The 115,343-nt window shown below is 50.9% G+C and carries 105 protein-coding genes (1 of these 105 running past the window's edge); 55 read left to right on the top strand and 50 right to left on the bottom strand.

Annotation, left to right across the window (positions count from 1 at the left end; translation table 11 throughout):
• Positions 1 to 955 carry the 5' portion of a M20/M25/M40 family metallo-hydrolase gene (locus BLX24_RS20535; protein WP_071505072.1) on the bottom strand. 1,346 nt of this gene lie to the left of the window's left edge, so only the first 955 of its 2,301 coding nucleotides appear in the window; its start codon is at positions 953 to 955; its stop codon lies off the left edge, out of view.
• 58 nt (positions 956 to 1,013) lie between these two features.
• Positions 1,014 to 2,570, bottom strand: coding sequence for a serine hydrolase domain-containing protein (locus BLX24_RS20530; RefSeq protein ID WP_071505071.1), 1,557 nt, complete (start codon positions 2,568 to 2,570; stop codon positions 1,014 to 1,016).
• 260 nt (positions 2,571 to 2,830) lie between these two features.
• Between BLX24_RS20530 and BLX24_RS20525 the strand changes: the two genes are divergently transcribed.
• Positions 2,831 to 5,164, top strand: coding sequence for a response regulator (locus BLX24_RS20525; RefSeq protein WP_071505070.1), 2,334 nt, complete (start codon positions 2,831 to 2,833; stop codon positions 5,162 to 5,164).
• On the opposite strand, the gene BLX24_RS20520 is transcribed toward BLX24_RS20525, so the two are convergent.
• From BLX24_RS20520 to BLX24_RS20500, 5 genes are all read right to left on the bottom strand, one after another.
• The gene (locus tag BLX24_RS20520; protein ID WP_071505069.1) at positions 5,161 to 6,360 is read right to left on the bottom strand and encodes an ATP-grasp domain-containing protein; all 1,200 of its coding nucleotides are present in this window, start codon (positions 6,358 to 6,360) and stop codon (positions 5,161 to 5,163) included. The genes BLX24_RS20525 and BLX24_RS20520 overlap by 4 nt on opposite strands.
• A gap of 42 nt (positions 6,361 to 6,402) precedes the next feature.
• Entirely contained in the window at positions 6,403 to 7,236 is an 834-nt protein-coding gene (locus BLX24_RS20515) for a type 1 glutamine amidotransferase (RefSeq protein WP_071505068.1), read from the bottom strand.
• A 60-nt stretch (positions 7,237 to 7,296) separates the two neighbouring features.
• Positions 7,297 to 8,397, bottom strand: a complete 1,101-nt coding sequence (locus BLX24_RS20510; protein WP_071505067.1) for a carboxylate-amine ligase — start codon at positions 8,395 to 8,397, stop codon at positions 7,297 to 7,299.
• 64 nt (positions 8,398 to 8,461) lie between these two features.
• Positions 8,462 to 9,496, bottom strand: a complete 1,035-nt coding sequence (locus BLX24_RS20505; RefSeq protein WP_071505066.1) for an ATP-grasp domain-containing protein — start codon at positions 9,494 to 9,496, stop codon at positions 8,462 to 8,464.
• A 124-nt stretch (positions 9,497 to 9,620) separates the two neighbouring features.
• A complete protein-coding gene (locus tag BLX24_RS20500) occupies positions 9,621 to 10,325 on the bottom strand; it encodes an esterase family protein (protein ID WP_071505065.1) in 705 nt (234 codons plus the stop codon).
• 256 nt (positions 10,326 to 10,581) lie between these two features.
• On the opposite strand from BLX24_RS20500, the gene BLX24_RS20495 reads away from it, so the two are divergent.
• Positions 10,582 to 11,424 carry an alpha/beta hydrolase gene (locus BLX24_RS20495; RefSeq protein WP_071505099.1) on the top strand — a complete coding sequence of 281 codons (843 nt, stop codon included), beginning with the start codon at positions 10,582 to 10,584 and terminating at the stop codon, positions 11,422 to 11,424.
• Between the two features lie 41 nt (positions 11,425 to 11,465).
• Here BLX24_RS20495 and BLX24_RS20490 read toward each other — a convergent pair whose 3' ends face one another.
• Both BLX24_RS20490 and BLX24_RS20485 read right to left on the bottom strand, forming a co-directional pair.
• The gene (locus tag BLX24_RS20490) at positions 11,466 to 12,218 is read right to left on the bottom strand and encodes a response regulator (RefSeq protein WP_071505064.1); all 753 of its coding nucleotides are present in this window, start codon (positions 12,216 to 12,218) and stop codon (positions 11,466 to 11,468) included.
• A gap of 13 nt (positions 12,219 to 12,231) precedes the next feature.
• Positions 12,232 to 13,863: a histidine kinase dimerization/phosphoacceptor domain -containing protein gene (locus tag BLX24_RS20485; protein ID WP_071505063.1), complete on the bottom strand. Its 1,632-nt coding sequence runs from the start codon at positions 13,861 to 13,863 to the stop codon at positions 12,232 to 12,234.
• A gap of 357 nt (positions 13,864 to 14,220) precedes the next feature.
• Between BLX24_RS20485 and BLX24_RS20480 the strand changes: the two genes are divergently transcribed.
• From BLX24_RS20480 to BLX24_RS20460, 5 genes are all read left to right on the top strand, one after another.
• Positions 14,221 to 17,064 carry a fibronectin type III domain-containing protein gene (locus BLX24_RS20480; protein WP_071505062.1) on the top strand — a complete coding sequence of 948 codons (2,844 nt, stop codon included), beginning with the start codon at positions 14,221 to 14,223 and terminating at the stop codon, positions 17,062 to 17,064.
• A 91-nt stretch (positions 17,065 to 17,155) separates the two neighbouring features.
• Positions 17,156 to 19,474 carry an O-antigen ligase family protein gene (locus BLX24_RS20475; protein ID WP_177225880.1) on the top strand — a complete coding sequence of 773 codons (2,319 nt, stop codon included), beginning with the start codon at positions 17,156 to 17,158 and terminating at the stop codon, positions 19,472 to 19,474.
• A gap of 106 nt (positions 19,475 to 19,580) precedes the next feature.
• Entirely contained in the window at positions 19,581 to 20,090 is a 510-nt protein-coding gene (locus BLX24_RS20470; RefSeq protein WP_143092737.1) for a hypothetical protein, read from the top strand.
• A 146-nt stretch (positions 20,091 to 20,236) separates the two neighbouring features.
• Positions 20,237 to 21,058 carry a glycoside hydrolase family 16 protein gene (locus BLX24_RS20465; protein WP_071505059.1) on the top strand — a complete coding sequence of 274 codons (822 nt, stop codon included), beginning with the start codon at positions 20,237 to 20,239 and terminating at the stop codon, positions 21,056 to 21,058.
• Positions 21,059 to 21,133: 75 nt separating this feature from the next.
• Positions 21,134 to 22,852 (top strand): alpha/beta hydrolase, encoded by a 1,719-nt coding sequence (locus tag BLX24_RS20460; RefSeq protein WP_071505058.1) that lies wholly within the window; start codon positions 21,134 to 21,136, stop codon positions 22,850 to 22,852.
• 40 nt (positions 22,853 to 22,892) lie between these two features.
• Here BLX24_RS20460 and BLX24_RS20455 read toward each other — a convergent pair whose 3' ends face one another.
• Complete coding sequence (locus tag BLX24_RS20455; protein ID WP_071505057.1) at positions 22,893 to 23,912, bottom strand: acyl-CoA reductase; 1,020 nt, start codon at positions 23,910 to 23,912, stop codon at positions 22,893 to 22,895.
• A 122-nt stretch (positions 23,913 to 24,034) separates the two neighbouring features.
• On the opposite strand from BLX24_RS20455, the gene BLX24_RS20450 reads away from it, so the two are divergent.
• From BLX24_RS20450 to BLX24_RS20440, 3 genes are all read left to right on the top strand, one after another.
• Complete coding sequence (locus BLX24_RS20450; protein ID WP_071505056.1) at positions 24,035 to 24,385, top strand: 4Fe-4S dicluster domain-containing protein; 351 nt, start codon at positions 24,035 to 24,037, stop codon at positions 24,383 to 24,385.
• Between the two features lie 340 nt (positions 24,386 to 24,725).
• Positions 24,726 to 25,880, top strand: coding sequence for a porin (locus BLX24_RS20445; RefSeq protein WP_071505055.1), 1,155 nt, complete (start codon positions 24,726 to 24,728; stop codon positions 25,878 to 25,880).
• A gap of 75 nt (positions 25,881 to 25,955) precedes the next feature.
• A complete protein-coding gene (locus tag BLX24_RS20440; protein WP_071505054.1) occupies positions 25,956 to 27,278 on the top strand; it encodes an ammonium transporter in 1,323 nt (440 codons plus the stop codon).
• Between the two features lie 158 nt (positions 27,279 to 27,436).
• Here BLX24_RS20440 and BLX24_RS20435 read toward each other — a convergent pair whose 3' ends face one another.
• On the bottom strand, positions 27,437 to 28,300 hold the full coding sequence (locus BLX24_RS20435; protein ID WP_071505053.1) for a universal stress protein: 864 nt from the start codon (positions 28,298 to 28,300) through the stop codon (positions 27,437 to 27,439).
• 283 nt (positions 28,301 to 28,583) lie between these two features.
• Between BLX24_RS20435 and BLX24_RS20430 the strand changes: the two genes are divergently transcribed.
• The 6 genes from BLX24_RS20430 (at position 28,584) to BLX24_RS20405 (ending at position 33,842) form a co-directional block, all read left to right on the top strand.
• Positions 28,584 to 29,144, top strand: a complete 561-nt coding sequence (locus BLX24_RS20430; RefSeq protein WP_071505052.1) for a hypothetical protein — start codon at positions 28,584 to 28,586, stop codon at positions 29,142 to 29,144.
• Between the two features lie 80 nt (positions 29,145 to 29,224).
• Positions 29,225 to 30,073 carry an AAA family ATPase gene (locus BLX24_RS20425; RefSeq protein ID WP_071505051.1) on the top strand — a complete coding sequence of 283 codons (849 nt, stop codon included), beginning with the start codon at positions 29,225 to 29,227 and terminating at the stop codon, positions 30,071 to 30,073.
• Positions 30,074 to 30,085: 12 nt separating this feature from the next.
• Positions 30,086 to 31,300 carry a vWA domain-containing protein gene (locus BLX24_RS20420; RefSeq protein WP_071505050.1) on the top strand — a complete coding sequence of 405 codons (1,215 nt, stop codon included), beginning with the start codon at positions 30,086 to 30,088 and terminating at the stop codon, positions 31,298 to 31,300.
• 70 nt (positions 31,301 to 31,370) lie between these two features.
• Complete coding sequence (locus BLX24_RS20415; protein ID WP_071505049.1) at positions 31,371 to 32,072, top strand: 16S rRNA (uracil(1498)-N(3))-methyltransferase; 702 nt, start codon at positions 31,371 to 31,373, stop codon at positions 32,070 to 32,072.
• 199 nt (positions 32,073 to 32,271) lie between these two features.
• Positions 32,272 to 32,937, top strand: coding sequence for a DUF4159 domain-containing protein (locus BLX24_RS20410; RefSeq protein ID WP_071505048.1), 666 nt, complete (start codon positions 32,272 to 32,274; stop codon positions 32,935 to 32,937).
• A 107-nt stretch (positions 32,938 to 33,044) separates the two neighbouring features.
• Positions 33,045 to 33,842: an acyl-CoA desaturase gene (locus BLX24_RS20405; RefSeq protein ID WP_374755012.1), complete on the top strand. Its 798-nt coding sequence runs from the start codon at positions 33,045 to 33,047 to the stop codon at positions 33,840 to 33,842.
• A 58-nt stretch (positions 33,843 to 33,900) separates the two neighbouring features.
• Here BLX24_RS20405 and BLX24_RS20400 read toward each other — a convergent pair whose 3' ends face one another.
• The 3 genes from BLX24_RS20400 to BLX24_RS20390 are packed head-to-tail and all read right to left on the bottom strand — an operon-like array spanning position 33,901 to position 37,113.
• Entirely contained in the window at positions 33,901 to 34,431 is a 531-nt protein-coding gene (locus BLX24_RS20400; RefSeq protein ID WP_071505047.1) for a 5' nucleotidase, NT5C type, read from the bottom strand.
• Positions 34,432 to 34,473: 42 nt separating this feature from the next.
• Positions 34,474 to 35,835 carry a dihydrolipoamide acetyltransferase family protein gene (locus BLX24_RS20395; protein WP_071505046.1) on the bottom strand — a complete coding sequence of 454 codons (1,362 nt, stop codon included), beginning with the start codon at positions 35,833 to 35,835 and terminating at the stop codon, positions 34,474 to 34,476.
• A gap of 3 nt (positions 35,836 to 35,838) precedes the next feature.
• The gene (locus BLX24_RS20390; RefSeq protein WP_071505045.1) at positions 35,839 to 37,113 is read right to left on the bottom strand and encodes a competence/damage-inducible protein A; all 1,275 of its coding nucleotides are present in this window, start codon (positions 37,111 to 37,113) and stop codon (positions 35,839 to 35,841) included.
• Positions 37,114 to 37,274: 161 nt separating this feature from the next.
• Here BLX24_RS20390 and BLX24_RS20385 point away from each other — a divergent pair, with 161 nt between their 5' ends.
• From BLX24_RS20385 to BLX24_RS20375, 3 genes are all read left to right on the top strand, one after another.
• Positions 37,275 to 38,033, top strand: coding sequence for a DUF4197 domain-containing protein (locus BLX24_RS20385; protein ID WP_071505044.1), 759 nt, complete (start codon positions 37,275 to 37,277; stop codon positions 38,031 to 38,033).
• A gap of 69 nt (positions 38,034 to 38,102) precedes the next feature.
• Complete coding sequence (gldC, locus tag BLX24_RS20380) at positions 38,103 to 38,444, top strand: gliding motility protein GldC (RefSeq protein WP_071505097.1); 342 nt, start codon at positions 38,103 to 38,105, stop codon at positions 38,442 to 38,444.
• Between the two features lie 36 nt (positions 38,445 to 38,480).
• Entirely contained in the window at positions 38,481 to 39,671 is a 1,191-nt protein-coding gene (locus tag BLX24_RS20375; RefSeq protein WP_071505043.1) for a thioredoxin family protein, read from the top strand.
• Positions 39,672 to 39,734: 63 nt separating this feature from the next.
• Here BLX24_RS20375 and BLX24_RS20370 read toward each other — a convergent pair whose 3' ends face one another.
• The 7 genes from BLX24_RS20370 to BLX24_RS20340 all read right to left on the bottom strand — a co-directional run bounded on the left by BLX24_RS20370 (position 39,735) and on the right by BLX24_RS20340 (position 46,168).
• Positions 39,735 to 40,286: a tetratricopeptide repeat protein gene (locus BLX24_RS20370; RefSeq protein ID WP_071505042.1), complete on the bottom strand. Its 552-nt coding sequence runs from the start codon at positions 40,284 to 40,286 to the stop codon at positions 39,735 to 39,737.
• A 70-nt stretch (positions 40,287 to 40,356) separates the two neighbouring features.
• Positions 40,357 to 40,722: an MmcQ/YjbR family DNA-binding protein gene (locus BLX24_RS20365; RefSeq protein ID WP_071505041.1), complete on the bottom strand. Its 366-nt coding sequence runs from the start codon at positions 40,720 to 40,722 to the stop codon at positions 40,357 to 40,359.
• Positions 40,719 to 40,907, bottom strand: coding sequence for a DUF6728 family protein (locus BLX24_RS20360; protein ID WP_071505040.1), 189 nt, complete (start codon positions 40,905 to 40,907; stop codon positions 40,719 to 40,721). Before BLX24_RS20360 ends, BLX24_RS20365 begins: the two co-directional genes overlap by 4 nt.
• Before the next feature lie 206 nt (positions 40,908 to 41,113).
• Entirely contained in the window at positions 41,114 to 43,123 is a 2,010-nt protein-coding gene (gene ispG, locus BLX24_RS20355) for a (E)-4-hydroxy-3-methylbut-2-enyl-diphosphate synthase (protein WP_071505039.1), read from the bottom strand.
• Positions 43,124 to 43,292: 169 nt separating this feature from the next.
• Positions 43,293 to 44,507, bottom strand: a complete 1,215-nt coding sequence (locus BLX24_RS20350) for a sugar MFS transporter (protein WP_071505038.1) — start codon at positions 44,505 to 44,507, stop codon at positions 43,293 to 43,295.
• An 80-nt stretch (positions 44,508 to 44,587) separates the two neighbouring features.
• Positions 44,588 to 45,265 (bottom strand): class I SAM-dependent methyltransferase, encoded by a 678-nt coding sequence (locus BLX24_RS20345; RefSeq protein WP_071505037.1) that lies wholly within the window; start codon positions 45,263 to 45,265, stop codon positions 44,588 to 44,590.
• Positions 45,266 to 45,280: 15 nt separating this feature from the next.
• Entirely contained in the window at positions 45,281 to 46,168 is an 888-nt protein-coding gene (locus BLX24_RS20340; protein WP_071505036.1) for a 3-keto-disaccharide hydrolase, read from the bottom strand.
• Positions 46,169 to 46,303: 135 nt separating this feature from the next.
• Between BLX24_RS20340 and BLX24_RS20335 the strand changes: the two genes are divergently transcribed.
• From BLX24_RS20335 to BLX24_RS20305, 7 genes are all read left to right on the top strand, one after another.
• The gene (locus BLX24_RS20335) at positions 46,304 to 46,939 is read left to right on the top strand and encodes a gluconate 2-dehydrogenase subunit 3 family protein (RefSeq protein ID WP_071505035.1); all 636 of its coding nucleotides are present in this window, start codon (positions 46,304 to 46,306) and stop codon (positions 46,937 to 46,939) included.
• A 63-nt stretch (positions 46,940 to 47,002) separates the two neighbouring features.
• Positions 47,003 to 48,721, top strand: a complete 1,719-nt coding sequence (locus BLX24_RS20330) for a GMC family oxidoreductase (RefSeq protein WP_071505034.1) — start codon at positions 47,003 to 47,005, stop codon at positions 48,719 to 48,721.
• Positions 48,722 to 49,160: 439 nt separating this feature from the next.
• Positions 49,161 to 52,241, top strand: coding sequence for a SusC/RagA family TonB-linked outer membrane protein (locus BLX24_RS20325; protein WP_374755011.1), 3,081 nt, complete (start codon positions 49,161 to 49,163; stop codon positions 52,239 to 52,241).
• A 41-nt stretch (positions 52,242 to 52,282) separates the two neighbouring features.
• Positions 52,283 to 53,845 carry a RagB/SusD family nutrient uptake outer membrane protein gene (locus BLX24_RS20320; RefSeq protein ID WP_071505032.1) on the top strand — a complete coding sequence of 521 codons (1,563 nt, stop codon included), beginning with the start codon at positions 52,283 to 52,285 and terminating at the stop codon, positions 53,843 to 53,845.
• A 310-nt stretch (positions 53,846 to 54,155) separates the two neighbouring features.
• Positions 54,156 to 54,656, top strand: a complete 501-nt coding sequence (locus BLX24_RS20315; protein ID WP_229201856.1) for a 6-pyruvoyl trahydropterin synthase family protein — start codon at positions 54,156 to 54,158, stop codon at positions 54,654 to 54,656.
• On the top strand, positions 54,616 to 55,356 hold the full coding sequence (folE, locus tag BLX24_RS20310; protein WP_071505031.1) for a GTP cyclohydrolase I FolE: 741 nt from the start codon (positions 54,616 to 54,618) through the stop codon (positions 55,354 to 55,356). Before BLX24_RS20315 ends, folE begins: the two co-directional genes overlap by 41 nt.
• A gap of 74 nt (positions 55,357 to 55,430) precedes the next feature.
• A complete protein-coding gene (locus BLX24_RS20305) occupies positions 55,431 to 56,129 on the top strand; it encodes an SDR family NAD(P)-dependent oxidoreductase (protein ID WP_071505095.1) in 699 nt (232 codons plus the stop codon).
• A 47-nt stretch (positions 56,130 to 56,176) separates the two neighbouring features.
• Here the strand turns inward: BLX24_RS20305 and BLX24_RS20300 are convergent, their stop codons facing one another.
• Both BLX24_RS20300 and BLX24_RS20295 read right to left on the bottom strand, forming a co-directional pair.
• Complete coding sequence (locus BLX24_RS20300; RefSeq protein ID WP_071505030.1) at positions 56,177 to 57,085, bottom strand: sugar phosphate isomerase/epimerase family protein; 909 nt, start codon at positions 57,083 to 57,085, stop codon at positions 56,177 to 56,179.
• 343 nt (positions 57,086 to 57,428) lie between these two features.
• Complete coding sequence (locus BLX24_RS20295) at positions 57,429 to 58,442, bottom strand: cation diffusion facilitator family transporter (protein WP_071505029.1); 1,014 nt, start codon at positions 58,440 to 58,442, stop codon at positions 57,429 to 57,431.
• Between the two features lie 117 nt (positions 58,443 to 58,559).
• Here BLX24_RS20295 and BLX24_RS20290 point away from each other — a divergent pair, with 117 nt between their 5' ends.
• Together BLX24_RS20290 and BLX24_RS20285 are read left to right on the top strand one after the other, a co-directional pair.
• A complete protein-coding gene (locus tag BLX24_RS20290) occupies positions 58,560 to 59,108 on the top strand; it encodes an NUDIX domain-containing protein (RefSeq protein ID WP_071505028.1) in 549 nt (182 codons plus the stop codon).
• Position 59,109: 1 nt separating this feature from the next.
• Positions 59,110 to 59,748, top strand: a complete 639-nt coding sequence (locus BLX24_RS20285) for a LysE family translocator (RefSeq protein WP_071505027.1) — start codon at positions 59,110 to 59,112, stop codon at positions 59,746 to 59,748.
• A 73-nt stretch (positions 59,749 to 59,821) separates the two neighbouring features.
• Here BLX24_RS20285 and BLX24_RS20280 read toward each other — a convergent pair whose 3' ends face one another.
• The 3 genes from BLX24_RS20280 to trhO all read right to left on the bottom strand — a co-directional run bounded on the left by BLX24_RS20280 (position 59,822) and on the right by trhO (position 63,346).
• Positions 59,822 to 61,372, bottom strand: coding sequence for a GH3 auxin-responsive promoter family protein (locus tag BLX24_RS20280; protein WP_071505026.1), 1,551 nt, complete (start codon positions 61,370 to 61,372; stop codon positions 59,822 to 59,824).
• Between the two features lie 62 nt (positions 61,373 to 61,434).
• On the bottom strand, positions 61,435 to 62,211 hold the full coding sequence (gene surE, locus BLX24_RS20275) for a 5'/3'-nucleotidase SurE (RefSeq protein WP_071505025.1): 777 nt from the start codon (positions 62,209 to 62,211) through the stop codon (positions 61,435 to 61,437).
• A gap of 178 nt (positions 62,212 to 62,389) precedes the next feature.
• On the bottom strand, positions 62,390 to 63,346 hold the full coding sequence (gene trhO, locus BLX24_RS20270; RefSeq protein WP_071505024.1) for an oxygen-dependent tRNA uridine(34) hydroxylase TrhO: 957 nt from the start codon (positions 63,344 to 63,346) through the stop codon (positions 62,390 to 62,392).
• A 229-nt stretch (positions 63,347 to 63,575) separates the two neighbouring features.
• On the opposite strand from trhO, the gene BLX24_RS20265 reads away from it, so the two are divergent.
• Positions 63,576 to 64,211, top strand: a complete 636-nt coding sequence (locus BLX24_RS20265; RefSeq protein ID WP_071505023.1) for a deoxynucleoside kinase — start codon at positions 63,576 to 63,578, stop codon at positions 64,209 to 64,211.
• On the opposite strand, the gene BLX24_RS20260 is transcribed toward BLX24_RS20265, so the two are convergent.
• From BLX24_RS20260 to uvsE, 3 genes are all read right to left on the bottom strand, one after another.
• On the bottom strand, positions 64,208 to 64,516 hold the full coding sequence (locus tag BLX24_RS20260; protein ID WP_071505022.1) for a hypothetical protein: 309 nt from the start codon (positions 64,514 to 64,516) through the stop codon (positions 64,208 to 64,210). The genes BLX24_RS20265 and BLX24_RS20260 overlap by 4 nt on opposite strands.
• Positions 64,517 to 64,586: 70 nt before the next feature.
• Entirely contained in the window at positions 64,587 to 65,663 is a 1,077-nt protein-coding gene (locus BLX24_RS20255) for a glutaminyl-peptide cyclotransferase (RefSeq protein WP_083422083.1), read from the bottom strand.
• 91 nt (positions 65,664 to 65,754) lie between these two features.
• Positions 65,755 to 66,684, bottom strand: coding sequence for a UV DNA damage repair endonuclease UvsE (uvsE, locus tag BLX24_RS20250; RefSeq protein WP_071505021.1), 930 nt, complete (start codon positions 66,682 to 66,684; stop codon positions 65,755 to 65,757).
• 116 nt (positions 66,685 to 66,800) lie between these two features.
• On the opposite strand from uvsE, the gene BLX24_RS20245 reads away from it, so the two are divergent.
• The 7 genes from BLX24_RS20245 to BLX24_RS20215 are packed head-to-tail and all read left to right on the top strand — an operon-like array spanning position 66,801 to position 73,638.
• Positions 66,801 to 67,412 carry a TetR/AcrR family transcriptional regulator gene (locus tag BLX24_RS20245; protein ID WP_071505020.1) on the top strand — a complete coding sequence of 204 codons (612 nt, stop codon included), beginning with the start codon at positions 66,801 to 66,803 and terminating at the stop codon, positions 67,410 to 67,412.
• Positions 67,413 to 67,465: 53 nt separating this feature from the next.
• A complete protein-coding gene (locus BLX24_RS20240) occupies positions 67,466 to 68,722 on the top strand; it encodes a TolC family protein (protein ID WP_071505093.1) in 1,257 nt (418 codons plus the stop codon).
• 37 nt (positions 68,723 to 68,759) lie between these two features.
• On the top strand, positions 68,760 to 69,701 hold the full coding sequence (locus BLX24_RS20235) for an HlyD family secretion protein (RefSeq protein WP_071505019.1): 942 nt from the start codon (positions 68,760 to 68,762) through the stop codon (positions 69,699 to 69,701).
• A gap of 15 nt (positions 69,702 to 69,716) precedes the next feature.
• Positions 69,717 to 70,631: an ABC transporter ATP-binding protein gene (locus BLX24_RS20230; RefSeq protein WP_310590795.1), complete on the top strand. Its 915-nt coding sequence runs from the start codon at positions 69,717 to 69,719 to the stop codon at positions 70,629 to 70,631.
• Positions 70,624 to 71,358 carry an ABC transporter ATP-binding protein gene (locus tag BLX24_RS20225; protein ID WP_071505018.1) on the top strand — a complete coding sequence of 245 codons (735 nt, stop codon included), beginning with the start codon at positions 70,624 to 70,626 and terminating at the stop codon, positions 71,356 to 71,358. The genes BLX24_RS20230 and BLX24_RS20225 overlap by 8 nt, the downstream gene beginning before the upstream one ends.
• Positions 71,359 to 71,379: 21 nt before the next feature.
• Positions 71,380 to 72,489, top strand: a complete 1,110-nt coding sequence (locus BLX24_RS20220; protein ID WP_071505017.1) for an ABC transporter permease — start codon at positions 71,380 to 71,382, stop codon at positions 72,487 to 72,489.
• Between the two features lie 33 nt (positions 72,490 to 72,522).
• Positions 72,523 to 73,638 carry an ABC transporter permease gene (locus BLX24_RS20215; RefSeq protein WP_071505016.1) on the top strand — a complete coding sequence of 372 codons (1,116 nt, stop codon included), beginning with the start codon at positions 72,523 to 72,525 and terminating at the stop codon, positions 73,636 to 73,638.
• 75 nt (positions 73,639 to 73,713) lie between these two features.
• Here the strand turns inward: BLX24_RS20215 and BLX24_RS20210 are convergent, their stop codons facing one another.
• The 3 genes from BLX24_RS20210 to BLX24_RS20200 all read right to left on the bottom strand — a co-directional run bounded on the left by BLX24_RS20210 (position 73,714) and on the right by BLX24_RS20200 (position 76,668).
• Positions 73,714 to 74,058, bottom strand: coding sequence for a hypothetical protein (locus tag BLX24_RS20210; protein ID WP_071505015.1), 345 nt, complete (start codon positions 74,056 to 74,058; stop codon positions 73,714 to 73,716).
• A 694-nt stretch (positions 74,059 to 74,752) separates the two neighbouring features.
• Positions 74,753 to 75,895, bottom strand: coding sequence for an FAD-dependent oxidoreductase (locus tag BLX24_RS20205; RefSeq protein ID WP_071505014.1), 1,143 nt, complete (start codon positions 75,893 to 75,895; stop codon positions 74,753 to 74,755).
• Positions 75,896 to 75,918: 23 nt separating this feature from the next.
• Complete coding sequence (locus tag BLX24_RS20200; protein WP_071505013.1) at positions 75,919 to 76,668, bottom strand: helix-turn-helix domain-containing protein; 750 nt, start codon at positions 76,666 to 76,668, stop codon at positions 75,919 to 75,921.
• A gap of 90 nt (positions 76,669 to 76,758) precedes the next feature.
• Here BLX24_RS20200 and aac(6') point away from each other — a divergent pair, with 90 nt between their 5' ends.
• A complete protein-coding gene (gene aac(6'), locus BLX24_RS20195; protein WP_071505091.1) occupies positions 76,759 to 77,202 on the top strand; it encodes an aminoglycoside 6'-N-acetyltransferase in 444 nt (147 codons plus the stop codon).
• Between the two features lie 72 nt (positions 77,203 to 77,274).
• On the opposite strand, the gene BLX24_RS20190 is transcribed toward aac(6'), so the two are convergent.
• The 4 genes from BLX24_RS20190 to BLX24_RS20175 all read right to left on the bottom strand — a co-directional run bounded on the left by BLX24_RS20190 (position 77,275) and on the right by BLX24_RS20175 (position 85,107).
• On the bottom strand, positions 77,275 to 79,005 hold the full coding sequence (locus tag BLX24_RS20190; protein ID WP_071505012.1) for a RagB/SusD family nutrient uptake outer membrane protein: 1,731 nt from the start codon (positions 79,003 to 79,005) through the stop codon (positions 77,275 to 77,277).
• 16 nt (positions 79,006 to 79,021) lie between these two features.
• The gene (locus tag BLX24_RS20185; protein ID WP_083422082.1) at positions 79,022 to 82,612 is read right to left on the bottom strand and encodes a SusC/RagA family TonB-linked outer membrane protein; all 3,591 of its coding nucleotides are present in this window, start codon (positions 82,610 to 82,612) and stop codon (positions 79,022 to 79,024) included.
• A 198-nt stretch (positions 82,613 to 82,810) separates the two neighbouring features.
• Entirely contained in the window at positions 82,811 to 83,935 is a 1,125-nt protein-coding gene (locus tag BLX24_RS20180; protein ID WP_071505010.1) for a FecR family protein, read from the bottom strand.
• A 578-nt stretch (positions 83,936 to 84,513) separates the two neighbouring features.
• Positions 84,514 to 85,107: an RNA polymerase sigma factor gene (locus tag BLX24_RS20175; protein WP_071505009.1), complete on the bottom strand. Its 594-nt coding sequence runs from the start codon at positions 85,105 to 85,107 to the stop codon at positions 84,514 to 84,516.
• A 404-nt stretch (positions 85,108 to 85,511) separates the two neighbouring features.
• On the opposite strand from BLX24_RS20175, the gene BLX24_RS20170 reads away from it, so the two are divergent.
• A complete protein-coding gene (locus tag BLX24_RS20170; RefSeq protein ID WP_071505008.1) occupies positions 85,512 to 86,543 on the top strand; it encodes a LacI family DNA-binding transcriptional regulator in 1,032 nt (343 codons plus the stop codon).
• A gap of 2 nt (positions 86,544 to 86,545) precedes the next feature.
• Here BLX24_RS20170 and BLX24_RS20165 read toward each other — a convergent pair whose 3' ends face one another.
• From BLX24_RS20165 to BLX24_RS20145, 5 genes are read right to left on the bottom strand one after another with little or no spacing between them, the layout of a single operon-like run.
• A complete protein-coding gene (locus tag BLX24_RS20165) occupies positions 86,546 to 87,748 on the bottom strand; it encodes a glycoside hydrolase family 88 protein (protein ID WP_071505007.1) in 1,203 nt (400 codons plus the stop codon).
• Positions 87,749 to 87,752: 4 nt separating this feature from the next.
• Positions 87,753 to 89,696 carry a glycoside hydrolase family 97 protein gene (locus BLX24_RS20160; RefSeq protein ID WP_229201855.1) on the bottom strand — a complete coding sequence of 648 codons (1,944 nt, stop codon included), beginning with the start codon at positions 89,694 to 89,696 and terminating at the stop codon, positions 87,753 to 87,755.
• Between the two features lie 4 nt (positions 89,697 to 89,700).
• Entirely contained in the window at positions 89,701 to 92,085 is a 2,385-nt protein-coding gene (locus BLX24_RS20155) for a heparinase II/III domain-containing protein (protein ID WP_071505006.1), read from the bottom strand.
• Between the two features lie 15 nt (positions 92,086 to 92,100).
• Positions 92,101 to 93,729: a hypothetical protein gene (locus BLX24_RS20150; protein WP_071505005.1), complete on the bottom strand. Its 1,629-nt coding sequence runs from the start codon at positions 93,727 to 93,729 to the stop codon at positions 92,101 to 92,103.
• A gap of 45 nt (positions 93,730 to 93,774) precedes the next feature.
• Positions 93,775 to 95,730, bottom strand: coding sequence for a glycoside hydrolase family 127 protein (locus tag BLX24_RS20145; protein ID WP_083422089.1), 1,956 nt, complete (start codon positions 95,728 to 95,730; stop codon positions 93,775 to 93,777).
• 359 nt (positions 95,731 to 96,089) lie between these two features.
• On the opposite strand from BLX24_RS20145, the gene BLX24_RS20140 reads away from it, so the two are divergent.
• A complete protein-coding gene (locus tag BLX24_RS20140; protein WP_071505004.1) occupies positions 96,090 to 97,130 on the top strand; it encodes a YrzE family protein in 1,041 nt (346 codons plus the stop codon).
• Positions 97,131 to 97,259: 129 nt separating this feature from the next.
• Here the strand turns inward: BLX24_RS20140 and BLX24_RS20135 are convergent, their stop codons facing one another.
• The 4 genes from BLX24_RS20135 to BLX24_RS20120 form a co-directional block, all read right to left on the bottom strand.
• Entirely contained in the window at positions 97,260 to 97,889 is a 630-nt protein-coding gene (locus BLX24_RS20135) for a fibronectin type III domain-containing protein (RefSeq protein WP_071505003.1), read from the bottom strand.
• Positions 97,890 to 98,355: 466 nt separating this feature from the next.
• Complete coding sequence (locus BLX24_RS20130; protein ID WP_071505002.1) at positions 98,356 to 99,138, bottom strand: acyl-CoA desaturase; 783 nt, start codon at positions 99,136 to 99,138, stop codon at positions 98,356 to 98,358.
• A gap of 195 nt (positions 99,139 to 99,333) precedes the next feature.
• Entirely contained in the window at positions 99,334 to 100,086 is a 753-nt protein-coding gene (locus tag BLX24_RS20125) for a LytR/AlgR family response regulator transcription factor (protein ID WP_071505001.1), read from the bottom strand.
• Positions 100,067 to 101,107, bottom strand: coding sequence for a sensor histidine kinase (locus BLX24_RS20120; RefSeq protein WP_177225879.1), 1,041 nt, complete (start codon positions 101,105 to 101,107; stop codon positions 100,067 to 100,069). The genes BLX24_RS20125 and BLX24_RS20120 overlap by 20 nt, the downstream gene beginning before the upstream one ends.
• A gap of 266 nt (positions 101,108 to 101,373) precedes the next feature.
• Between BLX24_RS20120 and BLX24_RS20115 the strand changes: the two genes are divergently transcribed.
• The 9 genes from BLX24_RS20115 to BLX24_RS20075 all read left to right on the top strand — a co-directional run bounded on the left by BLX24_RS20115 (position 101,374) and on the right by BLX24_RS20075 (position 108,652).
• On the top strand, positions 101,374 to 102,510 hold the full coding sequence (locus BLX24_RS20115) for a hypothetical protein (RefSeq protein ID WP_071504999.1): 1,137 nt from the start codon (positions 101,374 to 101,376) through the stop codon (positions 102,508 to 102,510).
• Positions 102,511 to 102,707: 197 nt separating this feature from the next.
• A complete protein-coding gene (locus BLX24_RS20110; protein ID WP_071504998.1) occupies positions 102,708 to 103,505 on the top strand; it encodes a hypothetical protein in 798 nt (265 codons plus the stop codon).
• A gap of 267 nt (positions 103,506 to 103,772) precedes the next feature.
• Positions 103,773 to 104,162: a hypothetical protein gene (locus BLX24_RS32230; protein ID WP_143092734.1), complete on the top strand. Its 390-nt coding sequence runs from the start codon at positions 103,773 to 103,775 to the stop codon at positions 104,160 to 104,162.
• The gene (locus tag BLX24_RS20100; protein ID WP_071504996.1) at positions 104,131 to 105,258 is read left to right on the top strand and encodes a sensor histidine kinase; all 1,128 of its coding nucleotides are present in this window, start codon (positions 104,131 to 104,133) and stop codon (positions 105,256 to 105,258) included. Before BLX24_RS32230 ends, BLX24_RS20100 begins: the two co-directional genes overlap by 32 nt.
• Positions 105,259 to 105,262: 4 nt before the next feature.
• Positions 105,263 to 105,883, top strand: a complete 621-nt coding sequence (locus tag BLX24_RS20095; protein WP_071504995.1) for a response regulator — start codon at positions 105,263 to 105,265, stop codon at positions 105,881 to 105,883.
• A gap of 183 nt (positions 105,884 to 106,066) precedes the next feature.
• Positions 106,067 to 106,495 (top strand): hypothetical protein, encoded by a 429-nt coding sequence (locus tag BLX24_RS20090; protein ID WP_071504994.1) that lies wholly within the window; start codon positions 106,067 to 106,069, stop codon positions 106,493 to 106,495.
• Between the two features lie 60 nt (positions 106,496 to 106,555).
• Entirely contained in the window at positions 106,556 to 107,089 is a 534-nt protein-coding gene (locus BLX24_RS20085; protein WP_071504993.1) for a hypothetical protein, read from the top strand.
• Positions 107,090 to 107,095: 6 nt separating this feature from the next.
• Positions 107,096 to 108,034, top strand: coding sequence for an HTTM domain-containing protein (locus BLX24_RS20080; RefSeq protein WP_071504992.1), 939 nt, complete (start codon positions 107,096 to 107,098; stop codon positions 108,032 to 108,034).
• Between the two features lie 213 nt (positions 108,035 to 108,247).
• Complete coding sequence (locus BLX24_RS20075; RefSeq protein ID WP_071504991.1) at positions 108,248 to 108,652, top strand: efflux RND transporter permease subunit; 405 nt, start codon at positions 108,248 to 108,250, stop codon at positions 108,650 to 108,652.
• Between the two features lie 351 nt (positions 108,653 to 109,003).
• Here BLX24_RS20075 and BLX24_RS20070 read toward each other — a convergent pair whose 3' ends face one another.
• The 5 genes from BLX24_RS20070 to BLX24_RS32220 all read right to left on the bottom strand — a co-directional run bounded on the left by BLX24_RS20070 (position 109,004) and on the right by BLX24_RS32220 (position 111,113).
• Positions 109,004 to 109,216, bottom strand: coding sequence for a hypothetical protein (locus BLX24_RS20070; RefSeq protein ID WP_071504990.1), 213 nt, complete (start codon positions 109,214 to 109,216; stop codon positions 109,004 to 109,006).
• A gap of 75 nt (positions 109,217 to 109,291) precedes the next feature.
• A complete protein-coding gene (locus BLX24_RS33420; protein ID WP_071504989.1) occupies positions 109,292 to 109,693 on the bottom strand; it encodes a hypothetical protein in 402 nt (133 codons plus the stop codon).
• 152 nt (positions 109,694 to 109,845) lie between these two features.
• On the bottom strand, positions 109,846 to 109,983 hold the full coding sequence (locus BLX24_RS33415) for a hypothetical protein (protein WP_218160706.1): 138 nt from the start codon (positions 109,981 to 109,983) through the stop codon (positions 109,846 to 109,848).
• On the bottom strand, positions 109,980 to 110,498 hold the full coding sequence (locus tag BLX24_RS20060) for a hypothetical protein (protein WP_071504988.1): 519 nt from the start codon (positions 110,496 to 110,498) through the stop codon (positions 109,980 to 109,982). The genes BLX24_RS33415 and BLX24_RS20060 overlap by 4 nt, the downstream gene beginning before the upstream one ends.
• A 195-nt stretch (positions 110,499 to 110,693) precedes the next feature.
• Complete coding sequence (locus BLX24_RS32220) at positions 110,694 to 111,113, bottom strand: hypothetical protein (protein ID WP_143092731.1); 420 nt, start codon at positions 111,111 to 111,113, stop codon at positions 110,694 to 110,696.
• Positions 111,114 to 111,726: 613 nt separating this feature from the next.
• On the opposite strand from BLX24_RS32220, the gene BLX24_RS20050 reads away from it, so the two are divergent.
• The 7 genes from BLX24_RS20050 (at position 111,727) to BLX24_RS20020 (ending at position 115,310) form a co-directional block, all read left to right on the top strand.
• Entirely contained in the window at positions 111,727 to 112,020 is a 294-nt protein-coding gene (locus BLX24_RS20050) for a helix-turn-helix domain-containing protein (RefSeq protein WP_071504986.1), read from the top strand.
• 68 nt (positions 112,021 to 112,088) lie between these two features.
• On the top strand, positions 112,089 to 112,967 hold the full coding sequence (locus tag BLX24_RS20045; RefSeq protein WP_143092730.1) for a hypothetical protein: 879 nt from the start codon (positions 112,089 to 112,091) through the stop codon (positions 112,965 to 112,967).
• Positions 112,882 to 113,694: a P-loop NTPase family protein gene (locus BLX24_RS20040; protein WP_143092729.1), complete on the top strand. Its 813-nt coding sequence runs from the start codon at positions 112,882 to 112,884 to the stop codon at positions 113,692 to 113,694. The genes BLX24_RS20045 and BLX24_RS20040 overlap by 86 nt, the downstream gene beginning before the upstream one ends.
• A complete protein-coding gene (locus BLX24_RS20035; protein WP_071504983.1) occupies positions 113,675 to 113,887 on the top strand; it encodes a hypothetical protein in 213 nt (70 codons plus the stop codon). Before BLX24_RS20040 ends, BLX24_RS20035 begins: the two co-directional genes overlap by 20 nt.
• A gap of 126 nt (positions 113,888 to 114,013) precedes the next feature.
• Entirely contained in the window at positions 114,014 to 114,406 is a 393-nt protein-coding gene (locus BLX24_RS20030; protein ID WP_071504982.1) for a hypothetical protein, read from the top strand.
• Complete coding sequence (locus BLX24_RS20025; protein WP_071504981.1) at positions 114,390 to 114,635, top strand: hypothetical protein; 246 nt, start codon at positions 114,390 to 114,392, stop codon at positions 114,633 to 114,635. Before BLX24_RS20030 ends, BLX24_RS20025 begins: the two co-directional genes overlap by 17 nt.
• 108 nt (positions 114,636 to 114,743) lie before the next feature.
• A complete protein-coding gene (locus BLX24_RS20020; RefSeq protein ID WP_071504980.1) occupies positions 114,744 to 115,310 on the top strand; it encodes a hypothetical protein in 567 nt (188 codons plus the stop codon).
• The last annotated feature ends 33 nt before the right edge of the window (positions 115,311 to 115,343 follow it).

Genomic DNA, 115,343 nt, shown 5'->3' with positions numbered 1-115,343 from the left:
ATTGAATCAGCCAGCTGCCCGCCGGATTAAAAAACACCTTATCCGGGGCTTTGGTATCGGTAAGCGGAATGGTGCCGAAATGCTTTGCCAGCGCGAGTGTATTGCTGCCGTGGTGTTGCAGACTGCGCAGGTCAAGGGCTTCCGGGGTGTCGGTCAGCTTGTGGTAATTGACAAACCCATCGATAAAGGCGGAGTTGACGCCCGGGTAACCGGCTTCCCGGAAAACAGAAAAATCGGTGTCGTTCGGGAGGGCGCGGTATACTTCATACATCAGCGAACTCGCAAACGGAACCGGGGCTGCTTTGGCAAACTCGCGGACTACCCAGCCGTTTTGCGGACTGATTTCAAACGTCATGCCCGGTCCGCTGTTGCCACGGGCTTCCAGATTAATCACAAATCCGACCTCTTTGGCCCACGGATGCAGCATAAAGCCCTGCGCGCCCAGCAAGCCATATTCTTCACCATCGGTCAGCAGCACGATAATGTCGTTTTGCAGGACCGGTGATTGCCGTAATGCCCTGACCGTTTCAAGGATAGCGGCGACACCGGCACCGTCGTCGGCCGCACCGGGGGTATTGGGCTGTGAATCATAGTGAGCCATCAGCAGAACCGCCTTACCAGACCCCTTGCCTTTCAGACGGCCGACGATGTTGTAGACATGCCCTATCAGCGTACCGCGCGAAACGGTCGTATCCTGTACCATCGGCGATAAGCCCAGGGTCTGAAGCTGTCCGATCAGGTAGGTTCGCACCCGTGCATGTTCGGGCGTACCCATGGCATGGGGTTGCCGCGCAAACCGGCGGATGTGTTGCATGGCCCGTTCGGCCGAAAAGCCGGTGTCGGGGGCGGAGGCAGGCACCACGTCGGGCGGGCGTACCAGCCAGATGCTCAGGCACGACAGGGCCAGCAGCAGAAACAGGGTGATGGCTGCAAGGATAGGGTTTCGTCGGGTCATGGGGTCAGGAAAAGAAAGGCCACCGGTGCCAGTATGGCTTCACCGGTGGCCGTCGGCTTTATTTGCTGACTTCCCGGAAGTCAAGCTGCTGAATAAGCGCCGGATTTTCGGGAGTCAGGGTAAAAAACACATCAATATTGGCCTGTTCACCTTCGATCAGGAAGCGGCCCCGTAGCTGATTTTCGGGAATCATCTCACCGACGCGGATAATCTTTCCGGCCTTGGCATACAGCTCTTTAACGGCCTGGCGGCGATGCGCAACGGATTTGTCAGGGAAGAAATTTTCGGCAAAAAGGCCGCTTTTTTCTGCGTTGGTCCAGTCGGGCAGGAGGTTCATTAATTCGTTTTTGCGTTGCGCCAGTATCGGTGAAACCGGCAGCTGACGTGGCTTCAGATCTGCCAGCCGGATCAGCGTGTCGAGTACCGCCCAGTTGGCATTACCCATACTGGCATAGGTCAGGTTTCCGCAGGCAACGACACCGATGCCGTAGTCGGGCATGATCCACCACTGACTGCCGAAACCCGGTAAGCCGCCGGTATGGCCGACATACACCCGGCCGTCGCAGTCGCGGCTCCAGCGCAGACCGTAGGCGTAGCTGCTGGTCATGGCGCACGTCCGGCCACCAGGGTACTTAAATTGCGGATTCAGGAAATTGAATGTCCAGGGCTGCTGCATTTCCCGTACCGAACTGCGTTTGACCGGTCCGGCATCGGCATCGCTGCGGGGAGGCCATGCCGCCTGATGGTAGGCCATGTACTTACTGAAGTCTTCGACCGACGTGATCAGCCCGCCCATTGCGCCGTATGACCCATCGTGGAGCAGGGCCTCTTCTTTCCATTGATTATCTTCCCGGCGATAGCCGTGCGCCAGCTGTTCAGCCGGTACCTTCGTGTATTCCCAGACCGTGTGTGTCATGCCCAGCGGCTTCAGGATATTGTCGGTGATGTAGTTCTGGTATTGTTTACCGGAAACCCTGGTAATGATGGCCCCCAGCATGGCAAAACCCAGGTTGCTGTATTCGTAGCTGACACCGGGCACATTCGAATTCGACAGGTCACCTTTGATAAGCTTGATGAGATCAGCGTCTGAGTCGTCGAGCTGGCGGTCGCCCCATGGGTTGTCTTCCGGAAAACCGGCCGTATGCGTCATCAGGTGGCGGATGGTGATCAGCGGGGAGTCGGCGGTGAGGTAGGTCATTTTCGCCATATCCGGAATGTATTGCTGCACCGGGTCGTCGAGCCGTAGTTTGCCTTCATCGCGGAGTTTGAGGATCGCCATATTGGTGACGCTTTTGCTCATGGAAGCGATCCGGAACAGCGAAGCAGGCGTTGCCGCCAGTTTCTTGCTGACATCGGTAAAACCAGCCCCGCCCGCATGCACCAGTTTCCCGTCGACAACCAATCCGAAGACAATGCCGGGGAAATGGTTCTTTTCGGCGTATTCGCGGTAGAGTTTGTCGATAACCGGAATGGCCGCCTCGATTTTCTTATGCCGGTCAGGGTCCGTAAAGGCGGGTGGCTGATACGTTTTTGTGACATGATCCGGTTTATTCGGTACAGGTTGTCCAACCGCAACAGTGGCCAGCAGGCAGGCCAGCGGAAGTAGTTTTTTCATGAAGCAGGCGAGAAGTGAATGGAATCAGTATAGACAGCAACTTAGTAAGAAGTTACCGCTTCCGCAAGGAAAGTCCTTTGTTTCGGAGATAGTATTCAGGACGCAGAAGCGCGGTGGCTTATTATTTGTAGCTAAGTAGTTGACAATTTAACCTTTTCGTTTACTTTAGACGTTTAAATAAACGTATGATGTAATCGACAATCTTATCTGCACGGAAGAGAATGAACCACCGGCTACTTTGTCGCATTTTTTGGCTTTGCATGCAGATAGTTACGGGTTGTCTGGTGCACGGAGGCGCTTCTGCGTCTACACCACTGAAAAATCCGGTTGCCGAAAACGGGCTGCTGGATGCCCGCAACGTTGACTTTGCCCGTCAGCAGGTTCGTCTTTCGGGTACCTGGCTGTGGCAGTGGGGCGTGTTACAGCACACGCTGACCGATCCGGAGGCGGTTCCGTTCCCGGCCACCTGGCAGCAATGTCGCTGGAAAGGAAAACCTGTTTCCAGTCAGGGAGTAGCTACCTATCAGCTGACTATTCTGCTGCCCGGGAACCATCCTGAGCTAGGACTCAGACTACCGGATATCTATACGTCTTATGTGTTGCTGGCCAACGGGCAGGAGGTCGCCCGGAACGGGCAGCCAGGCCTGACCGCTGCCACTACGACACCCTACTGGATGACACAGGTTTGCCGGCTGCCCGTCGATACCGATTCGGTAGTGCTGGTTCTGCAGGTGGCCAATTTTCACCACATCAAAGGCGGCCCTTACGATCAGATTGTCCTTGGCAATCAGGATGAACTGCTTTTTGACTGGCATCGGAATCTGGCACTTGATTTTCTGCTGACGGGATGCCTGTTTATGGGCGGGTTGTTTTTTCTGGGCCTGTATCTGCTGGGCAGACATGAGCGTTCCATCCTGTTTTTTGCCTTGTTCTGCGTCATTTACAGCTACCGGATCATGGGCACGAACCAGTATGCCTTTCATACGCTTTTCCCCGATCTGAGCTGGAGTGTCACCCTGCATCTGGAATACCTGTCGCTTTACCTTGGCATTGGCTTTTTTGTGCTGTACACCTGGGAGCTGTATGCCGGAGATATTAACCGGCAACTGAAAAACGTCATGATCGGCATCTGTTTTAGTTTTGCCTTGCTTACAGTACTGCTGCCGTCCTTACTCATTACCCAACTGATGGAATGGTTTCTGTACATGATGTTCGGTTTTATCCTGTACGGCACCCGGGTATATATTCAGGCGGCAAGGCACCGGCGGCCGGGAGCCGGCTATGCGCTGATGAGTACGGGGGTACTGCTGGTCATTTTTCTATTCGTACTACTCAATCATTTCGGGATTTTTATACCGCAGAAGTGGGTGCTTTTCGTGGGGTATCTGCTGTTCTTTTTTCTGCAGTCGCTCATTCTGTCCTACCGGTTTGCCTATCGCTTGCAGTATGCCAAACGGCAGGCAGAGGAAGGGTTGCGGGTTAAGAGCGAGTTTCTGAGTACGATGAGCCACGAAATCCGGACCCCGCTTAATGCGGTTGTCGGAATGACCCACCTGCTGATTCAGAACAACCCGCGCGAAGATCAGCTGCCGCAGCTGGAGGCCATGCAGTTTTCGACGAATAACCTGCTCGAAATCGTCAACGACATTCTGGATTTTAACAAAATTGAAGCCGGTAAGGTAACGTTTGAGTCGATCCCGACCGATATAGCCAAAATTGTCCGGCAAATTCAGGCCGGTTACCGGATCAACGCGGAGAAAAAAGGCATTGATTTGCGGATTAACCTTGACCCGGGCATTCCGGCAAGGGTGCTGGCCGACCCGACCCGTACGACGCAGGTACTGATGAATCTGGTGCAGAACGGCATCAAGTTTACCGAAACCGGCTGGGTTGATATTCGGGTAAAAGTGGCAAAGGACGAAGGCGACGTGGTCGAACTGATGTTTTCGGTGAAAGATACCGGTATCGGTGTGGCCCCCGACAAGCAGAAACTGATTTTTAATGACTTCACCCAGGCCGATTCGTCGATGTCGAGGAACTACGGCGGTACCGGGCTTGGTTTAAGTATTTGCAAGCGTATCCTTGATTTACAGGGCGTTGACCTGAAATTGGCCAGTGAGCCCGGCAAAGGGGCCATGTTTTATTTTACTCAATCGTTTATGAAGTCTGCCGAAGAACCAACCCCTGCAGAGCAGCCAAAGCCGGTTCAGAAGAATGAGAAACCCCTGGAACGTATTTCCGTGCTTCTGGTGGAAGATAACCCGATGAATGTGTTTCTGGCAGAAAGTATTCTGACCCGGCTCGGGGCCACGGCCGAAGTAGCCGAAAACGGGCAGGTTGCGCTGGATAAACTGGATACAACCCGTCATCATATTGTGCTGATGGATTTGCAGATGCCGGTGATGGATGGCTACGAAGCCACCCGGCAGATCCGGGCCCGTGGCGAAACCATACCGGTTATTGCCCTGACGGCCAGTTTACCGGAAGAAGTAGAAGAAAAAATCAGGACTACCGGCCTGAATGATATCCTGGTAAAACCGTTTTACCCCGATGATCTGCTGCAGGTAGTCCTGAAGTATGTAAAGCCGCATTAAGGCTCAAAAAAGCAGATACTGCCGCCAACCCAATCTTTGTTTTTGTTGAAGTTTACGCCGATCATCTCGCCGCGGCTCAGGCGTGCCAGGTTAGTGACCAGTTTGGGACGCGGCTCGTCCTTGTGCCAGATAAAGAGCATCCGGATTTCGCACTTCACCAGCCCGTCCGGCGACTGAATCACGGGTTCGTACTGCACTTTCCGCTGTAACAGAAAGTTATGCCGCTCATAGGGCGGAATGGCATCAAGGTCTTCTTCCGAAATATGCAGCTGCACGCCGCTGCCGGCGAAGGAGAACAGAGGCTTCAGCACGTAATTTTCCAGATCGGCCGGGTAGGCTTCCAGATCGCTCAGGAAATGACTTTTGGGCACAAACGGACTGTCGAACAACGGGAGTGTATATTTACTGATCCGGAAAAACCAGTTCGGATGGCACACCCATTCAACATCAACATCATCGGTGGGGCTGAATTCCGTATCAAGGTTAACGAAACGCTGTAAGTCATCGAAAATCAGCCGGTTATAGATTCGTTTGATCGGAATCAGCCGGCCGTCTTTTTCGTAAGACAGTGTCCGGCCCTCTTTTTTGATGTTGGTCAGACAGACCGGCTCAACGCCCAGAAAGCGACGGGTCAGTTCAAAGTCAATCCGGGTTTTCTGTTGCTCCGGATAAATTTCCAGCAGAATCACATGCGCCGGATCGTGTTCTCCGACAATCAGTTTGCGCAATTCATCAACATAAGCATCCCGGTCGGCAACATTGAACAGGGAGGTATACGATTCCGGAATCGGGAAGTGATGGCGGAACTGACCCGGAATATAGGCCTGAAAACCAAACAAAGACGGAAATCCTTGTAACTCAATCAACTGAGGTTCCAGCTCGCCGGTCGATTCGTTCCGGCAAACCGCAAAGTCAATCGCCAGAAAGCCCGCGTGATCGTCTTCGTTCGGGACATAATCATTGCGCGGAATCGCCTTTTCGGTTAACTCCTTAAAGTTGTCGGCGGCGATGACATCAATAATATGATCACAGGCCGAGATCAGTTTCTCTTTCAGTTCTTTCGGTACGAAGACGGGCGTTTCGGCAATCCGGAAGTCCAGCATTCCAGGCAAATCCTCGTTTATAGCCTGTAGTAAGTCCTGGTATCGTTCTTTACTAAATGCTTCATTATAGATCTGACGGACTGTTGAAATCATAATTGCTTGGTTTAGCTTTCAACCGAAGAGGCTGAAAATGGGTTAGTTATGCATTTGTGGCGTCAACGGGGCAAAGGCGCGAATCGCTTGCCGCAGAAACGAAGGAATGATTACGGCTTCCGTCAGCCGGATCTTGTCGGGATCCTGGAGTGAGTCTACCATTTCATTATACTTGGCTTCGCCATGGTTGGCAACAATCTGATTCCGTTTCTCGTCGGTCAGAAAATACCGGAGCATCCCGGCACTATCGGCCTCGGGGTGAAACTGGGTACCGAAGATTTCGTTTGAGAACCGGACCGCCATAATGGCCCGTTCCAGGTTGACATGGGGCCGGATTTTTTCGAGGGCGAGTACTTTCATACCCAGTTCTTCGATCCGGTTCCAGTTCGGACTCGTCAGCTGGAAATCCCGTGAATCGACGGCAAACAGCGGATCGGGAAGTGCCTTGAAATAAGGCTCCGAATGCCCGTCGTCGGTGCGGTGAATCGGGAAAATACCGAACGAGGTTGACCGCCGCTTGCTGATCATCCCGATCCGGAAATGGCGGGCAACGAGCTGAAACGAGTGGCAAATCAGAAAAACGTATTTTTTCTGCCGGTTCTGCCGGTTATACTCAAACAGCCTGTCAATCAATGAGAAATAATGCCGTTCCCAGGCATCGGATGACGGCAGCGGACTGCCTGGCCCTCCTGTAGATACATAAATATCGTAATCGAGGCCGGGGAGTTCGTTGTTGGCCCGGACATTAAACACATCAACGGTCAGGTCGATCTGCTCTTCTTCTTTGGTTTTCTGAATAAGCTGATGGATACAACGCATCCCTTCATTAGGATGGTTGTCATACATATCCAGAATCGCTAATCTTATCTGTTTCATAATCTGCAATGCAGAACGGAATAACACCACGCGGCGAACCGCTCCGTTCTACAGGTTTAACTACCGTACTCCGTGAGAAGTTTCCTCGACAATGTAATCCACAACGCGCTTCAGGTCACCGGTTTGCTGGAAAACGGCTAACTGACGATCGGCACCGGTACCCATTTCCAGAATTTTGAGTACATATTCGCACTCGGCGCGGCTGCCTAGTTCATCGAGCACATCGTCGATAAAATCGAGCAGTTCGTGGATGAGGTGATGGGTCGGAACTTCTTCCTGCTTACCGAAATCAATCAGTTTTCCTTCGATGCCATACCGGGCGGCCCGCCATTTGTTTTCGTTAATCAGAATACGCCGGTAAGGCCGGAAATTCAGGTTTTGCCGGTGCAGCTTGTAGATTTTTGCTACAAGGGCCTGCATGATAGCCGCCAGACAGATGGTTTCATCAACCCGCATCGGGCAGTCGCAAATCCGGAATTCGATGGTGTTGAAGAACGGATGGAGCCGGATGTCCCACCAGATTTTCTTGCCGTTGTCGATACAGTTTGTTTTTACCAGCAGGTTAATGTATTCGTCGTATTCGGCGGCCGACGAGAAAAAGTCCGGAATCCCGGTACGCGGGAACTTGTCAAACACTTTGGACCGGTACGATTTAAAACCCGTATTGCGGCCGCGCCAGAACGGCGAATTGGTCGAGAGTGCATAAATGTGGGGCAGAAAATACCGTACCGCATTCATAATCTGTATGCCCTCGTTACGGCTCTCGATGCCTACGTGTACGTGCAGGCCAAAGATCAGGTTCGAACGGGCCACATCCCGCATTTCGTCAATCAGGCGGTCGTAGCGTTCATTGGGTGTAATCAGCTGATCCTGCCAGTCGGAAAACGGGTGGGTGCCGGCCGAGGCAATGCGCAGATTCTGTTTGTCGGCCAGTTCCATGATATTGCGGCGCAGGTACGTAACCTCATCACGGGCCTCGTGAATATTGTTACAGATTTCTGTGCCAACCTCCACCACTGCCTGGTGCATCTCGGCTTTTACCCGTTCCTGTAACACAATCTTTCCACCTTCCACAATTTTGGACATGTGCGACCGGAGCTCCCTGGTATCCGGGTCAATGGTCTGAAACTCTTCTTCGATTCCGAGGGTAAAAACGGGCATAGTAATTCAGATGTAGAGGTAAATAATATCGGGTGCCGGTAGATCTACCGGCACCCGGACAGACTTATTTCTTTTTCGTACGCTTCGGTTTAGCGGCGGCTTCAGGCTCAGTGGCGGCCGGTTCGGTGGCTGCTGCCGGTGGCGTCATACCAAGGCCCTGCGTCGAATGACGGACAAAGGATCCCCAGGTCAGATTCATCTGGCCGGGTTTATAGCTCTTTGCTTTTTCGATAGCGAAGTTGGCTGCCGCTTCAACCACCCAGTCAAAGTTTTCCTGTCCGACCGAATACAGATCGGCGTCGGGAGCCGGGTTGCAGAAGTCAATGGCAATCGGAATTCCATCGCGCACGGCAAACTCAAAGGTATTGAAGTCGTAGCCAAGGCCGTTATTCAGCGCCAGCACATATTCCCTGATCGTAGCCAGCAGTTTTTCGAGGGCCGGGCCTTTGGTCTGTGGTTCTGCCGCATAACGCAGGTGGTGCGGGTTGCGGGGTTCATACGGCATGATCCGGACCTCTTTCCCGCCAATGCAGTAGCAGCGGAAATAGTCTTCGAACTCAATCGCTTCCTGATACAGCATGACCAGCTGACCGGTTTCGTCGTACGCCTGATAGAACTCCTGCGGGTTGTGAACCTTATAAACGCTCTTCCAGCCACCACCGGCGTGTGGTTTCATGAAAGCCGGAAAGCCGATGTAGTTAAAAATACCGTCCCAATCCATCATGCGCAGGTTCCGGAAAGAATTGGCATTGGTATCGTCCGGCCGCTCTTTGGACGGCAGCAGAAAAGTTTTCGGTACGGGTACACCCAGCTGCACCGCCAGACAGTTGTTAAAGAACTTTTCGTCGGCACTCCACCAGAACGGGTTATTGATAACGGCCGTACCGGTCAGGGCCGCATTTTTCAGGAAAGCCCGGTAGAACGGTACATCCTGCGAAATCCGGTCGATAATGACAGCATAGTCGGTGGCAACGCCTTGTTCGACCTGGTCAATACTGACGAATTCGGCTTTAAATTCACTTTGTTTTTCGTTTACGCGGTCAATAAATGCCTGCGGAAACGTATTTTCCTGTCCGAATAAGATACCTATTTTTGCCATCGAGCTGAAAGTCAGTTAATTGTGAGTAATGTTTGTTCTGTTGGTAAAACTATTGGTAAACAAACTGTTGAGTCGTTCGAACGTTCAGAGCCGGCAGATGTCTGCCGGAAATTGCCGGATACGGCTACATGACACTGACGTAGTGTGGAAACATTTCTTTCCAGACAGGCCAGTCATGCAGGCCCCACGGCCGGATATCGAGCCAGTGGTGAATGCCTTTCCGGTTCAGAATCTGCGACATCCGGATGTTGGCCGGTTTACAGAAATCATGTTCTGAGGTACCAAGTACAATCTTCATCTGGTGAAACTGATCATGGTGCGCATTGGGCATAAAGTCGACCGGATTGTTAAAATAGACCGTATCGTCGTAATACCCGTCGAGAAACGACCGGATATCGAAGGCCGCGCCCATGGTCCAGAGATGCGAGACTACATCCGGATGCCGGAAGGCGAAATTCATGGCGTGGTAACCACCGAAACTGCATCCGCCAACCGCGATTTTATGGACACCGCCTTCGCGCTGCATCCACGGCAGCAGCTCCTCATGCAGCATTTTGTCGTACCAGAAATGATTCCGGATACGCACCGACGGGTGCAGATGTTTGGCATAGAAACTGTCGGTGTCGATGCTGTCGATGCAATAGATTTTGATTTTGCCCTGTTCGACAAACCACCGGACCGAGTCAATCAGCCCCATGTCTTTGTTCTGGTAATAACGGCCGAACGATGTCGGGAAAAGGAGAACCGGATACCCCCAATGGCCGAATGTCAGCATTTCGATGTCACGACCAAGGTGATGCGAATACCATTTAGAGTAACGTTCCTGCATTTAGTTTGTGTTAAGTGAGGCACTGCCGCCAGGGCTGTTACCGGAGCAAATCCGAACCGAAACCGATGGCGGCAACCGGGTGAACATTCTGCCCTACAATCGGTATACTGATCGGTAACGGGTGTTTGTAACGCAGAAATTTCACATGAAAAATAGCGAAAATTTAGAAAAAGAAAGCCGGAAGCGCTGGCGACCGTCGAAAAAAAGCCCAAATTTGTTCCTGATGTGTTTTACCTGGCTGTTGTTTATATACATAATGTTACCATTCACAGGCTCACCAGCTTCGGCTTTTCAAACGACTTTGGTCGCTGATTCGGTTCTTTCAGTGCCCTTACAGCGGGCTGTCCGGCTGGAAGTTATTTTACCCCCGGGATACGACAGCCAGTCTGCCCCTTACCCTGTTTTATACCTGAATGACGGGCAGGATTTACCCCGTTTGCGGTTACAGGAAATAATGGATTCGCTCTATCAGCAAGACGTAATCCGGCCGGTGGTCGTGGTGGCGATTCATGCCGGAGACCGGATTCAGGAGTACGGTACCGCCGCACAGGCCGATTACATGAAGCGGGGTAGCAAGGCCGGATTGTATACGGATTTCGTGCTGACAGAGCTTTTGCCCCATATTCAGAAACAATATGCTGTTTCGGCCGATGCCGCACAAACAGCCTTTGCCGGGTTCTCCCTTGGTGGCCTGTCGGCGTTTGATATCGTATGGCACCATCCCGACCGTTTTTCGCGGGTTGGTGTGTTTTCCGGTTCGTTCTGGTGGCGGAGTAAAGCCTTCAGTACGGCTTACAATGACTATCACGACCGTATCATGCATGTGCTTATCCGGCAGACGCCGGCGCCTGCCCTCGCGGGCAAAAAGGCGCTTCAGTTCTGGCTCCAGACCGGCACCGACGACGAAACGAGCGACCGCAACAACAACGGCGTCATTGACTCCATCGACGATACGCTCGATATCATCCATGAGCTGGAGGCTAAAGGGTACCGCAAGGAACAACAGATCCGGTACGTTGAAGTACAGGGCGGCCAGCACAATCAGGAGACCTGGAGTGCCGTTATGCCCGGTTTTCTGGTCTGGGCCTTCGGGCGGTAAAGCATACCGGCGGGTTTATTGGTCAGCTAAGCCCGCATTATTTATCGGGTCCGGATGACGTTTAACCGGCTTAGTAGCAGTGCCCGCATTTTTTCAGGTATCGAAATGGCTTCGCGATAATTTGTAATAAAAACAGAATTCCCTTCAATGCGTTCAACCTCGTTCAGATTGATGATGTAGGAACGGGAAATTTTAAAAAACGGGTGGGTATCGAAGTACTGCATCAGATAGCCTAAATTCATGGAAACTAAATGTGTTTTGTCGGAGTGAGCAAGAATGAGTCTGGTATAGGCTCCATCGGCGCAGAGCAAGGAAATGTCTTTTCGGAGTACTTTCTGATACCCCCTGTTTAGTGGTAAAAAGATACTGTCGGATGACATTCCTGTACTGCCTGGCGTTTGTCTGGTTTGTTCATAATAGTGATAAGCCATCTCAATTTGACGGGGAAGCTCTGCCGGTCTGAACGGTTTTATGATATAATTAAGCGGAAGCGTTTCCCGGGCCCGGTCGACGGTCTCCTTTTCGGAGCTGGCTGTCAGATAGATGATGGGCATAGGATGGATGCGGATAACCTCTTTGGCGGTAATGATCCCGTCGGCCGGCGAACCTTCCAGCCGGATATCCATGATCGCCAGATCGGGTATCTGCTGCTTTACAGCCGCAAGGGCCTCCTGGTATGTTCGCGCGATCGATGTAACTCGATGTCCTGCTTTTTCCAGGGTCTCCTGAATATCACAGGCTGTGAGTAAATCATCTTCGACGAGTAAAATGGCAAGTGATTTGACAACAGACATGTTACGGGGTAGGTTAGGTAATTGAAAAAGTCATCGTAAAGGCAGTGCCATGTGGTGTATTATCGGCAAAGAAATACGTGCCACGCAATTGGGATACCTGCAAAGATATCAGCCGTAGACCAAAGCTTCTGACACGGCTGTGATCGGGGAATTGCTTCCATCCCGGACCGTTATCGGTTACCTGTAGCGTAAGTTGTCTGCCGTGTTGCCTCACCTCCAGCCGGAAAGACGGGTCGGGATTATCCGCAAAGGCATACTTGCAGGCATTGGTTGTTAATTCGTTAATAATCAGGCCAACGGGCAGGGTTTGGTCGGCTGTAAGGTATACAGACGGGATGTCGAGGGCTGGCTCAATCTGGTTATAGCCATAGGAATTGATAACACCTCTGACGAGGTCGGGAAGGTATTCGGCCAGATTTACGGTGACCAGACCATCGCTGTCATACAGCCGACGATGCAGAATAGCCATGGTGTGGACACGCAGCTGACTTTCTTCGACTGCTCTCTGCGCATTTGTATCCGTCAGCCGGTTTGATTGCAGGCTCAGTAAGCTGGAAACTACCTGGAGATTATTTTTAACGCGGTGGTTCTGTTCTTTCACCAGATCGGCATTTCGCTGGCTGATGCGCTGATTTTTGCGATAGAGGCGAAAAAAAACAACACTCATTCCAATGGTGATCATCAGTAAAGCCGACATCGCCATAATAAAGCGCTGGTGATTTCTCAGGCTTTCGTTGCGGAAGGCAATTTCTTGTTGCTGCTGTTTTATACGGGCTTCCTTTTTTTCGGTGTCGTATTCAAGACTGAGGCGTGACAAGGCTCCGTTACGGTCAAATGCGAGTTCCTGTTTTACAATCCCGAAAAGCAGTTGCTGATACTGATAGGCCTTTTGCCAATTACCGGTTCCACGGTAGTAAGCATGGTAAATTAAGGCAAATGAGTTTTTTAACGCGGTGAAATTTCTGGTATTCGATGGTAATTCGGATTGAATTATTTCTGCTTTCCTCAACCAGGCAAGCCCCTTTTTAAATTGCCTGAATGAAATATATGCCTGGCTTATTCGTAACATTGAATTCACCTCTTCATACCTTTTTTTATGCTTTTGGTGAAACCATAACGTTTTATAGTAATAAGAGAGACATTTAGTATTACGAGCCTCCAGAAAACGGTCTCCGGTTGAGCGGTAAAATTCAGTTAGTACGACAGGATCTTTGCTGCGTAATAACAACGGCTCCATTTTCCGGATATAATAAAGCGCACTGTCAATATTCGGTTTCGGGTAATGAAGGCTGGCCGGAGACCAATCGGTCCGGTGCAAATGGTCGAGGTCTCCATATACGCGGATCAGTGCTTTGTCGGTCCCCAGTTGTCGGGCAATACGGAATTCAAGGTCAATGTAGTATCTGGCCTCTTTATACAGTAATTGCCTGAAAGCAAGGTCTGCTAACCGATAATATAGTCTGGCTAATTCTTCAGAAACTCCCTGTTTTTCCTGAATACGCAGCGCTCGCATAAAGAAGCGCTTAGCTGTCAGCACATCGCCGGCAGCCTGATAAATCTTGCCATATAAATAATATGCTTCTGCCAGCAGGGCTGAATCTTTTTTCTGAATGGATTCTCTATAAACTTTATTTGCCCATGTCACTTTATGGGGTTGTAACGGAAGTCCTGGTGAAATCTGACATAATGCGGGTCGTATATCAATGAATAAAAAAAATACCAGCAGTGTATACTTAAATGTATCTATATGTGGCATGTTTAGTTACGCATAGTGTGCACTTCAAAGCTAATGAAAAGTTAGTGTGAATATTATAGTCAATAAACAAAAAAAGACGTAACGTATTTTATTAAACTTATGTCAGGATTGATAAAAAAAAAGCAAGCATTGGTAAAAGTATGGTAGGCTGAGCAGCCATAAATAAGGTAATTGGGGGATTAGTTGTCTGGCAGGTTACAGTCACATAAACCAGACAATCCCACAAACCCACAAATTATCTTACCCATGAAAGCAATTTTACCTATTCGCCACCTTGCCTGTTTTATTTGTTTACTAAGCTTTTTTAGTTCGATCGCCGTAAGTGCTCAGACAATTTCTGTCTCTCCGACCTCCATAACGCTGGCGTATGCCCAAAATAATGGTCCATCGGTTTATAACTTTAATGTAAGTGTATTCGGTTACAGCGGAAACAGTGTTTCGCTTTCGGCTGTCTGTGCCGGTAACGGATACACATTTACATCCACTGATGGCACCGCTAGTTTAGGTACCTCTTATACCGCATCAAATAACAGTTCCTTTTTTTCCAGTTTTCCGATTGTTTTAAAATTAAACGCAGGGCTATCGGTTGGTACCTATCCTGCAAGTATAACCTTTACCAGTCCGGGAGCAGCACCGGTAGTGATTACCGTCACAGGACTTGTGACGGCAGATAATGCCGGAATCCTGAATCTGTCAAGCTCGTCGCCATCCATTTCGTTTACTGGCGACCCTTTGTCATATAGTCTTACTGTAAAAGCCAGTAACCTGAAATCATTTACATCGTTTAATGTTACATTGCCCGCCGGGATAGCAGCCTCAACAAATGGAAATTACTACTCAAAAACGTCGATAAGCATCAGTGGTGGCGCGCCGGAAATGAACCAGAAAATTTATTTTTTACCGGTTGATTCTTACCCGGATCCGGCTAATGTGATTGTTTCGGGCGGAGGTGGCAATGTACTATCCATTCCGGTTGCGCCCTTATCGTTGACATCAACAGGCTGTGCAAACATTGCCAGTGGCATGTATCCGTCTGTCGCAAATACAACAAGTGTTAATCTTGTCTGGACCGGATTAACCAGTAACGGTAATTATGTTCTCGAATGGAGACAACAAGGGGGGGCATGGAATGCCGTAAACGGATTGACCGGCAACACGTATCAATTAACAAACCTGACTCCCGGCAATGTATACGAATACAGGGTTGCTACCGTTTGCCCGTCAGGGACGGTTTCTGCCTTCGGGACACCGGTTTCGTTTACGCAATCGGGTGATTGTCCTAAGCCAATCATGCTTGAGGTGTCAAACACCACATTAAATGCGACCACGCTCCGATGGGGAAGAGGGGTAAACTGGCCTCCTTATAATTATAATGTGCAGTGGCGACGACAGGGGAACAGCACATGGGAAGGGTCTGTAACCAACGTAACCTCTACAGTTTACTCACTGACCGGGCTCCGGGGCAGCACAGCATACGAATTCCAGGTGGATCAGGTTTGTGCCACCACGCTGACATCCGGCTATTCAACACCAAAAGCATTTACCACCACCTCCTGTCTCAATACGGCTTCGAATGCGGGGAGTTTCGGCCTGACCACCACCACGGCAAGTTTGTCATGGACTTCGCCCGGCTCAGCGGTTATTCAATGGAGGCCAATAAACGGGACGACCTGGTCTTCAACAACCGTCTCAGGATTTACTTTTTCGTTAAGCGGATTAGTGCCAAACACCCTGTATGAATGGCAAATTGCCAGTGCTTGTTCAACGACCGATATTTCCGGTTTTTCAACATCCCAAACATTCTCAACGTTACCCTCATCCATTACTGTACAGACATCCTCCAGTCAGCAGGGATGTAATCAGTTGATCAGTGTAACGGCAAGCGGAGGCTTTTCTCCATACAGGTATTCCCTGAGTGCAAACGGGCAGACCTTCAATAATAGTACAGGGCAGTTTACCGGCCTGGCGTCCGGCGTATACGCTGTGTCGGCAATAGATGTAAACGGTAGTACGGGGTTAGGTACTTACACCGTGGTTTCCAGTGCTCCGATGATCAGCTTTTCTCCGGCGAGTGCCACCGTTTGTATTGATCAGATTGCCTCTCTGACTGCCAGTGGATGTAACAGCGGAACGGTCGTATGGGCTACCGGACAAACGGGTCCTGTCATTTCCCTGACTACGAATACGGTCGGTACATTCCCCTATTCAATGAGTTGTGTATCACCGGAAGGCTGCCTGGGAGTAGGCACTACCAACGTTGTGGTGGTAGCGAGTTATCCATTCCCGCAAGTAAATGTATCAGGACGATTAGGAGATGGGGTCAACTCAGTAAGTGTTTCCGCACAAACAACCGGCGCACCGACGTATACGTTTGTAACCCCCTCCGGCGAAATCAGTACGAATAGTACCGGTCTGTTTAGTGTCAGTCAGGTGGGTTTGTATACAATACTGGCTATCAATCAGGACGGTTGCCTCCTGAAAAGCAGTGTTCCGGTCTTACCGGCCGATGAACCCCTTGTGCCTGATACGTTTGAGGTGACAGACATGCTGACCTGTCCGGAGGATGGCCAGACAACTACAGCGGCAGGCCTGGCAGCCGTGGCACACGGTAATGAATTTGTGTTTATCGGACCTTCCGGGTATGTTTACAGTAATGTATACCGTGTTCCGGATACCTATAACGTTGTGGCAAACGGCATTTCACAGGCTGGTAGCTATACATTACTTGTTTATAATCAGGGGGCGTTGACCGGTGCTTACAGTGAAGGTATTTCGACAACATGTACCTCGGCAACAGCCGCTGGAATAGGGCGTACCAAATCAACGGTTTCAGGAGCGTCTCCGATGCGTGTTATCCTGAGCACAAGACCAACACAATCAGAGGTTATTTCCGTCTCGGTTGAAGGGGTAGCAGGCAGCAAGTTGTTAATCGAAGGCTTTAATGCCGCCAGACAGTTGCTGGATAAACGAGAAGTCGGTCAGGCCCGTAGTGTGGAACAACAAACGTTGCAGCTGATTGGCCCCAAAGGCTCTTATTATATTAAGGTGAGCACGCCAAATACAGAGAAAACCGTCTGGTTGGTGAGGTAATAGATTGACCTTCAGGCAAAGAGCTGTCGGGCTACTCATCGCCCGACAGCTCTTTGCCTGTTATAGTACAGTAATTCTGCTCATGGCAAAAATGATGACAACACGTCAGTCCGGAAAAAAACAAACAGCCAGTCTGAAGCCGCAACCTGCGGTCAAAGAAACAGACTTAAGCAACGGAAACAAGGTAAAAGGCAGTAAAGGGGAATTTATCCGGAAGAGTATATTTTTTTTGTTGCTGCTAAGCCTTTTCACACCCCTTGTTTATAGCGCGTCATCTTTTTTTGGATTTGTGGCCATTCGCGGCCTTTATTTCCGGATACTCGCCGAAGGAATGGCATTGCTATGGTTGTTTTTACCCGCACGTCACAACGCAAGCGGATCATGGCTACAACTGAGCCTTATTCTGTTTCTGCTGATTGTTGCGCTGGCTGACACGGCCGGCGTTGACCCTGCACAAAGTATCTTTTCCGGGTTTATGCGTATGGAAGGGTTTACCGGCTATCTGCATCTCGGATTATATGCCCTGGTTGTATCCGGTACGGGACTAACATCGAAACAATGGGACTGGCTTTTCATAGCATCAACAGCCATTGCCTTAAGTGTATTGGTTATCGGATATGTAAGTCCTACAGGCTGGCTGGGAGACCATTACCGTTTTGTTGCCACTGTCGGACAACCTGCTTTTCTGGCTGCCTATTTACTGATACATATTTTTCTGGCCATCTATATTGGCACAAAAGCAACCTGGATTTCTACTACGATCAGAATCCCGGTAATCCTGTTTGTTTGCGTTGCTTTAAGTTGGGGAATTGTTTTATCAGGAGCTCGTTCCGGCATATTGGGGCTGGGCGGAGGACTGGTACTCTGGGGCTTATCCTGGTTATGGAACCGTTTCCGGTCGCTGCCATTACTCATCGGAGTGGCCGGAATGGCCGTTATCAGCCTGGTCGGCAGCTACTGGCTGCTGCAACGTAAACCGCTTTTTCAGACTATTGCCGGCGTCAACCGGTTAACCAATCTTTCAGGTGGTAATAACACGCTGCCGGCCAGACAAATTACTAATGCTATGGCATTCAGGAGTTTTCTTGACCATCCGCTGCGGGGCTGGGGACAGGAAAACTACAGTTATGCGTTTCCGAAAAATTATGATGCGGATCTGGTTGCAGGAGATGGTACAGAATGGTATGACCGAATCCACTGTGTACCGTTGGAGTGGGCTTTTTCGGCCGGTATTCCCGGTATAATTGCCTGGTTAGCCATATGGGTATTTTTCTTGTTGAAAATACGTTCTTTCTCTGCTCCCGAAGCTGGCGTGTTGCTGGCTGTAGGAGGGGGGTATTTTATTTTCGGTTTACTGAATCCGGATAATTTGCTGGCGGCTCAATTCTTCTTTCTGTTAACAGGCTTTGTGGGGAAAGAAACGGACCAGCGTGCCGGTACTATTTTCCGGTTTTTGGCACAAGGAAGGAATGCCGTTAAGATTGGCCTTGCCGCGCTTATTGCCTGGCTTGGTTATGTGAGCATCAATGCTGGTCTAACCCTGAAAAAGCTGAATAGCCAGGTTACAGAAACCAATGGTTTTGAACGAATGAATAAGCTGAAAGCGATTTATGATCAGAGTATTATTGGCCGTTATGAAGTGGCAGACCTGGTGGCAGATTTTGCCATAAGTGTATGGCAGGAACCAAACGCACCGATTGAGGCCAAAAAGTTTTGCTATAATCAGGCATTGGCTGTCATGGAAAACCAACGCCTTGAGCAACCGGATTACGGACGCTTATTACTTCGGGTATCCTCTTTACACAGTTCGGCGGGAGAATTCGGTAAGGCAGTTCAGGCCATTCAACAATCAATGGCCATTGATGGTCCGAAACGACCGGCTACATGGATGCTGCTGGGCGATGCATACCTATCGCAGGGGAAACCGGAAAACGCCCTCGACGCTTACAGACGGGCCGCTGATTTACAGCCGGAATGGCAGCTCCCGCTGATTATGCAGGCACAGGCAGCGGCTTTCAGAATGGATAAACAAGCGGTCTATTCGCTGACAAACCGGTTGACAACCCGTGGTTTAATCGAGCATCTTGCATCCGTGAAACAAGCCTATCAGCGGATCAGTGATTTGCCTGGTTTCATCTCCCGTATCAGTGCCGTGCCGGAAGGCGAGCGGTTTATGTTCAACCGGCAGGTTTATCATGAATGGGCACTGACTGCCTTTGATCTATCGTTAACGCAACAAACAGTCGCTGCACTGAACGATTTCGACCGGCATTTTATGGAGTATCATGCACGCTTTAGCCGGAGTGAGATCGATCAATTGATTGCTAACAGTCAATTGGGAATACGTCCTGATAAATTGATGGAGATCAGTGCCAGACTGCCGGTCAGCGACAGTGTACCGGAATGGTGAACGTATACCATTTACAAAGAATCCGCACGACAATCAGCCTAAACCCCGTACTTTGCCCCAAAAGTCGGTTGTGCCCATGAAGTGTGTCTTTTGCTTGCTCCTTTTATTGACCATATGTCATATTACCACCGCCCAGCGTCGCCGTGATGAAGACCGCCGGGCGGTAGCTCTGTATGGCGAAGCTGGTGGCGGCGGATTTCTGTATTCCTCAAACCTCGACATCCGGATCCTGAACTGGAATTCGGGCATTGGCCTGCGGGTCGGGGCCGAGGTGTTTGATATGTCGCTGATTAAACAACTGGGCACGGGGCCGCAAAACTACATCTCCGGTACGGGGCAGGTGGTGGCTTTCCCGATCGGGATCAATACCGTCATGGACGACCGCCGTGTGGCGTTTGAACTTGGTGTAGGATATGTACCGGTTCGCGGGAAATTCAGTATTCCGTCGGCGGAGTTTGAGGTTGACGGCAACAGCCATTACTCATACGGGCACATTGGTTTCCGGCTTCGTCCGCTGAAAGGGGGCGGTTTTCTGATGCGGGCCAACTACACACCGCTTATTATCAACGGTTACCTTAAAAACTGGGCCGGTCTTTCGGCCGGGTTTGTTTTTTAGCTTGTTCAGATAGCATGTAAGCAGGGCGAATGCGCCGGTTTGGCAACGCCATACCGCAAAATTAAGGTTATCACCGTTAAACAAGTCAGAAATTGTATCTTCGCCGGACAGTTAACCTATTGATGTATTCTAATACTACCATGGCAATGTTTGGCTTGCTTTTGATGACTATACTGGCTTGTTCGGGCGATAAAACACCGGTACAGGTCCCTTCGCCGCAAGCGCCGGTCAGTACAACCGGTACGGCAAAACGTACGCTCATCTGGGCGGATGAGTTTGAGGTGGCGGGTTTGCCTGATACCGCCAAATGGAATTACGACACGGGCGGTCATGGCTTTGGCAATAACGAACTGCAATATTACCTCGCAAGCCGCCCCGAAAATGCCCGTATCGAAAACGGGGTGCTGATCATTGAAGCGCGGAAAGAAACGTATAAAAACCGGGAATATACCTCGGCAAAACTCTGGACCAGGGGCAAGGTAGAGTGGAAGGGCGGCCACTTCGAAATCCGGGCGAAACTGCCGAAAGGCCGGGGAACGTGGCCGGCAATCTGGATGCTGGCCGCCAAAGAACCCATGAGCTGGCCCCGCGACGGTGAAATCGATATCATGGAACATGTAGGCTATGACGAGGGCACCGTTCACGGAACAATCCATACGGAGTCGTACAATCATGTAAAGAAAACCCAGAAATCGAAGACCATCCCGGTGCCCGATGCCACAACGGCTTTTCACGTGTATGCCATCGACTGGAATAAGGAACGCATCGAGTTTTATGTCGATGAAAAGTTGTATTATACCATTACCAAAGAAGAAACCGGTACCCTCTACGAGCAATGGCCGTTCGATCAGCCGTTTTACCTGATTCTCAACCTGGCCGTTGGCGGCAACTGGGGTGGACAGAAAGGGGTGGACGAGACGGCTTTCCCGGCCCGGATGGAAGTCGATTACGTACGGGTTTATCAATAAAAGAATCGCTGGGCGGTCTGGCAGGTTTCAGGTTTCGGATGCATATTTACGTCCGGACTTGAAACCTGAACATCTATGCGAAATTTTTTTACCTGCCTGTTTGTCTGCCTGTTGCTGGTGTACTCCGGCGCCTCCGGACAAACGTTCTCCATTACCTTTCCGGATTCCGTTGGCAAAGAAGCGGTCGACGGCCGTCTGCTCCTGATTTTTGCCCCCAATGACAAAAGTGAACCCCGTTTTCAGGTTAACGATGACGTAAAAACGGCCCAGATTTTCGGGCGTGACGTTGACGGAATGCGGCCGGGTCAGCAAATGCTGATCGACTCGCGGGCATTCGGGTATCCCGTCCACGATATTGCAAGCCTGCCGCCGGGCGACTATTACGTGCAGGCGGTGCTGCACAAATACGAAACCTTTAGGCGGAAATACGGCCCGCCGGTAAAACTGCCCATGGATCGGGGAGAGGGGCAGAACTGGCGGACAGCTCCCGGTAATCTCTACAGTATCCCGCAGAAAATCAGAATTACGGCCGGTTCAAAGCAGTGGTACCGGCTATCACTCAACCGCATTAATCCGCCCGTCTCCGAACCGAAAGACACTAAATACATCAAGCACATCCGGATTCAGAGTAAGCTCCTTACCGAATTCTGGGGACGGCCGATGTACATTGGTGCACACGTGTTGCTGCCGCACGGCTTCGATGAGCACCCGGAAGCCCGCTATCCGCTGTGTGTATTTCACGGCCATTTCCCCGACGATTTCGGGGGCTTCAGCGAAACGCCGCCGCCCGCCAACATGGATACGACCGACTACATTGACCGGTTTAAACTTTACGGGTACAAAAAACGGGTAGCACAGGAGGCTTATGATTTCTATAAGCAATGGACAAGCAAGAGCTTTCCGCGTATGCTGATTGTAGAAATTCAGCATGCCAATCCGTTCTACGACGATTCGTATGCGGTAAACTCCGAAAACCTCGGTCCTTACGGGGATGCCATTACCTATGAGCTGATTCCGGAAATTGAGCGCCGGTTCCGGGGGATCGGTCAGGGCTGGGCCCGGTTCCTGTATGGTGGCTCAACAGGGGGCTGGGAGTCGCTGGCGGCACAGGTGTTTTATCCTGAGGAGTATAACGGGTGCTTTGCGGCCTGCCCCGACCCGATTTCGTTTAAGGCCTATACCGTTGTTGATATCTATAAAGACAAAAATGCCTATTTTATGGACGGGCCTTTTCGCCGGATGCTGCGTCCCGGGCAACGGAATTACCTCGGCCATGTTAAATGCACGGTGCAGGACATGAATCACCGCGAACTGGCGCTGGGTACCAACTCCCGCTCCGGCGATCAGTGGGATATCTGGCAGGCGGTATACTCGCCGATGGGGCAGGATGGATACCCGAAACCGATCTGGGATAAACTGACCGGCGATATCGACAGCAGCGTGGCCGTATACTGGCGGGAGCATTACGACCTCTTGCATATCCTCAGACGCGACTGGGCGAAACTAGGGCCGAAACTGACCGGAAAGATTCATATCTACTGCGGTGATATGGATAATTATTACCTCAACAACGCAGTTTACCTGATGGAGGATTTTCTGAAGCAGACCAAGGCACCGCATTATTACGGCGAGGTCGATTACGGCGACCGGGCCGAGCACTGCTGGAACGGCGATCATACCCAGCCAAACTACATCAGCCGGTTGCGGTACAATACCCTGTACCTGTCGAAAATCCTGAAACGGATTGAAACAAGCGCACCTAAAGGAGCCGACCTGACCAGCTGGCGGTACTGAAAAACAGGAAGAACACGGTCATGAACCGTGCTCTTCCTGGCTACAGACTCGTTAAAAACGCCATCGTATCGATACCATCGGCGTAGTCGCTGAGGCCAGGCATCTGGGTTTTTCCGAACGGAACACTGCCCGGATACCAGCCATCGGCAGACGCAACTACCTGAATTTTTCCGGCATTCTCCTGTAAAAAGGCGTTCAGTTGGGCCTGTGTATCGTACGTCTGGTAATAAAGCACGGAGATCGGCGATACCAGCCGGTTGTCTTCGGTCATCAGCAGCAGGCAGTTGTCCAGGTGCGGTACGCTGTTGACCAGATAAATCGATTTATTGTAATCGTAGTTATTCACGTACTTGTGGTTACTGGTATATTCCGGGATGAGCGCTTCGGTAACGCGCAGAAAACGTTGCAGGATCTCTACATCCGGAATCAGGATGGTAGATACATTGCGGCATCCCAGCCCGTAATAACTCAGTACGTCTTCCGACAGGGCCAGAAGTTGCTCATCCGACTCTACGCCGGTCAGCACCCCGACCGACGTGCGGTTGCGGCGGATGATGTGCGGGCGCTTGCCGAAATAGTAGTCGAAGTAACGGGCCGTGTTGTCGCTGCCGGTGGCGATGAAGGCATCAGCGGCATTGAGGCGTTCGGCAACGGTTATGCGTTCGCCTAAAGCGGGGTTTAAATCTGTTATTTTTTGTATTAAATATTTGATTAGTACAATATCCTGACTACTTAATTTAGCCATAATACGGTGTCCGCTGACCAATACGCAGAGCAGGTCATGAAATCCGACCGCAGGAATATTTCCGGCCATAACAACGCCGACAGTCATCGGTGTTTCGGGTTCCGGCGGGTACTGAGCGGCCCATTCCGTGAGCGCATTAGCCGTAAGCATATGGTCACTGATGGCGCGGAAAGCCCGTTTCACATTGGCAGGAGTAAACCAGTTATTCTGTGTATTGGCCCGCCAGGCCATTTCGTCGATTTCGGCTTGCCCTTGTTCCGACCGTAAAAAGTCTCCGAGAGCAATAAAAGTTTGGATGCGTTCGTTTTGCGTCATTCTTGTCAGGCAATCGCTGATTTTACGACAAAAATAACTAATAGTTTGCCCTAACCCTTTAAATAGTTATATTTGTTGTCCAAAAGTCGAACCTATTTTTCTGCACATAACCTAGTACGCTCATGGCTATCATGATCACTGACGAGTGCATCAACTGCGGTGCCTGCGAACCCGAATGTCCGAATACTGCTATCTACGAAGGTGGCGTTGAGTGGACATGGGGCGGAGGAACAAGCCTTGATGAAGTTGATTTTGGTGACGGAACCATTGTAAGTGGTAAAGCGCCGCAAGCACCCGTTTCCGACGAGTTTTATTACATTGTTTCCGATAAATGTACGGAATGCGTAGGGTTCCATGAGGAGCCGCAGTGTGCTGCCGTTTGCCCGGTTGACTGCTGCGTGCCGGATCCTGAGCACGAAGAAGAAGAAGAAACGCTGCTGGCCAAGAAAGCCTGGCTGCACGCTGAAGAATAAGCCAATACGGATTTACCGGCATTCTGAACCCGACCAACTACCTGGTCGGGTTTTTTGTTTGGTAAAATTTCAGCCTTGCCAAATCAAATTGGATAATCACGGGGAAATGCAGTACTGACTTCTAACTATAGCGAGGTTTGAAATCTTAGAAAATTTCAAAAAAATGTTAAGTTTTCTTGGATTTTAGGTTTAAAAAGTAAGATGTTTTAAACAAAATTAGTGGAAAATGACCAGAAACAGGTTTAAAGGTTAAGCTACCTGTTGCATCAATTAAATTTTGTAATAAACTTTGTGCCGTTCAATAAAAGTTTACAAAACCACTGTTTAGCCAAAGTAAATTATGAAAAAGATCTTTTTACTAGCTGCCTGTTTCATGGGTGCCTTCTCTGTAAAAGCGCAGGATTCTACCGGAACTGATTCCGGGAAATTTACCTTTTCCGGATACATGGACACCTACTATTTCGGCAACTTCAATAACCCGAAAAGTCAGTCGAATATGGGGTTGAATGCGCTGGGAAGTTCAAATGCCCGGGCGTTTGACCAGAAGTCAGGTCAGTTCGGGATTGGTTTGATTCAGGCAAAAGCTGCCTATAGTTCAGACAAGGTAGATGCCGTGATGGATCTGGCATTCGGCCCTTTTGCTGACCTGGGTAACTATGGTAACAATGTTGCTTTCCTGGGCGCAGGCTCAACGTCACTCGCTATTAAGCAGGCCTATGTAACGTTGAAAGCAACCAGTAAACTAAGCTTCACAGCCGGCCAGTTTGGTACACACATTGGCTATGAAGTGATTGACGCTCCTGTAAACTTTAACTACTCTCTGTCTAACCTGTTTAACAACGGTCCTTTCTATCACATCGGTCTGAAAGGCCAGTACTCGTTCAGCGACAAGGCATATTTGATGCTCGGTGTCGTGAACAACGTCGATAACATTTTCGACAACAACAAGAAAAAAGGCCTGATCGGTCAGTTCTTCTTCTCGCCGGTTTCGGGCTGGAACGTTTACCTGAACGCCATTGCCTCAAACGAAGCCTCGCAGGATGTGACAGGTGTGAAAGCGGATGATGCTTCTTACGCGCTGTTTGACCTGACAACTACCTACCAGATTACATCGAAATTCTACGTAGGGCTGAATGCCGCAACGGGTTCGCAGAAAGGTGACTATCAAAACGCAGGCGGGCCGGCAGAGAAAAAAACATGGGGTGGGTTTGCCCTCTATACCAACTACGCGTTCTCTGACAAGTTTGCGTTAGGTGCCCGCTACGAATCATTTGACAACAAGAGTGGTGTCCGTGCGCTGACAGATGCTGCCGGTAACGGGGCAAGCGTTAACTCAATCACCTTCACCGGCAACATTACAACGGGTGGCGGCCACGTATTGCTGAAGCCTGAACTGCGCATTGACAGCTACTCTGCCAATAAGTTTGAGAAAAATGACGGCTCCCTGACAAAGTCACAAGCGACACTGGGTATGGCAGCCATCTTCAAGTTCTGATTTTCTTAACATAAACATATGCAGTTAACCCTTACCAATCGCTAATCTATTGTACAACAAAAACCCAGTAAGTCTATGTCACGTTACATCCCTCTCGCTCTGCTGCTAATTGTCAGCGTCATGGGTATTCTGATGCCCTCTGTTCCAACACAAATCGTTACCGAAGGTATCGATACCGGTGATACCGCGTGGATGTTGGTTTCTTCTGCATTAGTATTGTTGATGACTCCCGGCCTGGCATATTTCTACGGCGGTATGGTTAACAACAAAAACGTTATCTCAACGATGTTGCAAAGCTTCATCGCGATGGGTGTAATCAGTATCTTGTGGGTAGTTGTCGGATTCAGCCTTGCATTCGGTGACTCAATCGGTGGTTTTATCGGTGATCCGAGAACGTTCTTTATGTTCAAAGGCGTACTGGATGGTAAGCCATGGTCACTGGCTGCTACAATTCCGCTGGTTGTATTTGCGTTCTTCCAGCTGAAATTTGCGGTTATCACGCCTGCTCTCGTAACGGGTTCAATGGCGGAGCGTATCAACTTCCGTTCGTACGTCCTGTTCATGATTCTGTTCTGCCTCTTTGTTTACACGCCGCTGGCTCACTGGACATGGCACCCGGATGGTTTCCTGTTCAAAATGGGTGTGCTTGATTTCGCTGGTGGTACGGTAGTACACATGTCGGCCGGTTGGGCTGCTCTGGCCGGTGCCATTTATCTGAAGCGCCGTAAGTCACACATGGAAGCCAACTACTTCCCGCCTGCCAACATTCCGTTCGTACTGTTAGGTACTGGTTTGCTGTGGTTCGGCTGGTTTGGTTTCAACGCCGGTTCGGCGGTAGGGGCTTCGGCACTGGCAGCTTCTGCTTTCGCGACAACTAACACAGCTGCCGCCGCCGCTGGCCTGTCATGGGTGCTGTTCGACGCGGCTAAAGGCAAGAAAGTATCGGCCCTGGGCTTTGCGATCGGTGCCGTTGTTGGTCTGGTAGCCATTACGCCTGCCGCTGGTTTCGTAACAATTCCTTCGTCAATCTTTATCGGTTCAGTTGCCGGTATGATCAGTAACTTCGTGGCTCACCTGCGGACAAAATCGACCCTCGACGATACCCTGGACGTATTCCCTTGCCACGGTGTAGGTGGTATGGTTGGTATGCTGATGACCGGTATCTTCGCCAGCAAAGGCATCAACCCGGCTGTGACAGTAGAAGGTCTGGCTTTCGGCGAAACCGGTCTGTTCATCGAGCACGTTAAAGCGCTGTTCATTGTATCGGCATTCGCGTTCGGCGGTTCTTTACTGCTACTGAAAGTTACTGACCTGATCCTGCCGCTGCGTGTGTCTGAAGACGACGAAAAAGTAGGTCTGGACGTAAGCCAGCACGACGAATTCCTGATCGAAGCCTGATATTAACTGATACAGGTTGCCTGCTGACAACTCAACGGGCAACCTGTATCAACAAACCTGAAACTGACAGATCCACAGGCCGGCCTTGTTGGCACTTAACCCTGTGGTTTTGTTGTACTCCGGGAAGCCGTTCGCCTTTGGCGGGCGGTTTCTTCGTTTTAAGGGGTTTCTACTTTAGCCGAATGGTAAACCAATACCGGTAAGTGGGCCTGTAAGACCATGCGTTTGGTCAGGCTCGGATTCAGCAAGCCATCCAGAAAACCACGCTCACGGGTGGTCATCACCAGAATGTCGGCCTCGTGTTTTGTCAGGTAATCAGACAAACCTCCCGTTACGGTCCGGGCATGGATCAGATTAACCCGCAGCGGGTCGCTTCCTAATGTACGCTGTAATTGCTGCTTAAACTGTTCATCGTCAAAAACATCCGGCTGGTTGTCAGCATTGACTTTCAGGAAATGCAGGCGACCGCCGAAATCAGCGGTAAGCTGCGTTGCCTGTTGCAGAATCGCCCGTTCGTCGAATTCAAGCTGCGTGGCAAAGATCACTTCGTTTACCTGAACGGGTTTAGGGGATTCGTGCTCGTCGGGTGCGGGGACAACCAGGACCGGGCAAGACGCATCGAGAGCTACATCGGTGGCTGCACTGCCTGCCAGCCAGTCAAAAAACGTACTCATATTATGCCGGCCGGTAATGATCAGATCGGCGTTCCGGTCGCGGGCCGTGCTCAGAATTTCATCTTCAATACCTCCCATGCGCCATTCGGTATCGATAGTCAGTCCTTCGGCGCGCAACTGACCGGCCAGGTGATCGAGCTGCTGATGGCCGATTTGTTCGAGGTCATATGCGGCGGCTACGCCAACCCCTAAATCGCCGACAGTCGGTAAGGTGGTATCGGGTAGCGGCGGCTGATGCACATGCAGCAACACAAGGGTTGCCTTATATTTAGCCGCGAACGTTTTGGCCCATTGTAAAGCCATAGACGCTGAGGATGTGAAGTCGGTAGGAAACAGGATCGTCTTCATATGAGGAATATTTATGTTACTACGATTAACAAATAAAACCAGATACAACCAAGGAAAGTGTGTAAAATCTATGTTAACGGTTACGTAAAGGCGCAAGATATTGCGTCTCAGCGGGGGCGGGTAATTAGAGAGGAGGAAAGAAGACACAAGATGTTGCGTCTTTACATGGGTGTGCAGAAATCCCGGGATTCTGGTAACTTTGACGGGGATTAGTAAAATATTATAAAACAGAGAAGCAACATATTGCGACTCTACCGTATTTTGCGTGCAAACCAGAGAACTGATGGATATTAAAAATAATCCGGGTTTCGACCCACAGGAAATTGCCGAACTCAAGGAAGAGTGTCAGGCTGAAGGCATGTCATTCGTATACGTAGAAGACGAAGAAGTGGAAATGCTCGAAACAGGTGAGTGCGAGCATGTTCAGTTTGTCGGTACGTACCAGGGTAAGGAAGTTATCTACGATGCCCTGATTTACACACTCCGTCTGCACCACAGCAGCCTGGTGTATGAAATGGCCATTGAGGAGCTCAAGAAATCATATCCGAATTACGTACCGGTTGAGGAACGGAATGCGAGTTACAAAATTACAGCCGAAGAAGAGGAAGATGCGGAAACCGCGTTGACCGAAATCATCGAAGAGCTGGAAGAAACAGAAGCGGTGAAAGTACAGGAATACGTAGAGGTCGACACCGATTTCGAATATGGAATCAGCCTTGACGTTTGCCTGAACGTAGAAGAAATTGATGAAGACGTGATCGATAATTTCATCAAAAACTTTAACAGCAACACGCTGACTCTGGATCAGACCATGTATTCGTTCTCGGATAACGGGCAGGAATAGTCTTTTGAACAAAAAGGGAAGTAAAAGGGTAAAGCTGTTTCAGCACAGCTGCCTTTACTTCCCTTTTCGCTTTTCCGGCTATGAAAGAACACTTTTCAGGAACCAATCAATACGTTGCCACACGCGAACTGAGCATCGCGGTTAATGCGGCAATTGCCTTGCAGAAACCCCTGTTAATCAAGGGTGAACCTGGTACGGGAAAAACGTTGCTGGCTTACGAGATTGCCGGTGCACTGCAAAAAAAGCTGTTTACCTGGCATGTTAAATCAACAACAACGGCCCAGCAGGGACTGTATGAGTACGATGCGGTTTCGCGCCTGCGGGATTCGCAGCTGGGCGATGGCCGGATCGGTGACCTCGATAGCTATATCAAAAAGGGCAAACTCTGGGAAGCGTTTGACGCCGACGAACAGGCTGTTTTGCTGATTGATGAAATCGACAAGGCCGATATTGAGTTTCCGAACGACCTTTTGCAGGAGCTTGACCGGATGGAGTTTTACTGCTACGAACTCCGGCGGACTATTTCGGCACGCCACCGGCCGATCGTAATCATTACCTCAAACAATGAAAAGGAGTTGCCGGATGCGTTTCTGCGACGCTGCTTTTTTCATTACATCCGGTTTCCGGACAAGGATACGATGGAGCAGATTGTGAAGGTCCATTTTCCGGTGTTACCGCAGGAACTGATGACGAAAGCCCTGTCGGTTTTCTTCAGTATCCGCGATGTGAAGGCGCTGAAAAAAAAGCCCTCCACCAGTGAGCTGATCGACTGGATCCGGCTGTTGCTCGTTTCGGGCGTTACGGAAGAGGACCTGACCGATCTGGAAGCCTTGAACGAATTGCCGCCCTACATTGGCTCATTGCTGAAAAACGAGCAGGATACGGTCTTGCTTACCGCACTGAAACAAAAGGGAAAACGCCCATACTAACCGCTTCGGCCCATGTTTCTCACCTTCTTTCTGTTGCTGCGACAGCACGGCATACCCGTAACCTTATCCGAATACCTGACGCTGCTGGATGCCCTGCGCTCAGCGATTGGTGTCACGTCGGTTACCGATTTTTACGCGCTCAGTAAAGCAACCCTGGTAAAACACGAACAACACCTTGATTTATTTGACCGGGTGTTCGGAGAGTGGTATAACGGCGTAGAACAGCAGCTAAGGGAGGAACTACCGGAAATTCCCCCCGACTGGCTGAAAGAGGCCTTGAACCGGCAGCTTACGGACGACGAACAAGCCGCTTTAACCGGCATGGGGGGGCTTGACGAACTCTGGGAAAAACTGCGGGCACTTTTGCTGGAACAGGACGAACGGCATGAGGGCGGGAATAAATGGATCGGAACCGGCGGTACATCGCCTTTTGGTATACAGGGGCAGGCGCAGGAAGGCTTCCGCATGGATAAAACCGGCAAGCGAAACGGCAATGCGGTGAAAATCTGGGAACAACGTGCTTACCGGAATTACGCAGACGATGTCGAACTCAGCACGCGCAACATGAAAATGGCGCTGAGGCGGTTGCGTATTCTGACGCGCGAAGGTATAGACAATGAACTGGATATTGACCGGACCATCACCGAAACGAGCCGGCAGGGCGGTTTGCTGGATATTCAGCTGCGCCCGTCGCGGAAAAATCAGGTAAAAGTACTGATGCTGTTCGACGTCGGGGGATCGATGGACGGGCATATTGAATTATGCAATCAGTTATTTTCGGCGGCCCGCTATCAGTTCAAACACCTGGAGTTTCTGTACTTTCATAACTGCATCTACGAAAGCCTTTGGCAGAACAACCAGAGTGAACGCGGCGACGGCCGGCGCGACCGGGTGCCGACCCGGGATGTGCTTAATACCTATAACCGGGAGTACAAAGTGATTATTGTGGGGGATGCCTCCATGGCCAGCTACGAGATTACCCACGCCAGAGGCAGTGTCGAGCATTACAATGAGGAGGCGGGCATTGTCTGGCTCGATCGGTTTAAAGCGCAGTATCCACATCTGGTCTGGCTGAATCCGGAGATTGCAGGATACTGGAAATACACGCACAGCATCCAGCTACTACGGGAATGGTGTGGCAACCGGATGTTCCCGCTGACACTCAACGGGATCGAGCAGGCTATGCGCTGCCTCAAAAATCCCAAAATTACCTTCGACGGGAATTAACGGTCAGATCCATGCCGTTCAAACCGGCAAAAAGGCGGCTTAAATCGGAAAACCGCTTATTTTTGTCTCTATGCATCTTTTTTACCAACCTGAAGCCCCAACGATTGCTGCTTTAACGGAAGATGATTCGCGTCATGCCGTAAAAACGCTCCGGTTGGGTATGGGCGACGAAATTCTGGTCACCAACGGCCAGGGCCGGCAATTTGCGGGCGTGATCACGAAAGCTGATCACCGGCAATGCGCATTCCGGATTACAGAGGAAAAAATAACCCCGGCGCGGCCATTCTCGATCCGGATCTGTGTAGCCCCCACTAAAAATCTGGACCGGATCGAATGGTTTGTCGAGAAAGCCGTGGAGCTTGGCATTGAGCAGATCAGTTTTTTTTTCAGCCAGCATTCCGAGCGGCGGGTGCTGAAAACCGAGCGGATTGAAAAAATTGCGGTGTCGGCCATGAAACAGTCCTTACAGAGCTGGATGCCCCGGATCGATGAAGCGGTTTCGTTTAAGCAGTTACTGGCATCCGTATCGGATGAAGGGCAACGGTTTCTCGCCCATTTGCCCGACCATGAAATACCTTCCCATTTATTTCGGGCGGCGCAAACAAATAAAATATACACGGTGTTGATCGGACCAGAGGGGGATTTTGCTGAGCAGGAAATTCAGCAGGCTTTACAGGCCGGATTCCGGATGGTTACGCTGGGGCCTAACCGGCTCCGGACGGAGACCGCCGCGCTCGCCGCGTGTCAGATGCTGAACCTGTTGAATCAGTAAGGTCTCTGTCCGGCAATGTATGCCGGGTCTGAATCGTTATACGTATACCTGTGTATATAAAGTAAACAGGAGTTTTGCCCGAAATTCCGTTTTCCGGAGTATATTTAATGACAAAAACGGGGCCTTTATTGAGTAGATGACAGGTTATTCCCTTGTTTAATCATCATTATCCATAAGACAGTAAAAGCAGCTAAACCTCATGAAAAGAATAGTGTGTTTGCTCATCGGATTACAGCTATTGGCGGTTGGTTCGGTGCTGGCTCAGGCATCCTACAGAATCGCCAAGCTGAAATACAGCGGCGGTGGCGACTGGTATGCCAATAAAACCTCCATGCCCAACCTGATCCGGTTTGCAAACCAGAACCTGCGCATGAATATCTTTCCGGAAGAAGACATTGTGGAGCCTGGTAGCCCTGATATCTATTCGTACCCGTTTATACACATGACCGGCCACGGCAACGTCGTTTTTTCGGATGCTGAAGCGCAGAACCTGCGCCGCTACCTGCTGTCGGGTGGCTTTCTGCATATTGATGATAATTATGGGCTGGATAAATTTATCCGCCGTGAGATGAAAAAAGTGTTTCCGGAGCTGAGCTTTGTTGAACTGCCTTATAATCATCCGGTCTATAACCAGAAATTCAAGTTTCCGAACGGATTGCCAAAAGTGCATGAACACGACGGGAAAGCACCGCAGGGCTTCGGACTGATTTATCAGGGCCGATTGGTTTGTTTTTACTCGTATGAGTGTGACCTCGGCAACGGGTGGGAAGACCAGAGTGTGTATAATGACCCCGAAAACCTCCGGCAACTGGCGCTGCGTATGGGGGCTAACCTGTTGCAGTATGCGACAACGGTGGTCGAATAGTTGGATTTAACCATCTTTTTTAGCCATAACCAGGCAAAACATTTGGATAATTCCTTATTTTTGTAGAGATTAGTTAGTTGGATTGTTAAACTTAAATATACTTTACTGTGATTGTTGTATTGGTAGTATTAGCCGGGCATTGGTATTTGTCCCTGTTTTGCCAAACATTTTTCTTACATCGTTATGGTGCACACAAAATGTTTACGATGAGTAAATTTTGGGAGCGCTTCTTTTATTTCCTGACCTACCTGTCGCAAGGTTCGTCATACCTGAGCCCGCGCGCGTATGCTGTGCTTCACCGTATGCACCACGCTTACAGCGATACACCTAAAGATCCTCATTCTCCGCATAACTCTACGAACGTGTTTCAGATGATGTGGAAGACAAAAGATATTTATAATGCCGTTTTACACCGTCGTGCGCCCATTGCAAAGCATTTCGACCGGAATTATCCACACTGGACATTTATCGAAAAGATTGGTGATTCATGGGTGTCACGGGTAGCCTGGGGTACTCTGTATTCCTTGTTTTACATTTTTGCCTATCTGTATCTGGATATGCACTGGGCTTTCTTCTTCCTGCTGCCGATTCACTTCCTGATGGGCCCGATCCACGGAGCAATCGTTAACTGGAGTGGTCATAAATACGGCTATCAGAACTTCGATAACCACGATAAATCACGTAACTCACTGATTTTTGACCTGCTGATGCTTGGAGAGCTGTTCCAGAATAACCACCACAAACGGCCAAACGATGCGAACTTCGGCGCCCGCTGGTGGGAATTCGATCCGACTTATCCGGTTATCCGCGTTCTGGACAAACTCAACATCATCCGCATTGCCCCTGAAAAAGGCAAAGAGCATGAGCGCGAAGTTGGGCACGAGCGGGTTGTAGAAGTACAATAAGCAAACGACATAAACAGACAAGGCGGATCGTAGATCCGCCTTGTCTGTTTATAACTATTTACAGCAAATAACGCTCAATCTCAGGCCAGGTATCAAAGCGGCGGAACTCCTGGTTCGTCCGGTTGTGAACCGCCGAAAACAGCAATCCTTCACCCTGAAAGGTGACGAGATTGCGGGGCAGATCATCAATCAGGTAATCGGTGTTCAGGACACTTTTATCGCCCATGAAAATGATATTGCGCCAGTGAATCGACGGGAAATGTTCGGCCAGCCAGTCATATTTATCACGGAATGAATTGGGGAATTCCATGGCGGCCGTGGCAACAAAAATCTCATACCGTTCCGATAACCGCTCAATGGCTTCCTGAGCGCCGGGCATCACACGAATGTCGCGGAAAAAGCCCGGTTCATACACGTGCTGAAGCAGGGCATTGAATTCGTGCTCATCCAGCAGTTCATGAAAAGACTGGGTTTTCAGCTCGTCCACGGTGTAACGGGGCGCTTCACCCGCCAGGTAAATATCGACGAATTTGCCGTTGGTGTCCGCCAGCACATCGTCCATGTCAATCGCAATACGTTTTTTTTTCATAACAGTGACACTACCTTTCTAAGGCAGGTTTTCGAAGCAGTTTCAGAACTGCCGGTTAAGATCAAACTGCTCCAGATAATCGGCAACGCGGCGTACAAACCGGCCTCCGAGTGAGCCGTCAACCACGCGGTGGTCGTATGAGTGGCTCAGGAACATCATCTGGCGGATCCCGATCAGATCGCCCTGCGGAGTTTCAATCACGGCCGGTTTTTTGACGATGGCACCAAAAGCCATGATGGCCACCTGTGGCTGCATGATGATGGGCGTACCCATCAGGTTGCCGAAGGTCCCGATATTTGATACCGTATAGGTACCGTTCGACAGATCGTCGGCTGTCAGTTTGTTTTCGCGGGCCCGGTTCGACAGATCGTTTACTTTTTTCGCCAGCCCGACAAGGTTATACTGATCCGCGTTGTGAATAACCGGCACAATCAGATTCCCACTCGGTAAGGCAACCGCCATGCCGACATTAATTGATTTTTTGACAATGATGTTGTCACCTTCGACCGAAACGTTGATCATCGGGAAGTCCTTGATGGCTTTTACGATGGCTTCGATCAGGATGGGTGTAAACGTAAGTCCTTCGCCGGTCTGCTTTTTAAAGGCATCTTTCACCTTAGTGCGCCATTGCACCACCGGGGTCATATCCGCCTCAACAAAGGAAGACACATGCGGCGAAATCTGCTTCGACTCGACCATGCGCTGCGCAATCATTTTCCGCATCCGGTCCATCTGAATAATATCCGACTGGCCGGTCAACGATGCCGCCGGTACTTTCGGGGCCGCAATAACGCCCGGAGCCGGTGATGGGGCAGGGGTTGCCTTAGCAACCGGAGCAGGAGCCGGTGCCGTCTGACGGTTGCTGAGGTAGGTCAATATGTCCTGTTTAGTGACCCGGCCTTCGGCACCGGAACCGGGTACGCGGTCCAGTTCTTCGCGGCTGATACCTTCTTCTTTGGCGATGCTTTGCACCAGGGGGGAATAGAACCGGTTGGCATACACAGGGCCCTCGGCAGCAGGGGCAGCCGTAGCGGGTGCCGGCCGGGTGCTCATCGCCAGAATGCTTGCTTCAAGGTCCTGCGCGGCAGCTTCGGCCGATGTTTCGGCGTCGGCTTGTACCGGTGCCGGCGCGGGTTGACTGGCCGGGGCTTCTGCAACGCTGTCGCTGGTTTCGATGCGGGCAATTGTAGCCCCGATGGCAATGACATCGCCTTCCGAGAACAGCACTTCTTTGAGAATGCCGGCATAGGCGGCGGGTACTTCAGTATCTACTTTATCGGTAGCAACTTCCAGAATTGATTCGTCGGCTTCAATACGGTCGCCCGGTTTTTTAAGCCAGGTAATGACCGTACACTCCATAATGCTTTCGCCCATTTGGGGCATCACCATGTCAACGAGGGCCATAAGTTATTGGTTTGTACGTTTGTTTGATAAGCTTAACAGTTCTTCGCGGAGCAGGTTCAGCACATACATAGTCGTCAGCTGGATATTCTGTTCGCGGTAGGGCCCCAGTTTCAGGAGCCGTGTAACGGTGCGTTGGGGGGTAGCACAGGCAATCCAGATGGTGCCGACCGGTTTCTCGTCGGTCCCGCCGCCCGGACCGGCAATGCCGCTGGTCGCGATTCCGATCTCGGTATCAAGTGCCCGCCGAACACCTTCCGCCATTTCTATAATGGTCTGTTCGCTGACCGCCCCGAAGTTGTCCAGTGTTTCCTGCCGGACGCCCAGTTGCTTTACCTTTACCATGTTGCTGTAGCTGACGATGCTACCCCAGAAACAGGCTGAAACGCCGGGTACTTTAGTAATCGTCGCCGATACGTGTCCGCCGGTGCAGCTTTCAGCGATGCCGAGGCTCAGATTTTGTTCCTGTAACATACGGCCCACAACAGCTTCGATTTCGTCGTCGCCATAGCCGTAGACATGTTTTTCGATCAGGGGCAGCACTTCAGCGGCCCGGGCTTCCAGTTGCTGATCCAGCAGCGCTTCGTCGTTGCCGGTTGCCGTCAGGCGGAGTTTGACACCCCCGAACGAGGGCAGGTAGGCCAGCCGGATATGGGCCGGCAGGGCATCTTCCCAGGCCTCGATACGTTCGGCAAGAAACGACTCTCCGATGCCGACCGTCCGGATTATTTTATGCTTGATAACGGGAGGGTTGAAATGGGCTTTCAGCCGCGGCAGAATGGCGTGCGACATGAGGTTTTTCATCTCGAAAGGCACCCCCGGCAGCGAAACATATACTCGCCCTTCGTGCCCGATCCACATCCCGGGGGCGGTTCCCCAGTTATTTTCGATGTAAGTAGCATTCGCAGGCAGAAACGCCTGCGTACGGTTGATGTCGGTCAGGGCACGGCCGCGTCGTTCAAAGAAAGCCGTCACAAAGGCAAGGGCCCGTTCGTTCAGGACAAGTTCCGTATTAAAGTACCTGCAAAGGGTTTGTTTGGTAATATCGTCTTTCGTCGGTCCCAGACCGCCGGTCAGGATAATGATATCGGCCCGTTGGTGGGCTTCGGTCAGAATGGCCAGAATGGCGTCTGCCTGGTCGCCGACGGACGATTTGCGGGTCACCCGGACGCCAATGTTTGTGAGCTCGGTTCCGATCCACTGGGTGTTTGTATCTGTGATCTGACCGAATAAAATTTCGTCGCCTATCGTTATAACTTCGGCGCGTATGCTAGCCGCCATGTGTAATAAACAGAAAAAGTGATACCGAAAAAGGGTGGTTAAGGTCTGCAATCGTGGGTTAAACCATATTTTTTTCCCTATTTCACGGATAAAAGCTAAGTTTTCGTTAAACCTTTACGGGCTTTTGCCCGTCTCAAAGGTAGTAAAAATCATTCGGTGCGATGAAAAAGATTATTTGGTTTGTTGCCTTTGGCAGCCTGATTGGTATCCATGAGGTAAGTGCTCAGGACTCAACGAAAAAAGAAAGCGGACTAAACAAGTTCGGCAAGTTCCTGGAAAAGGCTTCACAGGCGGTCTCATCCGGTTCCGGATCGCTGACTACCAACGAAATTGGTCAGGGGTTAAAGGAGGCCCTGAAGATAGGAGTAAGCAAGGGCTCAGATCAGGCATCTGCCGTTGATGGTTACTTTAAAAACCAGCTCATCAAACTGGCCTTCCCGCCGGAGGCGCAGAAAGTAGAGGCCCGGCTACGGCAGATAGGCCTTGGTCCTCAGGTCGATCAGTTTATTTTGTCGATGAACCGAGCCGCTGAGGATGCGGCAAAGGAGGCAAAGCCTGTCTTCCTGAACGCCGTTACACAAATGACGATTCCGGATGCCGTTCAGATTCTGAAAGGACAGGATGATGCTGCCACCCAGTATCTGCGCAAAACCAGCGGTAAAGAGCTGGTAACGCGGTTTACGCCGATTATTGATGGGGCGCTCAAGAAAAATAACGCAACGAAATATTACGCCGATCTGGTAAACGCCTACAATAAACTGCCACTGGTGAAAAAAGAAAATCCGAACCTGACCGAATATGCGACCAATAAGGCCGTTGACGGGCTTTTCCTGCTGGTAGCCCAGGAAGAAAAGCAGATCCGTGAAAATCCGCAGGCACGGATTACCGAACTGCTGAAAAAGGTTTTCGGGGCGCAATAAGTACGTAATCCGGACGAGTAATGGCAAACGCGGGCAGGAATGTCCGCGTTCCTTTTTACTTTTGTGTTTATGAAAAAGTCAGAAATCAATTTTACCATCGAATTAGATAATGAAAACGTCCCTGAAAAAATCTATTGGGACGCTACCGAAAACCCGAACGAAGGCCTGAGCGACTCGCGCGCGGTAGCCATCGGGGTCTGGGATCATTACCATAACAGTACGCTGCAGATCGCACTCTGGACCAAAGACATGGAGGTGTTTGATATGAAGCGCTTTGCTATTGAAATGATGGATGGATTAGCCACAAATATTGCCAATGCCACCGGCGATCAGGCCATGGCCGACGATATTTTAAGCCTTTGTAAGGTCTTAAGCCGTCGGGTACAGGACGAAATCCGCCGTCAGAAATAAATTGTTAAGCCGTAGACCTGTCTGAGAACGCTTCTAATGAATAAACTGAACTGGATTTTTGTCGTACTGCTTTCGGTTACGACGGGGTTTGCTCAGAAAGGAATTGATTTCCGGTCTGAATCAATTGATCAGGTTTTTCAGAACGCCCGCCGCGCCGGAAAACCGGTTTTTGTTGAAATCTATTCGCCGGACTGCCATGTTTGTCAGAGCTTTATGCCGACACTGGCTGACCCTAGGGTGGGTAAGTTTTACAACGAAAAGTTTGTCAGTAAAAAGCTGGAACTGATGAGTCAGTCAACCCAGGACTGGCTGAAAGCTCACCGGTTATATGTGCCTTCGCTGCCGCTGTTTCTGTATTTCGACGGGCAGCAGAACCTGATTCATTATGCGATGAGTAATAACTCGGCAGATGAGGTTATCCGGCATGGGAATGTGGCCCTTGATCCTAAGAACCGCGCACAGGTGTTCCGGCAACGCTTCGATAAAGGAGAGCGGGCGGCCAATTTCCTGATCGATTACGGTATGTTTGCCAAGGTGACGACCGATACAGTCGGCAATCTGAAAGCGATGGAGGCGTATGCCAAACAGCAGCCCGTGAGTACCTACGCGAATCAGACCAACTGGCTGGTACTGCAAAAGCTGATTATGGATTCAGATAACCCGCTGGCGGTGTATTTTATCAATAATCAGGGGGCATACAAGCAGTATGGGCCTCAACCGGTTCATGATGTAGCCGAAAACATCATTATGTCGTCACTGTATTGCAGCCGTGCCGGCCGCTATGAGCCCTCGCGGATTCTGCGGATCAGGGATCAGCTGGTGAAAATCGGTGTTACTCCGCAGGTGGCGGCAAACCGTACGCTTTTACCTGAAGTCGGGGCGTATTTCCGCGCTAAACAGACGGAGAAAGCGACGGCCCGGATGGATAAGCAAGCCAATACGGCACCGTTGACTGTACCGGAATTCATTTATATCTGCCGGTACTTTAACAAAAACAGCCCTGATGCAACGGATGTTCCGACGGTGATTAAATGGAGTAACAAGGCGCTGGGCATGAAACCGACCACCAATGAGCAGGCTGACCTGTATTACGAGCAGGCAGAAGCCTGGCGCCGGGCCGGCAAAAAAGCGGATGGACTGAAGGCCGCTCAGAAATCAATGGAGCTGGCCAAAACGGCTAAAATGGATACGAAGCGGAATATGACGCAGCTGAGTAAGCTGAAGTAAATAAACGGAAACGCATGTAAGTGGCGGGCTGTTTAGCTATATGGCTGAGCGGTCCGCCACATTTTACTGATTAACCATCCCCCGCATAAACGGTGGTTGCTGAAGCATGAAGGCGGAGTTTTCATCGCCGAGCATGACCGCGCGGTTCAGATCGCTTTCGGCCTGGGTATGCTGACTGAGCTGTAGCCGCGCAATGGCGCGCCAGCGGTACGCATCCGGTTGTTCACCACGGAAATGCCAGACCGCTTTGTCGAACTCCCGGAAGGCATCCTGGTACTGTTCTACGGTATAATACGCAATTCCGCGATCCAGGTAGCAGTCGGCAAGGGTATTGTCGCGGTTGATGGCCTGCGTCAGATCGTAGATGGCAGAATAATGATTCTGCAGGGCCAGCTGGCATTTGCCGCGACAGGCATAGGCAAGGGCTGATTTAGGGTTTTGTCTGACGGCCTGATTAAAGTAGTCGTACGCCCCTTCATAATCACGTTGCTGTAGCAGCACGATGCCTTTTTCAAAACGGACACGGTCCTTTTCGGCAGGTGTATCATGGTCCATCGTGAAGTACCTTATGACCAGATAAACGAAATAAAGCAGAAAAATAAGCGAGATTTCCATGCGGTCGGTTGTTCAGGCAAGCCTACGAAAATACGGGTTTAAAGGCTAAATAAACAGCGTTAGACGGGTTTTATTCAGAGGTTTCTGCCTCAAGGCTGTCGCGAATCGCTTTCGGCAGACTCTTCCGGACGAGCTCATACGAATGGTCAACCCATTCGCGGACCTGGCTATCGCGGATCCCGCCGTCGATGACGACGGTATTCCAGTGTTTTTTATTCATGTGATAGCCCGGCTTCACTGCATCAAACTCCTCCCGAAGCTGCGCGGCCAGTTCCGGATCACACTTCAGGTTGACCTGTAAGGGTTTAGCTTCAATATCCGTCAGGGCAAAGATTTTACCCCCAACCTTAAACACCAGCGTTGTCTCGCCAAACGGGAAGGATTCCGTAGCAGCAGGCCGGCTCAGGCAGTATTCCCGCAGCGATTCAATGTTCATCGGGTACAGGCTCTAACGATCATGACGATCAGGCAAAACAGGAACATGACAATCGAAATCCGGTTGATGCCATGCATCATACGGAGGTTCTGACTTGTCGGGGCGTTCGGGTCCGGTTTCCGGAACACACGGATGAAATAGGTAAATACCGGCCCTATTTTAAAGTAATCAACAAACTTGTTCATTGTCAACAAATTGAATTACGCAGGTTAATAAAACCTTGCTTTAACCAGTGACTTTTTCTTTACCACATAGCCACATAAAGCACATAAGGTGTAATAAGCTATGTTTTCTATGAGGCTATGTGGTAAACTGAAATATAGTTTTACAACAGCCGTATAGCTTGTACAGTTCTGTCGTGAAGACTAGCGACCGGTTCCTGTATTATGAACTAGATTTCGGCGGCAACGGGTTCCAGCCAGCGGCCGTCTTCCCGGATCAGCTCAATCAGTTCGTCTACGGCGCGGTCGGCCGGTACCGATTTTTTGATAACCTGCTGCCCGCGGTACAACGCAATTTTATCACGGCCGATGCCCACGTAGCCGTAATCGGCGTCTGCCATTTCGCCAGGACCGTTTACAATGCAGCCCATGATCCCGATTTTAACCCCTTTCAGGTGATCGGTCCGCTGCCGGATTTTGGCCGTAGTCTCCTGAAGGTCAAACAATGTCCGGCCACACGACGGGCAGGAGATGTATTCGGTTTTGGTGATCCGCGTCCGGGCGGCCTGTAAAATGCCAAAACAAACGCTGTTATATTGTTTCTGTTCGTCGGCTGTTGTCCCGGCCGATGTCGTCAGCATAACGCCATCGCCGAAGCCATCTACCAGTAACCCTCCGAAGTCAGTTGCGGCGTAGAGCGTCAGATCATCGTCGGAAGCATGGGTGAAGCCACGAACCAATACCACCGGTGCGGTGATCTGCTGACTGGCCAGCTCGATAAACAACCGGCGCAGGGCAGGCATGGCATGAGTGTTCGTTGTTTCGGTCAGCAGGACCACGTTTGTGGCGTCTTTGACGGCCTCAAACAAGTCCTGTGATACCGTTTCCGGGGATATCCGTACGAAATTCAGCCTCGGCTGCAACGCATACGGCTGGTTGCGGGCCTGTAGATAGTCAGTTTCCGTTAAGAGCGGAAAGCTGTTCTGCTGATCGGCAGACTGCTGCCAGACAGCGTAATCCTGAATTTCTTTCAGGCCGTTAGGCAGCATAAAGGCTGCCGGGGTACCGCCGGTATAAATGTAGTCTGCGCCAAGGTCGTTCATGCGCCACTTATCGGGTACGGGCAGGTAAAAATGCCCGATCGATTTCAGGTCTTCGTGTGCTGTGACCGGCTGATGGCTGAAATCAGCGATGACACGGGGTACATTACTCCCGCCGAAATTAGCCACCTCATGCGTGATGCGGCGGCTATACTGAAACGGATTGTACGGAAGGGCCGACGATAGCGGCGCAATCGGCTGAGCCGTTGCAGAACGGTGTGTATACCGGTCGATGAGCGCTTTACAGACCGGTACTTCAAATTCCGGCTCTTCTGTCAGGGAAACGCGGACAGTATCACCGAGGCCATCTTCGAGCAGTGTTCCGATCCCGACGGCTGATTTGATGCGGCCATCTTCGGCTTCTCCGGCTTCGGTAACGCCGAGGTGCAGCGGGTAAGGCTTCAACCCTTCTTCGGCCAGACGCTGGACCAGCAACCGATACGCCTGAACCATTACCTGCGGATTCGACGATTTCATCGACAGGACGATATTGTAATAATTCTCGTCCTCACAGATGCGCAGAAATTCGAGGGCTGACTCGACCATGCCGACGGGGGTATCGCCGTAGCGGCTCAGAATCCGGTCCGACAGTGAACCGTGGTTGGTACCAATCCGCATGGCCGTACCGTATTCTTTACAGATCCGGACCAGCGGCAGGAATTTTTCGCGGATGCGCTCCAGTTCAGCCGCGTAGGACGCATCGGTATAGTCAATGTGCTCAAACCGTTTCCGGTCGGCATAGTTTCCGGGATTGATCCGTACTTTTTCGACGATCCGTGCGGCCAGTTCGGCGGCGTTGGGCGTAAAGTGAATATCGGCCACAAGCGGGGTGTTGTACCCGCGCAGGCGTAGTTCTTTACGAATGTTTTCGAGATTTTGCGCTTCCTTCACGCTGGGAGCCGTAATCCGGACGTACTCGCACCCGGCGTCGATCATCCGGATACACTGCTCCACAGAGCCCATGGTATCCATGGTATCAACGGTGGTCATTGACTGCACCCGGATCGGGAAATCAGAGCCAAGTGGTACGTCGCCAACGGTAACCGTAACCGTTTTCCGGCGAATATATTCGGTAAGTGAGGGAGCGTAAAGAGCGGGAATGAGTGCCTCGGCGGGCGATGTCAACAATGTGTCGGGCATACCTAACAGAACCAGGTTCGTTATCCGGCAAAGGTACGGAAAAAGCCGAAGCCAAGCGGTATTCTGGTCTAGATCTAAAACCCGGATCGGTTGAGAATTGTTCGGGAGCGGAGGGGAGAACTTCCCGGAAACGTGGGCGATTGCCTGCCGTTTCCGGGAAGCCGGCCGATTACCAGCGGGTCTTTTTATAGCCAGCCAGTGAGTAGTATAAAATAACGCCGAAAAGCGGCAGCAACAGCGCGTAGGCGTTTTTGAACTCCGTTACGTCGGTCAGGTAGCCGTGTACCAGTGGTAAAATGGCTCCCCCTGAAATGCCCATAATCAGCAGGGCTGAGCCGATTTTGGTAAATGGCCCGAGGCGGTTGAGGGCTAACGGCCAGACTGCCGGCCAGATCGGGGCAATAGCAAACCCCATCAGGGCAATACACAGAATGGAATAGAAGCCGGAAGTCAGCAGCGCGCCAACCGTCAGCACGATGGCCAGGGCAGAGCCGAATCGCAGGGCTGTTGTCTGCGAAATGTATTTCGGAATCAGCACAATACCCAGCAGGTACCCGGCCAGCAAACCGGCCAGGGTGTAGGACGTAAAGTGCTTGGCTTCTTCGTTTGAGAACCCGATTGCCGTACCGTAATTGATAATAGTATCACCGGCAATGACTTCGGCACCTACGTAGCAGAACAGAGCCAGAACGCCCAGCACCAGGTTCGGAAACTGCCATACGCTGGTATAGGTCGTTTTTTCGCTGGCGGTATCGTCGTCGTCCTGCTCTTCGGAAACCTCCGGCAGCGTTGAGAAACGGATCAGCATGGCCAGCACAACCAGTACGCCGGTCAGGATCAGGTAAGGGGTTACCACCTTGTCAAGGTTCGCCGAACCGCTGCTTAACAGGATACTGCCAAACACCAGCTGGCTACAGATACCGGCCAGTTTGTTGGCAACCCCCATGAAGCTGATCCGCTGGGCCGCACTCTCGCGCGGACCAAGAATAGTCACGTAGGGGTTAGAGGCTGTCTGAAGCACTGTCAGACCAATCCCGATCAGGAACAAACCAACCAGAAACAGCGGATACGAAACTACTTTGGCGGCCGGTACGAAGATCAGTGTACCGATGGCCATCGTCAGCAAGCCCAGTGACATCCCGTTTTTGAAGCCCGTCTTTTTCAAGACCGCCGACGACGGAATGGCCATCAGCGTATAAGAAATAAAAAAGGCAAACGCCACCAGATTGGATTGCAGGTTATTGAGGCTGAAAGCCTGTTTGAAGAACGTGATCAACACGCTGTTCACCCACGTGACAAAGCCGAAAATGAAAAACAGGGCACCGATAATCAGCAATGGCCCGATGTAGCTATTGCTGGTTTGAGGTTTTGGAGATGAAACCATTTTAGAGTAAGTAATTGAGTACGTTGATTTAAAAATACGTCGAAATGAAACCATGAAAATAGAGGATTTCGACGGTATTATCACTGCAACGCCCCAATAATCGTTGGTCGTCGGGCTTTTAACAGAATAGTTACCATGTTAAATACCTCGCCGGCGATACCGTGTGCCGGTTCCTCTTCCTTGATAACCGACTCAATGACAAAACCCTGCGTATTAAGCAGATCTGCCAGCTCGGCCGAATCATACAGATGAAAGCCGTATTGGGTAAAAGGGAGCAGCTGCATGCTGGATTTAGTACGGATTCCGATGAAAAAAAGGCCATCCGGCTTCAGCACCCGCCGGATTTCGCGTAACTCATCGGCCGGATTTTCCCAGAAATAGATGGTGTTGATGGTAATAATTTTGTCGAACGACTGATCCGCAAACGGGAGCCGGTCGGCCGTGGTCTGATGAAACCGTACCCGTCCGGCATCAACCAGAGACTGATTCAGAGCGGTCGCTTCGGCAACCATGGTTGCCGAGAAATCGCAGCCGTCAAAGGTTGCCGTGGGCTGCGGCGCGAGGAGCTCGCCGGTAAAGTGGCCGTTGCCCATACCGATTTCCAGTAAGCGCTCACCGGGCTGCAGATCGAGGTGACTCATCGTCAGCTCGTACATAAACGCGTTGCTCCGGTTCATTTTCTGGCCTACTTCGCGGCCCATCTCGCCCTCGGGTTGCCGTAATTGCTGAGCAACTTGCTGGAAATCAATATGACTCATGTGGTTTGTGGTTGTTTACCTCCGGAATTTACAGGCCGAAGGATCGTGTTTAACATAATACGCTTTATAATTAACCGCCCTGGGGTTCATGCAGCCTTTCAGGTTGAGGAGCTCGATGCCACGGAAGTCAATGGCATGGCTTTCGGCCTGGAGAGCGATGTAGCCTTCGCTCAGCTGTGTATTCAGTTTGGGAGCCCACGCATCGGCATTGGCGATATTCATCATTTTCCGGAAATCGCCGTCGAGTGTACCGCCGATGCGGATGTTCTGGTAGGCGAGTACGGTATTTCCGTCGATGAGGTGATAAACGACCGAATCGCCCAGCACGATGGCTTCTGCCTTAACCCACTGATCCCCGTCGTATGTTTTAGAATCTGAGTCGATGCAATGCGCATTGGCAAATTTGCCGTTCATATCGACAATGGTGCCGGGTGAGCAGAGGTTGCCGGTGTGTCGGGGGCCTTTCCCCAGACCGCCCAGCAGCTGCATCTCCAGCGATACCGGAAAATGTTGCTCAAACGTGAGGCTTGCCGCCGACTGGGAATGAAACATAATCCCGCTGTTGCGTACGTTCCAGTTAGCACCGCCGGGTACCTGATCTCCCTGGAAACGGTATTCGAACCGGATGCGGTAGTGGGAGTAAGGCGTTTTATAATAGATGTGGCCATACTTATCATTGAACTTGTCGTATTCCTTATAGCTAACCCGCAACATGCCGTCTTCGACCAGAAACGTATTTTTATAATTGTCGTTCAGCGGTTGGCCGGCGATTTTGATATCCCAGCCCGTCAGGTCCTTACCGTTGAAGAGCGATTGCCAGTCTTCTTTCTTCGCGCTGGACTGAGCAAAAAGGGCAGACAGGCTGAGGCAGGACAGAATAAGTGACAAAAATGATTTTTTCATAGAATAAAATGGAGTAATTTGGTAGGTCAAACGAAATCAGGTTTGCCCGCAGGTGAGACAATAAAGTAAGTAAAACGCTGAACTATTTGCCTTATAAGCGTATAAGAGTCGATCACAATTTAAATCTACTTTAACTTGAACAGAAGAGATGCCTTACAACGGGTAGCGTTGTTGATGGGCAGTACCCTGTCGGCCCCAACCATGGCGGCTATCCTGCGCGAGCCGGGAAAAGCCGCCCCGTCTACCTTTTCGCTGACGGCAGATCAGCAAACGATGCTGGCTGATATTGCCGAAGCCATCATCCCGACTACGACAACACCCGGAGCTAAAGCTGCCGGGGTCGGTCCGTTTATCGAACTGATGGTGAAAGACTGTTACAGCCCCGAACAGCAGGATCACTTCCGTAAAGGATTAGTTGCGGTGGATGAAGCCAGCCAGAAGGCGTACAGTAAATCGTTTGTTGCACTTTCGAACGAGCAGAAGCACGCGATTCTGACGCAGTTTGAAACCGCTGCCGAAGAAGAAGCCAAAGCCAGTCGTCAGGCGGCCAAAGCTAAAGACGTTGATGCCGAAACCGGTCAGATTAAGGAAGAGAAAAAGAAAAAGTCGGATCCGCCGGTGCCGTTCTTCCCGCTGACGAAAGAACTGACCCTGCTGGGTTACTTTTCATCCGAAATCGGCGCGACCAAAGCGCTGCGGTATATCGCCATTCCCGGCCGTTATGAAGGTTGCGTGAAATACGAAAAAGGCCAGAAAGCCTGGGCAACCTAGCCCTGACCCGGGTTACCCGACCCGGCGCCGTATAATCAGACAACCCCCTTTAACTACAGAAACATGTACCTTAATATAGATGCCAAAAAAGCCGCGACCTACGATGCCATTGTGGTAGGGTCAGGCATTTCCGGCGGCTGGGCTGCCAAAGAATTAACCGAAAAGGGCTTGCGGGTGCTGATGCTGGAGCGTGGCCGCGACCTCAAACACGTGTCGGGCTATGAAACGGCCATGAAAGATCCGTGGGAGTTTCTGCACCGCAGCCGCGTGGATAACATCGCGCGGGAAGAATACTGGGCCAGTGTCCGGACCGGCTACACCGCCAACGAACCAACCCGCTACCTGTTCGAAAACGATAAGGAAAACCCATACCTCGAAAAACGACCGTTCGACTGGATCCGGGGGTATCACCTCGGTGGCCGCTCGCTGATGTGGGGCCGCCAGAGCTACCGCTTCAACGAACGCGACTTTACGGCTAACCTCGAAGACGGCCACGGCGTTGACTGGCCGATCCGGTACAAAGACATTGCCCCATGGTATTCGTACGTAGAACGCTTTGTGGGCGTATCCGGTCAGAAAGAAGGGCTGGATGTGTTGCCCGACGGTGAGTTTCTGAAGCCGATGGAAATGAACTGCGCTGAGAAAAAAGTAAAATCAGCGATTGAAACCCATTTCCCGGGCCGCCATATGACCATCGGCCGTCCGGCCATTCTGACCTCACCAACCAAAATCCACACGGATCTGGGCCGGGCACAGTGTCAGTCGCGGAACCTGTGTAGCCGGGGTTGCCCGTTCGGCGCTTACTTCAGCACCCAGTCGGCAACGTTGCCGGCCGCTGCCAAAACCGGCCGTCTGACCATCGTTACCGATAAGATTGCCTACGAGGTTATTTTCGACGACAAGCTCAACAAGGCGGTAGGGGTCCGCGTGATCGATCAGAACACGAAACAACACCACGAATATTACGCGAAGATTCTGTTCCTGAATGCGTCGGCTATTAATACCGCCTGGCTCATGATGCAGTCGAAATCGAAGCGTTTCCCGAATGGGTTGGGCAATGACTCCGATCAGCTGGGCCGTAATATTATGGACCATCACCTGAACGCGGGTGCATCGGGTGAGTTCGAAGGCATGGAAGACAGCTACTACTACGGCCGTCGCGGTAACGGGATCTACATTCCGCGGTTTGCCAACTGGGGTAATGACAACAAACGTGATTTCGTCCGTGGCTTCGGCTACCAGGGCGGCGGCAGCCGTCAGGGCTGGGAGCGGGGTGCCGGTATGAAAGGCTTTGGCGCTGACTTTAAGGAAGCCCTGACTGAGCCTGGCAAGTGGACGTTCAACATTGGGGGCTTCGGCGAAACCTTGCCGGATTCGAACAACCGGATGCGGCTGTCTGATCAGAAAGACAAGTGGGGCTTGCCGGTCATTGAGTTCGACTCGGGCTGGGGCGAAAACGCACAGCGCATGCGGATTGCCATGATGAACGAAGCGGCGAACATGCTGGAAGCTGCCGGGGCGAAAAACATTAAAACCCGCAATGACCTGACGAAAAATCCAGGCATCGGTATCCACGAAATGGGAACCGCCCGTATGGGGCGTGATCCGAAAACGTCGGTCCTGAACGGCAATAATCAGGTTTGGGGGGCTAAAAATGTGTTCGTTACTGATGGTGCAGCCATGGTTTCTTCATCCTGTGTAAACCCATCGCTTACATACATGGCATTAACGGCGAGAGCCGCAGATTTTGCAGTAAGAGAGCTGAAAAAACAGAATTTGTAATATTATTTAATTGTTTTTTAAAAAAGGGATGCAAAAGTTGCATCCCTTTTTTAATGTCTTACTGTTTAGTTTAAATTGTTGATTTTCAGTTGTATATATTGTTATTATAATGTTATGGGGCTGTTAATGCTGTGTGCAATCTTTACTAAAAATGCAGATTTTTTGACAAAGATTAAAAAGTGATGAGTAGTTAAAGCAACGGGATTGGTTTATTAACAAATAATCTTCTTATCGCTCAATTGTTAATAAACCTAAACTGTCGGTTAGCCGGCAACTCAAGCTTATGGTAAAACCATTACGATCACGTTCTCTGCCTCGCAGGATGGTGAGCTTGTCTACAACCCCACTGCTAATAGCATTATGCTGTACAGGCTTCTCTTACGCAGAAGGAACAGAGTTCAAAGAATTAGCCATTAAAGCCACAACGGTTTCTGTTAACATGGTTGACAGAACGATTACCGGTAAAGTGACGGACGAAAGCAATGCGCCGCTGCCGGGTGTAAGTGTTGTTATTAAAGGGACCACTAGAGGGGCTGTAACGGATCCGAACGGCCAGTATCGCTTAGATGTACCGGATGGGAATGTAACACTTGTCTTCTCATTTGTAGGTTACAAGGCACAGGAAGTACCGGTAGGTAACCAGTCGGCGATTAACCTGTCGCTGCAGGCCGATAACAAAATGCTCGACGAGATCGTTGTAATCGGTTACGGTACGCAGAAGAAGTCCGATTTAACAGGTGCCGTAGCAGGTGTAAAACAGGCCCAGCTTCAGGAACGCCCTGCTGCTTCGCTGAACCAGGCGCTGGCAGGCCGTATGCCGGGTGTACAGGTAAACAATAACTCGGGCCGTCCCGGTGGTCGTACAACGGTGCGTATCCGTGGTTTCAGCTCGATTAACTCGTCAAACAACCCGTTGTATGTGGTTGACGGTGTAATGTTGCCGCAAGGTAACCAGGCACAATTCAGTTCGGCAATTGATTACATTAACCCGAATGACATTGTTTCCATCGAAGTATTGAAAGACGCCTCGTCGACGGCGATCTACGGTGCCCGCGGTGCCAACGGGGTTATCCTTGTTACAACTAAGAAAGGAAAAGCCGGCGAAGGTATGGTTACCTATAACGCCGATTTCAGCGTAAATACAATCGGACCAAACCGGCCGCGCGTATTGAATGCGAAAGAGTATCTGGCTACGGAAGATCTGGCTTACGCAAACATTAAGAAATATGACCCGGCTGGCTGGGCTGCGGGTAAGTATACAAGCTTAGATCCGATTGCCCGGAGAAAAGCGTACAGCGCTGCTTACCCTGGTGTATTCGATGCGAACCTGAACCCACTGTACGATACAGACTGGTTTAAGGAAACAACACAGAACAAGCTGTCTCAGAACCATCAGTTAGGTTTCAGCGGTGGTAACGAACGCACACAATACTCGTTATCCCTGGGCTTCCGCGACGATCAGGGTCTGATCAAAACATCGTACATGAAACGCTATTCGGGCCGCTTCACGATTGATGATCAAATCAAAAAATGGTTGAAAGTCGGTGGTACACTGAGCTACAACAACCAGACGGAGAACTTAGTCGACATCAATGACGCCGTTGCCCGTCAGATTGTGGAAGATTTCCCGTTCCTGCCGGTTAAATATGCAGATGGCCGCTATGCCAGCAACCGGGATTACCCGAGTGCGGAAGGTACGTTCAGCTCTATGCACCGCCTGATGGATCGCCGGTATATCCTGAATACGCAGACAACGTTAGGTAGCCTGTATAGCAACATCAATATTGCGAAAGGGCTTGAAATGCGTACAGTTCTGGGGGTTAACATTTTAACGCAGGAAAACAACGAATCACAAACCCGTACACTGAACCCTGGTCAGTTAGGTAACGCCGCAACGCGGAACCGTAAGGAAAGCTTCTGGTCACTGGAAAACTACCTGACTTATAACAAGCAGATTCGTGATAACCAGCACTTAACGGCTTTATTAGGTTTGTCGTGGCAGGAAACCAACTTCTTCAGCATGGGGGCTACTGTACAGAACTTTGCGACGGATTACTTCGGGTTTAATAACCTGGGTGCAGGGGCTACAAACCCGCAGGTATCGTCAAACGCATCGCGTTTTGCCTTTAACTCATACTTTGGCCGGGTTAACTACAGCCTGATGGAGAAGTATTTGTTTACGGTAACCGGTCGTATGGACGGTTCGTCGAAATTCGGTGCTAACCACAAGTATGCCTTCTTCCCGTCGGCAGCGTTTGCATGGCGTGTATCTGAAGAAAGCTTCCTGAAAAACAACAGCCTGATTTCGAACCTGAAATTACGTACCAGCTATGGTCTGACGGGTAACTCGGAAATTCCGCCGTATTCATCACTGGCCCTGTTAAGCTCTAACTATTCAACAATTTATAACGATACCCGCGTAGGTGGTACTGGTATTGACCGTCTGGCCAACCCGGATCTGCGCTGGGAAAAAACAGCTCAGGCTGACATCGGTGTTGAAGTTGGTATCCTGAAAGGCCGTGTAACACTGGAAGCTGACTATTACTATCGTAAGACAACAGACATGCTTCTTGATGCACCGGTTCCACGCACGAGCGGTTACGGTACAATCCGCCGGAACGTGGGTTCAATGCAGAACCAGGGCTTTGAATTTGGTCTGAACACAGTTAATATTGACCGTGGCGGTTTCAGCTGGAACACATCGTTCAACCTGTCGCTGAACCGGAACAAAGTGCTTTCACTGGCAACGCCGTCTGATATCTTTAACGTAGGTGGTCCTAACTTTACAAACCCGACAAACGTGATCCGCGTAGGTGAGCCGGTAGGTTCATTCTGGGGTCTGACCCGTCTGGGCGTATGGAGCGAAGCCGAGCGCGAAGAGGCTGCTAAGTTTGCCAGCTACCGGAACAACCTGACTATGCTGCCGGGCGATATCAAATATCTTGATGTTAACGGCGATAAGGCCATCACGGACGCTGACCGCAGCATTATCGGTAACGGTAGCCCGAAAGGATGGGGTGCTATGACAAACTCATTCCGTTACAAAGGCTTTGATGCTACGCTGGAATTGCAGTTCATGTATGGTAACGATGTTATGCTGATGAACCTGCACCCAAGTGAAGACCGTCAGGCGCTGGCTAACAGCTACTCATCGGTACTGAACGCATGGACACCGCAGAATCAGAATACCATGATTGCTGAAATCCGTGAAACACGTGCCGGTTATGTAACAAACGTGGATAGCCACTGGATTAAAAATGGTTCGTTCCTGCGTGGCCGTAACCTGTTGGTTGGATACACATTCCCAAGCGAGCTGACAAGCCGCCTGAAGATGAGTAAACTCCGGGTGTATGCCAGTGCACAGAACTTCTTCCTGTTAGTGGAAGATCCGATTGTTGGTGATCCGGAAGTAACACCGACCAACCAGGGTGACGGCAACAGCGCGTTCTCTCAGGGTATGATCTGGCACAACTATCCGAAGCCTACAACCTACATGTTAGGTTTACAGGTTGCTTTCTAATCGATCACGAAACTCATTAACGTTCAAAAGAGATTCTCAACATGAAGTTAAATATCATTAAACGAGCAGGTACTGCTGCCCTTTTCGGCGCTGTTTTGCTTGGACCTGTTGGCTGTACGGACTTTTTAGATGAACGCGCTCCATCTAACCTGACAACCTCAAGTTTCTATACCATTCCTGACCACGCAGAAGCCGGGCTGGCTTCGGTTTATGCCAGCATGCGTTTTATCGGTGATGGTGCCAATATCTTCTCGTCGAACTGGCAGCTTCTCGAAGCGATGACCGGAACGTCGACTACTGAAACGGCCCAGAACTCTGACCTTAACAACCTCTACAGTATGTCACATGATGGCAATACCATACATGTGGTAAACTACTGGAACGGTCTGTACCGGGTAATTGCTCAGGCTAACCTGGTATTGGACAGAGTGCCGCCAATTACGCCGATGCCGGACGCTCAGAAAACGAAAATTCTGGGAGAGGCCCGCTTCCTCCGTGCATGGGCTTATTTTACAGCTGTTCGTCTGTGGGGAGATATCCCGCTGGTTACTAAGCCGCAGACAGCAACGTCGGAAGATTTCCGTCCGGCGCGGGCTTCGCAGGAAGAGATTTACAAGCTGATCGTAGAAGACCTGCTGGCAGCTGAGAGTGCAGGCCTGTCATGGATGGATTTAAGCGGTCGTGCGAACCTGGCTGCGGTAAAAACACAATTGTCAAAAGTATACCTGACAATGGCTGGTTTTCCGCTGAACAAAGGAGCGTCACACTATAAACTGGCCGCCGATAAAGCACTGGAGGTAATTACATACGCCAATGCTAACCCGGGCACAATCAACCTGTTCACAACTTACGAAGATGTGCACAGCGAGCGGACAGAAAACCGGCTTGAGCATTTGTTCCAGTTGCAGTATAACGCTACCGTGGCAAGTAATCCAATGGATAACTTCTATGGTAACTTTAAGCCGATTAACTACAACGGTCCTACAGGAACGGGGAGCTCGGTACCGACGTCGTCATTCTACAACTCGTATGAGAGAGGTGACCTCCGGACGAAGGATCAGGATGGCTACTTCTACACCACGTACTTTACGAATGGTACCGGTGCGCGGTTTGAACTGGGAGCTCCGTATGTGTTCAAACACTTTAACCGGATTGCCAACGGAACATCAGGTGTTGCAGGTACCCGTCTGAATAACCTGAACGTGCCGATGATCCGCTACGCAGAAACACTGTTACTGTATGCTGAAGCACAAAACGAAGTAGGTGGCCCGAACCAGGCAGCATACGATGCGTTGAAAAAAATCCGTGACCGTGCCCAGCTGACAACTCCTGCACTAGGTACGTTCAATCAGGCAAGTTTCCGCGAAGCTGTATGGCGGGAGCGCTGGTATGAACTTTGCTATGAGCAGCTTACCTGGTTCGATATGGTACGTTTACGCAAGGTATTCAATGAGACAACGAAAGGCTTCGACAACTTTGTAGGACACATTAACCTGAGTACTAACAAAGCGCTGGAAGCAAAACACCTGCTGCTTCCATTGCCGCGTCAGGAAATGCTGAACAACCCGAACCTGAAACCACAGAATCCGGGGTACCCGAACTAATTTCTAATCTGATAAGAAGATTATTTTACCCGGCAGCTGATTCAGCTGCCGGGTTTTTTATTGCCCCTATTGAGCCGGTCGAATGCAGCTATCCGGGAACGAAACAAGGAGGATTCGTCGTTATATGAGAGAAATAGATTAGTTTGTTTAATCTTTTTCTGAAAAGATTAAACAAAAAAGCCGACCCTGGTGTTAGTAGGGGTAGCAATCGCATTCCCTGGGCGGAAATGGCCACCTGCCCCACGGCTTGCATGTGTTGTACACAACCTTTGTAACGACATGCGAACTGAACGTCAGTTCTTAACAAAACATGATTGAACCAAATCAGGCAGATACGACCGGTTATCTGAAACCGTTCGCAGATGCAGCGGAACATACACCCTTTGCCGCAGACTCGCGGCCGAGAGTAGCTGTTTTCCGGAAAGAACATTTTAACGCAGCCCATCGGCTCAATAATCCGAACTGGTCAGACGAAAAAAACGAGCGTGTTTATGGTAAATGTAATAACTACAACTACCACGGGCATAACTATGACCTGATTCTGCAGGTCACCGGGCCGGTTGATCCGGAAACGGGCTATGTCATTGACATGAAAGTACTTAGTGACATAAGCAAAACGTTTGTACTTGACCGTTTTGACCATAAAAATCTCAATCTGGATACCGAAGAGTTTAAAGATCTGAACCCGTCGGCCGAAAACATTGCCATCGTTATCTACCAAATTCTACGTGAGCAGCTAGATCCGTCACTGGATCTCAAAATCAGACTATATGAAACCGAACGGAACTTTGTTGAATACCCGGCCGCTTAACGGTAACGGCAAGCACAATGATTTTGAGCTTGTTGACGATCTCCATGCCGAAGAAATTGGCGAGTCACACGCTGCTACGTCGATTGAAACGCCTATGCGTCCAGACGCCTTTGCCATGGACGATGACCATAAAATTGAACTCATTACCGAACACTTCCGGGAGATTATGAATATCCTGGGCCTCGACCTGACCGACGACAGCCTGAAAGGGTCACCCCGTCGTGTGGCAAAAATGTACGTGAAAGAGGCGTTCAGCGGTCTGAATCCGGCCAACAAGCCGAAGCCGACCTTGTTCGACAATAAGTTTAAGTACAACGAAATGCTGGTTGAAAAGGATATTCTGGTGCAATCGTACTGCGAACACCATTTTGTCCCGATTATCGGAAAGGCGCATGTCGCCTATATTTCGAGCGGAAAGGTTATCGGTTTGTCGAAGCTTAACCGGATTGTGCAGTACTATGCTAAACGTCCTCAGGTGCAGGAGCGCTTGACGGTACAGATTGCCAACGAGCTCAAAGACGTACTGGAGACCGAAAATGTAGCCGTTATCATCGATGCCAAACACCTGTGTGTATCGACACGGGGGGTACGCGACGTACACAGCTCGACCGTTACGGCGGCCTACCACGGCAAGTTTGAAGAAGAAGCTACCCGGCAGGAATTTCTGCGGTATATTTCGGGTATGAACGCAACCTTGTAACGGGATATTAGTTATTGAGTTGAGAAGGCTGCTGATTCGGCAGCCTTCTTTTTTACATGAAAACCATCTCCGTAATGCAAGGGAAAACTATTTTCATTATCGGGGCCAGTTCCGGCATCGGCCATGCGCTGGCTACTACGTTACAGGCACAGGGCGCTACGCTGATCACCGCTGGTCGCCGCGAGCCGGAAGGCATTCAATCCACGCACCTTAACTGGGATGTTACGCAGCCGGCGGGCGATCTGGCCAAACAACTGCCGGATACAATCCATGGCCTTGTTTATTGTCCGGGTACGATTAATCTTAAACCATTCCAGCGGCTTTCGGTTGCGGATTATCAGCATGATCTTCAGGTCAATGTGCTGGGGGCTATCGGTGCGATTCACGCGGCGTTTCCGGCCCTGAAAAAAGCAAAAGGCGCCAGTGTGGTGTTGTTTAGTACCGTAGCCGCTAAGCTGGGCATGAGCCTGCATTCGTCTGTGGGCATTGCCAAGTCAGCTGTTGAAGGGTTGACCAAATCATTGGCGGCCGAGTTTGCACCGTCTCTGATCCGGGTCAATGCCGTTGCGCCTTCGCTGACCGATACACCGCTGGCCCATTTTCTGCTGGGCGATGACACAAAGCGGGAAGCCGCGAATAAGCGTCATCCGCTGGGCCGGTTCGGGGCACCGACCGATATTGCCAATATGGCCGCTTTTCTGGTATCAGACCAGGCAGCCTGGATAACGGGCCAGATCGTTGGCGTCGATGGCGGGATGGGCAGCGTAAAATAACCGGAAATAAAAAAGCGGAAGGGAGAGATCCGCTTCCGCTTTTCGGGTTATTTAAAGCGCTCCAGGAGCGCTTTTGTTTTTTTGATGCCCTCGTACTCGTCCAGTTTATCGCCTTCGTACTCAATTCCGACATACCCTTTGAAACCGCTGTCTTTCACGATTTTCATCATACGGGTATAATCGGTTTCGATGCAGTTGCCGTTTTCATCGAAATTATAGGTTTTGGCCGATACCCCTTTCGCAAAAGCCATCAGCTCCTCGACGCCCTGATAGCGGTCGTACTCGCTCTCGCAGCCATCTTTGCCGCGACGCAGGCAGAAATTGCCGAAATCGGGCAGGGTTCCTACGTTAGGTTTGTTAATGTCCTTCATGACATCCGTCAGCCAGGCACCGTTAGAAGAGTAGCCGCCATGGTTTTCTACGATCACATTGATGCCCAGGGGTTGCGCAAATTCGCCCAGTTTGCCGAGTCCTTCGACGGCCGCGCGGGCCACTTCGGCGCCGGAGCTAGTGCCGTAGGCATTAACCCGGATCGTCTGGCAACCCAGATACTTTGCGCATTCGACCCACTTCTTATGGTTGTCGACCGCCTGATTGCGTTTCGCCTGATCGGTTTCCCCCAGACCTCCTTCCCCGTCAATCATAATCAGGTGGTTTTTAATACCGTTGTCCTTACAACGTTTCAGCAGCTCATTCAGATAGGCAGTGTCATTGGCTTTATCCTTAAAAAACTGGTTGACGTATTCAACCGTCCGGATGCCAAATTCCTTACGGGCGAGAACGGGGAAGTCCAGGTTGGTAATTTTTTTGGCAAATAACGCTTTATGCAGCGACCATTCGGCCAGTGAAATCTCGAAGAAGCGTTTTTTAGCGGGTTCGGCAAAGGCCGTCAGGGTTGGCGCAGCCGCCAGCATAAGCCCCGCCTGCTTAATAAAGGAGCGACGATCGGTAGTCATATTGCTAAGGGAGTTAAAGGGCGAAATCTACGAAATTCGCGGAATATTCTAAGCGCCTTTGCCCGTGCCGGCGTATAGAGGGCAGGATTTTGTTCAGCAGCAACCAGTACGCAACCGGATAGTGCCTGGGAAGGTGGTAAACAATGTTACTCAAAAAGAAAAAAGCCCTCAAATTCACTGGGAATGAGGGCTTTTTTGCCAGTATTGAATACAACCTGAATTATCCGAATATTTAAAAATTATAACTATATAAGATTTTTTTTAAATATTTCGATAAATGTAGTAGGTGTAAATGAAAAAGGCAAGAAAAGCTCAAAATTTTTATGTAAAAAAACGGGTAATTTTACTGATTCCTGTGCGGTAGCTCAAGCGAAACAAAGTGTTTCTGATTCAGTGGTAAATTGTCGGCGCTCCAGATCATGTCGTGGAGAAACGGAAAGGCCCGTACCGGACAGTCGGCAACGCGGCAGTAATGGCAACAGTCGGGCAGGCAGGGGTCGGCGTGCACAAAGATCTCGACTTCGCTGGTAAAGCCGCTTTTGAGCGTATTTTCAAAATGATTCACCGTTTGATGTACGCCGGTAAGTTCCCAGTACCGGGGCAGTGTCAGGTGGCAGTCGATGTGCAGGTCTGCCCCGTATTTTTGTACCCGCAGGTTATGTACGTCAATCCAGGTTGTATTGCGGTTATCCCGTAGAAGCGTAACCACACGGTCGAGGGTAGGGGTGTCGGTCTCGTCGAGCAAGCGGGCGGTTGCATGACGGACCAGATGATATCCGTTAAAACAAATGACAATAGACAAAACCAGTGATAAAACACTGTCGAGCCACGCCTGACCGGTCAGCCAGACCAGACCGATACCTGCCAGGACGATCACACTGCTCAGGCTGTCGGTCAGTAAATGCCGGCCATCGGCGATGAGGGCCATGGAGTCGGTTTGCCGGCCGGTCCGGATCAGCATCCAGCCCGTTGCCGCGTTGGCGATGGTCGAGATCGCCACCAGCAATAATCCCCAGTCCAGATTTTTGAGGTCGTGGGGACTGAAAAAACTCATGATGGCCGTATAAAACGTAAAGAAGCCGGCCGACACAATCAGGGCACCTTCGAAACCGGATGAGAGAAATTCAACCTTGCCATGACCATACGGGTGGTTGAAATCGCGGGGCTGACCGGCAAGATAAATGCTGTATAAGGCAAAGCCACTGGCCAGTACGTTCACAATGGATTCGAGCGCATCGGTAAGAATGGCCGCCGAATTGGTTAGGTACCAGGCCGTCATTTTCAATAATAAGAGGGTGACGCTCAGGGCAAGTGAAACGGTCATCCACCGGAATTTTGTCTGCTGAAGTGTACTCATGGGTAACCAGGGCAAAGAGGAAGGGCTGTAAGGCTTGCTTCTGTCCTTTACGCAGGCGGGATTTGTTCTGATGCAAAGTTACGCCGGAAGACCGGAAAAGTTTGTACTTTCGCGCATATGAATACGACGGAAAATCCCTGGCAGACGCTTTCTTCCAAAACTGCCTATGACAATAATTGGTTAACCATCAGACATGAAGAAGTGATCACACCGGCCGGCACGCCCGGCATTTATGGCGTGGTAAGTTTTAAAAATAAAGCCGTTGGCATTATCCCGATTGACGAGGAAGGCTATACCTATCTGGTCGGACAATACCGGTACCCGCTCAATGAATATTCATGGGAAATTCCGGAAGGAGGAAGCCCGGTCGGCACCGATGTGCTTGAGTCAGCGAAACGGGAACTGAAAGAAGAAACCGGCCTGACGGCGGAGCGCTGGACCAAAATGGCCCGTATTCATACATCGAATTCGGCCACCGACGAAGAAGGATTTATTTATATTGCCGAAGGCTTGAGTCAGGGCGAGCACGCCCCCGAGGAAACAGAAGAACTGATGGTGCGTAAGCTGCACCTCGCAGAGGCGGTGCGCATGGTCATGGCCAGTGAAATTACAGACTCAATAAGCATGTGCGCTATTCTGATGGTGGCACGCCTAAAAGGGATTTAAAATGATTGAAGCGCTATTTTACGGATTGATTACCGGTGTGTTACTGTGCTGGACTTTCGGCACGGTTTTTTTTTCTCTGTTACAGAATAGTGTCGATAACGGCTATAAAGCGGGGATGAAAATTGCCTTCGGGGTAGTTGTCTGCGATTCCCTGTTTATCGCCTCGGCCTTGTTCGGAACGTCGTTCCTGCCGAAAATCGATGGCTTTGAGCTGGCCATATCCATCATCGGCGTCATTTTCTTAAGTGTTATGGGGATTGCCAATCTGGTGAAAGGGGTGCCGCGGCTGGCTTACCCGACCACCCGCTTCGGTAATTTTCTGTATTATTTCTGGATCGGTTTTCTGCTCAATGGTCTGAATCCGGTCAATTTTCTGACATGGGTGGGGCTGACGGCCTATTTACGCAAATCGCTGCACTATGATCTTGATGAGCAGATCGGTTTCCTGGCCATGAGTGTGCTGGCTATTTTTCTGACCCAAACCGCTATTGCTGTTTCGGCCCACAAACTCAAGCGGTTGTTCACGCCTCGGGTAATTCTGATTTTCAACCGCGTTACCGGCGTGATTTTTCTGGCCGTTGCCATTCAGCTGGCTTACCTGCGTGTATACGTACCGTTAATGGCCATGATGAATAAGTAGGGGAGGGCTGGATGCTGGATAAAAGAAAACACCCCGGGGATTTAACCCCCGGGGTGTTGATATATATATTGCCTTATACCTTCTGCTTTTCAAGGAAATTCTGCCAGTCGGCGATGAGGTCTTTTTTCAGGACCCGCGGGAATTTATGCTGCCCGCCAAGCTTTCCTTTCGACTCCATCCATTTGTAGAAGGTTGATGCCGGTACAACCGTAACGGAAACGTCTTTCAGGGCATGGCGGCGTTCGACGGCATAATCGTCATTCAGTTCTTTCAGCTTAGCATCGATGCGGTCGCGGAGGTCGTTGGCATCAGCCTTATCGTCGGTGCCGATGTACCACTGGTGGGCAAACAACGTATCTTTCGAAACGCCGGCCACGGTAAACTCGCGGATATCAATGTTCAGGTCGCTGGACACCAGTTCAATGGCCTTGTTCATGTTATCCACCGAGAGGTGTTCGCCACAAAGGCTCAGGAAATGCTTGGTCCGGCCGGTAATGACAATTTCAGCCCGTTTTTTAGAAATGAACTTGATGGTGTCACCGATAAGATAGCGCCACGCGCCTGAACAGGTTGACATCAGCAGGGCGTATTCCTTGCCTTCTTCTACCTCATCGATCATCAAGGTTTCGGCGTTGGGCATCACCTGCCCGTCGGCGGTAAAATTGCGCTCGTTGAACGGAATAAACTCGAAGAAAATGCCGTTGTTCAACACCAGCTGCATCCCTGCTGCATTGGGGTGGGTCTGATAGGCGATGAAGCCTTCCGAAGCCAGATAGGTCTCGATGTAGGTAATGGGCCGGCCGAGGAGTTTTTCAAACCCCTTTTTGTACGGTTCAAAGGACACGCCGCCGTGGCAGAATACACTCAGGTTCGGCCAGATGTCGTGGATGTTATTGACTTTGTAGTAGGCAATAATTTTTTCCATGAGCAATTGCAGCCACGCCGGTACCCCCACGATAAAGCCAATGTCCCACTGGGAAGCCTGAGCCGTAATTTCGTCCAGTTTCAGGGCCCAGTCGCGCTCGCTGGCAATGTCCCGGCCCGGCTTATAGAACTGCTGGAACCAGAACGGAATCTGGCTGGCGGTAATGCCGCTCAGATCGCCTTCGAAGTGGTTGTCCCGGTAGCTCAGGCTGGTGCTGCCACCGAGCATCAGAAAGCCTTTTTCATAAATGGCGGCGGGTAACTGCTGATAGCGGCCGAGCGTCAGAATCTGGCGGATGCTGGTCTTCTGAATCGCCTTCGACATTGTCTTCGTCACCGGAATGTACTTTGACGCCGCTTCGGACGTTCCCGAACTGAGGGCGAAATACTTCACCCGACCTGGCCAGCACACGTTTTTTTCGCCGGCGAGTGTGCGGTGCCACCATTCCTGGTAGATGCTGTTGTAATCATAAATCGGGACGTGCTGTTTGAACAGCTCGTAAAACTCCCGTTCATACCCGAACAGCGAGGCACTTTGTATGACTTCGAAATGGTACTTTTCGCCGAACTGCGTGTAGCGGGCTTTTGAGACCAGTTTCGAGAATGTTTTCTTCTGTAACTTAAATGGGTTAATCTTTTTGCGCTGAACGACATTGGTCAATTTAATGCCGCCCTTAAGCACGTTTCCTAGCAGAGACATAATCTTTTTCTGTTAAGCGTGTTGATGATAAGAGAACCGGTTAAACTCTCTCCAAACCACGGCTAAAGGTGCCAATCCTGCATTTCCTTTATGGTGTCATAGGCCGTCAGATCGTACTTGCAGGGTACGACCGACGTATAGTTGTGGGCCAGTGCATACTCATCGGTATCTTCGGCATGCGGGTCAAAATTGACGAATTCGCCGGCCAGCCAGAAATACCGGCGTCCGTGCGGATCGCGCCGCTCATCGAATACTTCCTGCCACTTGGCATCCGCTTGCCGGCAGATTTTAATCCCTTTGAGGGGTTCTGGCTGCTTTGCCGGAAAGTTTACGTTCAGCGCTACTCCCTTGGCCATACCATGTTCCAGCACGTTGCGGGCAATTGCCAGAATGTGGGCTTCGGTATGGGAAAAATCAGCCTGGCGGCTGAAATCATTCAGCGAAAACCCAATGGCCGGAATGCCCTCGATGGCTGCTTCAATGGCTGCCGACATGGTACCGGAATAAAGCACACTGATCGAGGTATTGCTGCCGTGATTGATTCCGCTGACGACAAGGTCGGGTTTACGGTCTTTCAGAATATGATTTTTGGCCAGCTTCACGCAGTCGGCGGGTGTCCCCGAGCATTCGTACGCCGGAAAGTCAGGAAAAATATCCGTTGGGTACAACCGGAGCGGGTGTGCAATGGTGATCGCGTGGCCCATGCCGGACTGCGGACTGTTCGGGGCAACGACCATAACATTGCCCAGCTGTGTCATCAGATTGGCCAGTGTTCTGATGCCGTGGGAAGTAATGCCATCGTCGTTCGTTACTAGTATTAGCGGTTTATGTTCTGACATAACTCATATTGACATTTTCGGTCCTGCCGGCGGTTTCTGTGGAGCAGAAAACGGCAGGCATTCGGGACCAGAGCCGTCAAAGTTACAAAAAAGGGCCTACTTTTCAGGGAATCGGTACAACAAAGCCCCGCCATCATCCAATAGCGGGGCTTCGCAGGAAGGTGTCCTGAAGAATAGACTACTTAATCAGACTGCCAACCAGGCTCTTGTAGCCTTGCAGCGGGGTGTAGCCATCCGAAATTTTAGCATAGTAGCCGGTTCCGTCGTAGGCCCGGAGCTGCGGGTCCTGCTTACAGTCATCTGAGCAGGTGCCCTGGTGTTCCCAACCGCAGGCCTCGCAAAGTGTTACGTGGTTATTACAGACCGGACTCGCACAGTTAATCATGCGGTCGGTGGTTGTACCGCAGCGGTAGCAGGTCGAAATAACAGCAGGGTTAACCTGGTTTACGTCGACAGCCACGCGGTTGTCAAACACATAGCATTTGCCGTCGAAATCCTCACCGCCCGCCTCAAGGCCGTATTTAATAATGCCGCCATGCAGCTGGTACACGTTTTCGAAACCGCGCGACAGCAGGTAGGCACTGGCTTTTTCGCACTTGATACCGCCGGTACAATAGGTAATAATTTTTTTATCTTTCAGGTGCTCGATTTCATGAACGTGCTCCGGCAGTTCACGGAGGTTTTCCATGTCAAACGTGATTGCCCCCTTGAATTTCCCGACCGAATGTTCGTAGTTCGACCGCATGTCAACCAGCACCACATCCGGATCGTCTTTCAGCTTCAGAAACTCATCCGGTTCAAGGTGTTTGCCCGTTTGTTCGAGCGGGTTAACCGGCAGATCGGAGTTGACGATTTCTTCTTTCAGCCGGACGTGCAGCTTTTTAAACGCGTGGTCGTCGTGCTCTTCTACCTTAAACTCCAGCGCCTCAAAACGCGGATCGGCCTTTACTGCCTGCATGTATTTCTCACAGTCGTCCGGAAGCCCCGAAACGGTGCCGTTCAGCCCTTCGGGGGCTATAATGATCCGGCCCAGCAGGTTCAGATCGAGGCAAAGCCGGTGATGCTCATCCCGGAACTGTTCCGGGTTTTCGATGGGGGTATAGCAGTAATATAGTAAGACGCGATACGGTTTCATAAACTCTAAATCTCAAATGCTGTCACTTCAGCCCGCAAAGTTACAAAATTTGTCTGCAACAGGCTTTCATCAGGCTACCCGCTTTTGGTGTTTTGCCAAATGCGTGCTTTCTTGTGTATTCGTTTGCAGATTGTAACACCCCGGGCCGCAAAAGAATTCGTTTTCGGGCAGAAGGGAAGAGAATTTATACGTAACTTTTACAGATTTTACGCCGTTGATACAGAGTGATATGCACGTGGCCATAACCGGAAATATTGGCGCAGGGAAGACAACGCTGGCCCAGATGCTGGCGAATCATTACGGATGGGACGTTTTGTTTGAAGCCGTAGAAGGGAATCCGTATCTGGCCGATTTTTACGGCGATATGGAGCGCTGGGCCTTCAACCTGCAGATTTACTTTCTGAACAGCCGCTTCGAGCAGGTAAAAACCATCCGCGATTCAGGCAAAAGTGTGATTCAGGACCGGACAATCTATGAAGATGCCTTTATCTTCGCAAAAAACCTCTACGAAACCGGTCAGATGACACCGCGTGATTATGAAACCTACCGGGGCTTGTTTGAAAACATGCTGAGTCTGGTACGCCCGCCCGATCTGATGATCTACCTGCGGGCTGACTTGCCGAAACTGGTGCGCCAGATTCAGAAACGCGGCCGGTCGTATGAAATGTCAATCAGTGAAGATTACCTGGCGAGTCTGAATGATTTATATGAGCAGTTTGCGGTCGACTACAAAGTCGGCGAATTGCTGATTATTGATGTGAATGAATTGAATTATGCCGAGCGGCCCGACGATTTCCGGTTTGTGACAAAAGTAATTGATGAGCACCTGGCGTCGCGGGTAAACGCCCGGACAAGCCTGGTTTAAAGGCGTTCGCCGGTAAGACTGGTATAAATTTCTGCCGAATAAGTCCTCGAAGCCGAGGGCTTATTTTTTTGAATCGCCTCCCAGTCGTCCCGGATTTTCCGTTCATCATCCGGTCCGGTGTAACCTTTTTGCAGATAACAGTAGGCCCGGCCAATGGCTATGGCTTCCTCCAGATCATTACCGTTCAGGGCAATCCGGTAATCCTTCCTGAGCTGATCCAGCCGACGAAGTTTACTATTTCGCCTAAAGAGTATTATAATGAGTCCAATACCTGCAAAAGTCAAAAACGTGTAAACAAGAAGCATAACGTGGCTAAGTTCTCAGCCCGAATATGATAAAAAGTCCCAGGATTAACAAACAGTTGTATTTAAAACGCTACAAACCGGCAACAGATGCCGGTATGCCGGGAGCCGAAACGCGTACTTTGAACAAGGTCGGCCAGTTTTTGCCGGTAATGTAAAACAGCCGTTCCTGTGGCTGGTAGGCAATACCGTTCAGCACATCTTCGGTCGCGTTGATCGTCGGCGGAATGGTTTTAGTAATATCCAGATAACCAACGACTTTGCCGGTATTCAGGTCGATCCGGGCAATGCGGTTTGTCTGCCAGATATTTGCATAGACATACCCGTTGACATATTCCAGCTCATTGAGGTTAACCACCGGCCCTTTGTCATCGTAAACGGCAATTTCAGCGGTTTTCCGGAACGTAGGCGTCAGAAAATAAAGCTTGTTGGAGCCATCGCTCATGATCAGGGTCGTATCCTTATGGGTAAGCCCCCAACCCTGAGTATGGTAGTTGAAGCTTGTGACCGGGGTAAAGTCCATCGTATACTGGAAGCAAACGCCCGAGGTCCAGGTCAGCTGGTAGATTTTATCGTTAACGATCGTAATACCCTCACCGAAATGCTGGGCATCGAGCGGACGGCTTTGCATTGCCTTGCCGGTTTTAAGGTCAACCTTCATCAACTTTGATTGTCCGTTCTGGCCCGTTCCTTCGTAGAGATCCCCTTTGTAAAATTCAAGCCCTTGGGTAAAGCTGCTTTTTTCGTGCGGGTAGGTTTGTAAAACCGTATAGTCAACGTCAGCAGGCTTAATGTCTGAGTATGCCTCAAACGAAAGCGTGTCGGCAAAGGCCGTCTTTTTCGCGTCCAGTCCACTTATGATCAGCTGATGCCATCCTGTTTTTGGGGTGTTGGCTTTGATCCGGAGCGTGTCTTTTTGCTGCCGGAAGCCGGTCGTGGCGGCTCCGTCGATACTGACGCTTACCCCGCTTACCGCTTCTGACAGGTGTACGGCAAGGGTATCACCAATCCGGCCGGCCGATTTTGTCAGACTGGCAATCGGTTGCTTTTCAGTTGTTTCAGTTGAAGTAGATGTAGTTGTCTCTTTTTTGTCCTGCTTGCAGGCCGACAACAGGAAAACCGAAAAAGCAGTCAGAAGTGCGTAACGCATCATGAAAAGGATTAGCAAAATGTCGGAGCAAAACTAGAAAGAATTAGCACGATCCGGTCAAAAGCGGCCCGAAAATATAGACAAGGGCCGATTAACCGGCCACTTGTCCGGATAGCGTGGCGGGTAATCCGGTTGACCCGCTACGGATTTTCAGGATAGCCAGCTCTTTCATTTTCGATTCAAACATGATATCGACCGCTTTGCCATACGTATTGACGGGCGAATAAATCCAGTCGGCGTGGGCTTCGCGGCGGGCAGTGGGGTCTTCGCGGTCTTTGCGGGAATCCGAGAAGTGGAACACCGGCCGTACATCCCAGGTCGAATAAGCTGTCAGGAACGCTTCTTCTTCTGTCTGTTGCCCCGGATTGAGCGAGTGATGGAAATAATCGAATACAATCGGGACGCCCGACAGTTCATAAATCGTTACCAGATCGGCAACGGTATAGAGGCCGGGCCGGTCATCATTTTCGACGGTCAGCCGCGCCCGCAGGTTGTCCGACAGTCGCCGCACATTCTCCGCAAACCGCACCAGCGATGCCTGTTTATCGCCATAGGTGCCGCCGACGTGGATATTGATTTTATTCCAGTGTGAAGGCGTCAGTCCCATGAGGTCAAATATCTCAGACTGGTATTCGAGGTCCTTGATGGTATTGTCGAGGACGGTTCCTTCGCCGGCCAGCTTGTTGAACGGGCCGGGGTGGGTGGTCAGGCGGATTGGCCGCGAGCCGATTTCTTCAAGGGTCGCCCGGATATCGGCGAAGTCGGGTAACTGACTCAGGGAGTATTCAGACGCCCACGGGAAAATATCCGACGAAATGCGGAAAACCCGGAACCCGTTTGCCAGATTCCAGTCTACGATGGTCAGTAAATCCTGTACGTTTTTCAGTGCCAGCTCAGAGGCATACGTTATGCCCCGCTGCAGGTACGTTTTTTTGATCATGCCCCGGTTCGTAAAAACCTTATTGGCCTGCAATGTCAGATTGATGCAGGCATAGCCCGCATTGACCAGTGAATTTTCCATAAAAAGGGTAAACCAGAAGCCCGTGACAAAGTTTTACCATAGCCGTAAAAATAAATTTTGTTAAACAGTTGTTTAAAACTGTAATCGCACTTTATCTTTGCAGAGAGAAGAACAGTATGGGAGAGGCAGTACCGGATACCGAGCAGAAAATTAAGGAAGCCGCCAAGCGTGTGTTTCTGGAGTATGGTTTTGAAGGCGCAAAAATTCGTCAGATCGCTGAGGCCGCTGATGTGAATATTGCCCTGGTCAATTACTATTTCCGGAGTAAGGAGCAGTTGTTCAACAGTATCTACCGTGAAACATTTGCCGAGTTTGTTGGTAAAATGGTCGTATTGCTGAATGAGAAGACTCCGCTTGAAGTAAAAATCTGGAAAATCGTTGACCGGTATACCGACTTTATCCTTGACAATCAGATGATGCCGGCCTTTATCCTGACGCAGCAGCGCAAGGAGGGAGCGGCTTTCTTCAGAGAGCTGGATGTACGGAGCATTATTCAGGGGTCGTATTTCTGGAAGCAGTTGCAGGAGGCCTCGGCGAAAGGCGAGATCCGGGCGATTGACCCGTTGCAGATCGTCATTTCGGTAATGGGCAGCATTATTTTTCCGATTATGGCCGGTGGGGTATTGTCTTATATCGGCACATTTGATGAACAGTCGTTCCGCGACTTTATCGAAGCCCGGAAGAAAATCATTCCGGAAATGATCATGACGTACCTGAAGTCAGGTTGATATTTTTTTGTCTATTAATTAAACATGTGTTTAAAGCAGTTATTTATGATGCCATGAGATTCCTTTTTACTGCACTGGGGTTACTGACAGGACTGACCTTGCAGGCCCAGACAATCACACTGGACGCATGTTATGATGCTGCCCGCGCCAATTATCCCCTGCTGAAGCAGAAAGGGATTATTCAGCAATCTGCCGATCTGGCCGTTGCCAGCCTGCAAACGAACCGCCGGCTACCGCAACTGGCCGTAAACGGGCAGGCTACCTGGCAATCGGAAGTAACGAAACTACCGATTGAACTCCCCAACTTTCAGGTACCGGGGATCAGCAAGGACCAGTATAAGCTGACGCTTGATGCGAGCTATACCCTGTACGACGGGCAACTGACGCAACGGCAGGTGGCCGTGCAACAGGCGACGGCTGCCTCGGCTCAGCAACAGGTCGAGGTGGAACTCAACCGCCTGAAAGAGCAGGTAAATGGCTTGTTCCTGAATGCACTGCTGGCAGACGAAACTATCCGCATCAACCAGGCGGTAATGACCGATTTACAGAACCGGATCGGCAAGGTAAAGGCGGGGGTTACCTTCGGAACGGCCGCGCAGATGAATGCCGATGCCTTGCAGGCCGAGTATCTGCGGGCCGATCAGCGGATGGCCGACCTGACCGCATCGCGCCGGGGCTTTCGGGAAACGCTGGGCCTGCTGACTGGTCTGCCTGTTACCGACAGCACCCGGCTTACCGTGACGCCGCTGCCACAGGCCGGGGCGTTGGTGGTGACCCGCCCGGAATTACAACTCTTTAAAAACCAGCGGCTGGCATACGATGCGCAGGAGGGTCTGCTGGACAACCGGCTTAAACCACGGTTGAGCCTCTTTGCTCAGGGAGGAGCCGGCCGCCCGGCGCTGAATTTCCTGAACAACGATTTCCGGGGCTTTTTCATCGGCGGCCTCCGGCTCAACTGGACTATTTCGCAGGCATATACCTTGCGCAATGACCGGCAGGCGCTGGCCCTGAACCGGCAGGCAGTTGATGTACAGCAGGCCGTCTTTGAAAAAAATCTGTCGGTTCAGCTACGGCAGCAGCAGACCGAAATTGACCGGATTGAAGCACAGATTGTCAAAGATGCCGATTTGGTGGCCTTACGCGCTAAGGTACGGCAGGCGGCATCGGTGCAGCTGGACAACGGCGTTATTGCTGCCCGGGACTATACTACCGAACTGAACAATGAAGTACAGGCCCTGCTAAACCAGAAACTCCATGCGCTTCAACTGCTTATGGCGAGGATTACCTACAAAACCCTGACAGGAAATTAATACACCAGTCCCCGGAACGTTCAATTTTAAGATAGTCATGAAATTACTCTATAAAGGTTTGATTGGTAGTGTACTGACAATACAGATAGCTTGTCAGCCGACGGAAGAGCCAGCGGATGCCTACGGAAATTTTGAAGCCGTCGAAACCATTGTGTCGGCCGAAGCAACCGGTGCGTTGCAGCAGTTTACGGTTGACGAAGGCCAGAGCCTGACCGCCGGTCAGGGAGTTGGCCGGATTGACACCCGGCAGCTGGTATTGCGCAAGGCCCAGCTACAGGCGTCGGAGCAGGCTGTGCGCAGCCGTACACCGGATGTGGCGGCGCAGTTATCGGCCTATGATCAGCAGATTGCCGTTCAGCAGCAGCAGCTGAAAACCCTGCAGCGGGAAAAAGAACGCGCGCAGAATCTGCTGGATGCCGGAGCCGCTCCCGCCAAACAACTGGACGATATTGTGGCACAGATGGATTTGATTCAAAAGCAGATTGTCCTGATCAGACAGCAGCGGGTGGCACAGGCATCGGCTCTGGGCACGCAGCGCAGCGGTACGTCGGCAGAGCAGGCCCCGCTGGTCGAACAGGTCAGACAAATCGATGATCAGATCAGCAAGGCAAGCGTTATAAACCCCGTCGCCGGAATCGTGACGGTCAAGTATGTAGAGCCGGGCGAGGTTGTTACCTATGGCAAGGCATTGTATAAAATTGCCGGTCTCGACTATATCACGCTACGGGCCTACGTAAGCGGCGATCAGCTGGTAAAGGTAAAAACCGGCCGGCAGGTGAACGTCTTTGTCGATGCACCGGATAATCAGCTGAAGCCTTACAAAGGCACCGTAACCTGGATTTCGGCCAGGGCTGAGTTTACCCCGAAGATCATTCAGACAAAAGATGAACGGGTAAATCTGGTGTATGCCATGAAAATTCGGGTGAAAAATGACGGTAGCCTGAAAATCGGGATGCCGGGCGAAGTGAAATTCCGGTAACCAGGCCCCGATAAGATGATGGATGCTATACAGATCGAACAGGTGTCGAAAGCCTTTGCCGACACGCAGGCGGTCAGTGATGTTTCGCTGACGATACAGGCAGGCGAGCTCTTTGGCCTGATCGGGCCGGACGGAGCAGGCAAAACAACACTGTTTAAAATACTGGTTACGCTCCTGCGCCCCGACCAGGGCAAAGCCGTGGTCAACGGCCTGGATGTCGTACGCGATTTCCGGAAACTGCGGCCGCTGATCGGCTACATGCCCGGCCGGTTTTCGCTGTACCCCGACCTGAGTGTAGAAGAAAACCTGTCGTTTTTCGCCACCGTTTTCGGGACAACGATTGCTGCTAATTATGAACTGATCCGTGACATTTATGGGCAGCTGGAACCCTTCAAAAACCGGCGGGCGGGCGCCTTATCGGGGGGCATGAAGCAGAAACTGGCCCTGTGCTGTGCGCTGATTCATAAACCGGATGTGCTGTTTCTGGACGAACCGACGACGGGGGTCGATGCGGTGTCGCGCAAGGAGTTCTGGGAGATGCTGCACCGGCTCAACGAGCGTGGCCTGACCATTCTGGTGTCGACGCCGTATATGGATGAAGCAGGGCAATGCGACCGGATTGCGCTCATGCAGACGGGCCGGATACTGGCGGTCGATACGCCCGGGGGTGTTGAAAACCTGTTTCAGAAACCGCTGTTTGCCGTTAAGGCACGGGATACCTACCGGCTGATTCAGGATTTACGGGCGGCACCGTTTACCGAAACCTGTTATGCGTTCGGCGAATACCTGCACCTGACCACCCGGCCATCGGTGACAGCCGGAACCATCCACGGCTATCTGACCGGCAAACAACACGAGTTTGTTGATATTAAGCCCATTAAGGCGGGTATTGAAGATAGTTTTATGGCACTCATGCAAGATCATGGATAAGGCAGTCAGTACTGATAAGCTCACCAAACGCTTCGGCGATTTTGTGGCTACCAATGAAATCACATTCGATGTGGCGCAGGGGGAAATCTTTGGTTTTCTGGGCGCAAACGGAGCGGGTAAAACAACCGCCATCCGGATGTTGTGCGGATTGCTGAAGCCAACTTCGGGCTCGGCGACGATTGCCGGATTCGATGTGTACCGGCAGACCGAACAAATCAAGCAGGTCATTGGCTACATGAGCCAGCGGTTTTCACTTTACGAAGATCTGACGGTGCGGGAGAACATCCGGTTTTACGGCGGGATCTATGGCCTGCCCAAAACAGAACTGCGCCGCAAAGCCGACGAGATCATTCAGACGCTTGAACTGGGTACCGTCGCGGATAAACTGGTGGCTTCGCTGCCGCTTGGCTGGAAACAGCGGCTGGCTTTTTCGGTCGCCCTCGTGCATGATCCGCGGATTGTTTTTCTCGACGAACCGACCGGCGGGGTCGATCCGATCACGCGGCGGCAGTTCTGGGATATGATTTATGAAGCCGCCAACCGTGGCACGACCATTTTTGTCACGACCCATTACATGGATGAAGCCGAATACTGTAACCGCGTCTCGATTATGGTCGACGGGCGGATTAAGGCCCTGGACACACCGGCGGCGATGAAACAGGCATTCGGCGTCGATTCGATGGATGGCGTGTTTCAGATTCTGGCGCGGGGTACCTCAACGAAGTAGCGACATAGACAAGCAGCCATCATGAACCGATTTTTCGCTTTTGTTAAAAAGGAATTTTATCATATTCTGCGCGACCGGCGAACCCTGCTGATCCTGTTCGGCCTGCCGTTTGTGCAGGTGTTGCTGTTCGGGTTTGCGCTTACGAACGAGATCAAGAATGCAAGAATTGCGATACTGGATCTGGATCACAGTCAGCACAGCCGACAGATAATCAGCCGGTTATTGTCTTCGGGGTATTTCCGGCTCGAACAGCAGCTGGATAGCTACAAAGCGATTGAACCGGCTTTCCGGAAAGGGAAGGTGAAAATGGTGGTCGTGTTTCCGGCCCGGTTTACGGCTGCGGTAGCGCATGACCAGCGGGCGCAGATTCAGTTGCTGGCCGACGCTTCAGAGCAAAATACGGCCATCAGCCTGACCAACTATGCCACCAACATTATCCAGAGCTACAGCGCCGAACTGAATCCGGCCGGGATGAATCCGCCGATGCAGCTTGACGTACAGTCGCGGATGGTTTTTAATCCGGAGCTGAAAGGGGCTTTTGTCTTTGTGCCGGGGGTGATGGCGATGGTGTTGCTGCTCGTGTCGGCGCTGATGACTTCGGTAACGATTGCCCGCGAAAAGGAAACCGGCACCATGGAGGTCCTGATGGTGTCGCCGCTGACCCAGATACAGATTCTGTTTGGTAAAGTGCTGCCTTACCTGTTGCTGTCGTTTCTGAACGGCTGCATGATCATTGTCCTGGGCATCCATCTGCTGGGCATTCCGCTCAACGGCAGCCTCGCCCTGCTGCTGGCCGAGACCCTGTTGTTTATCTTTCTGGCGCTCTCAATCGGTATTCTGATCTCAACCATTGCCGACACCCAGCTGGTGGCCATGTTTGCCTCCCTGCTGATCATGCTGATGCCGACCATTTTTCTGTCGGGCTTTATTTTTCCGGTCGAAAGTATGCCGAAGCCACTGCAAATCATCTCAAACATCATTCCGGCGAAGTATTTCATCGCTATTGTTAAAGGGATCATGATCAAGGGCGTAGGGCTGCAATACCTGTGGAAAGAAACGCTGGTGCTGGCGGGCATGTCGACCCTGATTAATGCGGTCAGCCTGCGCAATTTGAAAACGAGACTAGGCTAACCGAACGGCCGGAACGATTTAGAGACATCAATCATGTACCGTATACAGTTTATCATAGAAAAGGAATTCAGGCAGATTTTCCGTAACAAAGTTTTGTTGCGGATGATGCTGGCCGCCCCGATGATGCAGCTGATTCTGTTGTCGCTGGCGGCTAATTTTGAGGTAAAAGACCTGAACATTGCCGTGGTTGATCAGGATCACACAACCTACGCCCAACGCCTGACGGGTAAATTCCGGTTTATCGGCAACTTCCGGTTCGTCGGTTATCTGCCCGCCTACAAGCAGGCGTACCGTGAACTACAGGCCGGTACGGTCGATCTGGTCATGGTGGTGCCCGGCCATTTCGAACGGGACCTGACCCGCGACAACAAGGCGCAGGTCCAACTAATGGTCAATGCCATCGACGGGTCAAAGGCCGGTATCGCACTCGGCTACGCCCAGACCATACTCCGTGATTTCAACGAAGCCATCCGGACAGAAGCCATGGGCGTAATACCGGCGGGACGGGTGCAGATCGATGTTGAAAATCAATACTGGTACAACCCGCAGCTCGACTATAAGACGTTTATGGTGCCGGGCATTCTGTTTGAGCTGCTGCTCATTGTCGGGGGTATGATTTCGGCCCTGAACATTGTGCGGGAAAAGGAAATCGGCACCCAGGAGCAGCTGAATGTAACGCCTATCCGGAAGCATGAATTTATCCTGGGCAAACTAACCCCGTTTGTCGTGATCGGGCTGGTCCAGTTTACCATGGGGCTGATCCTCGGAAAACTGGCCTTTAACATACCGGTTGTTGGCAGCCCGCTCCTGATTTATGGCTTTGCCCTGCTTTTTCTGATTTTGTGTGTTGGCATCGGCCTGCTCATCTCGACAATTTCCGAAACGCAGCAACAGGCCATGTTTGCTGTCTTTTTTATGATGGTCCTGTTTATTCTGCTGAGCGGGTTATTCTCGTCAACCGAAAACATGCCGCAGTGGGCGCAGTACCTCAACATCATAAACCCGTTGCGCTACATCATCGAAGCCGGCCGGAATGTGATGCTGAAAGGCAGTACGCTGCAAGACATGCAGATCCAGTTTCTGAGCTTATCGGGAATGGTGATCGGGGTGTTGGCACTGGCTTCTTTCCGCTATCGGAAAACGGTCTAAGTGGCCATCTGCCTGTTGTCACCCGAAAACGTAAGGTTGTTGAGCGTGAGGTTTCGCGGAGGTCTGTTTGGGCATCTACTTCCAGAGAACCGAAACGGCAATGATGGACAGGGCCAGCAGCAACTGTACCAGCACTTTCAGCGTGAAGGGCTGGCCATAATGAATGGGGTAGAGGATACTGCCGGCAATGACACCCGTGACAAAAAACAGGAACCGGTTCGACCACATAGAGCCGTTGAAGCCAGCTACGCCATAGTCGGAGGCTTTGATCCAGAGCCACGTACAGCCCAGCGCTAACAGGTAAGGGATTGGTGATTTGATCCAGTTCGGGGTCTTAAACTGCCAGTACATGATATACCAGTGCCCGAAAGAGCCCAGTAAAAACAAGAATGTTGAGGTGAGAATTTTGGTGATGTTCATGGGGCAACGGCACTATTGGGAACCGCTGCAAGATAGCAGGTTTCGTGCAATTAGCCGACCAATAGGAGGGGTTAAGGTATCGTTTCGCTGGCCGCAGCCAGAGAACTGACACCCGCCCGACAGGTGACCTTAACTACCCCGTCGGATTTTATCAGAACTATTACCTGAAGTATTTCAGAGACCGTCTGGTACCGAATGAGTCGGTTGAGTTATACGTAGCTTTTCGGCCGAATCACAGTGACACAAACGAGTCGAAGTACCGGAAAGGGTTACTGGCTCCGCTGGAAAACGATACTGAATTAATTCGAAGGATCAACGCTGTTTGACATGATTCTGGTAGTAGCACCGGTGAGGTAAAGCAGGCGTCTCTAATGGGTATGTAAGTAAAAGAGGCTCACCGGTTTATGGGGGAGCCTCTTTATTTATAGGAAACGGACAAGTAAAAAAATGATTGCCCAAAACACAGCCGTACCAATGATCAGCGTTAACAAGCCAATCAACGGGCCGTAATTCCTTTTCATTTGTGATTCATTAACTACCATGGCGTAAATATAAATCAAAAAAAAAGAAATATAATGCAATCAAAATTCGGACCAGCAAGAAAAATTTCACATACAATTAAATCACAATATTTTTTTTGTGCGGGTTAGTGTGCTGATTATCAGATAAAGAGTATCTGAGTTTGAAAAATAGTTTAAAAATGGTTAAATAAATTGATTAAATGGTGTAAAGAATTGTCTTGATGTAACCATTGTGTTTGTTCCAGCGTCATTCTGGTGGTCTCTGCCGAACGGGCCCACATACTCTCTTCGTAGGCCGCTATGGCCGATAAGGGATCCGGAAAATCGCCGGTGAGGGCTTGCGCAAGCTCCAGTGCGTCGAGCATGGCCATGTTTACGCCCTCTCCGGCATAGGGAGGCATCCGGTGGGCGGCATCGCCCAGCAAGGTCAGATTCGGTCGGGAAGGCCAATGCTGCTCGGCCGGGAAGTGGTACTGGGGTCTTGGGACAAACCAAAGGCCATGGCTCTGAAAGAGTTCCTGCCACATTGGTGACCACGCGCTGAACGCCTCCCGAAACCATGCCAGTACCTGGAGCCGGTCCGTAAAATCAATACCCGACTGGCTTACCCACGTTTCCGGCACCATAGTACCGGTATAAAACGAGAGGCTCCCATCGCCTTTGGCACTCAGAATCAACGACTGAGAATGTCCCAGGGCAAAGACTTTACCGCCGTTGACCAGTGCATTCAACAGCGGGGCGTTTTTCGCCGCTTCATAAAGATTGCCCTCGACAATAGTGATGCCGGAATACACCGGCTTATAGTCCGTGAGATAGGGCCTTATTTTGGAATTGGCTCCATCGGCGCCGATAACGATGTCGGCTTCGGCGGTTGTACCGTTTTTGAAATGTATCAGCCAGCCCTGGCCTTTGGCTTCCATACCCACAAACTGACTGTCCCGGATAACCGTACCGGGGCGCAGTGAGTTGAGCAGAAGGGTTTGCAGCGGTCCGCGGTCAATTTCCGGACGATCCTCTGCCGCATCAGGGCCATCGTGATCATCGAGAAAAATATGGCCCTCGTGATCAACGACCCGCATTTTGCCTGCGCCGGGCCGGTAGTGACGGTAGAATTCACCGAGCAAACCCGCTTCGCGGAGCGCGGCCAGCCCGGAGGCCTGGTGTAGGTCGAGGGTAGCTCCCTGCGGGCGGGCATCGGGGGTGGCGTCGCGTTCAAATACGGTAACGCTGAGTCCTTTTTGTTGTAACAGGCGGGCCAGCGTTAATCCGCCCGGCCCACCGCCGATGATGGCTATGTGTCTGGTTTTCTGTTTCATTTTCTGACTAGTTTACGGCAAAACTAGGGGTCGGGCAAAACAGAAAATTGGATAAAATGGTCGTTTTTATTGCGGGCAAGCTCCTTTGGCGGCACCCCGGCATATTTCCGGACCTCGCGGATAAAATGGGACTGGTCCGTAAAGTGTTGTTCCGGAAATAAACGCCCTTCCTTTAACTGACCAAACGAGGCCCTGAACCGGAGAATGTCGCAATACGTTTTTAGCGATAACCCGAAATGTTCGTTAAAATACCGGTTGATCTGTCGCTGACTCCAGCCAATCTCACTGGCTAGCGCCGCAACCTTAACGGAGCCGCCAGACGAAAAAAGCAGGTCGAACAGGCGTTTTTTTCGTGGATCAATGGCCGCCGGCAACCGGCTGATTAATTGTCCGGTAAGCCGGTTTACAAAGGTCTCAAAGTCGGGTACGGCATTGGGCGGGAAACCAAAATCGATTGTCGGGACAGCGTAGAATGTGTTTGCCAGTACGGTTGCTTGTTTGCCGAAAATATATTCGATGGCTAAAGGCCGGAAGCTGACGGCCAGGATACATTCGTTGGCCTGAATAAGTGCCTTACCGGGCTGACTTTCGAGACCAAGTAAGGCGAAATAGGTAGGATGGAGCGACGAAACCGACAAGTCAATCCTGCCGTCGGGCAAAATAATGACCGGCTTATCGTCTGCCGACCGGTTGGTGAGCATCCAGAAACTTTCGACAAAATCAGCTAGTTGTGGTACGGGTTGGCAGCTCAGAAAGCCGGACTCCTGTGTCATGGGCTGTGGGTAGAATGATATCAGTAGAAACCGGTTTTACGTCTGTTTTTGTTCATTCAGGGTATTTTTACAAATAAACCAACACGCCGTATGACCATTAACCGAACTACGGAGGCCGACTTGCCCGACTGGACCCGGCTGGCGCTGGAACTCTGGCCGGATGATGATGAAATGAATGAGATGGGGGAAATCCTGCGGCAAATTCTGGCCTCCCCGACGCAGGACGGATTCATCGTGCGGAATGACCAGAACGAGGCTATCGGGTTCATGGACCTGTCGCTGCGGACCGACTATGTGCCGGGGGCCACGGCTAGTCCGGTAGCTTTTCTGGAAGGGATCTATGTTCGTCCCGCGTATCAGCACCAGGGGATCGGCTACGCACTGATCCGGCAGGCCGAGGCCTGGGCCCGTGAGCACGGTTGTTCCGAACTGGCATCAGATGTCACGTTCGGGAATGCCGCCGGTGAGCTTTTTCACCGGAAGGCCGGCTTTGAGGAGGTCGAACGGGTAATCCAGTATATCAAACCCATCTGAGCGGACCGGCCTGAAAAAAGCCGTACCGGATTCCGGTACGGCTTTGGAATATCTACTCCGTAACGTATGGGTTTACCAGCCCGGATTCTGCTCCAGTTTCGGGTTCAGCTGAATCTGCTGGGTCGGGATCGGTAGCAGGTAGTTCTTTTCGCTGAACGAGCGGTTGGCATCGACAATGACAGCCCCGTTGGCATCTTTCGCAACGTTGGCTTGTGCGGGCCAGAGTTTTTCGAATTCCGTACCTTTCCAGCGAATGCCGGTGACCGGCTTTTTCAGCACTTCGTGGGCATTATGCCAGCGTTTCAGGTCATCGACGCGGAAGCCTTCCAGGTACAGCTCAATGGTTCGCTCCCGGCGGATTTCTTCCCGCATATCCAGCCCGTTGGCCTGGACAAAGGCGTTGCTCAGCTTCGGCATGGACTTATTCACCCGCTGCCGGACAAGATTCAGTGATTTATCCAGATCGGCATCGCTGATGGTTCCGGTACGTTCGTAAACGGCTTCGGCATAGTTCAGCAATACTTCGGCATACCGGATAACCGGATAGTCATAGCCTTCTTCATTATCGAGTACCTGCCGTTCGGCACCCCATTTCTGGTTGTGATACCCCGACACCCCGTTCGAATACGGTTTAAACGGCGAGGTAAAGGCGTTGGCACGGTCGGCAGCGCCCCCGGTCCAGTCGATCCGCCAGTTGGCGTTGCCCTTCCAGTAGTAGCCGTCGGCAATCATCATGTTATAGCGCATGCGGTTGTCGCGGTTTTCAAACTCGGATTTCATGGTAGCATACCCCTTAAACAGCGGCGATTTTTCAATGGGCAGACCGTCTTTGGCGAGGTACAGATTGACAAAATTGCCCGACAGATCGGCCCCGAGCTGGCTGTGGGTAACGTTCAGCCGGATCTGGCGTAAGGTCTGGTCGTAGCGGTTGGCCAGAATGTATTCGTTGTTCGCGCTTTTCTGAATGTTGGCGGGGTTCGATTTCTGATTCTCCAGAATGAACATGTACTTCTGCGCAGAGTCGCCCAGAGTTGCGGGGGCAAACAGGCTGTATTTGCCGCCCGAAATAACGGCTCCGCTTGACGAAACGGCGATGTCGAGCAGGGTATTTGCCCGGGATGCGTTGTCGCGGAATTTCTGCCAGGTGCCTTCAAACAGCGCTACGCGGCTCAGAAACGACTGGGCTGATTCTTTGTTGACCCTGCCTGCTTCGGCCGCCGTCTGATCGGCTTTGCCCGGCAGATCCGCAATGGCTTCGTTCAGGTTTTTAATGATGAAATCGGCTACTTCGTCACGCGAATTACGCGGTGCCTGCAATTCCGGCGAGTCGGGTGCCAGCAGTTTATCAATAATGGGCACCCCGCCATACAGCTGCAATAAATCGAAATACACATAGGCACGGAAGTATTTGGCTTCGGCGACATACTTCTTAATATCGGCCGGTGTAGGGTATGTCTGTGCCTTGTTGAGTAAATAATTGATGGTCCGGATACGGCTGTAAGCGGTATTGTAGCTGCCATCGGTTGTCGGAACGGTATTCAGACCACGGCTGAAGGCATTCTGACCCGCCATGATATCGCCCCGCAGATCAGCATGGGGCTGGTCGCTGACAACGTCGTTGAAGGTACGCTGATACGTATAGAACGCATTGGCCGCCAGCATAAAGTCATTGGCACTTTTCCAGTAAGACGCATCCGAGAGCTGATCCAGCGGGGTCAGATCCAGCATTTTATTACAGCTGGTCTGCGAGACGCTCAGCGCACCGATTACCAGTAATTTGACAAGTGTATGATTGAATTTCATGAGATCACAGCAAGGATTAGAAGGTTACATTAACACCAACGGTATGAAGCCGGTAGAACGGATAACGGGTAATGCCCGATTCGCTGTTGGCACGGCCGACGCTCCGGGTGGCTTCCGGATCCCAGCCATCACGAATGTGTGAAGCTTCCCAGATGTCGTTGCCCGAGTAGTAAACCCGCAGCCGGTCGATACCTGCCTTCTGGCTGATCACCGCCGGAATGGTGTAGCCCACGACCAGATTTTTCAGCCGGATATAGGCTCCGTTCTCAACCGACCAGTCCGAAATCTGGTAATTATAGTTGTTGTAGGTAGTCGCATTCTGACCCGCCGACAGCACCGGGTAATAGGCATCCGTATTGGACGGCGTCCAGGTGTTGCCCCACCAGAAGTTGGTTTGTGCCTGGAAAATCGAACCAAACGGCACTTTCCAGTTGCCTTCGCGGAAAATCGTCCGTTGACCGACACCCTGGAAGATGGCCGTCAGGTCAAATCCTTTCCAGGTCAGGCCCGCATTGATGGCAAACGTATAGCGCGGATCGTCGCGGCCCAGGAATTTCAGATCGCCGGGGACCGTAAGCTTGCCGTCGCCGTTCAGGTCGCGGTACATGTTGTCGCCCAGCCGGACGCCCGGGAGAGTCCCGGTTGTGATCGGCATGCTGATGTTGTTGCCGGTCGCCAGCGGGCGGTAAGCAGCCAGTTGCTCTTGTGTCTGGATTCGTCCGGCATATTCGAGGCCGAAATACGAGCCGATCGGATACCCTTCAACAGTACCATTGAAGCCCTGGGCGATGATGTTTGTCCCGCCGTAGCTTACCAGTACGTTTTTATTGTCGGTCAGGCTACCCCCGATGCGGTACCCCAGTGCACCGATTTTATCCTGCCAGTTGAGGGTGAGCTCCCATCCCCATGTTTTCAGGTGGCCGATGTTGGCGTTCGGAGCCGTTGCGCCCAGCACGGCCGGATTCGCCTGCGCAATGAGCATGTTGCGGTTGTGCTTGATAAAATAATCGAAGCTGCCCGACAGCCGCCGGTCAAGTACCGAAAAATCAAGACCGCCGTTTGTTGTTTCGATACGCTCCCAGGTACGGTTCAGGCTGACCAGTGTTCCGGTTGGGGTGACATACACAACCGGGCTGCTGCCGATAATCGGGAAACCCGAGCTGGTGGCACCACCGGTAGCACTCACATTGAGCAACTGAATGTAATCGTACAGACCAATACCGCTCTGGTTACCGACCGTGCCATACGAACCCCGCAGCTTCAGTTCGTTCAGAAACGAAACATCCTGCAGGAATCGTTCCTGCGATAAACGCCAGCCGCCCGAGAAACCGTAGAAAAGCTTCCAGCGGTTGGCCTGACTGAATTTAGACGAGCCATCGTAACGGGCATTCGCTTCGAGCAGGTACTTCTGTTTGTAGGCATAATTCAGACGGCCGAAATACGAACCGATGGCGTAATGGCTCTGACTTTCCGTGACACTTTTAGTCGTATTATCACCAATGCCGAGGTTCAGCGATGGCACATTATCGTTAGCGATATAGGTCGTACGGCCCTGATACGCATTGAGTTCGTCCCGCTCGTAGTTGATGCCGGCAGTTGCCTGCACGTCGTGGTCGACCGCAAACGTTTTGGCGTAATCGAGATACGCATTCAGGTTAAAATACGAGTCTTTGATCAGGCGGCGCTGATAATACGTATTTGGCCGGGTCGGGTTGTCGGCGGCCTGAATGGTGCCGGTATAGTTGTACCACGAGATCGCTTTCTGCTGTTCCTTAATGTCGGTAGCGGCCCAGTTATAGCCGGCTGTTCCGATGAGTTTCAGGTTTTTGGTAAACTCATAGGTGCCTTTAAAGTTGGTAAACACCCGGTTGTTGTATTCCTTGTTTTCGCCGCCAAGTTCGGCCTGCCAGTTCGGGCTGTACTGCGTTCCCCAGGCATAGGGTTTTCCGTCGATAGTCGATACCGGAAAGCCGGGCTGCTGGTACTGGCCCATCACGGCCCCGATCAGCGTAGGCTGAATAATGTCGTTTTTCTCCAGGGAGATGTTGGTTTCGAGCTTAAACCGGTTGGTAAACTGGTAATCGTGGGTCAGGCGGATGTTGTAGCGGGAGTTTGAGTTCTGGCCCCATTTCAACAGGCTGCCATCGTTCAGATAGCCCAGCGACACGCGGTAGCCGGCTTTTTCGCTCCGGCCCGACACACTCAGGTTGTGCTGCGTTGAGGTTGCTTTGCCCCACAGCAGATCCACCCAGTTGGTATTGAAAAAAGTAAGGTCCTTAACGTCTCCGAAGCCGGGATTAAGCGGGTTGGCCGAAGGGGTAGCCGGCTGGCCGTTATAAACGGTCAGGTCAATGTAGCCCGAAGCCGGCGGATTTACCTGCAACTGACCCAGGCGATACCAGAGGTTAGTGCTCGGTGGGGTTCCGTAAAAGTCGTTTGTCAGCGCGTCGACCAGGCCCTGGCCGAATTGCTGTACGTTCAGCAGGTGAGGTTGCAGACCAATGTTTTTCTGGGATACCGACCCGTCATACTGGATCTGTACTTTTCCTGCTTTGGCCCGTTTGGTCGTTACCAGCACCACACCACCCGCAGCGCGGGCCCCGTAAATGGCGGCCGACGCGTCTTTCAGAAACGACATGTTATCAATATCGTTCGGGTTAATGGAGTTCAACGCATTCAGGCTGTTGAGGGGAACACCATCAACCAGAACGAGGGGTTCGGTACCGTTGGTCGACGTGGCTCCCCGGATCTGAAAGTTCCAGCTGGCGCGGCCCGGAGCAGCCGACGAACGGGTAACGACAACGCCCGGTACCTGGCCCTGCAGCGCCGATAACGGGTTATCGACCACACCACGGTCGTTGAAGGTTTTGGCGTCGATGGTGGCAACCGCACCGGTGAGCGTCGCTTTTTTCTGAGTGCCATACCCGACGACAACCACCTCGTTCAGGTTTTTGGTATCTGCCGACAGAGTGACGTTGAGTTGGGTCTGGCTACCGACGGTGAGCTCTTTGGTGACATACCCGACAAACGAAAAAATGAGAACTGCACCCTGATCCGGGAGCGTCAGGGTATATTTACCGGCCGCATCGGTGGTTGTGCCGCGTGTGGTCCCTTTGATGCTTACCGACACCCCCGGCAACGCCACGTTCTGATCGTCATAGACCGTCCCGGTTAGTGTCCGGTCGGCGGGAGCCGGTGCTGCCATTGCCTCTTTATGATCACCGGCGCGCGGCGCGGGCTGGGGCGGTGCATTCCGGAGAATAATCTGAGAGCCAACCACTTCATAGGTCAGGTCGAGCGGCGAAAGCAACGAGTTCAGCACGGAAGAAAGGGGTTGTCCCTGTGCCGAAAGGTTTACTTTCCGGTCGGCACGTATCAGTTGCGGACTGTAGATAAACCGTACTGAAGCCAGCCGGCCAATTTGCCTGATGGCCTGTTCGACGCGCTGGTTTTCAATGGTAATCGAAATCGGCCGGTTCAACACTTCCTGTCCGTTACCGTCATAGGCCAGGACAAACGTTGAGCACCAGACGAACAGCAGAATCTGGTAAAAAGTCATGCGCATGATTTTTCGGAAAATCACCCTTGGTTCTGTATATGTACCCATAAAAATATTGAACGGATCTAAAGTTTTAGCAAAAAGATTCCCTTACCCGGCCAGGCGGGCTCCGAAACCAACTGAAAGAAGTAGAGAGGTTAACCAAAAAAGGACTTATGCCGGTAACGACTGCCTGCCTGTGAAGTGATAATGTGTCAGCGACTAGCGGTTTCTGTGCATAGAAGTACAGGTTTAGAAAACGGGTATTTATTTGGCCTGTCGACAGCCTTTACTGTAAATAACAATCTGGGCATCAATAACCTCGAAGCGGGAGTCGGTGGCGCGGCAGATCAGATCCAGCCGGTCAAAGAAACTCTCGTTGCTGAATTCGGCGGTTAGTTCGCAGCCGGACAGCAGATCCGCATCATAATTAATCATGATGCCATAGGTCGATTCGAGTTTTTTAAAGATACTGACCACCGGCGTCCGGTCGAAAAACATCGCTTTAACGGCCGCTTCCTCTGCGGCTGCTACCGGCTTCAGAACGGGGACCGGGTCGCTGACGAGGGTGCGCTTCAACTGTTTGTCTTCAAGCGTTACCTGCTGGTTCGGGGTCAGGATGACCGCCGGATTTTCCGTGTCAATTGCCCCCGGCTGATTGCCTGGCCCGGTCGTAAAAACTGATACTTTGCCCGTCCGGACAATTACCCGGGCGGCTTTATCCCCTTCGTAGGCACGAACCGTAAAACTGGTACCCAGCACCTTGGTGGTCAGCCGGTTTGTGTAGACCAGAAACGGATGCTTTGGCCGGCGGACGATGTCAAAAAAGGCTTCTCCTACCAGAAAAACGCTGCGTTCCTGCGGACCAAACATGGCCGGGAAGCTGATACGGCTTCCTTTTTTCAGGGTTACCTGACTGCCGTCGGGTAGTTGGACCTGTTTGGGCGCTTCCTCGTCATTGGTCACTTCTTTAACCCCGCCTGCCTGTTGTGCAGCCATTTGCTTAAAACCCGCTACCGGTGACCGTGCATCGGTTCCGTACCAGTAAAACCAGCCTCCCAGACCGGCAATCAGGGTAACGGTTGCGGCTACACGCAGCCACATGCCGGAGCGGTTCGGACGGACAGCCACCTCCTCAACCGGCGATTGCTCCCTGGCGATCCGGATCCGGCTTAGTTCAGTGTTGAACTCGTCGTCGGTCAACTCATCGTGTGCGCGGTGCATGTTGATCACAAACTGCCTTGCCGCCAGGACGAGGTCGAGCTTGTCGGGGTTAGCCTGTAACCAGCTGCTCCAGAACTCACGGTCGGCAGGCGGGTCTGTCAGGGCCCAGTTCCGGAACCGCTCGTCCTGAACGAAGTCATCAAACGTATAATGGATATAATCAGGCATGTTTTAGTCTGCAACGGCCTCTTTACCTTGAAATAGATCACTTGCCGGGGGTAATACTCTCCAACACGAATTTTTTTGTGATTTTTTTAGAAAAGCCAGCGGCCGCGTATACTGGCAGGACAAAAATGCGTCAGGAAAGGCCGGAATCAAAACCGTATAGGCCAGAAAGGGGAGCCTAATCCAACAGAAACCCCGACCTGGCACCAGATCGGGGTTTTATATGAAAAAAATTAATTTGATGTGCTGATCAACTGTTAGCAGCAGCCGATCAGCCCGAAGCCTCCCCGAAGGTGGAGGCGTTTGCTTCGCACTCAACTCATATCACACTATGAAGAGAGCGAAACAGAACCAGTGAGGAGCACAATTCCTGAAGTGGCTCAAAACGTATCAGCTATTGATACAAACAATCTTTGGCGCGATACGTACTGGCTTTGCGATGTTGATCGAGTGGTATCGACATCCGTAAACCAGCCGTTAAAGGTGCTCCACTCCTGCGAAGAGTGGGGCATTCTTTAGCGGGTTCACTACAAAAAAGACGTCTTCTGAGGTTTGTCCAAGCACTTAGATATGAAGTTTTGTTAATTGAAAATCCGGGAGGGCAGGCAGGTGCGGAGCTGCATCATTGCGCGGTACAGAAAGTTAGCGACGGTCTGCTTCTCCACATTCATGACCCGGGCAATGTCATCGTTCGACAGGCCCTGATAGAACTTAAGAAATACCACTTCCTGCTGCCGTTTCGGCAACTGATCAACGGCTTTCCGAAGACTTTGCTCGGTTTCGGCCGTTTCTTCGCTCATTATCCAGTCCAGCTCGGCCGTGTATTCATCCGTAACCGGGGTTTCCGGTTCAATGCCGTTTTCGAGCGATGAGCGCCAGTCCTGTTCTTTCTTAAGCTTGCGGAACAGGTTGTTCCGTAAGGCCTTGATCAGGTAAATGGTTACGTAAGGAGTCTCGACAACGGCTTTGCGGCGGTTCCAGAGTTCAAGGAAAAGATCCTGCAGGCAGTCTTTGATCAGATCACGGTCTTTCGTAAACCGGATAGCATAGTTAAACAGCAGCCGGTAGCGGGCCTGGGTAAGCTGATCAAATGCTTTTTCATCACCTTGCTTAAAACGCGACCACAACTGCGCCATCAGCACTTCATCCGCGGGAATGGACGTTGAGGATTCCATACTTGAAAAAGTCAAAAGTTAGTTCGTACAGGTACCTGTAAAAACAAGGAGGAGTAAACCTCCTTGTCTGTGTGTTATATAGGTATAATGCAATTTCAGGGTATAATTCCCCAGACGTAGTGATTCGGGCAATAACCGTGTCTGGAGGTGATTCCTGAATATGTTATACTAATATACTAGTCAAGTACAATTTGTCAACGGCTATCCGGGTCTATGAAGGGGTAATCGGTGAATTAATTCTCTGCAAACGTTTGCGGTAACGTTTGCAGAGAGCTACATTTACGGTAAATCATTAAATTTTTTCCAGTACAATTTTCACTTGAAGATGACAGGCTGGGCTGTGATCAGGCGTTGCGCAGACCGGAAATATTGGATTAGTGATAATTGACGGACAGCTGACCACTATGAAAAACTCACCGGTAACCATTAAAGACATTGCCCGTTCATTAAACATTTCGATCTCAACGGTTTCAAGGGCATTACGAGGCATGCCGGAGATACATCCGGAGACGCGGAATGCGGTAATGAAACTGGCGGAGGAGCTGGATTACCAGCCAAACCAGCTGGCCAAAAATCTGGTGAAAAGCCGGACCAAAACAATCGGGGTTGTTTTTCCGAACCTGAGTTACCACTATTTTTCGGCCATGCTCAACAGCATCGAAGAATCGGCGATGCAGGCCGGATACAGCGTGCTGGTTACCCAAACCAACGAATCGTATGTGCGGGAAACGGTCTGTATCGAAAACCTGTTGCGTAGCCGGGTCGAAGGGCTGATTATCTCCCTCTCCCGTGATACGGTACATCTGGACCATGTCGAAAAACTCATGAAGCGGGAAATACCCGTTGTGCTGGTTGACCGGACCGCCGAAAGCCTGGCCACGACGCGGGTCATTGTCGATAATCAGGCCGCGGCGTTTAAAGCTACCGAACACCTTATTAAGCAGGGTTGTCAACGGATCGGGTTTCTGGCGGGCCCCGCCCGGCTGGTGCTGAGCCGGCAGCGGATCGACGGGTATCTGAAGGCGGCAGCCCAATACGGGGTGGTGGCCGGTGAGCAGTATATCCGTAACTGTGATTACACCAGCGAAAACACCATTGTACAAACCTTATCGCTGATGAGCCTGCCTCAGCCACCCGACGGGGTGGTGGCAATCAGTGACCGCATTGCCTACCCGGCATTGTATGCGATGCAGCAGAAGGGGCTTTCGGTACCGGCCGATGTGGCTATGGTCAGTTTTAATAACGAGCCGGTTTCCGCTTTTTTTTCGCCGACGTTAAGTAGTATCAGCCAGCCGATTGCCGAGATGGCCCGGGAAACGGTGCGGCTGCTGGTGCATCAGATAGAAAACCCGGATGAAGGCGTTCGGGCAGAGACAATTGTCTTCGACACGCAGCTGATCATCCGGGAATCTTCGTTGCGGAATGGTGTGGTATAACCCTACAGTGTTGCCAGAACCGGCTTCCCGGCGCGCAGCTTTTTCAGGCGGAGCAGCGCTTCAAGGTAGTAATAGTCAGCATAGTTGATTGAGGCGTCGACTTCGCTGTTGTTGGGTTTATGGCCCGTGCTGTGCAGCAGAAACGCGTCGTTTACCGAACGGCTCTGGTAGTGTGCCGATGACAGACGCTCCAGCATCTGTTCGGCGCGGGTCCGGTAGTGTTTTGCCCTGGTTTTGTCCTGAACGAGCGTCGACAGTTCCAGCAGGGCCGATGCGGTGACGGCAGCGGCTGAGGCATCTTTCGGGGCATTCGGGATATCCGGGGCCTGAAAATCCCAGTAGGGAATCAGGTCAGCCGGCAGGCGTTCGAGGTAGACATCCGTTACCTTTTGGGCAAAATTCAGAAAAACAGGATCTTTGGTTTCGCGGTAAGTCATGGTATAGCCGTAGATCGCCCAGCTCTGACCGCGTGCCCACATCGTATGGTCGGCATAGCCCTGATGGGTAACCCCTTTGATTTTCCGGCCCGTTTCGCGGTCATACACCACTACGTGATACGAAGTGTAATCGGGCCTGAAATGGTTTTTCATTGTAGTGGCTGCATGCGAAACCGCCATGTCATACAACCGTTTGCCTCCCCCGTTTTTCGATGCCCAGAATAAGAGCTCCAGATTAATCATGTTGTCCATGATGGTGTTATGCTGCGGCCATTCCATGTTCGGCACCGAACGCGGCCATGACAGAATGGTTCCAACCTTCGGGTTAAAGAGCGTGGCCAGGGTATCTGCCGAAGCCAGTAACAACTGTTTGTATGCCGGATTGCGGGTCAGCCGGAGTCCGTTGCCGAAACTACAGTACATCTGAAAACCAATGTCGTGATCAATGGCTTTCTGGCGGGCCAGCGGTGCTAATTCGCGGGAAAACGAATCGGCTTTGGCTCTCCATTTTGCGTCTTTGGTGAATTCATAGAGGTACCACAGAGTACCTGGCCAGAAGCCGCTTGTCCAGTCGGTGTACCTGATATAATTCCAGTTGGTTTTACCCGGCAGAATGTTGCGGGGCAGGTTCGGCGGGGTTTCGGGCAGGGAGGCCACCGTTTTCGTCGCCTGCCCGACGCAGTAGTTCAGCTGTGCATCAACGTTCAGAGACGGAGGAGCGATAAACGCGCTCAGGGCAAGGCCACCGGCCAATATCGTTCGTTTCATGAGTTTATTTTTTTTCAGGGGTCAGCCAGATCGCCTGACCACCTTTAGGGAGAAGTGTGAGGTCCAGGGTTTGCCCGGCCTTCACCCGACGGGTGGTGACACGGACCTGCGTTTTAGTCTGAACAGCCGGATCATCGGCGTATATATGGGCTGTAAACGTCCGGCCTTCCGGCAGAAAATGGAGCGGCAGTTTCAGCGCGCGTCCGTCGTTGTTGGTAATCGTTCCCACAAACCAGTCGTCTCCGCTCCGCCGGGCAATGGTCACGTACTCGCCGATGGCGTCGTGAATCACTTTCGTATCGTCCCACACGGTGGGTACGTTGGCAAAAAACTCAATTTCCGGTTCCCCGTTATACTGGGATGGTTTGTCGTACCAGAAGACGGATTGTAGCGGACTGTAAGAGATGACGTTCATGGCCAGCTGATGCGCATGGGTGGTTTTCAGTCGTTTGTCGTAATAGCAGATGGTATAATCACCGGCGCCGGCAATGTAGCGGGTAAAAGGCAGAATGGTATTGTGGGTGGCGTCCGGAAACTCTTCATTGCCCCGGATACCTTCCTGCGTCATTACGTTCGGGTACGTGCGGCTGGTACCGGTGGGCCGGTACTCGTCATGTATGTTAACCATCAGCTGATTTTCCAGAGCCTTCCGTTTCGCTTCTGTCAGCCAGGTTATCCAGCGGTGAGAGCCCACCTCGACGAATCCGAATTTCACCCCCTTGACGCCCCATTTTTTGTAGAGCGGGAAAATATCGTCCATCTGTTTGTAGAGGGCCTGTAGGTTGACATACAGGATTATGCCTACGTTTTTCGAGTTGCCGTAAGCAATTATACCGGGCATATCAATGGGAGCGACTACCTGCCGCGCGTCGGAATTGAAAGAAAAGGCCGGGCCATACCACTTCCAGTCGAACAGGATGTATTGCAGGTTGTGGGCCGCCGCGAAGTCGATGCAGGCTTTAGCGCCTTCGGTCGTCAGCGTTACTTCGCGCATCAGTTTGCCGGGCTTAATCCAGCCGGTATTGGCGACGGTAGCGGGCGGATTGAGATTCAGCAGGATGTCGTTGTTTTCGAGTAGTTGTCCCGGCCGTTCGGCAACCATAATTACGCGCCACGGCGTACCGACATCCGACATCAGGTCCACGCTTTCGTAGAGCGACGTAACGACCGTGTTAGGCTTTGTCGTCGACAGACTGAACTTCGTCAGGGCATAGTCGGTCAGTTCGGCTTCGGCCAGGCTGGCGAAGAGTCCGTTGGGGAGCGACAGCGTTAAGGGCCTTTCGGCCGTTTCGGGCCAGTTGGCCAGCGGCAGGGTCTGGTAGGGGCCCTGCGCCCAGGCCGTATGCCAGGCGCTGGTGTTTTCGGGCAGGGTGAATTCGCTGTTTTCGGCCATCACGCGGTAATACAGGCCTTTGGACTGTTCCGGAAAAAAGTAGCGGAAGGCTACACCGGCGTTGTAGGCGCGGAAAATGATGGTGAGTTCGTAATCAGGGCTGTCTTCTTTCGTAAACTGAACCGCTACCTGATTATACTGATCGCGTATCTGATTACGCTCGCCGTAAACGGGTTTCCAGGTTGTGTCTTTTGACGTCCGGACAATGTTTTTCAGGACCAGATTGTCGCACCAGCCTGCGCCCAGCGAGCCGGGGGGCGAGGTAACTTTATGGGCCATGGCGTGTTCAAACACGTGGTTATCGACCTGAACGCCGAGGCCGGATTCCAGAATGACCGCCTTTTTTCCGTAGTTCACATGGTAGGAGAGACGGCGTTTGCCGGGGCTGATTTCCTGCTGGGTGAAGGTTAGTTCCAGCTTTCCGTCCGGTGATTGTAGCTGCACAACCGGCAGGGATGATTGTTGGCCAAAAGTAGCGGAGACCGCCAGCAGCCAGCCGAAAAGCATCCCGCAGGTCCGGATGCCGGTAAAGAACAGATATGGTTTCTGGCGCATAAGCTTAGTGTTGTTCATCAAGTTCAATAAGGAGCAGGTTATCCGTATCATAGCGGGGGGAAGCCGGTTTCCGGTTAACGGTAAGGGAGCTGATTTTCTCAAACCCGAGGGAGGCCTGTATATAGGGCTGCCCCTGTAGCTGCACATCCAGGTTGTTGCCGGTACGGGCGGCATACATGAAGGTCTTGGATAAGGAACTCAGGAGCGGTTTGCCATTATGGCGCAGGTAACTCCCGTTACTGACGAAAAAGGAGGTTAGCTTCGCGGGATCATTGCGGTCGGCACCGGCCGGATAGGTTAACGCACACAGATACGCGTCTGTTTCCCAGCCAGTGGGCGAACCGTTCAGCATCAGGTGCGAATTGCGGTGCATCAGGCGGCCGTCGGCCAGGAGGTTGATATACAGTTCGGTCACCTGACCGTTCTGGGTAATCCGGACACCGAGGTAGTTTATCCCTTCCACTTTTTCGATTACCGGCAGGTTTGTGCGGCCGGCCGCCCCGCTGGCGCCCGAAGACCCGGTAAACGTCTGCACCGCCTTGTTCTGACCGTCAAGCAGCAGGATTGCATTGACGAGCTTGGTCCGGTCGGTTTTTTCGGGCGGCGACAAGACCAGATACGGAATCTGCACGTTGGTCGTCCGGTCTTTCAGGCCGTATTCCGTCCGGTACTTCATCTTCTCCGGGAAGTCATGCGGATATCCCAGCGGCAAGGTCTCGGGGTATAACGGCCGGAACAGAATGGCCGCACTATCAGTACTGATCTCAATATCGGGGCCCTTTTTATCGGCTTTACCGGCGTAGTGCAGCAAAAAATCCAGTTTACCACTCTCGTAGGTTTTCACATCATCGATGATCAGAATAACCTGCCCGATCCATACGAAATTGCGGTAATTGCGCAGGAAGTTGCGGGAAGTCGGGCCCGAGGCGTCGGCGAGAATGTATTTCAGCGGACCGCCATCAATCAGGTTGTATAAGTGGCCGGGGTGCTTAACGGCGTTGTACTGATCAGTCGGGATCTGCGCCTCTCCGTTGAACGTCAGGATATTGTGTGCGCGGCTGGTGACGAAATAGCTGCTGTATTCCGGATTGCCGTACCCGACGTCCCCGCCGTCGATGAGCAGGTACTGGCCCTTATGGTATAGTACAAACGAATTGGCATCGGCATGGGCATGGTTCCAGGTATAACCGCTTTTGATGCCCAGGAGCGTGGCGTCGGGTTGCCACGAATTACGGAGCATGGCCCAGCCCATGGCGGGGTACAGCGCGGAGGGGGGAAGCGAAGGCTGCGGTGGCGCCGGCCGGTTTTCGGGCTGATAGAGCAGGCCCATGGGCGTCTGCACGCTCATGTCTTCCCGGAACGGGTTGCGGGCAGTATGCTGCAGATACCAGTAATAATCGTCTTTGCCCAGGCCTAGCGCAATCAACAGTTTGGCGGGCCGGTCGCCGTTGGCAAAATCGTTGCTGTCGCCAAAATTCAGGGAAAGGATGGGTTGACCGGCCGGGCGCGGATATGCCGCCTGGATAAACCAGTCGACCGTTTTTTGCAGTAGCGGATCATAGGGCATTGAAACAGGGCCGAGGGCATTGGTGTATGCAAGCCGGAAAAGCAGGTACTCCGACACACCATAGTTGGCATAACTGATGCTTTCGTAAAAGCCGCCCGCTGCGTCGAAGTTGGCCGGTTTGTTTTCGAGTACGCTCCCCGCAAAGGCAAACCACTGGCGGCTGTCCTGCATAATGCCGGTAGCCAGCTGACGGGCTTGCGGGAGCTCATGCATGACTGCCAGCGACGCAATCCCTGCCTCAAAAACGATAGCGGCCCACCAGTTGTGCCCCATGTTATTGAGCGACTGGATGCGTTTATCTTTCGAGATCCAATCGGCCACAGAGGGGTCAATGCCCAGTTTGTAGATATTGCCGGCAATAGTCTTGCGCTCACCGGCCGACAAGGTCTGATAGATTGCATCGTAGGTGACAGAAGCCGACCAGTTGTTGTGGCTGGTGGCCAGACCGGCATTCCAGCGCGGAGTACGGTCGTCCATACCATCCCAGAATGGCCGGTTGGTCAGATCGGTGAGCAAGGTTTTGGCTCGTTCGGCGTAGCGGGCATCACCAGTCATGGTATAGGCAAAGGCCAGCTGTTCCATGTTGCCGCCTTTGGGGGCTGATACCCATTGGTCGCAGCGCTGACGGATGGCCTGCCAGCGGTTGGCCAGCAGGGTATCGGTTTTTATCCGGACTTTGAGCCGGTCGGTGCGTTGCGGGGTATAGACCAGATAGGGGTGGGCTTTCTGCGCCACAGCAGTGAAGGCCGGCAGCAGGGCCAGCAGGCCGGCCGACAGGGCGATTCGTTTTATCTGTTTATACAGGATATTAGTCCGGTTCATGTATATGGGAAAAACTTAATTCAGGAAAAAGGATTGCTCGACGGGCCGGGCAGACTGTACTTTATTACCGGTACTGCGGCCGTATTGCCAGGCGACAACCGTTACCTTAACTGGTTTTTTGCTGCGTGGCGGCACAGGCGTAAAGACGATCCGGTTGCCATTGATGACTGCCGGGCCTGCTTTGACATAGTAAGACACCGGCAGGCCGGCGTCTGAGGTGGCATGTAAGTCTACCGTCCTGGTGCCGGGGCGTTGGTTGGCTGGTGCCGGAAACGTAATCGTTTGCGGGCGTCCAGCCTTGTTGCTGACCGGAAACCGGAGATTGGCCTGTTGTACTATGCTTTTGAAAGACTGATCGCCCTCGTTGCGGGCAATCAGCCAGATATCATCCGATCGTTTCGGATTATTGAATCCCATGCGGTAAAAGCTGATCTGAAAGGTTGTATCATTTAACTTCCGGACGGGCCCGCAAATGCGGTCAATGCGGACCGGCGTCGTTGCGTGCGCTATAGCCGGCCGGATGCGTGAGGTGTCGGTGAAAGCACTGCGGAGGTGAAACGTAATGCCGTCGGCCAGTGGCTGGAAAGTCAACTGGTAATTGGCATGTGTTTTTACCGGTTTCACAAACTGCCCGTTCCGGATATAACCGAGGTGTTGAGCCTGTTTGCTGCGTGCCTGGCGGTAAATGGCTTCGGTCGCATCGGCCATTTCCCGGTCAAAACACCACGTAGCGGTCTGCCGGTTACCCGTGTAGGTGGCGTAAGGCGCGGCCGGTGCTGTCGGAAGACTGTCTTTCTGCCAGCGGTCCATCAGCCAGCCCCGGCGCGGATCAATCGGTTTGAGCACCACGGTATCCCGTTGGCCGGATGTGTTCGGAAGCCGGTAAGCGGCGGCTTTCCGGATGTATAAGGCCAGAAACCGGACCAGCGTATCCAGGCTGTCAAAATGCCCGTGTCCGGCATCGGCCAGCAGGCTAAACGGCGTAGCCGGATGAGCAGCCACATACGTAAAAGCAGGGGTCAGCCGGTCGTCCCACCATTCATATTCGCCCATGACCATCAGGCCCGGCACGCCGTCGATGGTGCGGGTACCCCAGTCCGGAGCAGGTTTGCCATTACCGGTCAGCCGGGTTTGGGGCGCATCCCCTTTCAGAGAGATGGCGGCGAGAGTCCGGCCCGGAAGCCATGCCGCAAAATTCCACGGATAGCTGGCTGCCGCAGAATGACCAACCGGCACAACCGGTGCAATGGCTAACTCCCGGTAACCCGACACGTCGGCCAGCCGGTTGAGCATTGCCGCAAAATGGGCTCCGGCTCCCGGATTGCCAGGCGTCGGACGCCAGTCGAAGGTAAAGTCAATGGCCGGAGTGACCCAGACGATGGCAAAGCCCAGTTTCGCCATGCTTTTCCGGAAATCGGGATGCTCAAAAACACCTTCCTCAAGCATATTATGCTGCCCCACAACGATGCCGCGCACGTAGCGGCAATGATCCGGAATCCATAAAAACGCCTGTGGCGATTCATTGGTCTCGGGCGAGATCAGCGTGTTTACCGGTGCCGACCATTGCCAGACCTGCGCCTGCAACGGACTAAGCAGGCCAACCCATAGTCCGGAAAAAAAAGCCAGTATTTTTGGTAAGAACATACCCGAATAGGATTAAGTACAGTTGTCTGGGACGTCCGTCGGCGACTATTTCAGCGTCCAGTACATGATGTATCGTTGGCGGTGAACCTTGTAATACGGTTCCAGTTCAATGCGAATTTGGCTATCGGCCGGGGTTGTCTCAAACGTAAGGGGTTTCCCCGCTACCGGCTTTATCTGCTCCAGCGTGTTTTGGGCCGGTAACACCTGCGGAATCCCTGCGGGAATCGTATAGTCATATCCGTAATACTGGTAAGGATCTGCCGGATCATGGAACGGTGCGGTTCCCTGCATATTGGCTGTTCCGGCTTTCCCCGCCAGTAAAACAGGCCCGTAGGCAATGGCTGCTACATCCGGATTGTCATTAGCCGGCACCCGCCGCAGCGTCATCGGGCAGGTAAGTTCCAGTTGATCGCCGGGTTTCCAGGTCCGTTCGAGAACGATGTAGCTGCCGGGTTGCTGGCTGACCTTTACCGGTTTGCCGTTGACGGTAAGGGTTACCCCGGCAGTTGCCCATGAAGGGTAACGCAGGTAAAGCGGCATGGCAACCGGTTTATCCGTAAGGACGCTGAGCCGGGTGGTTGCTTCTTCCGGGAAACGGGTTTCCTGTACCAGTTTTACCCCTTTTTCGCGCCAGTTCACTTCCGAGGGGATGAACAGATTGACGAAAATGCCCTTGTGATCGTGGTAATAGATCGCTTCGCCGAATTTGGAATGGCTCTCAAAGCCGGAGCCGACACAACACCAGAACGACTGATCGGGTGTACTGTAGAGCCGGTAAGCGCCGGGTTTCATGGGGGTAAAGTAGCAGACCATGCCGGAAGCCGGATCCTGCTGCCCCAGGATGTGATTATACAGCGCCTGTTCATAATACCCGGCATACCGCTCTTCCGGAGTCCAGGTGAACAAATGGCGGGTTAGCTTGAGCATGTTGTAGGTGTTGCAGGTTTCGCCGGTGTTTCCGGTGAGATGCTCCGAAATTTTGTCGGGTTCAAAAAAGTGTTCTTTGTCGCTGTTGCCGCCATGGGCGTAGGTGTGATGATTGACAACTGTATGCCAGAAGAAGGTCGCGGCCTTACGGGCTTTTTCATTGCCGGTCAGTTCATAATCCCGTGCTTCGCCGACGAGTTTGGGGATGAAGGTATTCGCATGGGCTTTGTTGAGGTTATCAATGCCGGCTTCCAGGGGTTCCAGAGCGGCTTTGTGGTAAAAGAGCCGCGCCAGTTTCAGATGGTCAGGGTTGCCGGTGATGGCATAGAGGTTAAAGAACGCATCATTCATCCCGCCGAACTCATTCCGCAGCATTTTCTGAAGCTGCTCGTCGGTAAGCGGCGAAAGCTTTTTGTAGGCCCAGGCAGCCATTTTGGTTACGATGTCGAGGGCTTTCCGGTTATCGGCATAGGTATATTGATCCGTAAGCCCGGCGAAGAGTTTGTGCATCGTATACCAGGGAGCCCAGACCGAGGTAGCCGCAATGTTCCGGTCGATGTATTGCTGCGGGTAGGCACTCAGGTAACCATCCTGATTGAGTGTCTGCTGGACCTCTGCCAGACCATTGACGAGGCTATCGCCCTTTCGTTTAAACGCGTCGTTGCCGGTCGATGCATATTGTAACGCCAGCCCTGAGAGCAGGTGGCCGATGCTGTGGCCGCGCAGCTCCATGTCCAGACCTTCCCAGCCACCCAGTGGTTCCGGCATTTTGGTGGGGCTGCCGGGTTTAGGGGTGTTCATACCGGCATTTACCTTGAAACTGTGCATCAGACGGTCGACGGGCAGTGACAGCAGCCATTGACCTTCACGCTCCATATTCTCCCGGAACGGGCCTTTGGTGATGCGGACATCCTGCAGGTTAAAACTGAATGCGCTGACCGGTACTTTCAGCGCAACGCTCATTTTGTCGGTTGACTGCCCCGGGTACTGGGCTATGGCCGGTAACGAAACAGGAGTCAGCGACAAGAAGGTCAGGCAGAAAAAACAATACCGTTTCAGGGGATAAGTATGCATCGTCATGTACTAAACGTTTACACCGCAGGGGCTTCTAAACAGAAATAGTCAGCAGCCGGACAGGCATACTCCCGAAACGGGATTGCAGAGAAAGAACAGGACGGAAAAATGAGTGAGACGGGCGGAAAAAGCAGGAATATGCCATCGGCGCAAGACCGTCATGTACGCATACTTTCCCGTGTGTATATTCTACACTTATGTGTAAAAATTACCTGTTTACCGGCAGAATGAACCAGGCTTTTAATGGTAGTGCCTTGGTATACAGTATACTAACCCATGGGGTCTTGACTGGCATGCTGTTCGCTAGATAAAGCGGGGATTACTCCTTTCAATATCTTATCACAAATTTTCGGGACAACATGGAAACAAATCAGTATTACTCAACGAAACAGGCAAATGGTCAATTCAGCTACATAAAACGAATCTCATGGAGTGCCGTACTGGCAGGGGTGCTGGTTGCACTGGTCTGTCAGATGTTGCTTTCGCTCCTTGGGATCGGGATCGGTCTAAGCACCATTGATCCGGTAACGGAACAGAATCCAACCGCCGGCCTGGGCATCGGCAGCGCGGTCTGGTACATCGTCAGCAGTCTGGTGTCTTTATTTGCCGGTGGCTGGATCGCCGGCCGGTTGTCTGGTTCAGCCCGGTTATTCGACGGAACGATTCACGGTGTACTTACCTGGTGTCTGGCGACCTTACTGACCATTTATTTTCTGACCACAACAATCGGCAGCCTGATTGGCGGAGCTACACGGTTAGTGGGAGGTGTCGTCCGGACGGCTGGTTCAGCCGTTGCGGTAGCCGCCCCCGGCATCGGGAAGGCTGTTGAAGGGCAACTGAAAGAAAACGGAATTGATCTCCGGAACCTTGACCTCGGCGACCTGAAACGTGAAGCAAACCAGTTGCTACGGCAAACCGGCGATGCTAACCTGAACCCGAACACACTGGAGCGCAAAGCCGGACAAGCCGGCTACATGGCTGAATCCGCCGCAGCGCGTGCGGCCGGGAACCCACAGGCCGCCGATGATATTGCGGAAGGGTTGTTTGACCGGCTGTTCCGGCAGGGGCAGGCTACGGTAAACAGCGTAGACCGGGAGGATGCCGTGAATGTGGTTATGAAACGAACCGGAAAAAGCCGGGCTGAGTCAGAACAGATTGTCGACAACTGGATCGGTGCTTACAAGCAGGCGGTTGTAAAGGTCGAACAAGCCCGGCAGGATGCTGAACGTAACGCCCGGCAGGCGGCAGATGCAACCGCTTCGGCGGCGGCTAAGGCGGCAATTTTCGGCTTCTTCGGTTTGCTGATCGGCGTCGTTGCTGCCGGCTTTGGGGCACGGATGGGAGCGGGTTCAAACGACACGGTCTTTGTAGCGGGTCGTCAAGCGGGAGCTGCGCTTTAGCCGGCTGTTCTTACTGGTAAACACCGGAAACGCGGCGATAACAGGTTCTGGCAACCTGTTATCGCCGCGTTTCCGGTATAGATGGCCTTATGATCAGAAAACCGGCTAAAGACCGGGTGCACGATGGTGTTAAGGATTCAAACGCAGGGTGGCCGCCTGTGAGAACAAGATTTTGCCGCCGGCAAGTACGATGTTCCCGGCAGTACCCGCGATAAGTGGCGGTATGGTAACCGTATGATTAACCGTAACCTTTTCGCCCTTTGCCGGTACTCTGAGACAGGACCAGATGGCAGGGTCGCTCCACAAACCGTCTTTAATGGTGTACATGGACGAACAGGCCGGCGTAAGCGTTCTGAACGTGGCTATACCGATAAATCCTGACACCTGTGAGTCAGTACAGACAGATTGCAACTGCCATTCGTATAGAGTTGACGGGGTAAGATTGGTTAGTGTATAGCTGACAGACGTAATTCCGGTAACAGTCGACCATTCGTCTGCGGAATCATACCGGCGCCAGCGGATATCATACCGGATGCCCGTACCGGCATTTGACCAGATCAGGGTTGCTGTCGTTAACTCCGGTGTAACCGCCAGATAGGTAGGGAAACGGCAGGTACTTAGCGTACGATCCCTAAACGCTTCATTTGCGGGCGGGGCGGAAACTGAAAGCGGGTGCGTACTGGCTGAAAACAGAAGGTTCCGAAGATATGATCCGGTTATACCTGCGCTGACAGAACCGGAGTTATAGAAAAAACACATAATGAACGCATGGATTGCACACATTCTCATGGCTAAAATGTAACTGTATATTTAATAAAGAATAAGTAAAATTCGTCTGATCTGGCAAAAAAAATAAATCGTTCGGAATTAAATTAATCCAGATTGGCTGTTATGCTGAATTTTATCTAATCCATTACTATTCAATACGATAAAGCGGATAAAAAAGAGGAGTTTCTTGTTTTTTTTAAAAATATTTCCGGCAGAGGGAATCTTTTTTGTATCAAAATGATTAATTTAGCATGTCAGTGATCTGATCACTGATTTAAATGGTGTGGATATAGCGGAAAGACTACTACTTTTTAAGGGTAGTCTTTTTTGTTTTATATACATCCAGAAGCATTATTTCATCAGAAAATAAAGATTTTTGCTGAACCGGAGAAATGCCGGAAAGAGAGCAGGGTACTAAAACGGTAGTATCCTGCTCTCTTTTTTGGGATATAGGGGATTATTCGACGGCAACCAGTTCTTTCTTCTTTAAAAACGTCTGTGCTTGTTTTTTCTTCTCCGGCAGCCGGATGATGTGCAGTACATGGAGCAGTTTCATGATCTGATACGACGGGTCGAGTTCAAACCAGCGGTAAGCGAAGTTGGCACGGTTACCGTAAGTATGGTGGTTATTGTGGAACCCTTCCCCCATCATGAAGATGTCGACCGGCATCAGGTTTTTAGACGTATCGTTGACCTTAAACGTGGTATAGCCGATTTTGTGGGCAAACCAGTTGATGATTGCTCCGTGAATAGGCGACATCAGGTAGTGGAAAGGCAACAGCAGGAACCATACCCACGACGGGGCGAAATAGATGTAAAACAGGGTATAGAGCGTTCCCCAGGCAAGACGGGTGAACCTATTGGACGCAAAATCATCGAAGGCACGCCAGTCCGGAACATTGGTTGTGAATTTCGGGTCAACGGTCATGGTACGGTTACGGATAGCTGAGTAAAAGCGGGCCGTTTTAATCATCATATCGAAAATGCCGGAGCTGAACATCGGCGAATGCGGGTCTTTTTCGGTGTCGGCAAAGGCATGGTGCATGCGGTGCATAACCCCGTAGGCATAGGCGCTGAGGTAGTTGGAGCCCTGAAAAATAAACGTCAGGACAAAAAAGGTTTTTTCCCAGCCTTTCGACATAGTAAAGGCCTGATGGGAAGCGTAGCGGTGTAAAAAGACGGTCTGGAAAAACAGAGAGCCGTACCAGTGTAGCAGAAAGAAGATCAGAATAGCGGTCATACTTTGTTCTTTTTTTGACAAAGATTCGGCCCGCTGGCGCCGATACCGTGGAAAAAACGACCATTGGCTGTTTCCGGCAGACGACCGGTCGTTTTTTCAGACCGAATCGCAGCAGAATTTGTTCTCAGGGCCTGCAAACAACCGGGGGAAGTTCCTGAAATCCTGTCTGAGGGATAATGCTGTTAAGAAGGAGCGTCAGGAATTTACCCAGTCTTTGAAGGCCTGAACACGGTCGCGGCTGACAAAGACTTCTTCGTCGTCGGCCGGGAGCAGATCGAGCTTCAGCCGGCCATTAAAATGCGGATGGATTTTCTGGATGCTGTCAATCGATACAAGCCGGTTTCGGCTGATACGGGCAAAAAGGCGCGGGTCAACCTGCTCCTGGACCTCGTCCAGGGAGGTGTCAATGATGAACTTCTGCCCGTCGGACGTAACCAGAAAGGTTAGTTTCTGATCGCTTCTGAAATAAGCCACATCCTGCATTTTGACAAACGTCATGGCATTCCCTTTCTTGACCAGAAACCGTTCTTTGGGTTTCGCCTGACCGGGAGCCGTAAGCGGACCGGCCTCAAGCGATTTTTTCAGCAGTCTCAGTTCCTGATTTTCAAATTTTTTCAAGGCTGCCCTGAGTTCCGTGCTATCGATAGGTTTGAGCAGGTAGTCAATACTGTTTTGCTTGAAGGCCTGAATGGCGTATTGGTCATAAGCGGTGGTATAAATAATCGGGGCATCGATGGCAATTTCGTTGAAAAGGGCAAAACTTTCCTTGTCTTCCAGCCGGATGTCTGAGAAGATCAGGTCTGGCTCCGGATTGCTTCTGAACCAGATGAGCGCTTTGGCAACGGAGGGCAATACCGCCAGTATCTCGATGGCCGGATTGATCTGGAGCAGCAAATGGCGGAGCTTTTCGGCCGAGAAAAATTCATCTTCAATGATTAGCACTTTCATACGATTCACGTAAAAGCGGAAGGCCGACCCGAAACCGCTGCCTGTCTTCCTGGATTACTATCGGACGGTCTGTTACAAAGGCATACCGCGCCTGCAGGTTATTCAGGCCGATTTGTGGTGACCGTTCGGGCGACTCCTTTTTGTTAAGGCTGTTTTCGACCCACAGCAAATCGTCCTGCAGGTAAATTGTCAGTGTCAGCGGGTGTTCGTCGGAAATAAAATTATGCTTCACCGCATTTTCCACCAACAATTGGAGCGACAGCGGAAGGACGAACCGATCGGGCAGGGGTTCCTGAATGGAGATGGTGATTTTGTTGTAGAACCGCACATTCAGCAAAAAACAATAAGCCTGTACCACGCTGATTTCTTCCTGTAACCGGACCTGCCGTTCCTCATTATGGTCGAGCAGATAGCGGTATACCTGCGCCAGCTTCGTGATATAAAGATCTGCCAGGGCCGGATCTTTGTAAACAACACCGCTGAGTACGCTCAGAGAATTAAACAAAAAATGCGGGTCCAGTTGTTTTTTCAGCCCTTCCAGCCTGGCCACCAGATTTTCCTGCCGCAGCCGTTCCTGCTCAACGAGCGACAGTTTCCATTGGTTAAACAGAAAGGCACCTTCGTTGAAAGCGATGAAGAGCAGCGCCAGCAAAAACGAGACAAAGTTATTCTGAATCACGATGCCGGCCGTTATGACCACCGACGATACCAGCTTGCTGTGGGTAACGATGCCCGTAATCAGTGCCAGCGACGAAAACAGAAAGATCCCCAGAATTTCGAAGACCAGGTGTTTGGCAATACTTTTTTCCCATGGAAAGAAATAGAGGGTGAGGGCCTGAATGAATTTACTGCCTTCCCAGATAACATAGCTGGTAACGGTTGCGACCAGGATGGACAGATAATGGGCGGTTGTGCCGAATTCGGTGGGGATAAAAAACGTCGGGACAACGATGCCGAACGACAGGGCACCCAGCAGGGCGGTCCATTTAACCCGGAAGCGATATGTGAATGAAGCCGGCAAATTAAAGCATGTGGCTTTTGGATGTAAGCGCTGAAAGATCAACCGGCAGCGATCCTGTGCCTTTTGATGTCTCCCTGGTAATAAAGAGGCAGCATAGCAAGAACTACTGAACACAAGGGGGCATTATTAAATTACCACCAAAACAGGACATATATTGATTTTTCCGGTAATTTGGAGCGTTTCCTGTTGATAAAAGCGGTTTTTGATCTGCCTTTATCAACTCCATAAACTTACCGGATTTGATCAATAAACCTCATTCACTCACGATGAAAAACTATTTACTCGTTGTTAGTCTGCTTATTGTAACGACATGCTACGGGCAGAAAGAAAAAGCGATTAGTGACTCTGCCAGATTTAACAAGTACCTGTTCCGTAGTATAAGTACATTTACGTTTGACGGACAAAAGCCAACCGGTTCAGGCTGGGATATACTGGAAAAACACTTTGCTGAAAATCAGTTTGTTGGCTGGGGTGAATATCACAACTCCCCGTTGCTTTCTCAACTGGCAAGCTATGCCCTTGAACGGGCATCAGGCTATGGGTTTAAGAATTGGTGTGTCGAAGTAAGCCCGTTTGTGGCTTCGGAACTCTCCCGGATTGCCGGCTATAAAAATCCGTGGGACAGTCTGTCTGTAGTCTCAAAGGATCATCCCAAATACGGCACGTTCCCTTTCTTTAAAACCCGTGACGATGCCCGGATGCTGGCCGCCGCCGGAACATACAAGTACTCGATCTGGGGAATCGATCAGGAGTTTCAGATGGCTTTCCCGTATGCGATTAACCGGGTCTATAATGCCCAGTCACCCAAAGTAAAGCGGGCCTATAAAGCTGTTCGTGATAGTCTGCTGGCCAGATGGTGGATGCCTAAGGTTAAGCTGCTGGACAGTTTACGAAACGGTATCCCGCAGGAAAACTATAAACGGGTTCTGGATGATATCAAGGTGTCCGGTCGTATTTACAGAGAAGAAAACTCGCTTATGCGGGCTTCATTGATGAAAAAGAACTTCTATACGTATTATGATCACACAAAGACCCGGCACGAGAAAGTGTTTTTTAAAATGGGAGCCAATCATCTGGCAAAAGGGCTGAATCTGATGACTTCTCTGTATGACATCGGGAATTCGGTCTATGAACTGGCCCAGCACAATCAGACTAACTTTACCAATGTCTGGTTTATGCTTCGCTACACTACCGAAGACGGCAAAGTTATTGATGATCTTGCCAGCTCCCAACCCGAATACCCGAGGGAATTTCTACAGCTGTACGATAAGGAAAAATGGGTAGTTATTGATTTACGCCCGCTCCGTGTACGCTATGCCAATGATAAGACGCTTTCAGAGGATATCTATCAGCTTCTTTACAAGTATGATTTTGTCGTTGTTTCTCCGGAAATTCAGCAATGACGATGAAAGCAGAGTTAACTGCCTTCAAAAAATAAATTTGTCCTGCTGCGGTAATTGGGTTATGGGTGTAGGACGAATATAAATGAAGTCCCGTTTACTTCCTGAAAACTTAAATAAGGCCTGAAAGGGGTCACATGTTTATGGGATAGCGGGAGACCAGAGAATAATAGTTACTTTGCATTTAGTCTTAAGATAGCATGAGCTTTATGGCCACTTTTTTCTCTACCTCCAATTTCCCGAATCTCTCCGATTATGCCCCTGAAGAAGGGCTCTTTCAAGAACATCGGAAAGATTATATCCAAAGATGTATTGATGCCTTTAATGGGCGGGTTCCCGGTCAACCTTCCTATTTTATTTCGGCACGGCATTGGCAGCAAATCCTGAATCCTCGCACTCAGGATAGCGAACTAAACGAAGACCTGTATGCTGTTGTGTTTTGCTATGCTATGCCTCGACAGGAGAAGCCATGGAAAAAGTCGGGCGTATTAAGGACTGGTAATCATGCCTATCTCCGTATCCGGCTGATTTTTGCAAAGCCAGAGGCTGATCAGCGAACTATACCAGCCAGTGTTTGTACTTCGCTCGTGGGGAAAACAACAAAGTTTCCTTCTCGGATATCCAGTGATTTTGAATGGATTAGTGATACAAGGGTTATCCGGGATATTGACCAGGACGTTAAACAGTGGTCACACTCTGCCCGAAATACAATATTTCCCGGACTGGAGTCCCTTATACGCGATCCGAACAATAAAGAGATTGTTATCTACGAAGGCAATATTATCGGGAAAAAACGTCTGGAAGAAATCTATAATACTTTTGTAGTTGGAGAAGGTAACAAAGGAATCAATATTCGGTTTGCTTATGATAATCTGCTGAAAAAATTGTTTCTCGTATTCAGTGTCAATCCCGATTGGATAACGCTTGGACCGGCCGGCGAAGAACCACTTGGTTGCCCCCCGAATCCTACCAATATTTGTAGGCCTGCTTTCGAGTAAGATAAGCTTATGTTTTCGCTACCTGACCTTTACTACGGTTCATTTTATTTGCAAATGATCTCATATATACTTCCGGTTTGGGTAGGATGTATATACTGGTCAAAACTAGACAATATTTTGCGGATTTTTTTGGTGTCGATTCTTATCGCTTGTCTTATTGACACCGCGTCCTGGATATTGTCGGCTAAAAACATTCATAATCTGTATTTGGGTTATCTTTTTACCCTGAATATGTTCATTAGCCGGGTTATAATTCTACTGTTTTTTGTGAAAGAACGGCTACCCCGACAGTTAATCACGTTCTCAGCCGGACTGGTTCTGTTGGTATTCGCCTTTGATTTTGGCTGGATTGCGGGTTCTGATCAACACAATGCATTTTCAGGTAGTATAGCTAATGGCTGGATTATAATCGGATGTCTTTTTTGTCTGAGAAAACTGGTGATGCAGACATTGATTGGGTTGAGTCGCAAGCCTCTCTTCTGGATGTTTACAGCTGTTTTAATCAAGAAGGTATTTACGTTTGCGGATAGTCTTTTTGCTAACTACGTACTGAACAATTCGCTTGCCGGCGCCTACCTTCTTTTTTCGTTTACCTATCTAACCAGCGTGGCTGAAAACATTTTGTATGCGAGGGGCTTTTATCTGGCAAGGAAATAGGCAATGGCTGGGATGGCTAATCGGGCTGATCCCTTTGTCGGGGATGCCTCAACAGATCGTCATTGACTCGGTAGTGTCGCCGGTGATGTATTATACGAACCGGCTGGCACCCTTCAGAGTTAGTCCTGTCAGGGATACGGTAAAGCTCAGACAAAATCAGAATTACGTTTTTGTTCATTTTCACCACTCTGCTCCGTACCACATGGTCGAGTATCAGCTTGCCGGCCTCGAGTCCTGCTTCATTCTTACAAAAAACGATTATATATACTACTCAAATATTCCGGAAGGACAGTACGTTCTGATTATCCGCGATAAAAATAATCCGGGTATAGCCAAAAGACTCGTAGTGGAGGTGGAGGCTTTGTTTTGGCAAAAATGGTGGTTTAGTCCTTTAGTTTTTGTCCTGGCTTGTATGCTTGCAGGGATCATCTTTTATTTTTTCTATCTATATAAGCTTCGACAACAGATTCATCTGCAACAAACCCGCGACCGCATCGCCCGCGATCTTCACGACGATATGGGCAGCTACCTAAGCTCTATTAGTATCCTGAGCCGCTCCGCGGCCAATGCTACCCACAAAGATCCCGATCGTGCGCGTCAATCCATCGATCGTATTGGTCAGACTGCCCGGCAGGTTATGGGAGCAATGAGCGACATTGTCTGGAGTATCAATCCTCAACACGACTCTATGCCTCATGTAGTAGCCCGGATGCAGGATGTAGCCAACGAACTTATTGCAGAGACTGACATATTTCTCCGCTTCGAGGCCGATACGGCCGTTTTGAGCCTGAATCTGTCGCTTGAGCAACGGCACGACTTTTTTATGGTTTACAAGGAAGCGCTGACCAACGCTGTCCGTTACAGTGAAGCCTCACAGGTACACGTCCACCTGACCTGCGAAGCGGAGAAAAATTCATCATTCGGTCTTCGCCTGACGATTCGCGATAATGGTAGAGGCTTCAATGTCGCCCAGCCACAGGCTCGCAGCGGAGGGGGTAACGGCCTGCGCAATATGCACGCCCGCGCCATCCGTCTGGGAGCCACCATTACCGTGGAGTCTGAACCCGGGCAAGGGACAACAATACAACTAAAATAAACGTATGATCCGCATTTTGATTTTTGAAGATAACGAACCCCTGCGCGAAGCGCTCAGCACGCTTATTACCGATACAGAGGATTTCACCCTTGCAGGAGCTTATGGCGATTGCCTGCGCACCAACGATCAGGTGTTTCGGCTCCGGCCCGACGTGGTACTCATGGACATTGAGCTGCCTGGTCGTGATGGTATTCAGGCAGTAGGAAGCCTGCACCGCGAATTCCCTGGAGTGGAAGTATTGATGCTCACGGTATTCGATGATGATGATCGGGTGTTCCGCGCATTATGTGCGGGAGCTTCGGGTTATTTGCTCAAGCTGACGTCTCCGGAAGGGATCATTCAGGCTATTCGGGATGTCTATGCAGGAGGGGCTCCCATGTCGCCGAGTATCGCCCGTAAAGTGATTGCTACATTCCCGTCCCGCGCTCAGCATGCCACCGAGCTGGATCAACTCACGGCCCGTGAGGGTCAGGTGCTTCATTACCTGGCACAGGGTATGAGCTACAAACTGGTAGCTGCCGAACTGGGCATTAGTATCGAAACGGTTCGCACCCACATAAAGCGTATTTATGAGAAATTACATGTGCACTCTGTCACTGAGGCCTTAGCAAAATACAGGCCCTGAAGATATCGGTCAGTAACTGTTAAGTAAGGTCAAACCTTCCGGGTTTGACCTTTTTGTTTTTCGTTCAGGATTAGAGCAAGAGTCACATTATCGTGGTATTTCGGATGGTTGAAATTGAATAGACCTTTGTCATAGTCAAGCCGGAAAATTGACTGTCAGGTTTCATTTTTAACAAAATCCCTTATGAAAAAGTCACTTTTATTCTTCGTGTGCCTTTGCGTATGCACACTTTCTGCATTCGCTCAACTCGAACCATTTGCTATTGTCAAAGGCAAAGTTGGTGTTCAGGAAAACGACGGTGTGATGCTCAATTCCGTCAAACTGACTAGACAAGATGCTGCCAGCCTGAAACAGTTGTTAACAGAAAACCCTTCTGCTGGCTTCATCCAGGTTGTGGAGGCCGATGGTTCGGTCAAAAGCTATGGAAAACTCAACTCTGCTTCAGTCAGATTTGGGGGTAAGTCTGTCAATACTTCGGCAATAAATATTGGCCGGAGTGGGCCGCAAATGAGCGATTATGTCATTGTCCTGGTCATAAACAAGAACCGTGAGCAATCGTCGCAAATGACGGCAGCATTTAAAGCCCGACAACTGCTTCGGCGTTATCAATAAGCACATTACCGGGGTAATTGACCCGGAAATTACCCCGGTAATTTATTTCTCCTGTATCGCATGAAAACTACTTCAATTATAAGAATCAGCTGGCTGCTGGTTCACCTTTTGACAATTGGCCTGGTAAACCTGGGATTCATGACCAAAATCCTGAAAGCGACACAATTCAACAACTCGTTTTTTCACCAGACTATCGGCGCATTAACGGATAATGAGTTTACCTCTTTACTCCAGCAAACGTATGGTCAGCTTACGGGTCTGGATGCCGGATTTCTTTTTTTCTCTCCTGATATTGGTGACGATTATTCTTTTGAAGTCAGGCTTTTCCGCAATAGGCAGTCTGTGGTTCTAAGGCCTGATAAACTGCTTCAATGCAGGGAGAGTATATGCCGGTTTAATACGATTGTTGACGAAACTGTAAAGGATAAAGACATCGCACAGTTAGCAAGTTTTTCAATTGCCGCCCGATTGCTTGAAATGTACCCTGGAATCGATAGTGTCCAATGTGCTTATTATCGGCAATCACTTCCTGCCCTTCGTGATGATGTTCGCCCAAGCCGCAACCAGCTGTGTCAATTTAGTTTTAGCCGATAGACCGTCATGTTTGTTACTTTCATAACCCGTTTAATTAGCGGAACTGGTAGTGCTTATCCCCTGGCGGCTCTCCGTATCTGGATAGCGTTACATAGCCTGGTCCACGCTTTATCCACTCTGCCAGATATGGTTAATTTATATGCCAGCCAAGGTTACATCCGAACGGAAATCAATGAAATTTTCCTTTGGGATATAACGCTCTGGTTTACAAAACTCCGCTATTTTATTAACGGACCGGATGAACTGCTTTATCTGTCAATTACATGGGCTGGTTATCTGCTGACGTTATTGTTGCTGGGTTTAGGAAAATGGACCCGTCTGGTGAGCCTGGCTTCATGGTTTCTACATCTTCTTTGGCTAAAGAGTGCCTATCTTGTTTCTTACGGTTCAGACTATTTTACAGCACTTGGCCTTTTCTGGTGCGTAGTAGCACCGGTATCGAGGGTATGGTCGCTGGATAGCCGGAGGAAGCAGCCTTCGAGCCATTCTGTCGCCTATTACTATCAGGGGCTTTTACAGATTACTTTATGCTGCGTTTACTTCTTCGCGGGCTTTAGCAAAACGTTCGGGCAGGACTGGTGGACGGGTGATGCTGTTTGGTTAGTGCTGCATAAAGCGGCTTTTCAGTCTGTTAACCTCGATGCCTTTCGACATGTTGACTGGGCCTGGCAGTTACTTGGATGGCTTACACTGCTGCTCGAACTGGGATATGGTCTGGCGATCTGGCAAAAGCAAATTGGCGCTGTTTGGTTGTTAGGAATACTTGGTTTACACGCCGGCATTGCACTTTTTATGAATCTCCCTTTCTTTGGAAGCCTCCTTATCGGACTCAATGTGTGTGCTTTTCCTAATCATCTGGTGGTCTACAAGCGATGGATAAATGATATGATACTGGCTCTGAACTTTACCCATAAAACGCTTCCCTCGACAACAGTAAGCCATTAGTTATGCCATATCCTCAAGCCCACATCGATACAATCCGTAATGACCCTTATTTCGGAGGGCTGATAAACCAGTGCTTTCCTGAAAAACCAACCTGGCAGGTAAAGTGGTCGCCGATGTTGGCTGCGGGAGTCATGCCTTTGAAAAAATACGCTTGCTTACCTGCACCCGGACTGCGTTTCAATAACCGCGATCAGCAACGGATCGTCCGGGACGGTGGGGTCTGGGTTTCGGGAATACGCCGAACCGGATTCTTACCTGAAAAATAATGGAGAAAAAAGCGTTCTGATTTCGCTGGAAATGCAGTCGGGCAATAACATTGTCGATTTCGGCAAAGTGGTCAGTGAGTCCATGACAACAATGCGGACCAAACTGCCCGGCGATGTAACGATTGGTACCATTGCGGATATGCCGGGAGCCGTGGGGCATTCGGTCGATCATTTTCTGATGGAGTTTTTGATTGCCATCGTTGCGGTTGCTACCATGCTCTTCTTACGAGTAGCGACCGTAGTGGGCGTAACAATTCCCATCTCCATCCTGATGCCCATTCGTCCAAAAGTCACCCCCATCGATTTAATGGTGGCTGATTTACAGTTATTGACTTTACCGAATGTCAGATAAGAGTCGAATTGTTGAGCAAGTCCGGAGTTGGGAATAGTTTTTTGAGAGGGTCGTATGTCATTCCGTAATACATCTTATGATAAAACTCCAGAAAGATGGGAGCCTTACCTGATTTATCAGTTTTAGAAAGCTTCTGTCTGAAGGAAATTTCGTTCATGCCGCTTGGTCGGGTATTTGGTGTTTTATATGTTAATACAACGCATAGTAAACCAACGGCAAGAAACGAAAAAAGCCTGTAAATCAGGCTTTTTTGATACTATAAATACAACATGTGTAGTATAAGTTGTGACCACGGGGAGACTCCAGCCCTTATTCTTAATCGACACATTATCAGTTGCTTATCAAAGTATTTTATTTTTTGGTCGGATAATTGGTCGAAAAAACCTGCCCGATTTCTCCGCTGATAATCTCGATCGCACGCCAGATACTTTTCAGATCTTCACCCATTACATGCATATACCCCGTATCCGGCGAATCGGCATATAGCGTTAAATAACCGCGCGAAGGTAAGTCATTTTCTTTAATACGGCGAACTACCAGCGTAGATCGGTACGAAACAACCACAATAACTTTTTTTACTCAGCTACAGCTGCTGACTGAATTATGCAAACTGCTATCCTTGTCCGGTAGGCTCTCATACTATTGGGATGACCTGTTGAACAGCTCCAGTATCCTTGCTGTTCTCCGGCTGGCATATCGTGGTTCCAGATGCGCGTAGATGAACTCATCGATTGACGGATTTTTCAGCAGCCCGCTAAACTCGGCTTTCAGCCAGGCACGTATGTCAGCCGGACTATTCAGCAATTCGGTCTCTGCGTCGGGCGCCTGGTCCAGTACGAAAACCAGGTCTTCAAAGTCGCTGCTGAACCGCAGGTCATTACCGCCACGCGATTTACAGGCCTCCCATTTCGAGGCGATGAAATACGGCAATGAAAATAGCTTAATCACGGACTCTTCGTCCAGCCGGTAATCAATCGCTGATTTAAAGCCCCCTGCATACCATTGATTGCTGAAACCAAGTACAGCGGAGTCCGTCGGCATAATATCAACGGTAATCCCCTGAATAGTGTACCGGCAGATTACGCCGGAAGCAATATCATTCTGAAAGCCGAGCTCCCGCAGCCGGTTCTCCAGACCGGCGTAAGAGCCGTAACTGATCAGTTCGACAACTACATCAATATCTTCGGTCGGCCTTACTTCGGCTGCCGTTTCATGGTTGACGAAAGCGCTACTACCGCACCACCGACAAAGACAACATCCTGCCCAAGGCCGGCCAATGCTCCGGATACCGCCTTCAGACGTGTTTTGTTTACCTCGTAGTTGTTTGTCATAAAATTGTAAGCCGTTTTCTCAGCTCCTTTCCGGCTGCCTCAACCTCGCGGACACGTCCGATCCGTATAATGTCTGTCAGCGCCAGCAGCTCATACAGCAGCTGGTCTTTTCTGCAGGCGCCGGGAACCGTGTTATAAAGCGGCTCAATGGTTTGCCCCCGCATCGTTCCGTCAGGATCCGGCCACACAAACGTATCCTTTCCGGTAACTATGGACGAAAAGGCCGGCGCCGAAATTGCCGTCGGCATCCCGACTGTAATAGCGCCCGGCCTTTGCGGATACACGTATTTAAATCCGTGGTAAAGAAACTCATACAGAGACCTGGCCATTACTTTCTGTTTCTTTTCGTCGATTAGTCCGGCCAGTTCTGAGCGGCTCAGCGATTCGCTGACTTCAGAGGCACTGATCCCGAGCGAATAGGCCAGATCCTTCTGCTTCCATTCTGTCTGCCCGAGTGCTGTTATTTTCAGCAGCACCACTATGTCCAGCGGTCTCATGCCGTTATGCTTTTTCATGAATTCTCGATTCGCGAATTGCGAATTTAAAAATAAAGTCAATGATACAGTTGGACCGATAAGCGAAATTGACTCATGAACCGTTGCAGGCGTTTATAGCGGGAACACCATTAGATGATTTAATAAGTGACTGATAGTTATCTAGTTACTTGTTAGGGCTTTTGGTTTTTTGGCCGGCTAATCAGTCGAAAAAACCTACTCGATTTCGCCGCTAATAATCTCGATCGCACGCCAGATACTTTTCAGATCCTCACGCCTCACATGCACATACCCGGCATCCGGCGAATCGGCGTATAGTGTTAAATAACCGCGTGAAAGCAAGTCATTTTCTTTAATCCGGCGAACTACCAGCGTAGATCGGTATAGAACAGCCACAACCGTAGAGTTGAGATAATCCCAATCGGATACCGGTACCGGACGGGCTCGTAACTGCATCCCTACCGTTAATCTGGGAGACATCGAATTATCAGTAAGTCGTATCGCTATCGAATCCGAATAATTGGCCCGCTCCTCAGCCACTATCGGGAGTTGAAAGCTATCGTGGTAGCCGTCATAGGTCCCCGTTTGGTATTGTTGAAGCGTAATGATTGAGGCCTCCGAAGCTGTGTCAGCCAAAATCTCGGCATTCGATGTATGCAGTATAGGAGGCTTCCCCTTAATAAGCCAATTTGTATTTATCCTTGGATAGGCCTCGCATAGCTGTACAATCGTCGTATAGCTAGGCTTTGCTTTTCCATTTAGTAAATTATAAAACTTCGCATTCGATTCACCGATCTTATTAGCTGCCTCATTCGCATTAATGCCTAGTGCTTCAAAGAGAAGCCGAAAACGTTCTGTTGTGTCAGGAGTTGAATGCATGCAAATAATTATTTGTATTGTATGCTTATTTAAATTTGTTTTAGTATGTTTTTGTGTAGACTACAAATTTTTGTGAGCAAATATGGGACAAAATCTTAGAAATCAGAACAAATTGTTACTAAAAAACTTAGTCGCTGGTTATCCAAGCCGTTCGAAGTATGCAGAAGTAATCGCTAAGCGACTTACCGAAAAACGTAACATCAAAACAACCAATGCGATGGTGTACCAATGTGCAAACGGGAACACCTATAATCATGCCATTGCATGGCAACTCTGCGTTTTGCATCGATATTATCGCATCTGTGATTCACGGATAAACCGGATTCTGAAACAACAAAACAACTTACTAACTGAAACTGCTGCCTAAATTATGCAAACTGCTATCCTTGTTGAGCGGTCTGATTGGGAGAAACTGAACGCACGTGTTGAGCAACTTGAAAACCTGACAAATAGACTTAAGGAAGAACTGCCGAATGACGCCATTCTTACCGTTCGTGAGGTCGCTCAACGGTTGAATATTACCGAGGAAGCTGTTCGGCGAGCTAGACGTGAAGGCCGGTTGACAGGCTTCAAAATTAATGAAAAAGAATATGGTTTTAAGGCTTTTGAGATTGCCCGTTACCTAAATCGATACAACCGGCTTTCTAACTTGAATGGGCTATGACACGATATGACCAAATAAAGCTGTTTGCGGCAGACTCCCGAACCCATCGGGATCATGCCTATACGTTCATGGTCTTAACGGAAATGTGGATTTATCAGGGAAAACCCGATTCTATTGAGCTCAATGTTGAGACACTTCTGCAAATGCTTAAAACCAAGCGGTCGACGCTCTTCGACTGGCTTCGCCAACTGGAACAGTTTGGGTATCTGGAGTGGCGTCGGGCAGCTAATCAGCGCGAAAAATCCACCGCGACACTGTACCCAAACCGGACAGCAGACACGCAACTCGGACAGCACGTACCGGATTCGGACAGCACCGCCCCAAACCGGACAGCAGAACAGGTCGGAAGCCTTACCCAAACCGGACAGCACGTACCGGATTCGGACGGCAGACACCCAAATCGGACAGCAGAAATGCCGCCAGAACGCCCGAAACGCGGTTTTCGGGACTTATCCACAGCCGCGCAACCTGTTTTGGTGTATAATAATAATCACTTAGGTAAAAATTTTAATACTTGTTTTAAAGGTGATATAGTGGTAATGAGTGATGAAAAAGGGGTACAGGGGAAAAAACCACCGACCGCCCGAAAACCACATCGGGACCGCCAAACCAACACCCACCCGAAAACCGCATTCACCGAATCGCCCCTTGCCGGGTTAAGCCAGTTTCAGGAAGCGCTGAGTGCTGAATACCCGACTGCTGACCTGCCTCATTACCATGCCCGATTGTTGAATTGGCGCGACAAATCGGGTGCCGTCCCTAAGCGGTCAGATTGGCTCTCAACGGCCAAAACATTTTTGCTCAACGATACTCGTGATGGAAAATTAGTTACCAATCTCCCAATAATTAAACACCTTCATTATGGTAACCGTAACGCAGACACCCGAACTGATACCATCATCCCACAGCCAGCCGCTACTGAGCGAAGACGATTTGGTGCTTGGTGATTATCTGGAACGACAGGTCGTCGCCAGAAAAGCGGCCGAAGAAGAAGCGGCGCGCGTATTCATCGCCGAATACACGCGCCGCATGAATGCGCCGGTGTTCCCGCAGTTTAGCAATGCGGGTGAGTTTTTTGCTTACATCATCGATCAGGGAACAAAACGAATGCGTCTGGAGGAAGATAAAGAGTTTACTCTGAATCAGTTTAGCCTGTACGAATATCAACAGTTGGCGAGCTATTTCATGCAGGATCGTGCGACGTTTGGTTGTAAACTGGATTTCAGAAAAGGTCTGCTTGTTTTTGGGGCCTATGGGGTCGGTAAATCGTGGATGATGCGGCTGTTTGCTAACAATCCCCGACAGTCGTATCGTGTTGTCTCTGCCAGATTCATTGCCGAAGACTTCAGACTCAATGGTACGATCTACCAATATCAGCATGTATTTTTAAATGATAGCTCCGGTAAGTTTTTCGGACAACGGGAAATCGGGCTTTGCATTGATGAAGCCGGAGCCGAAAGTGAACGGGCCAGCTATGGCAACCGGAGCAATGTGATCGCCGAACTGATACAGGACCGGTACGAAAACCGGCAATTACGCGGTACTATGACGCACATTGTTACAAACCATACCCGCGACGAACTTAAAAATGCTTACGGACCGAGAGTTTACGACAGGTTAAGGCAAATGTTCAACGTAATAGAGTTCGACCCGGATGCACCCTCCCGACGATGACCTCTTTCCGGAGAGCCCTACCTTACGTAAGCTTTACGACTATGCCAAAGCCAGACGTGATGAGCGGCAGGCTTTGGCAATGCGGGAAAAGCATATGCGAATGCAGTTGCAGCAGGAAATTGACGATCTGACAGGAATAATGAATCTGTTGGTTTTGGCATTCAGAAAGGCCATGCCGGAAAACAAGCCATAAAATCGCTCTGGCGCGGTAATCTTTGTCAGCAATACCCATGTATCAAAAACACAGAAAAAACGCAACAGCGTTGATTTCTTTGTCCGTTAAACAAATAATTATTTGTATCCGTAGGCGAATCCTTATATGGAAGAAAATAAACATGATAACAGTTTGCATTTTGATCGCCCTGCCGGACTCCCTCAAATGCAGACAAATGATTTGACGCAGGCTATCATCAAATACCTGCGCTTTCACGGCCATTATGCGGTTCGGGTGAATACGTTTGGTATGTTCAACAGAAAAACCAGTAGCTACCGGAGGTCAACAACGGATCGGGGGACGGCCGATATTCATGCCTGTATCGATGGCCGGCATGTAAGTATCGAAGTAAAGTCCGGATCTGACCGACTCTCAAAACAGCAGAAAACGGTTCAGGAGCAAGTACAGAATGCAGACGGTATCTGTTTGATAATAAGTGATTTTTATGGTTTTCATCATTGGTATAAAACAGTCATAAAGAATGGAAGAACAGGATGAACTTATACTCGCTGCCGTGCAGGCACTTGAAGTACTCGGGGATGATAAAGCGATGAAAATAGCGGCAACCGTTTTGAGAGGTATTCTTAGACTGTCTAAAGCTGAGCAGGCACGTATTGCCTTATTAGGGGCAGGAATACCAATAAAGCTGGCCAGTGAGTTGGCTGGCGATATCCGGATGATCGAGACACTAAAGCAATTGGCTACCGGCAAAATCAGCCTGAATTAATTTTACCTGTCTAGCAAATAAGTATTTGTATTTGCAAATATTTATTTGCGAAATTTGTAGGTGCGCCAGTTAAACTGCCTTGGCAAGGCACTAACCATTTTACGTACCATGTTCAGAAAGGTTAAATTCTTCGCATTCGCACTGGCTCTTGCAGCCGGTGCCACAAGTTTTGTCGCCTGTAAAAATGATAATTTTCAGGCCCCGTCAACTCCGAAACAGGAGGTGAGTAGTGAGTCAGCCTATCAAAATATGCCGGAAATTCCGGACGAAGACGGCTTTGGCGGCGCCGCCCGATCAACTGCTGCAGACCCGAACAGCGTCTATCAGATCTTGAAAGTAACCGGACAATACAGTACAACCGGTACTAATTCCGCCGCCGCCCTGGCCGTCTACAATGGTAGTGTTACCAGCCCTGCACTCTCGGCAACCGCTATAACGTCAGCTAATGGATACAAAAAGTTTAGTGTCAAGGCCGAACAGTTCAACACATTCCTCAAACGGAAAGTCGATAAATCGAGCGCGCAAACCTATTTCATGTTGGATCGCGATACTAAGACCTATAAACGATGCGGGCAGGTTTCGGCCAATGGCGCTACATTCGATTTCCTGCCTACATACCTGAAAAACGGCATTGCCATCGGGACCGGAACGTTGTCCAGTGCCGGGCTACAGTAATTAATAATTCAAGTTGCGTGATATAGAGTTTTG

This window comes from Arsenicibacter rosenii (assembly GCF_001870735.1).
In the GTDB taxonomy this organism is placed as follows: Bacteria; Bacteroidota; Bacteroidia; order Cytophagales; family Spirosomataceae; genus Arsenicibacter; species Arsenicibacter rosenii.
This window is presented reverse-complemented; position numbering and strand designations above follow the sequence as displayed.

Excerpts from the sequence above, each read along its gene's own strand:
- BLX24_RS20530 (WP_071505071.1), bottom strand. The coding sequence starts at position 2,570 with ATGAAAAAACTACTTCCGCTGGCCTGCCTGCTGGCCACTGTTGCGGTT.
- BLX24_RS20525 (WP_071505070.1), top strand. The coding sequence starts at position 2,831 with ATGCAGATAGTTACGGGTTGTCTGGTGCACGGAGGCGCTTCTGCGTCT.
- BLX24_RS20520 (WP_071505069.1), bottom strand. The coding sequence starts at position 6,360 with ATGATTTCAACAGTCCGTCAGATCTATAATGAAGCATTTAGTAAAGAA.
- BLX24_RS20515 (WP_071505068.1), bottom strand. The coding sequence starts at position 7,236 with ATGAAACAGATAAGATTAGCGATTCTGGATATGTATGACAACCATCCT.
- BLX24_RS20510 (WP_071505067.1), bottom strand. The coding sequence starts at position 8,397 with ATGCCCGTTTTTACCCTCGGAATCGAAGAAGAGTTTCAGACCATTGAC.
- BLX24_RS20505 (WP_071505066.1), bottom strand. The coding sequence starts at position 9,496 with ATGGCAAAAATAGGTATCTTATTCGGACAGGAAAATACGTTTCCGCAG.
- BLX24_RS20500 (WP_071505065.1), bottom strand. The coding sequence starts at position 10,325 with ATGCAGGAACGTTACTCTAAATGGTATTCGCATCACCTTGGTCGTGAC.
- BLX24_RS20495 (WP_071505099.1), top strand. The coding sequence starts at position 10,582 with ATGTTACCATTCACAGGCTCACCAGCTTCGGCTTTTCAAACGACTTTG.
- BLX24_RS20490 (WP_071505064.1), bottom strand. The coding sequence starts at position 12,218 with ATGTCTGTTGTCAAATCACTTGCCATTTTACTCGTCGAAGATGATTTA.
- BLX24_RS20480 (WP_071505062.1), top strand. The coding sequence starts at position 14,221 with ATGAAAGCAATTTTACCTATTCGCCACCTTGCCTGTTTTATTTGTTTA.
- BLX24_RS20475 (WP_177225880.1), top strand. The coding sequence starts at position 17,156 with ATGATGACAACACGTCAGTCCGGAAAAAAACAAACAGCCAGTCTGAAG.
- BLX24_RS20465 (WP_071505059.1), top strand. The coding sequence starts at position 20,237 with ATGTTTGGCTTGCTTTTGATGACTATACTGGCTTGTTCGGGCGATAAA.
- BLX24_RS20460 (WP_071505058.1), top strand. The coding sequence starts at position 21,134 with ATGCGAAATTTTTTTACCTGCCTGTTTGTCTGCCTGTTGCTGGTGTAC.
- BLX24_RS20455 (WP_071505057.1), bottom strand. The coding sequence starts at position 23,912 with ATGACGCAAAACGAACGCATCCAAACTTTTATTGCTCTCGGAGACTTT.
- BLX24_RS20450 (WP_071505056.1), top strand. The coding sequence starts at position 24,035 with ATGGCTATCATGATCACTGACGAGTGCATCAACTGCGGTGCCTGCGAA.
- BLX24_RS20445 (WP_071505055.1), top strand. The coding sequence starts at position 24,726 with ATGAAAAAGATCTTTTTACTAGCTGCCTGTTTCATGGGTGCCTTCTCT.
- BLX24_RS20440 (WP_071505054.1), top strand. The coding sequence starts at position 25,956 with ATGTCACGTTACATCCCTCTCGCTCTGCTGCTAATTGTCAGCGTCATG.
- BLX24_RS20435 (WP_071505053.1), bottom strand. The coding sequence starts at position 28,300 with ATGAAGACGATCCTGTTTCCTACCGACTTCACATCCTCAGCGTCTATG.
- BLX24_RS20430 (WP_071505052.1), top strand. The coding sequence starts at position 28,584 with ATGGATATTAAAAATAATCCGGGTTTCGACCCACAGGAAATTGCCGAA.
- BLX24_RS20425 (WP_071505051.1), top strand. The coding sequence starts at position 29,225 with ATGAAAGAACACTTTTCAGGAACCAATCAATACGTTGCCACACGCGAA.
- BLX24_RS20420 (WP_071505050.1), top strand. The coding sequence starts at position 30,086 with ATGTTTCTCACCTTCTTTCTGTTGCTGCGACAGCACGGCATACCCGTA.
- BLX24_RS20415 (WP_071505049.1), top strand. The coding sequence starts at position 31,371 with ATGCATCTTTTTTACCAACCTGAAGCCCCAACGATTGCTGCTTTAACG.
- BLX24_RS20410 (WP_071505048.1), top strand. The coding sequence starts at position 32,272 with ATGAAAAGAATAGTGTGTTTGCTCATCGGATTACAGCTATTGGCGGTT.
- BLX24_RS20400 (WP_071505047.1), bottom strand. The coding sequence starts at position 34,431 with ATGAAAAAAAAACGTATTGCGATTGACATGGACGATGTGCTGGCGGAC.
- BLX24_RS20395 (WP_071505046.1), bottom strand. The coding sequence starts at position 35,835 with ATGGCCCTCGTTGACATGGTGATGCCCCAAATGGGCGAAAGCATTATG.
- BLX24_RS20390 (WP_071505045.1), bottom strand. The coding sequence starts at position 37,113 with ATGGCGGCTAGCATACGCGCCGAAGTTATAACGATAGGCGACGAAATT.
- BLX24_RS20385 (WP_071505044.1), top strand. The coding sequence starts at position 37,275 with ATGAAAAAGATTATTTGGTTTGTTGCCTTTGGCAGCCTGATTGGTATC.
- gldC (WP_071505097.1), top strand. The coding sequence starts at position 38,103 with ATGAAAAAGTCAGAAATCAATTTTACCATCGAATTAGATAATGAAAAC.
- BLX24_RS20375 (WP_071505043.1), top strand. The coding sequence starts at position 38,481 with ATGAATAAACTGAACTGGATTTTTGTCGTACTGCTTTCGGTTACGACG.
- BLX24_RS20370 (WP_071505042.1), bottom strand. The coding sequence starts at position 40,286 with ATGGAAATCTCGCTTATTTTTCTGCTTTATTTCGTTTATCTGGTCATA.
- BLX24_RS20365 (WP_071505041.1), bottom strand. The coding sequence starts at position 40,722 with ATGAACATTGAATCGCTGCGGGAATACTGCCTGAGCCGGCCTGCTGCT.
- BLX24_RS20360 (WP_071505040.1), bottom strand. The coding sequence starts at position 40,907 with ATGAACAAGTTTGTTGATTACTTTAAAATAGGGCCGGTATTTACCTAT.
- ispG (WP_071505039.1), bottom strand. The coding sequence starts at position 43,123 with ATGCCCGACACATTGTTGACATCGCCCGCCGAGGCACTCATTCCCGCT.
- BLX24_RS20350 (WP_071505038.1), bottom strand. The coding sequence starts at position 44,507 with ATGGTTTCATCTCCAAAACCTCAAACCAGCAATAGCTACATCGGGCCA.
- BLX24_RS20345 (WP_071505037.1), bottom strand. The coding sequence starts at position 45,265 with ATGAGTCATATTGATTTCCAGCAAGTTGCTCAGCAATTACGGCAACCC.
- BLX24_RS20340 (WP_071505036.1), bottom strand. The coding sequence starts at position 46,168 with ATGAAAAAATCATTTTTGTCACTTATTCTGTCCTGCCTCAGCCTGTCT.
- BLX24_RS20330 (WP_071505034.1), top strand. The coding sequence starts at position 47,003 with ATGTACCTTAATATAGATGCCAAAAAAGCCGCGACCTACGATGCCATT.
- BLX24_RS20325 (WP_374755011.1), top strand. The coding sequence starts at position 49,161 with ATGGTTGACAGAACGATTACCGGTAAAGTGACGGACGAAAGCAATGCG.
- BLX24_RS20320 (WP_071505032.1), top strand. The coding sequence starts at position 52,283 with ATGAAGTTAAATATCATTAAACGAGCAGGTACTGCTGCCCTTTTCGGC.
- BLX24_RS20315 (WP_229201856.1), top strand. The coding sequence starts at position 54,156 with ATGATTGAACCAAATCAGGCAGATACGACCGGTTATCTGAAACCGTTC.
- folE (WP_071505031.1), top strand. The coding sequence starts at position 54,616 with ATGAAACCGAACGGAACTTTGTTGAATACCCGGCCGCTTAACGGTAAC.
- BLX24_RS20305 (WP_071505095.1), top strand. The coding sequence starts at position 55,431 with ATGCAAGGGAAAACTATTTTCATTATCGGGGCCAGTTCCGGCATCGGC.
- BLX24_RS20300 (WP_071505030.1), bottom strand. The coding sequence starts at position 57,085 with ATGACTACCGATCGTCGCTCCTTTATTAAGCAGGCGGGGCTTATGCTG.
- BLX24_RS20295 (WP_071505029.1), bottom strand. The coding sequence starts at position 58,442 with ATGAGTACACTTCAGCAGACAAAATTCCGGTGGATGACCGTTTCACTT.
- BLX24_RS20290 (WP_071505028.1), top strand. The coding sequence starts at position 58,560 with ATGAATACGACGGAAAATCCCTGGCAGACGCTTTCTTCCAAAACTGCC.
- BLX24_RS20285 (WP_071505027.1), top strand. The coding sequence starts at position 59,110 with ATGATTGAAGCGCTATTTTACGGATTGATTACCGGTGTGTTACTGTGC.
- BLX24_RS20280 (WP_071505026.1), bottom strand. The coding sequence starts at position 61,372 with ATGTCTCTGCTAGGAAACGTGCTTAAGGGCGGCATTAAATTGACCAAT.
- surE (WP_071505025.1), bottom strand. The coding sequence starts at position 62,211 with ATGTCAGAACATAAACCGCTAATACTAGTAACGAACGACGATGGCATT.
- trhO (WP_071505024.1), bottom strand. The coding sequence starts at position 63,346 with ATGAAACCGTATCGCGTCTTACTATATTACTGCTATACCCCCATCGAA.
- BLX24_RS20265 (WP_071505023.1), top strand. The coding sequence starts at position 63,576 with ATGCACGTGGCCATAACCGGAAATATTGGCGCAGGGAAGACAACGCTG.
- BLX24_RS20260 (WP_071505022.1), bottom strand. The coding sequence starts at position 64,516 with ATGCTTCTTGTTTACACGTTTTTGACTTTTGCAGGTATTGGACTCATT.
- BLX24_RS20255 (WP_083422083.1), bottom strand. The coding sequence starts at position 65,663 with ATGCGTTACGCACTTCTGACTGCTTTTTCGGTTTTCCTGTTGTCGGCC.
- uvsE (WP_071505021.1), bottom strand. The coding sequence starts at position 66,684 with ATGGAAAATTCACTGGTCAATGCGGGCTATGCCTGCATCAATCTGACA.
- BLX24_RS20245 (WP_071505020.1), top strand. The coding sequence starts at position 66,801 with ATGGGAGAGGCAGTACCGGATACCGAGCAGAAAATTAAGGAAGCCGCC.
- BLX24_RS20240 (WP_071505093.1), top strand. The coding sequence starts at position 67,466 with ATGAGATTCCTTTTTACTGCACTGGGGTTACTGACAGGACTGACCTTG.
- BLX24_RS20235 (WP_071505019.1), top strand. The coding sequence starts at position 68,760 with ATGAAATTACTCTATAAAGGTTTGATTGGTAGTGTACTGACAATACAG.
- BLX24_RS20230 (WP_310590795.1), top strand. The coding sequence starts at position 69,717 with ATGATGGATGCTATACAGATCGAACAGGTGTCGAAAGCCTTTGCCGAC.
- BLX24_RS20225 (WP_071505018.1), top strand. The coding sequence starts at position 70,624 with ATGGATAAGGCAGTCAGTACTGATAAGCTCACCAAACGCTTCGGCGAT.
- BLX24_RS20220 (WP_071505017.1), top strand. The coding sequence starts at position 71,380 with ATGAACCGATTTTTCGCTTTTGTTAAAAAGGAATTTTATCATATTCTG.
- BLX24_RS20215 (WP_071505016.1), top strand. The coding sequence starts at position 72,523 with ATGTACCGTATACAGTTTATCATAGAAAAGGAATTCAGGCAGATTTTC.
- BLX24_RS20210 (WP_071505015.1), bottom strand. The coding sequence starts at position 74,058 with ATGAACATCACCAAAATTCTCACCTCAACATTCTTGTTTTTACTGGGC.
- BLX24_RS20205 (WP_071505014.1), bottom strand. The coding sequence starts at position 75,895 with ATGAAACAGAAAACCAGACACATAGCCATCATCGGCGGTGGGCCGGGC.
- BLX24_RS20200 (WP_071505013.1), bottom strand. The coding sequence starts at position 76,668 with ATGACACAGGAGTCCGGCTTTCTGAGCTGCCAACCCGTACCACAACTA.
- BLX24_RS20190 (WP_071505012.1), bottom strand. The coding sequence starts at position 79,005 with ATGAAATTCAATCATACACTTGTCAAATTACTGGTAATCGGTGCGCTG.
- BLX24_RS20185 (WP_083422082.1), bottom strand. The coding sequence starts at position 82,612 with ATGGGTACATATACAGAACCAAGGGTGATTTTCCGAAAAATCATGCGC.
- BLX24_RS20180 (WP_071505010.1), bottom strand. The coding sequence starts at position 83,935 with ATGCCTGATTATATCCATTATACGTTTGATGACTTCGTTCAGGACGAG.
- BLX24_RS20175 (WP_071505009.1), bottom strand. The coding sequence starts at position 85,107 with ATGGAATCCTCAACGTCCATTCCCGCGGATGAAGTGCTGATGGCGCAG.
- BLX24_RS20170 (WP_071505008.1), top strand. The coding sequence starts at position 85,512 with ATGAAAAACTCACCGGTAACCATTAAAGACATTGCCCGTTCATTAAAC.
- BLX24_RS20165 (WP_071505007.1), bottom strand. The coding sequence starts at position 87,748 with ATGAAACGAACGATATTGGCCGGTGGCCTTGCCCTGAGCGCGTTTATC.
- BLX24_RS20160 (WP_229201855.1), bottom strand. The coding sequence starts at position 89,696 with ATGCGCCAGAAACCATATCTGTTCTTTACCGGCATCCGGACCTGCGGG.
- BLX24_RS20155 (WP_071505006.1), bottom strand. The coding sequence starts at position 92,085 with ATGAACCGGACTAATATCCTGTATAAACAGATAAAACGAATCGCCCTG.
- BLX24_RS20150 (WP_071505005.1), bottom strand. The coding sequence starts at position 93,729 with ATGTTCTTACCAAAAATACTGGCTTTTTTTTCCGGACTATGGGTTGGC.
- BLX24_RS20145 (WP_083422089.1), bottom strand. The coding sequence starts at position 95,730 with ATGCATACTTATCCCCTGAAACGGTATTGTTTTTTCTGCCTGACCTTC.
- BLX24_RS20140 (WP_071505004.1), top strand. The coding sequence starts at position 96,090 with ATGGAAACAAATCAGTATTACTCAACGAAACAGGCAAATGGTCAATTC.
- BLX24_RS20135 (WP_071505003.1), bottom strand. The coding sequence starts at position 97,889 with ATGTGTTTTTTCTATAACTCCGGTTCTGTCAGCGCAGGTATAACCGGA.
- BLX24_RS20130 (WP_071505002.1), bottom strand. The coding sequence starts at position 99,138 with ATGACCGCTATTCTGATCTTCTTTCTGCTACACTGGTACGGCTCTCTG.
- BLX24_RS20125 (WP_071505001.1), bottom strand. The coding sequence starts at position 100,086 with ATGAAAGTGCTAATCATTGAAGATGAATTTTTCTCGGCCGAAAAGCTC.
- BLX24_RS20115 (WP_071504999.1), top strand. The coding sequence starts at position 101,374 with ATGAAAAACTATTTACTCGTTGTTAGTCTGCTTATTGTAACGACATGC.
- BLX24_RS20110 (WP_071504998.1), top strand. The coding sequence starts at position 102,708 with ATGAGCTTTATGGCCACTTTTTTCTCTACCTCCAATTTCCCGAATCTC.
- BLX24_RS20100 (WP_071504996.1), top strand. The coding sequence starts at position 104,131 with ATGCGAGGGGCTTTTATCTGGCAAGGAAATAGGCAATGGCTGGGATGG.
- BLX24_RS20095 (WP_071504995.1), top strand. The coding sequence starts at position 105,263 with ATGATCCGCATTTTGATTTTTGAAGATAACGAACCCCTGCGCGAAGCG.
- BLX24_RS20090 (WP_071504994.1), top strand. The coding sequence starts at position 106,067 with ATGAAAAAGTCACTTTTATTCTTCGTGTGCCTTTGCGTATGCACACTT.
- BLX24_RS20085 (WP_071504993.1), top strand. The coding sequence starts at position 106,556 with ATGAAAACTACTTCAATTATAAGAATCAGCTGGCTGCTGGTTCACCTT.
- BLX24_RS20080 (WP_071504992.1), top strand. The coding sequence starts at position 107,096 with ATGTTTGTTACTTTCATAACCCGTTTAATTAGCGGAACTGGTAGTGCT.
- BLX24_RS33420 (WP_071504989.1), bottom strand. The coding sequence starts at position 109,693 with ATGCCGACGGACTCCGCTGTACTTGGTTTCAGCAATCAATGGTATGCA.
- BLX24_RS33415 (WP_218160706.1), bottom strand. The coding sequence starts at position 109,983 with ATGACAAACAACTACGAGGTAAACAAAACACGTCTGAAGGCGGTATCC.
- BLX24_RS20060 (WP_071504988.1), bottom strand. The coding sequence starts at position 110,498 with ATGAAAAAGCATAACGGCATGAGACCGCTGGACATAGTGGTGCTGCTG.
- BLX24_RS20050 (WP_071504986.1), top strand. The coding sequence starts at position 111,727 with ATGCAAACTGCTATCCTTGTTGAGCGGTCTGATTGGGAGAAACTGAAC.
- BLX24_RS20045 (WP_143092730.1), top strand. The coding sequence starts at position 112,089 with ATGGTCTTAACGGAAATGTGGATTTATCAGGGAAAACCCGATTCTATT.
- BLX24_RS20040 (WP_143092729.1), top strand. The coding sequence starts at position 112,882 with ATGGTAACCGTAACGCAGACACCCGAACTGATACCATCATCCCACAGC.
- BLX24_RS20035 (WP_071504983.1), top strand. The coding sequence starts at position 113,675 with ATGCACCCTCCCGACGATGACCTCTTTCCGGAGAGCCCTACCTTACGT.
- BLX24_RS20030 (WP_071504982.1), top strand. The coding sequence starts at position 114,014 with ATGGAAGAAAATAAACATGATAACAGTTTGCATTTTGATCGCCCTGCC.
- BLX24_RS20025 (WP_071504981.1), top strand. The coding sequence starts at position 114,390 with ATGGAAGAACAGGATGAACTTATACTCGCTGCCGTGCAGGCACTTGAA.
- BLX24_RS20020 (WP_071504980.1), top strand. The coding sequence starts at position 114,744 with ATGTTCAGAAAGGTTAAATTCTTCGCATTCGCACTGGCTCTTGCAGCC.